Here is a 113,178-nt window from a genome sequence, read left to right on the forward strand (position 1 = left end):
AGAGCAACCAGGTATCGGGCAAGCTGGTCATGGTGATCGATCCGAGCTTGAGTTAGATCCGTTCGCCGGCAAGGCACGCTCCCTGTAGGAGCCGGTCTTGCCGGCGAACAGCGGTTTCACGACCAGCTCAGGATCGGCCAACCATTGGTCTGGGCATGCTCGCGCAATACCGGATCCGGATTCACCACACGCGGATGATCCACCTTCAGCAGCAACGGCAGGTCGTTGCGCGAGTCGGAATAGAAGCTCGCCCCCTCGAGATTCTCCTGCTCCTGGTCCAGCCATTCCAGCAAGCGGGTGATCTTGCCCTCGCGGTAGGTCAGCACGCCATGGGTCTTGCCGGTGTACACACCGTTCACCGCCTCCAACTCGATGGCCAGGTATTCCTCTACCCCCAGCCGCGCCGCGATCGGCCCGACTAGATGGACGCCGCTCGCCGAGATGATCAGGATGCGGTCGCCGCGCTGGCGGTGCTCGGCGATGCAGCGGCAGGCGTCGGCAAAGATGATCGGCTCGATCACCTCTTCCACCCAGGGCTCGATCAGGTGCTCCACTTCCTCCAGCGTGCGTCCGGCAACCGGCTCGAGGCTGAAGGCCATGTAGTCCTCCATCTGCAGGTGGCCCTTGCCGTAGGCTTGCATCATTTCCTGGTCGCGCTTGAGAAACGCCTTGCCGTCGACCCAACCCAGTCGGGCCATCTGTTCACTCCACAGCGACGCGCAGTCGCCGTGGATGAGGGTTTCGTCCAGATCGAAAATTGCCAATGCCATGGGTTGAATCTCCTTAGGCCACTTCCCGTAGCGCCGTGGGGTCGATCGACAAGGATACCCGTTTACCGTCCGCGTGCAGATCGCTGGCGCAGCGATTGAGCACATCCACCACCAGCTCGACGTCGCGCACCCAGACCCGGTAGCGGATGACATTGCCGAGCAGGCTGTGGCTGCGGATCTCGCCCTCCAGGTCGCCGTTCAGGCCCAGGCTGATGGCCTCTGGACGGATCGCCAGGCGACCGGCTACCGGGCGTTGCAGCAGGCGGCTGGCACTGTCGGCGTCGAGCAGGTTGTAGTTGCCGATGAAGCCGGCGGCGAACAGGTCCACGGGCGCGGTGTAGAGGGTTTCGGCGTCGCCGCTCTGGACGATGCGCCCCTGGTTCATCAGGACGATGCGGTCGGACAGGGTCAGCGCCTCTTCCTGATCGTGGGTGACGAAGAGGGTGGTCAGCCCCAGTTCGCGCTGAATCGCGCGGATCTGCTCGCGCAGGTGCTTGCGAATGCGTGCATCCAGCGCCGACAGCGGCTCGTCGAGCAACAGCAGGCGCGGGCGGGTGACCAGCGAACGGGCCAGGGCCACGCGCTGGCACTGGCCACCGGACAGCTGGTGCGGGTAGCGCCCGGCGAAGCTGCCCAGCTCCACCAGGTCCAGGGCCTCGCGCACGCGCACTTGGCTTTCCTCGGCCTTGACCTTCTGCATGCGCAGGCCAAAGGCGACGTTCTGCGCCACGGTCATGTTGGGGAACAACGCGTAGCTCTGGAACACCATGCCGATCCCGCGTTTTTGCGGGCTCACGGGTACCAGGTCCTGGCCATCGAGCAGGATTTTCCCGCTGTCCACCGGGGTCAGCCCGGCGATGCAGCGCAGCAGGGTGGACTTGCCGCAGCCCGAGGGGCCGAGCAGGGTGACGAACTCGCCGCGCTCGATCTGGCAGTCGATGTGCTCGAACACCGGGCTGCCGGCGTAGCTTTTTTGCAGTTGCTGCACGCTGACGAAGCTCATGTCAGGTCTTGTCCTTGTTCAAGCGGTTGGCAACCCAGGTGAGTGCCAGCACGAAGGCAAAGTAGGAGATCACCAGGGCGCTGTTGAAATGGCCGCTGCTGTTGCGCATGTTGTTCAGGTACACCTGCAGGGTCTCGTAGCGGGTGCCCACCAGCAGGTTGGCGAACACGAACTCGCCGAACAGGAACGAGAACGACAGCAGCAGCGCCACCATCAGGCCCTTGCGCAGGTTCGGCAGCACCACCAGCAACGCTGCCTGCAGGGGGCTGGCGCCGAGCAGTTGGGCAGCGTCCATCAGGTCGCGCAGGTTGATGGCCTGCAGGTTGTTGGTGATCGCCCGGTACATGAACGGCAGGGCGATGGTGAAGTAGCAGCCGATCAGGATCCACGGCGTGCCGACCATGGCCAGCGGGCCACTGCCGTACAGTTGCAGCAGGCCCACCGCCGAGACCACCGGCGGTACCGCGAACGGCAGCAGGATCAGCACGTTCATCAGCGCGTCGAGTTTCGGGAAGTGGTAGTGCACCACGAACAACAGCGGCAGGATCAGCAGCACCGACAGCAGCAGGGCGCCGATGCACACCAGCAGCGACTGGCCAAAGGCGGCGAGAAAGCGCGGCTCGCTCCACAGCGCCACATACCATTTGAAGGTCAGGCCACTGGGCAGCAGGGTCGCCGACCAGCTGGTGGCCAGCGAGTAGAGCAGGGTGCCGGCCAGCGGCAGCAGCAGGATCGCAAACAGCAGGTACACCACCAATCGATGGTAGAACCCGGCCGAGGCGTTTTCAGCGCGCATGGTAGCTCCTCTTGAGCAGCCATTGATGGGCCACGGTGACCACCGTCATCAGCCCCACCAGGACCATGGCCAGGGCGCTGGCCAGGTTCGGGTCGAGGCTGATGTCACCGGCCACCAGGCCGGCAATGCGGATCGGCAGCACGTTGAAGTTGCCGGTGGTCAGGGCGTAGACGGTGGCGTAGGCGCCCAGGGCGTTGGCCAGCAGGATGACGAAGGTACCGAGCAGTGCCGGGGTGAGCACCGGCAGGCCGATGTGTCGCCAGAACTGCCAGGGGCTGGCCCCGAGCAGCGCGGCGGATTCGCGCCAGTCGGCGCGCAGGGCGTCGAAGGCCGGGTACAGCAGCAATACGCCGAGCGGTATCTGGAAGTAGGTGTAGACCAGGATCAGCCCGGTCTTGGAATAGATGCTGAAATCGCCGAGCAGGCCCATCTGCTTGAGCAGCAGGGTCAGCGCGCCATTGAAACCGAGCAGGATGATGAAGGCGAACGCCAGCGGCACCCCGGAGAAATTGCTGGTCATGTTGGCGAAGGCGCTGACGAAATCGCGCAGCTTCGAATCGACCTGGCGCAGCGAATAGGCGCCGAGGGTGGCGATGACGATGCCGAACAGGCTCGACCAGAAGCTGATCTCCAGGCTGCGTTGCAGCGCTTGCAGGTAGAACTTCGAGGCGAAGATCTTGCTGAAGTTGGCCAGGCCCCAACCGCTGTCGCTCTGCAGGCTGTTGATGGCGACCCAGGCCAGCGGGGCGATCTGGAAGACGACGAAGAACACGGCGAACGGCAGCAGGCAGAGCAGGGCCAGGTAGCGGCCTCGTTGGGTGGCATTCACTTGAGCAGCTCCCGGCAGACCGGCTTGTCGTGGGCGGCGCCGAGCAGTTCGCAGATCGTGCCGCACAGCTCGGTCTGCAGCGGCTTGGCCGCAGGGTCGAGGCTGAAGGCTTCACCGAACACGAACAGCGGCACCTCGCGCTCTTCGGCCAGCAGGCCGTTGTGCGAACGGTCGTTGTTCATGCCATGGTCGGCGGTGACCAGCACCTGGTAGCCCTCTTCGAGCCAGCGTGGCAGGTAGTCGGCCAGCAGGATGTCGGCACCGCGCGCGGCATTGCGGTACTGGCTGCTGTCCAGGCCGTGGCGGTGGCCGGCGTCGTCGATGTTCATCGGGTGCACCAGCAGGAAGTTCGGCGCGTGGCGCCGGCGCAGGTATTCGGCGTCGGCCAGCAGGTGCGAGTCGGGATAGTGGTCGGCGTAGTAGAACAGGCCGTGCTGGATCGGCAGCTTCGGCGCGTGGGTATGGCGATCGCGCAGTGGGTCGAACGGCGAGCGGTTGTACAGCTCGCTGATCCAGTGATAGGCCGCGGCGGCGGTGCCCAGCCCGGCTTCGCGGGCGTAGTGGAACACGCTGCGCTGGTTGGACAGGCGACTGACCTGGTTGTGCACGATGCCGCTGTCGATGGGCGGCACGCCGGTGAGGATGCATTCGTACAGCGGCCGGGACAGCGACGGCAGCTCGCACTCCAGGCGGTACAGCGCGGCACGGTCGGCCTCGACGTAGGCGTGCAGGTGGCCCATGGCGTGGTGCGCGACCTGGTGGTTGAGGCCGTCGAGCAGGACCAGGATGACGTTGTGTTGCATGATTGCTCCGGGAAAATTCCGCGGTGGGGGCCTTCGCCGGCAAGCCGGCTCCTACAGGTTCGGCGCATCCCCTGTAGGAGCCGGCTTGCCGGCGAAAGGGCCGGTCAAGGCAGAAGAGCTGCCAGGCCTTATTCCATCTCGATGATCACCTGCTCCTGCCACTGCTGCGGCAAGGCCTTGGAGGTCGCTTCCCAGGCCGCGGCATCCTTGATCGGTTGCGCCGCCTTGTACTGCGCGTTGGGCAGCAGCTTGGCCTGCACGTCGGCCGGCAGCTTCAGGTGCTCGGCGCGGATCGGCCGGGCGTGGCCGATGGCCAGGTTGGTTTGCCCGGCGTCGCTGAAGATGTACTCGCGGGCCAGCTTGGCGGCGTTGGGGTGCTTGGCGTACTTGTTGATGATGGTGGTGTAGCCGGAGGTAACCGAACCGTCCGAGGGGATCAGCACTTCAAAGCGCTTCGGGTCGATCTGGTCGCGGTAGCTCAGGCCATTGAAGTCCCACACCACGCCGACTTCCACCTCGCCCTTCTCCAGGGTCTGGATGGTTGGGTTGGCCAGCGACAGGCGCTTCTGCTGGGCCAGCTTGGTGAACAGCTGCAGGCCCGGCTCGATGTTGCGTTCGTCACCCTTGTAGGCGATGGCAGCGGCGAGCACGCCGTTGGCGGCCTGGGCGGCGGTGCCGACGTCACCGATGGCGACCTTGTACTTGCCTTTTTCCAGGTCGTGCCAGGTGCTCGGGCGTTCGCCTTCCTTGACCAGGTCCTTGTTGATGATGAAGGCGATGGTGCCGGTATAGGCCAGGGCCCAGTGGCCGTCCTGGTCCTTGGCCCACGCCGGTACCTGGTCCCAGGTGCTCGGCTTGTACGGCTGGGTCACCCCCTTGCTGGCGGCGATCGGGCCGAAGGCGGCGCCGACGTCGCCGATATCGGCGCTGGCGTTATCCTTTTCGGCGTCGAACTTGGCGATTTCCTGGGCCGAGCTCATGTCGGTATCGCTGTGCTTGAGGCCGTATTTTTTTGCCAGGTCTTCCCAGGTGCCTTTCCAGTTGGCCCAGGCATCGGGCATGCCCACGCTGTTGACCGTGCCTTCCTTGCGGGCGGCGTCTTCGAGGGCCTTGAGGTCCTGGGCCATGGCCGAGGTGCAAAAAGCGATGGCTGAACCGAGCAGTGACGCCATGAACAACTTTTTCATCCGAAGCTCCTTGGGTGGGGTGCCGTGCAATCGTTGTTATGAGGGAATCCTGTGCTTGCGACCCGTGGTCTAGGTCAGCAAACCTCGAGCCAAGGTAGGCCTGTTGCGTGACAGTTTGATGTAAGGGGCGGCGCACAAGGGCGGGACGCAGGCCCTGGAAAGACAGCGTAGACCAGATCGAAAGCCTTGATTCCCGAGGGCTGGCCCGGATCTGGCAAGTGCCGCTTGGCACCTTTGTCACAGGATGTTCATCAGCCGTGCCTAGGCTTGCACGACGTTCCACGTGCCCTGTTTCGGGGCTGGACTAGTCCAGATAGGTAACCTTCGATGCAAGCGACGCCACCGCGTGCGGTAACAGCCATCTGTCATGCCTTGCAGGAGCAGATCGAACATGGCCTGCTGGCGCCGGGCGGCAAGCTGCCGGCCGAACGACGGCTCAGCGAGGTGTTCGACACCACGCGCATCACCCTGCGCGAAGCGCTGGTGCAACTGGAGGCCATGGGGCTGATCTACCGCGAGGAGCGGCGCGGCTGGTTCGTCGCGCCGCAGCGGCTGACCTACGACCTGATCGAGCGCAGCCACTTCCATGCCATGGTCCGCGACCAGGGGCGGCTGCCCAGCACCGAGCTGTTGTCGGCGCGCCTGCAACCGGCGCCCGCGGCGATCTGTGCGCGGCTGCGCCTGCCAGCGCTGTCCAGCGTGGTGCGCATCTGCCGGTTGCGGCGCATCGACGGGCGGGCGGTGCTGTATGCCGAGCACTACCTCAACCCGCGCTATTTCCCCGGGATCCTCGCCCTGGACCTGGCCCAGTCGCTGACCGAGGTCTATGCGCGGGAGTACGCCATTCATTATGGGCAGGTGTGCTTCGAGATCCTGCCCACGGCGTTACCGGTGGAGGCGGCGGCGGCGTTGAGGGTGTCGGCGGGCAGCCCGGGGCTGCATATCACCCGGGTCAACAGCGACCAGCATGGGCACCTGATCGACTGTGACCTGGAGTATTGGCGGCACGATGCGATCCGCATTCGCGCCGATGCGGGATAGGTTAATCGGCCGCCGCCCCGCCACCCGCCGTCACCACCTGCACCGACAAGCGCGGCGTCGCCAGGTCCAGCCCGGCTTCGTCGAGCTGGCGCTTCAACGCCAGGTTGAACGCCCGCGACACTTCCCATTGCTTGATCGGCGCCGTCTTGAACCGCGCGCGCAGGATCGCCGAGCCCGACTCGAAACTCTCCACCCCCTGCAACTCCAGCGGCGACCAGATATTGCGGCGCATCAGCGGGTCGTTGCGCAGCTTCTGGCCGACCTCGCGGATCAGCGTGATGGCCTGGTCGATGTTCATGCTGTGCGGGATCGCCACGCGGAAGATCGCGTAGCCGAACTCGCGGGAGTAGTTCTTGATGCTCTTGATCTCGCTGAACGGGATGGTGTGCACGATGCCGTCGATGTCGCGCAGGCGCACGGTGCGGATGGTCAGGCCCTCGACCGTGCCCAGGTGGCCGCCGACATCGACGTAATCGTCGATGGCCAGCGAGTCCTCGATGATGATGAACAGGCCGGTGATCAGGTCGGCCACCAGCGACTGCGCGCCGAAGCCGATGGCCAGGCCGATGACACCGGCACCGGCCAGCAGCGGGGTGACGTTCATGCCCATGTTGGCCAGGGCGACGATCACCGCGATGATGAAGATCACCACGAACATCACGTTGCGGATCAGCGGCATCATGGTTTGCGCGCGGGCGTTGGCCAGGCCTCGGCGCGAGCGCACCAGGGCGTGGTGCACGGCGGTGTCGGCGAGGATCCACACCAGCCAGGCGACGATCAGCGTGCCGGCCAGGCCCAGCAGGCGGATGCTCACTTCATGGCCGTCGCCTTCGGCGAAGCCGATCATCGACTGGCCCCACACCCGCAGGCCCAGTTCGATGAACAGCAGCCAGATGAACAGGTGCACCAGCAGGTAGCCGAAGTTGCGCAGGCGCTCGGCGTAGACTGCCTGGCGCTTGTTGGCGCGCTTGGGGTTGGCGGCGTGGCGGCGTACCAGGCCGTTGAGCACCATGCACACCACCACCAGCACCGTGCACATCAGCGATTGGCGCAGGGCGGTGCTGGTGTCGCCGGCGGAGACGAAGGTGGCGAACAGCGAGATCGCCACCAGGATCAGCGCCGGGATGTACCAGAAGCTGCCGAGGATCTCGATGGTGTCGCTCAAGGTGCGCCGGGTCAGGCGCCGGGACAGCGGCTGGTTGCGGATCAGGTGGGCGATCGGCCTACGGAAACGCAGGATGAACAAGCCGGTGCACAGCGCGGCGACGACATTGGCCAGGGTCGCCAGGGCGTGGGCCAGGTGGCTGCCCAGGGCCGTGGTCAGGCGCGGGTCGCTCATCGCCTCGCCGAACGCGGCGAAGCTGCCGATCAGCCACAGCGGGCGAAACGCCTGGTGGCGCAGGATGTACAGGGCGCGGTGGCGGTGCGGGCCGTCGAGCAGCGAGAAGGCAATCACGCAGATCGCCGAGAACAGGGTGCCGACCACCAGCGCGTAGGCCAGCACCATGGCCATCGACTTGCCCAGCGAGGCGGGCAGCACGATGCTCAGGTAGACGGTGAACACCAACGCCACCAGCCAGGGCCCGAGCTTGCGCAGGGCGAAGCGTACCAGGTCCCAGGTACGTGGATGCTGGGGCAGCTCCTCGGTGAGGCCAAAGCGCAGGCGCACGCGGTGGCCGATCCAGTTGAAGGCGTAGGCCAGCAGGGCCCAGACCGCGATCACCCCGGCGAAGCCGAACAGGATCGCCGGCCATTGGTGCACCGGCACCACCAGCGCGGCCAGTTCCGCCTGGGCCTGGTCGATTTCCTGCGACCAGCGGTTGAACGGGCTGGCATCGCCGCTGAACTGCTTTTCGAAGTCGTGCAGGGCGCCGCCGATCAGGCCGAGCACGCCCTGTTCGACGCTGGGTTGCGATTGCTTGGTGGCGTCGCGCAGCTTTTTCAGGTCAGCCAGCAGCTTGGCCCGTTGCTGGTCGTTTTCCAGGTTCTTGATCACCTCGTCCAGCGACTTGCCCAAGGGCTCGCTGGCCTCGGGCTGGGCGGGGGCGCTCGAACCGAGCAGGCCCGGCAGGCCGGCGGCGTGCACCGGGGTGGCGAACAACAGGAACAGCAGCGTGATGCAACGCAGGAAGGCTGGCACCGGGAAATCTACCTCAGGTCAAACGATTGCCCGAGTGTAGAGGTTTACGACGGCAGTTTCTCGAGGATCTTCCAGCAGGTGAGGCCAAAGATGCCGAGGGTGCCGATCCACATCATCAGCACCCCGACGTTGCGCTCGCGCAGGCTGAAACCGATGGTCAGCAGCATCAGGAACAGGAATACCGGCACGAACAAGGAGAGGAACGGCGATGACATGGACAGAATCCTTCTGTTTTTGGGGCCATGCATCAAGCATAGCGGCTTAGCGGCGAAGCGGGTTGACCGGGGACAGGAGAGGCGGGTGTTCGCCGGCCAGTCGGCGCCTACAGGCGTTGCGTAGGCGCCGGCCTGCCGGCGAACACCGGCATAGCCGGTGCCATTCACCGCGTCGCCTGGTTCGCCAGCAAGCTGGCTCCTACAGGCGAACGGCCTTTCAAGGCAGGTCGCGGCTGCGGTAGAACGCCATGAGCACCTTCACCAGGTGGGCCAGGTCCTGGCTGCCGCACAGCTCGCGGATCGAGTGCATGGCGAAGGTCGGCAGGCCGATGTCGACGGTGCGCACCCCCAGGTGGCTGGCGGTGATCGGGCCGATGGTCGAGCCGCAGCCCATGTCGCTGCGCACCACGAAGCTCTGCACCGGTACTTCCTCGGCCATGCACAGGTGGCGGAAGAAGCCGGCGGTTTCGCTGTTGGTGGCGTAGCGCTGGTTGTTGTTGACCTTGATCACCGGCCCGGCGTTGAGCTTGGGCCCGTGGTTGCCGTCGTGCTTGTCGGCGTAGTTGGGGTGCACGCCGTGGGCGTTGTCGGCCGAGACCATCAGCGAGCGCTGGATGGTGCGCACGTAGTCGTCGTTGTCCGGCAGCAGGCGTTGCAAGGTCTGCTCGAGCATCGGGCCGTCGGCGCCACAGGCCGAACAGGAGCCGACTTCCTCGTGGTCGTTGCACACCAGCACGCAGGTTTCGTCGCTGTCGGCGCCGAGCAACGCCTGCAGGCCGGCGTAGCACGACAGCAGGTTGTCCAGGCGCGCGCCGGCGATGAAGTCGCCGTTCAGGCCGATCAGGGCGGCGTCCTGGGTGTCGTAGAAGCTCAGCTCGTAGTCGAGCACCACATCGGCGTTGAGGTCGTGCTCGCGGGCCAGTTGCTCGGTAAGCAAGGCGCGAAAATCGATACGCTCGTCACCCGCCACCTGCGCCAGGATCGGCGGCAGCTCGTTCTGCGGGTTGATCGCCCAACCTTCGTTGGCGGTGCGGTTGAGGTGGATCGCCAGGTTGGGGATCACCGCGATCGGCAGCTTGAAGTCGATCAGTTGGCTCTCGACCTTGCCGTCACGGCGGAAGGTCACCCGGCCGGCCAGCGACAGGTCGCGGTCGAACCAGGGTGCGAGCAGGGCGCCGCCATACACTTCGACGCCCAGTTGCAGGAAGCCCTGGCGCTGCAGTTCGGGCTGCGGCTTGACCCGCAGGCACGGGCTGTCGGTGTGGGCGCCGACCATGCGGATGCCGGCCAGCAACGGCGACAGCTTGCCGAGCTTGATGGCGATGATCGAGGAGTCGTTGCGGGTCACGTAGTAGCGACCACCGGGCACCGTGGCCCAGCTGTCGCGCTCGTCCAGGCGCTGGTAGCCAGCAGCCTCGAGGCGCTGCACCAGGCTGGCGGTGGCGTGGAAGGGCGTCGGGGAGGCCTTGAGGAATTCGATCAGGCCGGCGTTCAGGGCATCGCGCATAAGTCACTCCAGACAGCAGTGGCGCGAGTTTAGCGTAATTGCTCGACAAATTGTGTCGACCCCTTCGCCGGCAAGGCCGGCTCCTACAGGTATGGCGCTTTCCTGTAGGAGCCGGCCTTGCCGGCGAATAGCTTTAAAACGATGCCGGGCACTCGAATTTCAGACGTTCGCCCGTCACCGGATGAGTGAAGCTCAGCATCGACGCATGCAGGCACAGCCGCTCATGGGCGGCCAGCGCTTCAGGGTTGGCATACAGGCGGTCGCCCAGCAGCGGATGGCCGATCGACAACATGTGCACGCGCAGCTGGTGCGAGCGCCCGGTGATCGGCGTCAGCTCGACCCGGCAATGATCGGCGCAACGCTCGACGATGCGCCAGAAGGTCAGGGCGTGCTTGCCCTGTTCGTGGTCCACCACGTGACGTGGCTTGGTCGGCGGGTCGTAGCGCAGCGGCAGGTCGATGCTGCCGCTGTCCAGGGCCGGCTGGCCCCAGCACAGCGCGGTGTAGGCCTTTTCGGTTTCGCGGTCGTGGAACTGGCGCGATAGCTCACGGTGGCTGTCGGCGTCGCGGGCGAGCAGGATGATCCCCGAGGTTTCCCAGTCCAGGCGGTGGACGATCAGGGCGTCGGGGTAGCCGTTCTCCTGCAGGCGAGTGATCAGGCAGTCCTTGTTGTCCTCGGCGCGGCCCGGCACCGACAGCAGCAGGGTCGGCTTGTTGATCACCAGGATGGCGGCGTCTTCGTGAAGGATCTGGATGTTCGACAGCGGCATTGCAGGTTCTCTATGCGTATGGAAACCACTGGGGCCGCCTTGCGGCCCTTTCGCGACACAAGGCCGCTCCTACAGAGGTTGCGTAACCCTGTAGGAGCGGCCTTGTGTCGCGAAAGGGCTGCGAAGCAGCCCCAGGATCGGCTCGAAGCTGCTGGATCAGCGCTCGGGCAGGGTAATGTTCAGCTCCAGGATCGAGCAGCTGCCCTGGTTTTCCAGTTCGATCTGCACGTCGTCGTTGCCGATGTTGACGTACTTGCGAATCACCTCGACCAGCTCCTTCTGCAGGGCCGGCAGGTAGTCCGGGGTGCTGCGCTGGCCACGCTCGTGCGCCACGATGATCTGTAGACGCTCTTTCGCTACCGACGCGCTGCTCTGTTTCTGTCTGCCACGAAAGAAGTCAAAAAGGTTCATGGTTTACTTGCCTCCAAACAGGCGCGCGAAGAATCCTTGCTTCGGCACTTCGATGAACCGCAGCGGCTTTGGCTTGCCCAGCAGGCGGTCGACGGTGTCGCTGTAGGCCTGGCCGGCATCGCTCTGGTCGTCAAGGATGACCGGGATGCCCTGGTTGGAGGCCTTGAGCACGGCTTGCGATTCGGGAATCACGCCCAGCAGTTCGACCGAGAGGATTTCCTTGACGTCTTCGACGCCAAGCATTTCGCCTTTCTCGACGCGCTCGGGGTGGTAGCGGGTGATCAGCAGGTGTTCCTTGATCGGGTCTTCGCCTTGCTCGGCACGGCGCGACTTGCTCGACAGCAGGCCGATCATGCGGTCGGAGTCACGCACCGAGGACACTTCGGGGTTGGTCACGACAATGGCTTCGTCGGCGAAGTACATCGCCAGGTGGGCGCCTTTCTCGATACCGGCGGGCGAGTCGCAGACGACGAAGTCGAACTGCTCCTTGAGCTCCATCAGCACCTTCTCGACGCCTTCCTTGGTCAGCGCGTCCTTGTCGCGGGTCTGGCTGGCGGCCAGCACGAACAGGTTCTCGAGGCGCTTGTCCTTGATCAGGGCCTGTTGCAGGTTGGCTTCGCCGTTGACCACGTTGACGAAGTCGTACACCACGCGGCGTTCGCAGCCCATGATCAGGTCGAGGTTACGCAGGCCGACGTCGAAGTCGACGATGACAGTCTTGTGCCCGCGCAGCGCGAGGCCGGTACCGATAGCGGCGCTGGTGGTGGTCTTGCCCACACCCCCCTTGCCGGAAGTAACCACGAGAATCTTGGCCAAGGTGTTTCACCCCTAAATAAACGGGACAGGCGTCCCTGCAAATACATAAAAACGGCAACAGGAAAAAAGTTGCGCTAAAAATGCCGGCAAGTATCCGTTAAAGACGGGTGATGTTCAACACGTCGCCGGACAGGCTGACCTGCACGCCCGAGCCCCACAGTGGGTCGCGGCGCAAGTCCTCGCAGACTTTGTACTGGCCGGCGATCGAGACCATTTCCGCGGTCATCTGCAGGCAGAAGATGCGCGCCTTGGTGTTGCCCTTGATACCTGCCAGGGCACGGCCACGCATGGCGCCGTACACATGGATGTTGCCATCGGCAAGAAGTTCCGCGCCGGGGCTGACCGAGCCGGTGACCACCAGGTCGCCGCCCTGGGCGTAGATCTGCTGGCCGCCGCGCACGGTCGAGGTGATGATCCGCGTCGGGCGCACCTCGGGCTCGGTCGCTGCCGGGGGCGGCGCGGGGGCAGGCTCGGGCGCCTTCACCTCGGGCTCTGGCTCGAGCGGACGCTCGCGCGCGCCGGACGGCGGCAGCACCGGCAGGTCGATGGCGATCGCCGCGGCGATGTCCTCGATGCGGCTGGCGCGGATCGCCAGGGTGCGCAGGCCATGGTGACGGCACACGCGCATCAGCCCGGGCAGGTCGATGGCGCCCTCGTCGGCGGGCAGTTTGTCCAGGGCCAGCACCAGCGGGGTGTTGCTGAAGAAGTTCGGCGCCTGCGCCACCTTCGCCGCCAGCTGGCGGTCGAGGGATTCGAGGTCGTTGCGCGCCAGCTCCAGCACGGTGATGGCAAGCATGCTGCCCTTGAGCTGGAACACGGGGGCGTTGTCGGGTGTCTGGTTGAGGCTCATGGTCTGCATAGACGGCTTGTTGCGAGAAAAGTGCCCTGACTTATAGCGATAAGACCGATTGCCCGCAACCGATGTAGAATGCCCGGCCCTTGTCTTGCCGGAAGCTTCAATGGAACGCCCGCGTTTTCGACCCCTTTTCCTTCACCCTCGATTCTGGGCCCTGTGGCTGGGCCTGGGCCTGCTGTGGCTGGTCGCGCAGCTGCCGTACCGCGCCCTGCTCGGGCTGGGGCGCGCCCTGGGCGCGGTGATGTACCGGGTAGCCGGCGAGCGCCGGCGCATCGCCGCGCGCAACCTGGAACTGTGCTTCCCGGCGCTGTCCGGCGACGAACGGCAGCGCCTGCTCAAGGAAAACTTCGCCTCCACCGGCATCGCCTTCTTCGAGATGGCCATGAGCTGGTGGTGGCCCAAGGCCCGCCTGGCGCGCCTGGCGCACATCGAAGGCCTCGAGCACCTGCAGGCCGCCCAGCGCGACGGCGAGGGCGCGATCCTGATGGCCGTGCACTTCACCACCCTGGAGATCGGCGCCGCGTTGCTGGGCCAGGTGCACACCATCGATGGCATGTACCGTGAACATGGCAACCCGGTGTTCGATTTCATCCAGCGCCGGGGCCGCGAACGGCACAACCTCGATTCGCTGGCGGTGGAGCGCGACGACGTGCGCGGCATGCTCAAGCTGCTGCGCAAGGGACGGGCGATCTGGTATGCGCCGGACCAGGACTACGGGATGAAGCAGAGCATCTTCGTGCCGCTGTTCGGCATCCCCGCGGCCACGGTCACGGCCACCAGCAAGTTCGCCCGGTTGGGCAAGGCGCGGGTGATTCCCTTCACCCAGAAGCGCCTGGAAGACGGCAGCGGCTATCGTCTGGTGGTACACCCGCCGCTGGCGGACTTCCCTGGCGAAACCGAGGAGGCCGACTGCCTGCGCATCAACCAGTGGGTCGAAGGCGTGCTGCGCGAATGCCCGGAGCAGTACCTGTGGGCGCACCGGCGCTTCAAGTCGCGGCCCGAGGGCGAGCCGCGGCTGTACGACAAGAAAAAACGCTAGCTCTTGCTGCGCGGGCGCGGGCTTGCCCCGCGATAGGGCCGGTACTGGCAATCACTGACTCCAGGAAGGATGCATGACCTCGACCACCGGCCTGATCCTCTCCGGCGGCGGTGCCCGCGCCGCCTACCAGGTTGGCGTGCTGGCCGGCATCGCCGAGTTGCTGCCCCCGGGCGCGGCGAATCCGTTCCCGGTGATCGTCGGCACCTCGGCCGGTGCCATCAACGCCGTCAAGCTGGCCAGCGGCGCTACCCGCTTCGGCGAGTCGGTGCAGCACCTGACCGCGTTCTGGCAGAACTTTCGCAGCCACCTGGTGCTGCGCAGCGACTGGCCTGGGGTAATTCGCCAGGCCAGTCGCTTCGTCGGCCACAGCCTGCTGGGCATCGGCGGCCAGGCACCGGTGGCGTTGCTCGACAGCAGCCCGTTGCGTGGCCTGTTGCGCGAGCACCTGGACCTGGACGGCATTGCCCATTCCCTGGCCAGCAACCAGCTGCGCGCCATTGCCGTCACCGCCTTTGGCTATGAGTCGGGCCAGGCGGTGACTTTCTACCAGGGCCGCGACACCATCGAACCCTGGCTGCGCCACCGCCGCATCGGCATGCCCACGCCCTTGACCATCGACCACCTGCTGGCCAGTTCGGCGATCCCGCTGCTGTTCGCCCCGGTGCGCCTGGGCGAGGAGTTCTACGGCGACGGCGCGGTACGCCAATCGGCGCCGATCAGCCCGGCGCTGCACCTGGGCGCCAGCCGCGTGCTGGTGGTCGGCGTCAGCGGCAACCCGCAGCGGCCAGCGCCGCCCTTGCCAACCCAGCGGGTGTTCAGTGGCCAGCAACCGAGCCTGGCGCAGATCGGCGGGCACATGCTCAACAGCACCTTCATCGACAGCCTCGAGGACGATATCGAGCTGTTGCAGCGGCTCAACCACCTCAGCCACCTGCTGCCCGCGCACCTGGACGCCCGGCGCCTGGGCCTGGCGCCGATCGAGGTGCTGGTGGTGGCGCCCAGCCAGCCGCTGGACGAGATCGCCGCCCGCCACAGGCGTGAATTGCCCGCGGCGCTCAGGCTGTTCCTGCGCGGCCCGGGGGCCACCAAGACCAGTGGCGCGGGGGTGCTGAGCTACTTGCTGTTCGAGGCCAGCTATTGCAGCGAATTGATCGAGCTGGGGCGCAAGGATGCCCTGGCCAAGCAGCGCGAGCTGTGTCAGTTCCTGGGGATCTGATGTCCAGGCCGCTCCTACAGGGGCGTGGAGGGTCTTATTCGGCGATCTGCAACTTGCGCGCCTGGGTATACACGTAGCGCAGCTTCTCGTACTCGAACGGCGAGTTGGTCTGGCCATAGCTGAAGTTGGTGTTGTAGCGCTTGTCCACCGCCCGCAGCAGGGTGATCTGCGGATGCTCGCTGGCGCTGTCGGGCACATCCAGGTAGTTGATTTCCTTCTCCCCCACGTAGTCCACCACCAGCCCGGTGGTGTCGCGCAGGTTCGACGGGCCGAGGATCGGCAGCATCAGGTACGGCCCTTCCGGCACGCCATAGAAGCCCAGGGTCTGGCCGAAGTCCTCGCTCTGGCGCGGCAGGCCCATCTTGGTCGCCGGGTCCCACAGGCCGCCCACGCCAAGCAGGGTGTTGAACATCAGCCGCGCGGTGATTTCGGCCGAACGCTTGGGCTTGAGCTGCAGCACGCTGTTGAACAGGCTCGGCACATCACCGAGGTTGTTGAAGAAGTTGCTTACCCCGGTGCGCACGAAGCTGGGGGTGATGTAGCGGTAGCCATCCACCACCGGCAGGAACACCCACTGGTCGAAGCGGTAGTTGAAGTGGTAGATGCGCCGGTTCATCGACTCCAGCGGGTCGTAGATGTTCAGCGCGGCCAGGGTCGAGCGCTCGAACTCGCGCTGGTCGAGCCCGGGGTTGAATTTCAGTTCGCGCAGCGGGTCGAGAAACCCATCGGCCTCGGCCGACAAGGTGCCGATGTTGTCGGCCTCGACCACGCTGGCCCTTGGCGCGACTTCGTCGGCCAGGGCCTGGGTGCTAGCGAGCAGGGCGGTGACGAGCAGCAGTCTGTTAACCACGGAAGAACTCCAGCATGGCGTCGCTGTTGACGCGGTAGTTGAGGTTGCCGCAATGGCCGCCATGGGGGTAGAGCGTCAGGCGTTCGCCGAACACCCGGCGCAGGAAACCGATGTCGCCGGGGCCGAGGATCACGTCGTCGGCGTTGTGCATCACGGCAATCTTGGGGCTGCTGCGCAGGTAGTCTTCCAGGGCGTACAGGCTGACCTGGTCGACCAGTTGCAGCAGGCTGTTGCCGTCGGTGCGCGCGCGCCACATGGGGATCACCTGCTCGGTCAGGTAGCAGTCGAAGTCGCATTGCAGGGCTCGCTTGAAGAACGGCGTGAGGCTGCTGCCCTCGGTGATCGGGAACTTCGGCGGGATGATCAGGCCGCGGCGGTTGATCAGGTCGGAGGTGAAGGCGATATCGGCCGCCGAGAAGCGGAACGAGGTGCCGATGAGCATGGCCATCTGTTCGTTGGACAGGTGTTCGCGCGACTGCTGGAAGTCGTACAGCAGCGCCTCGTTGAGGTCGATGTAGCCCTTTTCCTGGAAGTAACGCGTGAGTTTTTCCAGCATCAGCTCATAGAAGGTGGTGCTCTTGTCGATGCCCTTGACCCGGGTCTGCACCAGCTTGTCCAGGTTGCTGATCGAGGTGTACAGGTTGACCGGCGGGTTGAGCAGCAGCACGCGTTTGAAGTTGAAGCTGCGCCGGGTTTCGTCCAGGTGGCTGACGAACGCTGCATCCAGCGCGCCGAGGCTGTAGCCGCTGAGGTAGAACTCGCTGATCGGCAGGCGCGGGTGCTGGGCGCGCACGGCCTGCATGACCCGGTACAGGTCTTCGGCGTCGTCGCGGGTCACCCCGGGGGTGGCGAAGCGCGAGGCGGCGCTCATGAAGTCCCAGCTGGTCGGCGAGGACAGCTGCACCACGTGGTAGCCGGCCTGGTAGAACAGCTTCTTCAGGTACTCGTTGATGCTGCTGGAGTAGGGCGCGCCGGTGCCGGCGATGAGAAAGATCAGCGGCGCCTGGTGGTCTTGCTGGGCCAGGCGATAGCGCAGCTTTTTCACTGACCAGAAGTTGTCTGGCAGGGTGAACTCGCGCTCTGGGCGCAGGGTCAGGCTGTAGTCGGCCTGGTCGATGTCGTCGTCGCTGGGCAGCGTCGGGCGCTGGTCCGGCGGGGTGGTGGCGATGGTCGCCTCGAACGGGTTTTTCAGCGGGTAGCCGTAGCTGGCGGGGTCGATGTCCCGCGCCGTAGCGAGCGCTGTCACCAGCAGGCCACCAAGCAGGGCAGCAAGGCGCAAAGATCGAAGCATGGAGTCCCCCAGGGCAAACAGGTCGTGCAGTACGCAGGCTAGGACCATGGCAGCGGGTGCAAAGTTGCCAGCCGCTCATGCCTTTGTCGCGCCAGATGTTGCCGCAGCCGGCGATTGCTGTCTTGTGCAACATAGCCCAGGGCCATGATTTTGCCTTACAACGGCCCCTGGGTGATCATGCAGCGCTTCGATGACCGCAATGGGAGAGCGGGATGACGCGTTCGTGGCCGATCTTTGCGGTGTTGTGTCTGGCGTTGTGGCTGGCAGCCAGTTACGGCGTGCGTTATGGATTGATGGAAGACGCCCGTTGGGTGGGCCTGTGCGCGGTGCCAGGGGCGCTCTGGCAGTGCGAGGTGCGTTCATTGCTGGGGCTGGCGATTCACTTCCAGGTGATGGCCTGGGCGGCGCTGGGGCTGGCGCTGCTGGCCCAGGCCGTGCCCCGGCGGGGCGGCAGGTGGCTGGCGGGGCTGGCGCTGCTGTGCGCGATTCCGGCGCTGGTGCTGTATACCGCGAGCATCGCGGTGTTTGCGCTGGTATTGGCCGGCTTGCGGTTGGTCAGGGTCTGATCGCGGGGCAAGCCCGCTTGCACAACGACAGCCAGGACAGTGGCTGGGTGCGAGCGCGCTTGCCGCGCGATGGCGTTACCCCAGGCGCAACCGCAGGCTGCGCCACAAGGCGCCGACCATCAGCACGCTGACCAGCGCCCAGCCCCAGGCTTGCTGGTTGGCCAGCCCCTCGCGCCACAATTGGGGCGCTATGCCGGCAGCGACGATGAACGCCAGCAACGCCGCCTCCGCCCGCCGCGTCGGCACCGGCCGCAGCAGATAAACCACCGCCGGCAGCAGCAGCGCGGCACTGGGGAAGCTGCGGTAACGCGGGTCGAACACCAGCGCCAGCATGCTGACCGCCGCGGCGAAGCCTGCGGCCAGCAGCCAGCTGCCGGCGCGCGCCTCGAGCCAGGCGAACAGCCGTTGCCGCCAGCCCTCGCGGCGGGCCAGGGCCAAGGCCGCGTGGGCCAGCACCAGCAGGTTCAAGCCGGCCAGCGCCAGTGCCCACAGCCACTCCCCGGCGAAACGCGCGTTGGTCCGCATCAGTTCGCCCCACAGCCCCAGGCTGGCGGCGCCCAGCGCCCCGAGCAGGGGCAGCAGCAGGGCGGCGCGGCGATCCGCCGGGCGCCCGGCCAAGGCCAGGGTGGCCAGCAACAGCAGTGCGCTGGCCAGCCACCATTGCGGCCACAGCGCCAGGTTGCTCACCGGCCCTTCGAGCACGCCCTTGTCCTGGCGGTCGGCATCGTACAGGCCCCAGTAACCCCCTACCGCGCCTTCGCTGGCGCGTTTCCACGGCTGGTCGAAGGCCTCGATCAAGTTGTAGCGCCAGCCATTGGCCTCGGCCAGGGCGACGAAACCACGGATGAAACGCGCCTCGTTGGCCCGGCTCGGTACTGCGGTCTCGCGCTGGCGGCCTTCGCTGGGCCAGCCGGTTTCGCCGATCAGCACATCCTTGGGCGCGAAACGCTTGCCGAACACCTGGCGCACCTCGGCGACATGGGCCAGCGCCGCGTCGATGCCGTGCGGATCGTCCTCCCAGTAGGGCAGCAAGTGGATGGTCAGAAAGTCCACCGCCGGCGCCACCTCGGGGTGCTGCAGCCAGAACTCCCAGACATCGGCATAGGTCACCGGCACCGGCACCTGGCTTTTGACCTTGGCGATCAGCGCGGCCAGGCGTTGGCCGGTGACCTCCTTGCGCAGCAGCGCCTCGTTGCCGACGATCACCGCGCTGACCACATCCGGGTTGGCCTTGGCGGCGGCGATCAGCAGGTCGATTTCCTTGTCGGTGTCGACCGGGTTGGCGTTTACCCAGGCGCCGAGCATCACTTTCAGGCCGTGCTTGCGCGCCAACGCCGGGATCGCCTCGAGGCCGGTCTGCGAATAGGTGCGGATGCACTGGAAACGCTCGGCGAGCAGGGCCAGGTCGGCGTCCATGCGTGCCGGACGCAAGCGAAACGGCTGGTCGAACGGCGACTGATCCTTGTCGAACGGGGTGTAGGAGGCGCATTGCAGCTTGTGCGCCGGGCTGGCGGCGTCGGGCAGGTGCACGGGCTTGCCCAGGCCATGCCACAGGGCGCCCAGGCCAAGCACGGCCAGCAGGCAGGCGAACAGGTAGGGGGTGCGCGACATCGGGCGGTCCATCGTCGAATTCGGATACGGGGCCGCTGTGCCGCCCCAAGGGCCTGTGATAGTAGCCCGGCGCCAAGCCTTTGGCATGCAAGGATCGCGCAGGGCCACGGCGCGCGATGGCGTTAATGGCACAGTGCTGTCGCTGATCGTTCGCTGGAGGTCGCTGACAGAGCAGGTCGCGCGCGGGGGCAGGTCGATGATGCAGGCTCCAAGACCTGACGAGGGGATGCCTTGATGACGATTACAAGAATGCGACGTTTCCTGGGCGTGGGCGCCGCCCTGGTATTGGCCATGAGCACCGCGCAGGCAATGGCCAAGGAAGTGAGCATCGGTTACGTGGACGGCTGGTCGGACAGCGTGGCGACCACCAACGTGGCCGCCGAAGTGATCAGGCAGAAGCTCGGCTACGACGTGAAGCTGCAGGCGGTGGCCACCGGCATCATGTGGCAGGGCGTGGCCACCGGCAAGCTGGATGCCATGCTGTCGGCGTGGCTGCCGGTGACCCACGGCGAGTATTGGGCCAAGAACAAGGACAATGTGGTCGACTACGGCCCCAACTTCAAGGATGCCAAGATCGGCCTGATCGTCCCCGAGTACGTCAAGGCCAGCAGCATTGCCGACCTCAAGACCGACACCAGCTTCAAGCAGAAGATCGTCGGCATCGACGCCGGCTCCGGGGTGATGCTCAAGACCGAGCAGGCGATCAAGGACTACGAGCTGACGGGCTACAAGCTCACCGCCAGTTCCGGCGCGGCGATGACCGCCGAGCTGGGGCGCTCCTACGCCAAGCAGCAGTCCATCGCGGTGACCGGCTGGGTGCCGCACTGGATGTTCGCCAAGTGGAAGCTGAAGTTCCTCGAGGACCCCAAGGGCGTCTATGGCGCGGCCGAGACGGTCAACAGCATCGGCAGCAAGGAGCTGGCGAGCAAGGCACCGGAAGTGGCCGAGTTCCTGAAGAAATTCCAATGGCAGTCCAAGGATGAGATCGGCGAGGTGATGCTGGCGATCCAGGAGGGTGCCAAGCCTGAGGCCGCGGCCAAGGACTGGGTGGCCAAGCACCCCGAACGGGTCAAGGAGTGGACGGGCAAGTAGCTCGATCTGGCCCATTGACCTGTGTAGGAGCGGCTTCAGCCGCGATCACCCGCGAAGCGGGTACCAGGCACCGCGATGCCTGCATCGCGGCAAAGCCGCTCCAACAGGGCGAACGGTTGTTGCGAAATCTGTAAAACACCGTTGCATCTAAGACTAAGGTCGTCTGGTTGGCGTCCAACGGCAGCATAAAGTGGAGTCGGGTTCTCCCTAATCTGTGCTGCTAGGACAAAAACAATGAACGACAGCATTTACCTCTCGATACAGAACAGCCCGCGCTTCAAGGAGCTGGTCACCAAGCGCGAGCGCTTCGCCTGGATTCTCTCGGCGATCATGCTCGGCCTCTACTGCGCCTTCATCCTCCTCATCGCCTATGGCCCGCATCTGCTGGGTGCCAAGTTGAGCCCCGATTCGTCGATCACCTGGGGCATTCCCCTGGGCGTCGGCCTGATCGTCTCGGCGTTCGTGCTCACCGCCATCTATGTGCGCCGCGCCAACGGCGAGTTCGATGAATTGAACAAGGCGATCCTCGAGGAGGCCAAGCAATGATCCGTCACGCCAAAGCCCTGGCCGTTCTGGCCTGCGGCGCTTTCGCACCCGCCGTGTGGGCCGCCGACGCCCTGACCGGCGAGGTGCACAAGCAGCCGCTGAACGTCTCGGCGATCGCCATGTTCGTGGCCTTCGTCGCCTTCACCCTGGGGATTACCTACTGGGCTTCCAAACGCAACAAGTCGGCGTCTGACTACTACGCCGCCGGTGGCCGCATCACCGGTTTCCAGAACGGCCTGGCGATTGCCGGCGACTACATGTCGGCGGCCTCGTTCCTGGGCATCTCGGCGCTGGTGTTCACCTCCGGCTACGATGGCCTGATCTACTCCATCGGCTTCCTGGTCGGCTGGCCGATCATCCTGTTCCTGATTGCCGAACGCCTGCGCAACCTGGGCAAGTACACCTTCGCCGACGTCGCCTCGTACCGCCTCGGGCAAAAAGAGATCCGCACCCTGTCGGCCTCGGGCTCGCTGGTGGTGGTGGCCTTCTACCTGATCGCGCAGATGGTCGGTGCCGGCAAGCTGATCCAGCTGCTGTTCGGCCTGGACTACCACGTGGCGGTGATCCTGGTCGGCATCCTGATGTGCCTGTACGTGCTGTTCGGCGGCATGCTCGCCACCACTTGGGTGCAGATCATCAAGGCGGTGCTGTTGCTGTCGGGCGCCAGCTTCATGGCGCTGATGGTGATGAAACACGTGGGCTTCGACTTCAACACGCTGTTCTCCGAGGCAATCAAGGTACACGCCAAGGGCGAGGCGATCATGAGCCCGGGCGGCCTGGTCAAGGACCCGATCTCGGCGTTCTCGCTGGGCCTGGCGCTGATGTTCGGTACCGCTGGCCTGCCGCACATCCTGATGCGCTTCTTCACCGTCAGCGATGCCAAGGAAGCGCGCAAGAGCGTGCTCTACGCCACCGGCTTCATTGGCTACTTCTACATCCTGACCTTCATCATCGGCTTCGGCGCGATCCTGCTGGTCAGCACCAACCCGGACTTCAAGGACGCCGCCGGCGCCCTGCTGGGCGGCAACAACATGGCCGCGGTGCACCTGGCCGATGCGGTGGGCGGTAGCATCTTCCTCGGCTTCATCTCGGCGGTGGCCTTCGCCACCATCCTGGCGGTGGTCGCCGGCCTGACCCTGGCCGGCGCCTCGGCGGTGTCCCACGACCTGTACGCCAGTGTCTGGCGCAAGGGCAAGGCCAACGACAAGGACGAGATCCGCGTGTCGAAGATCACCACCGTCGCCCTGGGCGTGCTGGCGATCGGCCTGGGCATTCTGTTCGAAAACCAGAACATCGCCTTCATGGTCGGCCTGGCGTTCTCCATTGCCGCCAGCTGCAACTTCCCGGTGCTGCTGCTCTCGATGTACTGGAAGAAGCTGACCACCCGCGGCGCCATGATCGGCGGCTGGATGGGCTTGATCAGCGCGGTGGGCCTGATGGTCCTCGGCCCGACCATCTGGGTGCAGATCCTCGGTCACGAGAAAGCCATCTACCCGTACGAGTATCCGGCGCTGTTCTCGATGATCATCGCCTTCGCCGGCATCTGGTTCTTCTCGGTCACCGACAAGTCCAAGGCGGCCGAAGACGAACGCGCGCTGTTCTTCCCGCAGTTCGTCCGTTCGCAGACCGGCCTGGGGGCCAGTGGCGCCGTGTCGCACTGATCGGTTGCGTTGAACGCACAACGCCCCGGCCTTGGCCGGGGCGTTGTCGTTTCAGGGCGTCATATGTGGCCCAGCAACACCAGGATCAGCAGGATCACCAGCACCACGCCGACGATACCGGACGGGCCGTAGCCCCAGGCGCGGGAGTGGGGGAAGACCGGTAAGCCACCGATCAGCAGCAGGATCAGGATGATGATGAGGATCGTGGTCATGGTGGAGTCCTTGCGTGAGGGAAGGGCTGGGGCGCGCGAAGCCGGGCGCTTATGAATTCCGACCGGCGCCGGTGGGCAAAGATTCAATCCGTCGCCTGCGCCTGTACGCTGGATAGCCGCTTATTCAGCACCCTGATGCCACACCGCCGGCGAGCCTGTTGTGGCTAGACTCCAGGCCAATTCCACTGTTCAAGGCGCTTGACCATGCACAACCGAATGATGATCACCGGGGCCGGCTCCGGCCTGGGTCGCGAGATCGCCCTGCGCTGGGCCCGTGACGGCTGGCGGCTGGCCCTGGCCGACGTCAACGAGGCCGGCCTGAGCGAAACCCTGGCGCTGGTGCGCCAGGCCGGTGGCGACGGCTTCGTCCAGCGCTGCGACGTGCGCGACTACAGCCAGCTCACCGCCCTGGCCCAGGCCTGCGAGGAGAAGTTCGGCGGCATCGACGTGATCGTCAACAATGCCGGGGTGGCCGCAGGCGGTTTCTTCGCCGAGCTGTCGCTGGAGGACTGGGACTGGCAGATCGCGGTCAACCTGATGGGAGTGGTCAAGGGCTGCAAGGCATTCTTGGCGCAGCTCGAGCGCAGCCGCGGGCGGATCATCAATATCGCCTCGATGGCGGCCCTGATGCAGGGCCCGGGGATGAGCAACTACAACGTCGCCAAGGCCGGCGTGCTGGCGCTGTCCGAGAGCCTGCTGGTGGAACTGCGCCAGGTCGAGGTGGCGGTGCATGTGGTCTGCCCGTCGTTCTTCCAGACCAACCTGCTCGACTCGTTCCGCGGCCCCGACCCGGCGATGAAGGCCCAGGTCGGCAAGCTGCTGGAGGGCTCGCCGATCAGCGCCGCCGATATCGCCGAGCATATCCATGCCAAGGTTGCGGCGGGGGAGTTCCTCATCCTGCCGCACGAAGCCGGGCGCCAGGCATGGCAACTCAAGTGCCAGGCGCCGCAGCGGCTGTATGACGAGATGGCCGAGATGGCGGTGAAAATGCGCGCGAAACAGCGTAGAAACAGCCATTAACAGGAATGGTCTGTAGGAGTTATTACCGCGCTAGGTAGGGCGTGTCTATTTATCAGGCGAACGATTGAGTAGGTGAAAGGCCAGGGTGCAGTCTCCGGTTTTCCCATGAGCAGGAGGACTGGAACATGCTGGTAATCGGACGTGAAGTGGGCGAGGTGATCGTCATCGCAGATGACATCAGGATCCAGGTGATGGGCATCGAGCGCAGTGGCCAGGTGCGTTTCGGCATCATTGCCCCGCGCGAGGTGGAGGTGCACCGGGTCGAGGTGTACAAGCGGATCAAGGAGCAGGCCCAGGACAAGGCGCAAGCCTGAGGCTGGCTCAGTCGAGCAGTTCCCGTGGCACGTCGTGCTTGGCCAGCAACTGGCACTGCTGGCTGTCCATGTCGAACAGGATGAACGCCTGCCCCTTGGCCAGCGCCTGGCGCACCCGTAGCACGCGGGTTTCCAGTGGCGTGTCGTCGCCGTTGTCAGTGCCGTCGCGGGTGACGAAGTCCTCGATCAGGCGGGTCAGGGTTTCGGCTTCGAGTTGGTCGTGGGGGATCAGCATGGTCTGGGCGATGGTGGTGGGCAATGAGCGCATGCTACGTGAAATTGCCTGAGCATGCTGTGTCAGAGGGTGTGCATCACGTCTGTAGGGCCAGCTTGCTGGCGAACCAGGCACCGCGCAGGCTGGCACCGGCCATGCCGGTGTTCGCCGGCAAGGCCGGCTCCTACGCCGATTACGGCCTGCAACACCCGTAGGCGCCAGCCTTGCTGGCGAATCAGGCGCTGCGGTGGATGGCACCGGCTGCGCCGGTGTTCGCCGGCAAGCCGGCTCCTACGCCGATTACGGCCTGCAATACCCGTAGGAGCATGCTGTGTCAGAGGGTGTGCATCACGTCTGTAGGGCCAGCTTGCTGGCGAACCAGGCACCGCGCAGGCTGGCACCGGCCATGCCGGTGTTCGCCGGCAAGGCCGGCTCCTACGCCGATTACGGCCTGCAACACCCGTAGGCGCCAGCCTTGCTGGCGAACCAGGCGCTGCGGTGGATGGCACTGGCTGCGCCGGTGTTCGCCGGCAAGCCGGCTCCTACGCCGATTACGGCCTGCAACACCCGTAGGAGCCAGCCTTGCTGGCGAACCAGGCGACGCGGTAGATGGCATCGGCTGCGCCGGTGTTCGCCGGCAAGCCGGTTCCTACAACGCTTACGGCCTGCAACACCCGTAGGAGCCAGCCTTGCTGGCGAACCAGGCAACGCGGAGGATGGCACCGGCTGCGCCGGTGTTCGCCGGCAAGCCGGCTCCTACGGGGGGTGCGGCCACCCCAGGGGCCCTGGGCGTCAGCCTTTGTTTCCCACCAGGCTGTCCACCGCCGGCACCCGGGTATCGCTCTCCATCTGCGCGTCATGCTCCAGCTGATGGCTGAAGCGCTCCAGCGAGGTGCTGGCCGGTTGCGAGTCGCTGGCGAACACTGGTGGGCTCAACAGGTAGCCGGCCAATAGCTTGCTCAGGGCGGCGAGGCTGTCGATATGGGTGCGCTCGTAGCCATGGGTGGCGTCGCAGCCGAACGCCACCAGCGCCGTGCGGATATCGTGGCCGGCGGTCACCGCCGAGTGGGCATCGCTGAAGTAGTAGCGGAACAGGTCGCGGCGGACCGCCAGGTCCTGGTCGCCGGCCAGTTTCAGCAGGTGCCGCGACAAGTGGTAGTCATAGGGCCCGGACGAATCCTGCATGGCCACGCTCACCGCATGTTCACTGGACGCCTGGCCTGGCGCCACCGGGGCGATATCGATACCGACGAATTCGCTGACATCCCAGGGCAGGGCGGCCGCGGCGCCCGAGCCGGTTTCCTCGGTAATGGTGAACAACGGGTGGCAGTCGATCAGCGGCTGGCGACCGCTTTGCACCACGGCCTTGAGCGCGGCCAGCAGCGCCGCCACGCCGGCCTTGTCATCCAGGTGACGGGCACTGATATGACCGCTTTCGGTGAATTCGGGCAGCGGATCGAAGGCGACGAAGTCACCGATGGCGATGCCGAGGGCCTCGCAGTCGGCGCGGGTGGCGCAGTAGGCGTCCAGGCGCACCTCCACGTGCTCCCAGCTGATCGGCATCTGGTCGATGGCGGTGTTGAACGCATGCCCACTGGCCATCAGCGGCAGCACGCTGCCGCGGTACACGCCGGTGTCGGTGAACACGCTGACCCGGCTGCCCTCGGCGAAGCGGCTCGACCAGCAGCCCACCGCTGCCAGCGCCAGGCGACCGTTGTCCTGCAACTGGCGCACGCTGGCGCCGATGGTGTCCAGGTGCGTCGACACGGCGCGGTCGGGCGAGTTCTGCCGGCCCTTGAGGGTGGCGCGGATGGTGCCGCGGCGGGTCAGCTCGAAGGGAATGCCCAGTTCGTCCAGGCGCTCGGCGACATAGCGCACGATGGTGTCGGTGAAACCGGTGGGGCTGGGGATGGCGAGCATCTCCAGCAGTACCCGCTTGAGGTAGTCGAGGTCGGGTTCGAGGTGTCGTTCGGACATGTCCAGGTCTCCGGTCGAGTTGAATTTGCACATGGCGCAAGGTCTTTGTAGGCGCGGCCTTGTGTCGCGAAAGGCCCGCAAAGCGAGCCCGGCAATGGATGCAGCGAAGCTGAAAACCCGGGGGGCGCTGCGCACCCTTTCGCGACACAAGGCCGCTTTTGCACGAAACCGAGGGGCTGTCAGGCCAAGGCCCGGCTATGCGGAAACAGCAGATCGACGAAGCGTTCCGCCGTCGGCTGCGGTTCATGGTTGGCCAGCCCGGCCCGTTCGTTGGCCTCGATGATCACGTAGTCCGGATGCTCGGCATCGCGGACCATGAAGTCCAGGCCCACCACGGGAATTTCCAGGGCGCGGGCGGCGCGCACGGCGGCATCGGCCAGCACCGGGTGCAGGCGCGCGGTGACGTCCTCCAGGGTGCCGCCGGTGTGCAGGTTGGCGGTGCGGCGCACAGCCAGCCGCTGCCCGGCCGGGAGGATGTCGTCGTAGCCCAGGCCGGCGGCCTTGAGCGTACGCGCAGTTTCCTCATCGAGCGGTATGCGGCTCTCGCCGCCGGTGGCTGCCTGGCGACGGCGGCTTTGCGCCTGGATCAACGCGCGAATGCTGTGGCTGCCGTCGCCAATCACCTGCGCCGGATGACGGATCGCCGCCGCCACCACTTCGTAGCCGATCACCACGATGCGCAGGTCGCTGCCGGCATGGAAACTCTCCAGCAGCACGCGGCTGTCGAAACGCCGGGCCTGTTCCACGGCGTGGGTGACGTCCTCGTGGCAGGTGAGGTTCACAGCCACGCCCTGGCCTTGCTCGCCATCCACGGGCTTGACCACCAGCGCGCCGTGTTCGTCGAGAAACGCCAGGTTGTCGTCGGCGTTGCCCGCCAGCTGCTGCGCCGGCACTTGCAGCCCGGCCTGGTGCAAGGCTTGCCGGGTCAGGCGCTTGTCCTGGCACAGGGTCATGGTCACGGCGCTGGTCAGGTCGCTCAGCGACTCGCGGCACCGTACCCGCCTGCCACCCAGGCTGAGGGTGAACAAGCCTGCGCCAGCATCGTCCACCTGCACCTCGATGCCCCGGCGCAGCGCCTCGTCGACGATGATTCGCGCGTAGGGGTTGAGAGTCGCCTCCGGGCCGGGGCCGAGGAACAGTGGCTGGTTGATGCCGTTCTTGCGCTTGACCGCGAAGGTCGGCAGGTTGCGAAAGCCCAGCTTCTTGTACAGGCGCTTGGCCTGGCGGTTGTCGTGCAGGACAGACAGGTCCAGGCAGGCCAGGCCACGGCTCATGAAGTGCTCGATCAGGTGGCGCACCAGCACCTCGCCGACCCCCGGGCGGGTGCAGTGCGGGTCCACCGCCAGGCACCACAGGCTGCAGCCGTGCTCGGGGTCGTCGAAGGCCTTGCTGTGGTCCAGGCCCATGACGCTGCCGATCACTGCGTTGCTGTCCTCGTCTTCGGCCAGCCAGTACACCGGGCCGCCCTGATGGCGCGGGGTGAGGCGCTCGACATCGACCGGCAGCATGCCGCGGGCCAGGTACAGGGTGTTGATGGCCTGCCAGTCCGCCGGGCTCTGCGCCCGGCGGATGCGAAAACCGCGAAACACCCGTTGCGCCGGGCGGTAGTCGGTGAACCACAGGCGTAAGGTGTCCGACGGGTCGAGGAACAACTGCTGCGGTGCCTGGGCCAGTACCTGCTGAGGCGCGGCGACGTACAGGGCGATGTCGCGCTCGCCGCCACGCTCCTCGAGCAGGTCTTCGGCCAGGGTCAGCGGGTCGGCATAGGTATGCCCGATCAGCAATCGGCCCCAGCCGCAATGCACCGCCCGTGGTCGGTCGTGGGGTTCGCTACCGTCGCCGGCCAGGCGCGCCTGCAGGCGCTCGTAGGACGGCGCCTGGCCGCGCAGCAGGCGCTGACCGTAAGCGATCTCGTGAGCTTTCATCGGTCAGATTCCTTGTTCGCTGAGCCACAGGTTCAGGGCCGCCAGTTGCCACAGCTTGGAGCCGCGCAGTGGGGTGAGCTGGCCATGGGGATTGCTCAGCAGGCGGTCGAGCATTGCCGGGTTGAACAGGCCGCGGTCCTGGCTCGGGTCGGTCAGCAGTTCGCGTACCCAGCCCAGGGTGGCGCCTTGCAGGTGCTTGAGGCCCGGCACCGGGAAGTAGCCTTTCTTGCGGTCGATCACCTCGTGGGGAATGACCCGCCGCGCGGCCTGCTTGAGCACCTGCTTGCCGCCGTCGGGCAGCTTGTAACGCGCCGGAATGCGCGCCGACAGCTCCACCAGGCGGTAGTCCAGGAACGGCGTGCGCGCCTCCAGGCCCCAGGCCATGGTCATGTTGTCCACCCGCTTGACCGGGTCGTCCACCAACATCACCGTGCTGTCCAGGCGCAGGGCCTTGTCCACCGCGTCGGCTGCGCCGGGGCGGGCGAAGTGCTCGCGGACGAAGTCGCCGGCCACGTCGGTTTCCAGCAGCCAGGGGGCCTGCACGGTATCGCGGTACTCGGCGTGGCTGCGGTCGAAGAAGGCCTCGCGGTAGGCCGTGAAGGCATCCTCGGCACCGTCCACCTGGGGGTACCAGTGGTAGCCGGCGAACAGCTCGTCGGCGCCCTGGCCGCTCTGCACGCCCTTGCAGTGCTTGGCCACTTCCCGCGACAGCAGGTAGAAGGCGATGCAGTCGTGGCTGACCATCGGCTCGCTCATGGCGCGGAAGGCGGCGGGCAACTGCTCGATGATCTCGTGTTCGGCAATGCGCAACTGATGGTGACGGGTGCCGTAGTGCCGGGCGATCAGGTCGGAGTACTGGAATTCGTCGCCGCGCTCGCCGCCGGCATCCTCGAAGCCGATGGAGAAGGTCGACAGGTCGTCCACCCCGGCCTCGCGCAGCAAGCCGACCAGCAGGCTCGAGTCGACGCCGCCGGACAGAAGCACGCCAACGTCCACCGCCGCGCGCTGACGAATCGCCACGGCGTCGCGGGTGGCGTCGAGCACGCGGCTGGTCCAGCCTTCCAGGTCGAGCTCGCGCTCGTCGGGGTTGGCGCCGTAGTGCAATTGCCACCAGGTCTGGCGTTCGACTTCGCCGTGGCGGTCGATGCGCATCCAGCTGCCGGGCTCGAGCTTCTGCACGTTGGCCAGCAGGGTGCGCGGCGCCGGCACCACGGCATGGAAGTTGAGGTAGTGGTTGAGCGCCACCGGGTCGATCATCGGGTCAATGTCGCCGCCCTTGAGCAACGCCGGCAGGGTCGAGGCGAAGCGCAGGCGTTCGCCGTTGCGCGACAGGTACAGCGGCTTGACGCCGAGCCGGTCGCGGGCCAGGAACAGGCGCTGGGCATCGCGCTCCCAGATGGCCAGGGCGAACATGCCGTTGAGCTTGGGCAGCAGCGCCGCGCCCCAGGCGTGGTAGCCCTTGAGCAGTACCTCGGTGTCGCCGTCGGACCAGAAGCTGTAGCCCAGGGCTTGCAGCTCTTCGCGCAGCTCGGGGAAGTTGTAGATGGCGCCGTTGAAGGCCAGCGACAGGCCCAGGGTGCTGTCGACCATCGGCTGCGCCGAGCCGTCGGACAGGTCCATGATCTTCAGCCGGCGGTGGCCGAGGGCGATCGGGCCCTGGCTATGGAAGCCCCAGGCGTCGGGGCCGCGGGGCGCCAGGTGGTGGGTGATGCGCTCCACCGCGGCGAGGTCCGCCGGGCGGGGGGCTTGGTCGATGGGGGTGAAACGTAACTCTCCTGCTAATCCGCACATAAGTCCTTACCGGTTTTGCCGTTGGGGAGGTGTGCGCCCAAAGGTGGGGCACTTAGGTAGGGACCGGGGCGAATTCTGAGAGTTTTAGATCGATCTGTTATATGGGATGAATGGTGCTGCGGCATACCCGGTAGGCGCCGGCTACGCCGGCGAACACCACACTAGGCCTTGCCGCGAATCAACCGGCGCAAGGCAAAGCGATTCGGGTGGCATGCCTCGGCCACCGCCCTGGGCACCGGCAGCGGTTCGCCACTGGCCCACGCGGCAATCAGCTCGCCACACAGCGGCGCGGTAATCAGCCCCCGCGAGCCATGCCCGCTGTTCACATACAACCCTTCCAGCCACGGGCATTGCAACCCAGGCACCTGGCGTGCGTCCTTGCCCAGCACGGCATAGCGCTCGGCGAACCGTTCGGCGTCCGCCAGCGGCCCGACGATGGGCAGGTAGTCCGGGCTGGTGCAACGAAACGCCGCGCGGCCTTCGAGCCGCGCCGGGTCGAGCCCGGCGGTGCCCAGGCGTTGCGCCAGGTCGCTGGAAATTTCCTCCAGCAGCGCCAGGTTGCCCTGGTGCTCGGCGACGCTGGGCGTGGTGTCCTGGCTATGAAAGTCGAAGCTGGCGCCCAAGGTGTGTTCAGCGCCGCGCGGGGGCGCCACATAGCCTTCGGCGCACACCACCGTGCTCAGTGCCTGGCTGGCCAGGGTGGCGGGCAGGCGGGTGATCTGCCCGCGGATACGCTTGAGCGGCAACCCGGCGCAAGCCGGGAAATGGCCAACCTCGGCTGCCCCGGCCAGCACCACCAGCGGCGCGCTGGCCAGCAGGCGCTCGCCGTCCCAGGCCTGCCACAGGCCGTCGGCCTTGCGCAGTTCGATGACGTTGGCATGGCTGAGCAGGCGAATGCGCGGGTGCGCCAGCTGGGCCTGGCACAGGGCCGGCGGATGCACCCAGCCCCCTTCGGGGTAGAACAGGCCGCCGCTGGCCAGCGCCACCCCGGCCAAGGCCTGGGCCTGCTCACGCTCGAGCGGTTGCAGCAGGCTGCGGTCGAAGGCAGCGGCAAGCTTGGCCTGGCGTTGGCCTTCCGCTTCATCGAACGCCAATTGCAGCACGCCGCAGGCATCCCAGTCCTGGCCGCGCTGCAGGCGCTCGAGCCAGCGGCGGGTGTAGCCGAAGCCGGCGAGGATCATCTGCGACAGGGCGGTACCGTGGGCGGACAGCTTGAGGTACAGCACGCCCTGGGGGTTGCCTGAGGCTTCCTGGGCAGGGCCGGCGTGACGCTCCAGCACGCTGACCTGCCAGCCACGGCTGGCCAGGCTGCGGGCGCTGGCGCTGCCGGCCAGGCCCGCGCCGATTACCAGCGCTTCGCGTGGGCCGGGCAGTGGGTCGGGGCGTGCATACCAGGGCGCGGCCGGTGCTGGCGCGGCGCCGTGGTAGGCACCGTGCATCACTTCCCATTTCTTGCCCAGGCCTGGCACCTTCTTCATGCTGAAGCCGGCTTCGATCAGCGCGCGGCGCACCCAGCCGGTGGTGGTGAAGGTGCCCAGGGTGGCCCCTGGTCGCGACAACCGCGCCAGTTGGCTGAACAGCTCGGGGGTCCACATGTCGGGGTTCTTCGCCGGGGCGAAGCCGTCGAGGAACCAGGCGTCGATGCGCGCGTCGAGCTGGGGCAGCTGCTCCAGCGCATCGCCGATCATCAGGGTCAGGGTGACCCGGCCGCCGTCGAGGCTGAACTGCTGGAAACCTGGGTGAATCGCCACGTACTGCGCCAGCAGCGGCTGGGTGAAGGCCGCCAGCTGCGGCCACAGTTGCATGGCCCGGGCCAGGTCATCGCGGCTCAGCGGGTACTTCTCGACACTGACGAAGTGCAGGCGCGCCTCGGCGGGGGCCAGCTCGGCGAACAGTTGCCAGGCGCAAAAGAAGTTCATGCCAGTGCCAAAGCCGGTCTCGCCAATCACCAGGCAGTCGTGCGGTGTCATTGCCGCGAAGCGCTGGCGCAGGTGATTCTGCTCGATGAACACGTGCAGGGTCTCGTCGATGCCTTCGTTGATGGCGAAATAGACATCGTCGTATTGCCGCGAGTGGGGGCGGCCCTGGTCGTCCCAGTCGATCTGGGCATGCTGAAGGAGGGTGGACATGGTTGGCTCGGTTGCAGCGAATGGGCGGATTTTATGTCATCCGCGGAATTTACGCAGTGCGTACCTGCGACGCGATCACCGTAGGAGCCGGCTTGCCGGCGAATGGGCCGGTACAGGCGAAGCACAATTCCGCTAGTCTTGCTTATCCATTGAAGGAGCCATCCATGTTCGAATCCGCGCAAATCGGTCACAGCATCGACAAGGACACCTACGAGGCCGAGGTCCCCGCCCTGCGCGAGGCGCTGCTCGAGGCCCAGTACGAACTCAAGCAGCAGGCGCGTTTCCCGGTGATCGTGCTGATCAACGGCATCGAGGGCGCGGGCAAGGGCGAAACGGTCAAGTTGCTCAACGAATGGATGGACCCGCGGCTGATCGAGGTGCGCACCTTCGACCAGCAGACCGACGAAGAACTGGCCCGCCCGCCGGCCTGGCGCTACTGGCGGGCACTGCCGCCCAAAGGGCGGATGGGGGTGTTCTTCGGCAACTGGTACAGCCAGATGCTCGAAGGCCGGGTGCATGGCCAGTTCAAGGATGCCGTGCTCGACCAGGCCATCGCCGGGGCCGAGCGCCTGGAGCAGATGCTCTGCGAGGAAGGCGCGTTGATCATCAAGTTCTGGTTCCACCTGTCCAAGAAGCAGATGAAGGCCCGGCTCAAGGCGCTGCGCGACGACCCGCTGCACAACTGGCGCATCAGCCCGCTGGACTGGCAGCAGTCGCAAACCTACGACCGCTTCGTGCGTTTCGGCGAGCGCGTGCTGCGCCGCACCAGCCGCGACTATGCGCCCTGGCATGTGGTCGAGGGCGTCGACCCGTATTACCGCAGCCTGGCGGTTGGGCGGATCCTGCTGGAGAGCTTGCAGGCAGCCTTGGCCAATACCCCGCCCAGGCACCAGGGCAATGTCGCGCCGCTGGGGCGCAGCATCGACCAGAAAAGCCTGCTCGGCGCCCTGGACATGACCCTGAGCCTGGACAAGAAGGATTACGCCGAGCAGTTGGTCACCGAACAGGCCCGGCTCGCCGGCTTGCTGCGCGACAAGCGCATGCGCCGCCATGCCCTGGTGGCGGTGTTCGAAGGCAATGACGCGGCGGGCAAGGGCGGGGCGATCCGCCGTGTGGCGGCGGCGCTGGACCCGCGCCAGTACCGCATCGTGCCGATTGCCGCGCCCACCGAGGAAGAACGCGCCCAGCCTTACCTGTGGCGGTTCTGGCGGCATATCCCGGCCCGTGGCAAGTTCACCATCTTCGATCGCTCCTGGTATGGCCGGGTGCTGGTGGAGCGGGTCGAGGGCTTTTGCAGCCCAGCCGACTGGATGCGCGCCTACGGCGAGATCAACGACTTCGAGGAGCAGTTGAGCAACGCCGGGGTGGTGGTGGTCAAGTTCTGGCTGGCCATCGACCAGCAGACCCAGCTGGAGCGCTTCGAGGAGCGCGAGCAGATTCCGTTCAAGCGTTACAAGATCACCGAGGAAGACTGGCGCAACCGCGACAAGTGGGATGTCTATGCCGAGGCGGTGGGCGACATGGTCGATCGCACCAGCACCGAGATCGCGCCCTGGACCCTGGTAGAGGCCAACGACAAGCGCTGGGCGCGGGTGAAGGTGCTGCGCACCATCAACCAGGCGCTGGAGGCGGCGTTCGCCAAGCACAAGAAATAACGACGACTTTCAAACCCCATGCGCGTCACCTGCAGGCGCCCGCCTTGCTGGCGAACCAGGCGAGGCGGGCGGTACAGCATGCGCACAGGGAATGACTTGATGAAATCTTTTCCCGTCACATCCTCCCCGGCCAGCCTTTAGACTGCACGCTCCCCCCAAGGCCCGACTCGAGGATCGCATGCACATTTCTTCCGGACGCTGGGTCCATGGCCTGCTGTTGGCACTGTTGACCGCGTTGCTCTGGGGCATCCTGCCGATCAAGCTCAAGCAGGTGTTGCAGGTGATGGACCCGGTGACCGTCACCTGGTACCGCCTGTCCGTCTCGGGCGGCCTGCTGTTCGCCTGGCTGGCCGCCCACCGCCGCTTGCCGTCGCTGCGCCGCTTGGGCGCCAAGGGCAGGGGCCTGGTGGCCATCGCGGTAGCTGGGCTGGTGGGCAACTACGTGCTGTACCTGGTCGGCCTCAAGCTGCTCAGCCCCGGCACCGCGCAACTGGTGGTGCAACTGGGCCCGGTGCTGTTGCTGGTGGCCAGCGTGTTGGTGTTCAAGGAGCGTTTCAGCCTGGGGCAGGGCTTGGGCCTGCTGGTGCTGCTGGCGGGGTTTGCCTTGTTCTTCAACCAGCGCCTGGAGGAGTTGCTCGGCTCGCTGGGTACCTACACCACCGGGGTGCTGACGATCCTCCTGGCGACCAGCATCTGGGTGTTCTATGCCCTGAGCCAGAAGCAGTTGCTGACGGTGTGGAATTCGCAGCAGGTGATGATGGTGATCTACCTCTGCTGCGCGCTGCTGCTCACGCCCTGGGTGCATCCGCTGCAGGCGCTGCAGCTCAGCCCGTTGCAGGGCTGGCTGCTGCTGGCCTGCTGCCTGAACACGCTGGTGGCCTATGGCGCGTTTGCCGAGGCCTTGGCGCATTGGGAGGCCTCGCGGGTCAGCGCGACCCTGGCGCTGACACCGCTGGTGACCTTCGTCGCGGTGGCGCTGGGCGCCTGGTTGTGGCCGGCTTATGTGCACGCCGAACAGATCAACGGCCTGGGGTATGTCGGAGCGGTGACGGTGGTGCTGGGCTCGGCGCTGGTGGCGCTGGGGCCGTCGCTGATCGCAGGATGGCGGGCGAAGAGGGCGCAGGCCCAATAACCCGACGCGATACCTGTAGGCGCGACACAAGGCCGCGCCTACAGGTGATGAGTCAACCTTTCCCGCCGGGCGCCAGCATGTTTTCTGGCCTTACCCACTGGTCGAACTGCTCGTTGGTCAGGTACTTCAATTCCAGTGCCGCCTCGCGCAGGGTCTTGCCCTCGCTGTAGGCCTTCTTGGCGATTTCCGCCGCCTTGTCGTAACCGATGTGCGGGTTCAACGCGGTCACCAGCATCAGCCCGCGCTCCAGGTGCGCGGCCATTTGCTCGGCGTCCGGCTCGATGCCGGCCACGCAGTGCTGCTGGAAGTTGCGACAGCCATCGGCCAGCAGCTCGATCGACTGCAGCAGGTTGTGGATGATCACCGGTTTGAACACGTTCAACTGCAGATGCCCCTGGCTGGCGGCGAAGCCGATCGCCGCGTCGTTGCCCAGCACCTGGCAGGCCAGCATCGACAAGGCTTCGCACTGGGTCGGGTTGACCTTGCCGGGCATGATCGAGCTGCCCGGCTCGTTGGCCGGCAGGCGCACTTCGGCCAGCCCCGCGCGAGGGCCCGAGCCCAGCAGGCGCAGGTCGTTGGCGATCTTCATCAGCGCCACGGCCAGGGTCTTCAGCGCCCCGGCCAGGCTGGTCAGCGGCTCGTGGCCGGCGAGGGCGGCGAACTTGTTCGGCGCGGTGACGAACGGCAGGCCGGAGAGCGCGGCCAGTTCCGCGGCAATCGCTTCGGCGAAGCCGTGCGGGGCATTCAGCCCGGTGCCCACCGCCGTGCCGCCCTGGGCCAGTTCGCACACCGCCGGCAGGGTGGCGCGGATGGCACGCTGGGCATAGTCGAGCTGGGCGACGAAGGCCGAGACCTCCTGGCCGAAGGTGATCGGCGTGGCATCCATCATGTGCGTGCGGCCGGTCTTGACCAGATGGGCATGGCGCGCCGACAGCTCGGCCAGCCCCGCCGATAGCTCGGCGACCGCCGGCAGCAGCTGGCTGTGCACGGCCTGGGCGGCGGCGATGTGCATGGCGGTGGGGAAGCAGTCGTTGGAGCTCTGCGAGCGGTTGACGTGATCGTTGGGGTGCACCGGCGCCTTGCCGCCACGGCCCTTGCCCGCCAGCTCGTTGGCGCGCCCGGCGATCACCTCGTTGACGTTCATGTTGCTCTGGGTGCCGCTGCCGGTTTGCCACACCACCAGCGGAAACTGGGTGTCGTGGTTGCCGTCGAGCACTTCGTCGGCGGCCTGCTCGATCAGGCGGGCGATATCGGCGGGCAAATCGCCGTTGCGGTCGTTGACCCTGGCAGCGGCTTTCTTGACCAGCGCCAGGGCGTGCAGCACCGCCAGCGGCATGCGCTCCTTGCCGATGGCGAAGTTGATCAGCGAACGCTGGGTCTGCGCACCCCAGTAGGCGTCCTCTGGAACTTCGACCGGGCCCAGGCTGTCTGTCTCGATACGGCTCATGCTGCGCTCACTCCTTTGGTAGTTCGAAACCGCAGTTTAGGCCCTGATTCGACACAGCGGTTCCATCGCTCGTCGTGCCACTTGAGCACTTCGCCATCACGGCGCAGAATGCTCTACCCTGAGGTATCCGCCTCCCTCTCTTGAAGGAAATGCAATGACCCGTCTCCGTGCCCTCTGTGCCGCCGTTGCCCTGGTTTGCGCCAGCGGCCAGGTACTCGCAGCCACTCCAGCGCACAACGCTGCCGCCGAGAAATTCCTGACCCTGGCCAATGCCGACAAGCTGGGCACTCCGGTGTACATGCAGGTCCAGCAGATGTTCGCCCAGCGTTTCGAGCAGACCAAGGCCCCGGCCGCCAAGAAGGGCGTGCTCGACAGCTACCAGGCCAAGGCCAACGCCGCCCTGGACAACGCCATCGGCTGGAAGAAACTCAAGCCGCAGATGGTCAACCTGTACACCGCGACCTTCACCGAGGCCGAGCTGAACGACCTGGTCAAGTTCTACGAGTCGCCGCTGGGCAAGAAAGTCCTGCGCGAAATGCCCAAGGTCACCCAGCAGTCGGCCCAGCTGACCCAGCAGAGCCTGGAACCGGCGGTGCCGGTGGTCAACAAGCTGCTCGAGGACATGACCAAGGAACTCGACCCGAGCGCCGGCAAGGCCGCCGCCCCGGCGAAGAAGTGAGCCTGAAGCGATGAGCATGCAGCAACGCATCGAACAGCAGCTGGCGGCCCTGGGCGACCAGCACCTTGAAGTGCACAACGAAAGCCACATGCACAGCCGTGGCCAGGAAACGCACTACAAGGCGGTGCTGGTCAGCGAGCAGTTCGCCGGGCTGAACAGCGTCAAGCGCCACCAGAAGGTCTACGCCACCATGGGTGAACTGATGGGCGAGATTCATGCCCTGGCGATTCACACCTATACGCCCGCGGAGTGGGCGGCGGTCGGCGTGGCGCCAGCCTCGCCGGTGTGCGCCGGCGGCGGGCACTGAATCCTTTCCGTCGTTCTGGTACAATCTCGCAAAATCCGGGGGCCGCTTTGCGGCCCTTTCGCGACACAAGGCCGCGCCTACAGGCATACGCAATTCCCCTGTAGGCGCGGCCTTGTGTCGCGAAAGGGGCGCAAGGCGCCCCCATGCTTTTTATGTCAACCCCGGTCCGCCCCTTACGAGGGCAACCACCTGGAGATTCAGCTTCATGACTCAACCGATCGTCGTGGCGGCGCTGTACAAGTTCGTCACCCTCGAAGACTACGTCGAACTGCGTGAGCCGCTGCTCAAGGCCATGCTCGACAACGGCGTCAAAGGCACCCTGCTGCTGGCCAACGAAGGCATCAACGGTACCGTCTCGGCCACCCGCGAAGGCATCGATGCGCTGCTGGCCTGGCTGCGCAACGACCCGCGCCTGGTGGATGTCGACCACAAAGAGTCGTACTGCGACGAACAGCCGTTCTACCGCACCAAGGTCAAGCTCAAGAAAGAGATCGTCACCCTGGGCGTGCCCGGCGTCGACCCGAACAAGGCCGTCGGCACCTATGTCGAGCCCAAGGACTGGAACGCCCTGATCAGCGACCCTGAAGTGTTGTTGATCGACACCCGCAACGACTACGAAGTGGCCATCGGCACCTTCAAGGGCGCCGTCGACCCGAAGACCGAGACCTTCCGCGAGTTCCCCGACTACATCAAGGCCAACTTCGACCCGAGCAAGCACAAGAAGGTCGCGATGTTCTGCACCGGCGGCATCCGTTGCGAAAAAGCCTCCAGCTACATGCTCGGTGAAGGCTTCGAAGCGGTCTATCATCTCAAGGGTGGGGTGCTGAAATACTTCGAGGAAGTCCCCCAGGAAGAAAGCCTCTGGGACGGCGACTGCTTCGTTTTCGACAATCGGGTCACCGTGCGCCACGACCTCAGCGAGGGCGAGTACGACCAGTGCCATGCCTGCCGCCACCCGGTCGATGCCAAGGACCGCGAGTCCGAGCACTATTCGCCAGGGGTGAGTTGCCCGCATTGCTGGGACAGCCTCAGCGAGAAGACCCGCCGCAGCGCCATGGACCGGCAGAAGCAGATCGAGTTGGCCAAGGCGCGCAACCTGCCACACCCGATCGGTTACAACTACAAAGCCGAGGCCTGATGCATGTCCGCACGCCTGCTCTATGTGATGGACCCGATGTGCTCCTGGTGCTGGGGCTTCGCCCCGGTGGCCGAGGCGTTGATCGCCCAGGCGCGCGAGGCCGGGGTCGACACCCGCCTGGTGCCCGGTGGCCTGCGCAGCGGTGGCAGCGCCCTGGACGCCTCGACCCGCAAGTACATCCTCGAGCACTGGCAGGCGGTGCATGACGCCACCGGGCAGGGATTCCGCTTCGATGGGGCGATGCCCGACGGCTTCGTCTACGACACCGAGCCGGCCTGCCGGGCCCTGGTGACCGCGCGTGAGCTGGACGCCCAGGGCATGTGGCGCTTGCTCAAGCTGATCCAGGCGTCGTTCTACGCGCAGGGCGTGGATGTCACCCACGCCCCGCAGTTGGTGGACCTGGCCGCCCAGGCCGGCTTCGACCGCGAGGCGTTCGCCGCGCATTTCGCCAGCCACGACAGCCGCGCCGCCACCGCCGCCGATTTCGCCTGGGTGCAGGACCTGGGCATCGCCGGTTTTCCCACGCTGCTGGCCGAGCGCAATGGCCAACTGGCCCTGCTGACCAACGGCTACCAGCCGCTGGACAGCCTGCAACCCTTGCTCGGCCGCTGGCTGCAGCAGGCCGCCTGTGCTTGATCTGCCCGGGTCGCCAGACCCTGTGCCAGGGAAGTCCCCCGTTGCGCCCGATCGCCTGAGCTGGGCGCAGATCCGCCGCCTGGCCCTGCACCACAAAAAAGCCCTGTGGAGCGCCAACCTGGTGGCCGTGCTCGCCGCCCTGTGCAGCGTGCCGATCCCGTTGCTGCTGCCGCTGCTGGTCGATGAAGTGCTGCTCGGCCATGGCGATACCGCGCTGCAGTGGATGAACCATTTCCTGCCTGGCAAGTGGCAGGTGGCGGCGGGCTATATCGGCCTGATGCTGTGCGCCACCCTCGGCCTGCGCCTGGCCGCGTTGGCGTTCAACGTGGTGCAGGCCAAGCTGTTCGCCGGCTTGGCCAAGGACATCGTCTACCGCCTGCGTATCCGCCTGATCGACCGGCTCAAGCGCATTTCCCTCAAGGAATATGAAAGCCTGGGCAGTGGCACGGTAACCACCCACCTGGTCACCGACCTGGACACCCTCGACAAGTTCGTCGGCGAGACCCTCAGCCGTTTCCTGGTGGCGGTGCTCACCCTCACCGGCACCGCTGCGATCCTGATCTGGATGCATTGGCAGCTGGCGCTGCTGATCCTGCTGTTCAACCCGCTGGTGATCTACTTCACCGTGCAGTTGGGCAAGCGCGTCAAGCACCTGAAGAAGCTCGAGAACGACAGCACCGCGCGGTTCACCCAGGCATTGTCGGAAACCCTGGATGCAATCCAGGAAATCCGCGCCAGCAACCGCCAGGGCTATTTCCTCGGTCGCCTGGGGCTGCGGGCCCGGGAAGTGCGCGACTATGCGGTGGCCTCGCAGTGGAAGAGCGACGCCAGTGGCCGTGCCAGTGGCCTGTTGTTCCAGTTTGGCATCGATATCTTCCGCGCCGCGGCCATGCTCACCGTGCTGTTCTCCGACCTGTCCATCGGCCAGATGCTCGCGGTGTTCAGCTACCTGTGGTTCATGATTGGCCCGGTAGAACAGCTGCTCAACCTGCAGTACGCCTACTACGCCGCCGGCGGTGCCCTGAGCCGGCTCAACGAGTTGCTGGCGCGCGCCGACGAGCCGCAGTATCCGGCGGCCAGCGATCCGTTTGCCGGGCGTGCGACGGTGGGTATCGAGGTGCGTGACCTGCGCTTCGCCTACGCCGACGAGCCGGTGCTCGACCAGTTGAACCTGTCCATCGCGCCGGGCGAGAAGGTGGCCATCGTTGGCGCCAGTGGCGGCGGCAAGAGCACCCTGGTGCAGTTGCTGCTGGGGCTGTATGGCGCCCAGGCCGGAACCATCCGTTTCGGTGGCGCCAGCCTGCAGGAGATCGGCCTGGAAACCTTGCGCGAGCATGTCGCCGTGGTGCTGCAGCACCCGTCGCTGTTCAACGACAGCGTGCGCGCCAACCTGAGCATGGGCCGTGACTGCAGCGACGACGCCTGCTGGCAGGCGCTGCGCATCGCCCAGCTGGACGCGACCATCGCCGCCTTGCCCCAGGGCCTGGACAGCGTGGTCGGGCGCTCCGGCGTGCGCTTGTCCGGTGGCCAGCGCCAACGCCTGGCCATCGCCCGGATGGTGCTGGCCGAGCCCAAGGTGGTGATCCTCGACGAGGCGACCTCGGCGCTGGATGCCGCCACCGAGTACAACCTGCACCAGGCCCTGGCGCGCTTCCTCAGTGGTCGTACCACGCTGATCATCGCCCACCGGCTGTCGGCGGTGAAGCAGGCCGACCGCGTGCTGGTGTTCGATGGCGGCCATGTGGCCGAGGACGGCGACCACCAGCAGTTGATCGCCGAGGGCGGCCTGTACGCCAAGCTGTACGGTCACCTGCAGCAGAGCTGATTTTCTTCTGGCTGTGTAGGCGCGGCCTTGTGTCGCGAAAGGGCCGCGCAGCGGCCCCGGCAATCTCGAACGCTGCGCCGGGCCTGGGGTTGCTGCGCAACCCTTTGGCGACGCAAGGCCGCTCCTACAGGCGCTGTATTCCCTGGTTGCCGTCATCAAAAAGCACGCCAAACGCATGGCAAATGGCCTACGCTGTGCTTTGTCTAGGTCGATTCGTGCCTTATCTGCCGCCGTGACAGGGATTACATGAAGGGAAATCGGACTCTCGAAGCGCCAAGGCTGCTGGGTATCATCTGGCCCTTCGTCGCCGTTGTGCTGTTCCAGGTACTGCTGGGCAGCCTGAGTCTCTACGCGTTGTCCGCCGTGCGCGCCTATGTGGCGGGCGAAAGCCTGTGGTCCAAGGCGCAGAAGGACGCCATCTATTACCTCAACCTTTATGCCGATGACCGCGACCCGCTGACCTACGCCCGCTACCGCCGCGCCATCCTCGTGCCCCAGGGCGATTTCGACCTGCGCCTGGCCCTGGATCGCCCCGAACCCGATCTGGCGGCCGCCCGTCGCGGCATCCTGCAGGGCGGCAACCACCCCGACGATGTCGCCCGGATCATCTGGTTCTATCGCAACTTCCGCCATATCAGCTACATGGAAACCGCCATTCATTACTGGGATATCGGCGACGACTACCTGCGCCAGCTCGACGTGCTGGCCGACGAGATGCGCGCAGGTTTCGCCGCCGGCGCGGTCGATGCACGCCAGGTGGCCAACTGGCGGGCGCGCATCGTGGTCATCAACGATGGGGTGACGCCCGCGGCCAAGGCGTTCAGCGATGCCCTGGGCGAAGGCTCGCGGATGCTGCTCAAGGTGCTGATGATCACCAACCTGGCCACGGCGCTGTTCCTCATTGCCATGGCCTGGCTGCGCTCGAGCAAGCTGCTGGCCCAGCGCCAGGCATTCGCCAGTGCGCTGCAGGCGGAAAAGGAACGCGCCCAGGTGACCCTCGAGTCAATCGGCGATGCGGTGATCACCACTGATGTCGATGGCTGCATCGCCTACATGAACCCTGCCGCCGAGCAATTGACCCACTGGCAGGCGGCCCAGGCCCAGGGCCTGCCGTTGGCGGCGTTGTTCAGCCTGCTCGATGAAAACGCCGAGAAGGACGGCCACACCCTGGTGGAGCAGGTGCGCAGTGGCAGCCTCAAGGGCGGCGCCGAGCATGCCCGGCTGATCCAGCGCCTGGACGGCAGCACGGTGTCGGTGAACCTGGTCGGCTCGCCCATCCTCAGCGAGGGGCAGCTCAGCGGCATCGTCGTGGTGCTGCATGACATGACCCAGGAGCGCCAGTACATCGCCAACCTGTCCTGGCAGGCCACCCATGATGCACTCACCGGCCTGGCCAACCGCCGTGAGTTCGAATACCGCCTGGAGCAGGCGCTCAACGGCCTGGCGCGCCAGGCCGGGCGCCATTCGCTGATGTTTCTCGACCTCGACCAGTTCAAGCTGGTCAACGACACCAGCGGCCATGCCGCCGGCGACGAGCTGCTGCGGCACATCTGCGCGGTGTTGCAGGCGGGCCTGCGCGAGGGCGACACCCTGGCCCGGCTGGGCGGCGACGAGTTCGGCGTGCTGCTGGAAAACTGCCCGTCGGATCAGGCCGAACGCATCGCCGAGCAGTTGCGCCAGGCGGTGCAGAGTTTGCATTTTGTCTGGAAGGGGCGGCCTTTCGTCACCACCGTGAGCATCGGCCTGGTACACATCGCCCAGGTGCCGACCACCCTGGAGGCGTCGCTGCGGGCCGCCGACATGGCCTGCTACATGGCCAAGGAGAAGGGGCGCAACCGCGTGCAGGTGTACCACGCCGATGACAGCGAGCTGTCCATGCGTTTCGGCGAAATGGCCTGGATCCAGCGCCTGCATGTGGCGCTCGAGGAGAACCGCTTCTGCCTCTATGCCCAGGAGATCGCGCCGCTGCAGCCCCACGAAGGGCCCGGCCATATCGAGATCCTGCTGCGCCTGCACGACGAAAGCGGGCGCACCATCCTGCCCGACAGCTTCATTCCGGCGGCCGAGCGCTACGGCCTGATGACCGCCCTCGACCGCTGGGTGGTGCGCAACGTGTTCCAGACCATCCGCCAGTGCCTGGACGAAGGCCGCGAAGGGCCGCTGGCCATGTGCGCGATCAATTTGTCGGGCTCGAGCATCGGTGACGACAAGTTCCTCGAGTACCTGCAACGGCTGTTTGGCGAGTTCGATATCCCGCCGCGGTTGATCTGTTTCGAAATTACCGAAACCAGCGCCATCGCCAATCTTGGCAGCGCGATTCGCTTCATCAATGAATTGAAGGGATTGGGCTGTCGGTTCTCCCTGGACGACTTCTGCGCCGGGATGTCGTCATTCGCCTATTTGAAGCATTTGCCTGTAGACTTCCTGAAGATCGACGGAAGTTTCGTCAAAGACATGCTCGACGACCCGATCAACCGGGCGATGGTCGAAGTGATCAACCACATCGGCCACGTCATGGGCAAGCGAACCATCGCCGAGTTCGTCGAAACGCCGTTGATCGAGCAGGCTTTGCAAGAGATCGGCGTGGACTACGCCCAGGGATACCTCATCGAACGCCCGCAGGTCTTCACCTGCGACAGCCTGCAGCGCCAACGGATTGCCGCGAGGCCCCTTTTGCACCGGGCACCGGGGACCTTTCGCTGAACAACGCCCGGAAATCACAGGGAATCAAGGAGCTGACAGTGATTGACGCGTTCGTAAGGATCGGACCATTGATGGATCCGGCCAGTTATCCAGAGTGGGCCCAGCAACTTATCGAGGATTGTCGCCAGAGCAAGCGCCGGGTGGTGGAGCATGAGTTCTACCAGCGCCTGCGCGATGGCCAGCTCAAGCAGTCGACCATTCGCCAGTACCTGATCGGTGGCTGGCCGGTGGTCGAGCAGTTCTCCTTGTACATGGCCCATAACCTCACCAAGACCCGCTATGCCCGCCACCCCGGCGAGGACATGGCGCGACGCTGGCTGATGCGCAACATCCGCGTCGAACTCAACCACGCCGACTACTGGGTGCACTGGTGCCAGGCCCATGGCATCCACCTGCACGAGTTGCAGGCCCAGGAGGTACCGCCCGAGCTCAATGGCCTCAACGACTGGTGCTGGCGGGTGTGCGCCACCGAGTCGCTGGCCATTGCCATGGCGGCCACCAACTACGCCATCGAAGGCGCGACCGGTGAGTGGTCGGCGGTGGTCTGCGCCGATGACAGCTACGCCCAGGGCTTCCCCGAGGACACCCGCAAGCGCGCGATGAAGTGGTTGAAGATGCACGCCCAGTACGACGATGCCCATCCGTGGGAAGCGCTGGAGATCATCTGCACCCTGGCGGGCGAGAACCCCACCCTGGGGCTGCGCACCGAGCTACGTCGGGCGATCTGCAAGAGCTACGACTGCATGTTCCTGTTCCTGGAGCGCTGCATGCAGCTGGAAGGGCGCCAGCAGGGGCGGCTGCGCCCGGCACTGGCGGCGGGCTGAGGCGGTTCGCCGGCAAGCCGGCTCCTACAAGGTCCGTAGGAGCCGGCTTGCCGGCGAACGGGGCGTTACTGCGCGTTCAGCGCCTGGCCGTTCACATCCTTGCTGTCCGGCCCCATCAGGTACAGGTACACCGGCATGATCTCTTCGGGCAGCGGGTTGTTCTGCGGGTTCTCGCTGGGGTACGCCTGGGCGCGCATCGCGGTGCGCGTGGCGCCCGGGTTGATGCTGTTGGAGCGCACCGGCGCCACGCCTTCGAGCTCGTCGGCGAGGGTCTGCATCAGGCCCTCGGTGGCGAACTTCGACACGCCATAGGCGCCCCAGTAGGCTCGGCCCTTGCGCCCGACGCTGCTGGAGGTGAACACCACCGAGGCGTCTTCCGACAGCTTGAGCAGCGGCAGCAAGGTGCTGGTGAGCATGAACGTGGCATCGACGTTGATGTGCATCACGCGCATGAAGTTGTCACCCGACAGCTGCTCCAGCGGCGTGCGCGGGCCAATGATCGAGGCATTGTTGAGCAGGCCGTCGAGGCGCCCGAACTGTTCCTCGACCATCACCGCCAGCTCGTCGTACTGGTGGGGCAGGGCGGTTTCCAGGTTGAACGGGATCACCACCGGTTGCGGGTGGCCGGCGGCCTCGATCTGGTCGTAGACCTCGTTGAGGTTGGCCTCGGTCTTGCCCAGCAGCAGCACGGTGGCGCCAAGGGCGGCATAGGCCTTGGCGGCGGCGGCGCCGATGCCGCGGCCGGCGCCGGTGACCAGGATGACCCGACCCTTGAGCAGGTCGGGGCGGGCGGTGTAGTCGAACATAGGTCTGTCCTTGAATATGAGCGGCAAGCTATAAGCGGCAAGCTACAAGAGATGCTTTTTCTTGAGGCTTGAAGCTTGGCGCTTGCGACTTGAAATCAGCAGCCGCACAGCGCGCTGTCGAGTACCTTGCGCAGTTCCAGCGGGTGGTCCACCACCACGTCGGCGCCCCAGTGGTTGGGGTTGTCCTCTGGATGGATGTAGCCATAGCGCACTGCGGCGGTGCGGGTGCCGGCGTCGCGGCCAGACTCGATATCGCGCAGGTCGTCACCGACGAACAGGACGCTGGCCGGGTCCAGGTCGAGGGTCTTGCACGCCAGGATCAGCGGCTCGGGGTCGGGCTTGCTGCGGGTGACGTGGTCCGGGCAGATCAGCAGCGCCGAACGTTCGGCCAGGCCCAGCTGCTGCATGATCGGCTCGGCGAAGCGCACCGGCTTGTTGGTGACCACGCCCCACAGCAGGTTGCCTTTCTCGATGTCGGCAAGCAGCTCCGGCATGCCGTCGAACAGCTTGCTGTGCACCGCGCAGTCGCGCTGGTAGCGCTCGAGGAATTCCAGGCGCAGGGCCTCGAAGCCTTCGGCCTCGGGGTCCATGGCGAAGGTCGCGGCGACCATCGCCCGCGCGCCGCCGGAAATCACCTCGCGGATGCGCGCGTCGTCGATGGCTGGCAGGCCGCGCTCGGCGAGCATCGCCTGGCAGATGGCGATGAAGTCCGGCGCCGTGTCCAGCAGGGTGCCGTCCATGTCGAAGAGTACTGCTCGCAAGCGCATGCTCATTCCTCGCGCAGGGTCTGGATCATGTAGTTGACGTCGACGTCGTTGTTCAGCTTGTAGTGCTTGGTCAGCGGGTTGTAGGTCAGGCCGATGATGTCCTTGACCTCAAGGCCGGCGGCGCGGCTCCAGGCCCCCAGCTCGGAGGGGCGGATGAACTTCTTGAAGTCGTGGGTGCCGCGCGGCAGCATCTTGAGGATGTACTCGGCGCCGATGATCGCCAGCAGGTAGGCCTTGGGGTTGCGGTTGATGGTCGAGAAGAACACCTGCCCGCCAGGCTTGACCATGCGGTAGCAGGCGCGGATCACCGACGAAGGGTCCGGCACGTGCTCGAGCATCTCCAGGCAGGTGACCACGTCGAACTGCTCGGGCATTTCCTCGGCCAGGGCTTCGGCGGTGATCTGCCGGTACTCGACGGCAACGCCGGATTCCAGCTGGTGCAGCTGGGCCACCGCCAGCGGTGCCTCGCCCATGTCGATGCCAGTGACCGTGGCGCCGCGCTGGGCCATGGCTTCACTTAGGATGCCGCCGCCGCAGCCGACGTCCAGCACCTTCTTGCCGGCCAGGCTGACGCGCTCGTCGATCCAGTTGACCCGCAGCGGGTTGATGTCGTGCAGCGGCTTGAACTCGCTCTCGCGGTCCCACCAGCGGTGGGCCAGGGCTTCGAACTTGGCGATTTCGGCGTGGTCGACGTTGCTCATGGGAACAGTCCTCTGAATCTTCGATAAATAGTGTCGCGGGCCGGCAGCCGTGGCGGCCGGTCGTTCATTCGTTGCGCCCGCCGATGCGGGCTCCCCAGGCGCGGGCGTTGGCGGCCAGCGCGGCTTCGTCCATCTGTGTCAGGCGGCGCTCGTCGACCAGCTGCTGGCCAGCGACCCAAACATCCTTCACGCACTCGCGGCCGGTGGCGTAGATCAATTGCGACACCGGATCGTGCACCGGCTGCTGTTGCAGGCCGGACAGGTCGAACGCCACCAGGTCGGCGGCCTTGCCCACTTCGAGCGAGCCGGTGAGCGCCTCCAGCCCCAGCGCCCGGGCGCCATTGAGCGTGGCCATGCGCAGCGCGCGGTGGGCGTCCAGGGCGGTGGCCGAGCCGGCCACGGCCTTGGCCAGCAGGGCGGCGGTGCGGGTTTCGCCGAGCAGGTCGAGGTCGTTGTTGCTGGCTGCGCCGTCGGTGCCGACGGCAACGTTGACCCCGGCCTGCCACAGGCGCTCCACCGGGCAGAAACCACTGGCCAGCTTGAGGTTGGATTCGGGGCAGTGGATCACGCTGGTGTTGCTTTCTACCAGCAGGGCCAGGTCGTCGTCGCTGACCTGGGTCATGTGCACCGCCTGCAGGTTCGGCCCCAGCAAGCCCAGGCGGGCGAGGCGCGCCAAGGGGCGCTCGCCGTTGTCCTTGAGCGCCTGCTCGACTTCGCCGGCGGTTTCGTGGATATGCATGTGCAGCGGGGCGTCGAGCTGGTCGGCGATGATGCGGATCTTTTCCAGGTTGGCGTCACTGACCGTGTACGGCGCATGCGGGCCAAGGGCGACGCTGATGCGCGGCTGGTGGCGCAGTTCGTCGAACAGCTCGATGGCCTGGTGCAGGGCTTCGTCCGGGGTGCGCGCGCCGGGGATCGGGAAGTCCAGCAGCGGCACCGCGACCTGCGCGCGTATGCCGCTGCGCTGTATCCGCTCGCAGGCCGCGCGGGGGAAGAAGTACATGTCGGCGAAGCAGGTGATGCCGCCCTTGAGCTGTTCGGCGATGGCCAGGTCGGTGCCGTCGCGCACGAAGGTCTCGTCGACCCAGCGGCCTTCGGCCGGCCAGATGTGCTCCTTGAGCCAGGTCATCAGCGGCAGGTCGTCGGCCAGGCCGCGGAACAGGGCCATGGCCGCGTGCCCGTGGGCGTTGATCAGCCCGGGCGCCAGCAGGCAGTCCGGCAGTTCGCGCACGGCCTTGGCCTGCGGCGCGCGCTCGCGCGGGCCAAGCCAGGCGATCTGGCCGTCGCGGATGCCCAGCGCATGGCCTTGCAAGACCACGCCCGCCGGCTCCACGGGGACCAGCCAGGCCGGTACGAGCAGCAGGTCGAGGAGGGGAGGGGCACTGGGCATGCGAGGCATCTACCTGGTTCGGTTCGGCTAAACGCGCAGTATACCCGAGCGTCCGTGGCTGAGGGTCGCTATAATCGCCGGCTTTTGATGCCAGGGCGACGGGGAGAGGCGATGCGCGAGCAACTGATGGCGGCGGAGACCGTGGTGGCGATCGAGTGGCGCGATGGCGCGTTGCACCTGCTCGACCAGCGCCTGCTGCCGCTTGAGCAGCTCTGGCTGACGTGCAGCAGCGTCGAGGACGTGGCCGAGGCGATTGGTGACATGGCCGTGCGCGGCGCGCCGGCCATCGGCATCTGCGCTGCCTACGGGCTGGTACTGGCGTTGCGCCAGCGCCTGGCCGAGGGCGGCGACTGGGAAGAGTCGCTGGAAGAAGACTTCCTGATCCTGGGCGAGGCCCGGCCGACCCCGGCCAACCTGTTCTGGGCGCTCAACCGCATGCGCGAGCGCCTGCAGCGGCTGCGCCCGGGCGAGGACGTGCTGGCGGCCATGGAGGCGGAGGCCATCGCCATCCACCAGAGCGACCGCGAGGCCAACCTGACCATGGCCCAGTTCGGCGTCGAGCAGATCCGCAGGCACCAGGGCAGCGAGCAGGCCCTGCTCACCCATGGCAACGCCGGGGCCCTGGCCACTGGTGGCTTCGGCACCGCGCTGGGGGTGATTCGCGCGGCGACCCTGGAGGGCATGGTCGAGCAGGTCTATGCCTGTGAATCGCGGCCCTGGTTGCAAGGCTCGCGCTTGACCGCCTGGGAGCTGGCGGCCGATGGCGTGCCGGTGACCGTGGTCGCCGATGCCGCGGCCGGGCACCTGATGAAGACCAAGGGCATCACCTGGGTGGTGGTCGGTGCCGACTGCATTGCCGCCAATGGCGACGTGGCGGCGAAGATCGGCACCTACCAGATGGCGGTGGCGGCCATGCACCATGGCCTGCGCTTCATGGTGGTGGCGCCGAGCACCAGCATCGACCTGAACCTGGCCAGCGGCGAGGAGATTCCCCTGGAGGTGCGAGGTGTCGAGGAGCTGCTGGAGGTGGACGGCATCCAGGTGACGGCGGACGTCGAGGCCTACAACCCGGTGGTGGATGTCACCCCGGCCGACCTGATCGACGTGATCGTCACCGAAAAGGGCATCGTCGAGCGGCCGGATGCGGCGAAAATCGCCCAGTTGATGTGCCGCAAGCGCCTGCATTGATGGCGGCGGCAGGGCCTGGCGCGGGCACGGGGTTGTGGTGCGATGAGGCCCTGTGCCATATCTCCCATGCGCGCGGGCTTTGTGATACCATCCGGCAGTTTCCAAGGCCGCTCGTTGAAGCGGTCTTCATTGCGCAGATCCATGGCACAACTCATTGATTTGTCGTAAGTCGTCGCACCTCTTTGCGCTGCGGCGGCGAGCTTCGTTCGTCCTACGAGGGACCAGGCGAAGTTTCACCAGAAAAAGGAATCAGGCTTCTCATGGGCGAACTGGCCAAAGAAATCCTCCCGGTCAATATCGAAGACGAACTGAGACAGTCTTACCTCGACTACGCGATGAGCGTTATTGTCGGGCGAGCGCTGCCCGATGCGCGTGATGGCTTGAAGCCCGTGCATCGTCGCGTTCTGTATGCGATGAGCGAACTGGGCAACGACTGGAACAAGCCGTACAAGAAATCCGCCCGTGTGGTCGGTGACGTGATCGGTAAGTACCACCCGCACGGCGATACCGCCGTGTACGACACCATCGTGCGCATGGCCCAGCCATTCTCGCTGCGCTACCTGCTGGTCGACGGCCAGGGCAACTTCGGTTCGGTGGACGGCGACAACGCCGCGGCCATGCGATACACCGAAGTGCGCATGGCCAAGCTGGCCCACGAGCTGCTGGCCGACCTGCACAAGGAAACCGTCGACTGGGTGCCCAACTACGACGGCACCGAGCAGATCCCGGCGGTCATGCCGACCAAGATCCCCAACCTGCTGGTCAACGGTTCCAGCGGTATCGCCGTGGGCATGGCCACCAACATCCCGCCGCACAACCTGGGCGAGGTGATCGACGGCTGCCTGGCGCTGATCGACAATTCCGACATCACGGTCGATGAACTGATGCAGTTCATCCCGGGGCCGGACTTCCCGACCGCCGGCCTGATCAACGGTCGTCAAGGTATCATCGAGGCCTATCGCACCGGCCGTGGTCGCATCTACATGCGCGCCCGCTCGGAAATCGAAGACATCGACAAGGTCGGTGGCCGCCAGCAGATCGTCGTCACCGAGCTGCCGTACCAGCTGAACAAGGCGCGGCTGATCGAGAAGATCGCCGAGCTGGTCAAAGAGAAGAAGATCGAAGGCATCACCGAGCTGCGCGACGAGTCCGACAAGGACGGCATGCGCATCGTCATCGAGCTGCGTCGCGGCGAGGTGCCGGAGGTGGTGCTCAACAACCTCTACCAGCAGACCCAGCTGCAGAGCGTGTTCGGCATCAACATCGTCGCCCTGATCGACGGTCGTCCGCGCCTGCTGAACCTCAAGGACCTGCTCGAGGCCTTCGTCCGTCACCGCCGTGAAGTGGTGACCCGCCGTACCGTGTTCGAGCTGCGCAAGGCCCGCGAGCGTGGCCATATCCTCGAAGGCCAGGCGGTCGCGCTGTCCAACATCGACCCGGTCATCGCCCTGATCAAGGCTTCGCCGACGCCGTCCGAGGCCAAGGAAGCGCTGATCAGCACCGCCTGGGAATCCAGCGCCGTGCAGGTCATGGTCGAGCGTGCCGGCGCCGAATCCTGCCGCCCCGAAGACCTGCCGGAGCAGTACGGCCTGCGCGAGGGCAAGTACTACCTGTCGCCGGAACAGGCCCAGGCGATCCTCGACCTGCGCCTGCACCGCCTGACCGGCCTGGAGCACGAGAAGCTGCTGGCCGAGTACCAGGAAATCCTCGCCCAGATCGGCGAGCTGATCCGCATCCTCAGCAGCGCCGAGCGCCTGATGGAGGTGATCCGCGAGGAGCTGGAAGCGATCCGCGCCGAATATGGCGATGCCCGTCGCACCGAAATCCTCAATGCCAGCCACGACCTCAACTACGGCGACATGATCCCGGAAGAAGAGCGCGTGGTGACCATTTCCCACGGCGGCTACGCGAAAACCCAGCCGCTGTCCGCCTACCAGGCCCAGCGCCGCGGTGGCAAGGGCAAGTCGGCTACCGGCGTGAAGGACGAGGACTACATCGAGCACCTGCTGGTTGCCAACAGCCATGCGACCCTGCTGCTGTTCTCCAGCAAGGGCAAGGTGTACTGGAAGAAGACCTACGAAATTCCAGAGGCCTCCCGCGCCGCCCGTGGTCGCCCGCTGGTCAACCTGCTGCCGCTGGAAGAAGGTGAGCGCATCACCGCCATGCTGCAGATCGACCTGGAGGCCCTGCAGCAGAGCGCAGGCGCCGACGAAGAGCTGGAGGACGCGGAAGACACCGTGCTCGAAGGCGAGGTGGTCGAGGTCGAGGAAATCGACGAGGAAGACGGCGACACCCCTGAGTGGTTGGCCGAGCCGACCGGCGCCTACATCTTCATGGCCACCGCCTCCGGTACCGTGAAGAAGACCCCGCTGGTGCAGTTCGCCCGTCCGCGCTCCAACGGCCTGATCGCCCTGAAGCTCAAGGAAGGTGACACCCTGATTGCCGCGGCCATCACCGACGGTGCCAAGGAAGTCATGATGTTCTCCGACGCGGGCAAGGTGATTCGCTTTGCCGAGAGCGTGGTTCGCGAAATGGGCCGTAACGCCCGTGGTGTACGCGGCATGAAGCTGGGCAAGGGCCAGCAGATCATCTCCATGCTGATCCCGGAATCCGGCGCGCAGATCCTCACCGCCTCCGAGCGTGGCTTCGGCAAGCGCACCCCGCTGTCCAAGTTCCCGCGTCGCGGCCGTGGCGGCCAGGGCGTGATCGCCATGGGCACCAAGGGGCGCAACGGCCTGCTGATCGGTGCGATCCAGGTGCAGGAAGGTGAAGAGATCATGCTGATCTCCGACCAGGGCACGCTGGTGCGTACACGGGTCGGTGAAGTCTCCAGCCTGAGCCGCAACACCCAGGGCGTGACCCTGATCAAGCTGGCCAGTGACGAAACCCTGGTCGGCTTGGAGCGTGTCCAGGAGCCATCCGAGGAAGAGCTCGACGAACTGCTCGAGACGGACGAGGAGGGCACCCCGCTCGATGCGGTGGACGAGGACAGCGCTGGCGCCGAAGAGGCACCGCAGGAATAAGCGCAGCAACAACCCGAACGGGGCGACCAAGGTCGCCCCGTTTGACTGATTGGAATAGGCAACGCCCGCTCCTGCAGGGGCGGGCGGGGTCTGTAAGTTACGATTTGTTCTATTTGGCAGAGCGAGAGTGGATGTGAGCAAACGAGCCTTTAACTTCTGCGCAGGCCCTGCCGCGCTTCCCGACGCTGTCCTGCAGCGTGCCCAGGCCGAAATGCTGGATTGGCGTGGCAAGGGGTTGTCGGTGATGGAAATGAGCCACCGCAGCGACGACTACGTGGCCATCGCCGAGAAGGCCGAGCAGGACCTGCGCGACCTGCTGTCCGTCCCCTCCAACTACAAGGTGCTGTTCCTGCAGGGCGGCGCCAGCCAGCAGTTCGCCGAGATCCCGCTGAACCTGCTGCCGGAAAACGGCACCGCCGACTACGTCGAGACCGGCATCTGGTCGAAGAAGGCCATCGAAGAGGCGCGCCGCTTCGGTAACGTCAACGTCGCCGCCAGCGCCAAGCCCTACGACTACCTGGCCATCCCGGGCCAGAACGAGTGGCAGCTGAGCAGCAACGCCGCTTATGTTCACTACGCCTCCAACGAAACCATCGGCGGCCTGCAGTTCGACTGGGTGCCCGAGACCGGTGATGTGCCGCTGGTGGTCGACATGTCCTCCGACATCCTCTCGCGCCCGACCGACGTGTCGCAGTTCGGCATGATCTACGCCGGTGCGCAGAAGAACATCGGCCCCAGCGGCCTGGTGGTGGTGATCGTCCGTGAAGACCTGCTGGGTCGCGCCCGCAGCAGTTGCCCGACCATGCTCGACTACAAGATCGCGGCCGACAACGGCTCGATGTACAACACCCCGGCCACCTACTCCTGGTACCTCTCGGGCCTGGTGTTCGAGTGGCTCAAGGAGCAGGGTGGCGTCGAGGCCATGGAGCAGCGCAACCGCGCCAAGAAAGACCGGCTGTACGGTTTCATCGACAGCAGCGAGTTCTACACCAACCCGATCAGCCACAACGCCCGTTCGTGGATGAACGTGCCGTTCCGCCTGGCCGACGAGCGCCTGGACAAGGCCTTCCTGGCCGGTGCCGAGGCCCGTGGCCTGCTCAATCTCAAGGGGCACCGCTCGGTTGGCGGCATGCGTGCCTCGATCTATAACGCCTTGGGCCTGGAGGCCGTCGAGGCACTGGTTAACTACATGGAAGTATTCGAAAAGGAGCATGGATGATGTCCGACCAGGAACTCAAGGCACTGCGCGTGCGCATCGACAGCCTCGACGAGAAGATCCTCGAGCTGATCAGCGAGCGCGCCCGCTGCGCCCAGGAAGTGGCCAAGGTCAAGACGGCGTCGCTGGCCGAAGGCGAAACCCCGGTGTTCTACCGCCCAGAGCGCGAAGCTGCGGTGCTCAAGCGGGTGATGGAGCGCAACAATGGCCCGCTGGACAACGAAGAGATGGCGCGGCTGTTCCGCGAAATCATGTCGTCGTGCCTGGCTCTCGAGGAGCCCCTGAAAGTGGCGTACCTCGGCCCTGAGGGGACCTTCACCCAGGCCGCGGCCATGAAGCATTTCGGCCATGCCGTGGTCAGCCGCCCGATGGCGGCCATCGACGAGGTGTTCCGCGAAGTGGCGGCCGGTGCCGTCAACTTCGGCGTGGTGCCGGTGGAAAACTCCACCGAGGGCGCGGTCAGCCACACCCTGGACAGCTTCCTCGAGCACGACATGGTGATCTGTGGCGAGGTCGAGCTGCGTATCCACCACCACCTGCTGGTGGGCGAGAACACCAAGACCGACAGCATCACCCGCATCTACTCCCACGCCCAGTCGCTGGCCCAGTGCCGCAAGTGGCTGGATGCCCACTACCCGAACGTCGAGCGGGTGGCGGTGTCGAGCAACGCCGAGGCGGCCAAGCGGGTCAAGGGCGAGTGGAACTCGGCGGCGATCGCCGGCGACATGGCGGCCAACCTGTATGGCCTGGCTCGTCTGGCCGAGAAGATCGAGGATCGTCCGGACAACTCCACGCGCTTCCTGATGATCGGCAGCCAGGAAGTGCCGCCGACCGGCGACGACAAGACGTCGATCATCGTCTCCATGAGCAACAAGCCGGGGGCGCTGCATGAACTGCTGGTGCCGTTCCACGAGAACGGTATCGACCTGACGCGCATCGAGACCCGTCCGTCGCGTAGCGGCAAGTGGACCTACGTGTTTTTCATCGACTTCGTCGGCCACCACCGCGACCCGCTGATCAAGGCCGTGCTGGAACAAATCAGCCAGGAGGCCGTGGCGCTGAAGGTGCTGGGTTCCTATCCAAAGGCGGTACTTTGATTTGAGATTGCCGGGGCCGCTTCGCGCCCCGTCGCGACACGAGGCCGCTCCCGCAGGTATTGTGCAGGCCTTGAAGCTGTACCGGGTCCTGTGGGAGCGGCCTTGCGTCGCGATGGGCTGCAACGCAGCCCCAATGGGTCTCGCAGATTGCCTAGATTTCTGAACAGGGTTCGCACTCGTGGTTGATGCTGTAACAAACAAATCCGCACCGATTGTCGGTCGCCTGGTGGTGGTGGGTCTCGGCCTGATCGGCGGCTCCTTCGCCAAGGGCTTGCGTGAAAGCGGCCTGTGCCGTGAAGTGGTCGGCGTCGACCTCGACGCCGAGTCGCGCAAGCAGGCGGTGGTGCTGGGCGTGGTCGACCGCTGCGAGGCCGACTTGGCCGCCGCCTGTGTCGGCGCCGACGTCATCCAGCTGGCGGTGCCGATCCTGGCCATGGAGAAAGTCCTGGCGCGCCTGGCCCAGCTCGACCTGGGCGATGCGGTGATCACCGATGTGGGCAGCGCCAAGGGCAACGTCGTGCGCGCAGCGCGCGAAACGTTCGCCGAGCGCCTGCCGCGCTTTGTGCCGGGGCACCCGATCGCCGGTTCCGAGCAGAGTGGCGTGGAGGCTTCCAACGCCGCGCTGTTCCGTCGGCACAAGGTGATCCTCACGCCGCTGCCGGAATCCGACCCGCAAGCGCTGCTGCTGGTCGACCGTCTCTGGCGCGCCCTGGATGCCGATGTCGAGCACATGCCGGTCGAGCGCCATGACGAAGTCCTGGCCGCTACCAGCCACCTGCCGCATCTGCTGGCCTTCGGCCTGGTCGACTCGCTGGCCAAGCGCAATGAAAACCTGGAGATCTTCCGGTACGCTGCGGGGGGCTTTCGCGATTTCACGAGAATCGCCGGCAGCGACCCGATCATGTGGCACGACATCTTCCTCGCCAACCGGGAAGCGGTCCTGCGCACACTCGATACATTTCGCAGCGACCTCGACGCCTTGCGCGACGCGGTCGATGCTGGGGACGGGCACCAACTGCTGGGCGTGTTCACCCGCGCCCGGGTTGCCCGCGAGCATTTCAGTAAAATCCTGGCCCGCCGGGCCTATGTGGACGCTATGAACGCCAACGATCTGATTTTCCTGGCCCAACCCGGTGGCCGCGTGTCCGGACGGATCCGCGTACCGGGCGACAAATCCATTTCCCACCGCTCGATCATGCTCGGCTCGCTGGCCGAGGGTACCACCGAGGTCGAAGGCTTCCTCGAGGGCGAAGATGCCCTGGCCACCCTGCAGGCGTTCCGTGACATGGGCGTGGTCATCGAAGGCCCGCACCATGGGCGCGTGACCATTCACGGTGTTGGCCTGCACGGCCTGAAGCCGCCGCCCGGGCCGCTGTACGTCGGCAACTCCGGCACTTCGATGCGCCTGCTGTCCGGCCTGTTGGCGGCGCAGTCGTTCGACACCACCATGACCGGCGATGCCTCGCTGTCCAAGCGCCCGATGAACCGCGTAGCCAATCCGCTGCGCGAAATGGGCGCGGTGGTCGAAACCGGCCCTGAGGGTCGTCCGCCGCTGACCATTCGTGGCGGCCACAAGCTCAAGGCGCTGAACTACACGCTGCCGATGGCCAGTGCCCAGGTCAAATCCTGCCTGTTGCTGGCTGGCCTGTATGCCGAAGGCACCACCACCGTCACCGAGCCGGCACCGACCCGCGACCATACCGAGCGCATGCTGCGTGGTTTTGGCTACTCGGTCGCCTCCAAGGGGCCGGTCGCCTCGCTGCAGTCCGGTGGCAAGCTCACCGCGACCCGCATCGAGGTGCCGGCGGATATTTCCTCCGCGGCGTTCTTCCTGGTGGCAGCCTCGATCGCCGAGGGCTCCGAACTGGTGCTCGAGCATGTCGGCATCAACCCAACTCGCACTGGTGTCATCGACATCCTGCGCCTGATGGGCGGCGACATCACCCTGGAAAACCAGCGTGAAGTCGGCGGCGAGCCGGTGGCCGACCTGCGCGTGCGTGGCGCCAAGCTCAAGGGCATCGACATTCCCGAGCACCTGGTGCCGCTGGCCATCGACGAGTTCCCGGTGCTGTTCGTCGCCGCGGCCTGCGCCGAAGGGCGCACCGTGCTGCGCGGTGCCGAAGAGCTGCGGGTCAAGGAATCGGACCGTATCCAGGTCATGGCCGACGGCCTGGTTACCCTGGGTGTGAAGTGCGAGCCGACCCCGGACGGCATCATCATCGACGGCGGCCAGATCGGTGGTGGCGAAGTGCACGGCCACGGCGACCATCGCATCGCCATGGCTTTCAGCATCGCCTCGCTGCGCGCCAGCGCGCCGATCGTCATCCATGACTGCGCCAACGTTGCCACCTCCTTCCCCAACTTCCTGGCCCTGTGCAAGGAAGTCGGCATCCGCGTCGCCGAAGAGGGCAAGTCGTGAATTCGCAAGCACCGGTCATCACCATCGACGGGCCGAGCGGCTCGGGCAAGGGTACCGTTGCCGGGTTGCTGGCCCGCGAACTGGGCTGGCGCCTGCTCGACTCCGGCGCCCTGTACCGGTTGCTGGCATTCAATGCCAGCAACCATGGCGTCGACCTGACCAACGAAGAGCTGCTCAAGGCCCTGGCTGCTCATCTGGACGTGCAGTTCATCGCCGCCGAGCCGGGCAAGCTGCAGCAGATCATTCTCGAGGGTGAGGATGTCAGCCACGTCATCCGCACCGAGACCGTCGGCGCCGGTGCCTCGATGGTCGCTTCGCTGCCGGCGGTGCGCGAAGCGCTGCTGCAGCGCCAGCGCGCCTTCCGCGAGGCCCCGGGGCTAATCGCCGACGGCCGCGACATGGGCACCGTGGTGTTCCCGGATGCGCCGCTCAAGGTGTTCCTTACCGCCAGTGCCGAGGAACGTGCCCGTCGCCGTTACCTGCAGTTGAAGGGCAAGGGCGAAGATGTTAGTCTGTCGAGTCTGCTAGATGAGATCCGTGCGCGCGATGAGCGTGACACCCAGCGTGCAGTGGCCCCGCTCAAGCCGGCGGCCGATGCAATCCAGCTGGATTCCACGGAGTTGTCCATCGAGCAGGTGCTGCAACGCATCAGAAGCGAGCTCGCCCTGCGCGACTTGGTCTGATGGAGAGGAGGGCCGGCAGGGGCACCAGTCAACGTCCTGTCAGCGCTTCTTAACTTAACGAAACCCACATTGTCTGGAATGTGGCTATGGGCGTCTTTTTCGCCCGAATCTACAGGAATTAAAATGAGCGAAAGCTTTGCAGAACTCTTTGAAGAAAGCCTGAAAACCCTCAATCTTCAGCCGGGTGCAATCATCACCGGTATCGTTGTCGACATCGACGGCGACTGGGTTACCGTACACGCTGGCCTGAAGTCCGAGGGTGTCATCCCGCTCGAGCAGTTCTACAACGAAACTGGCGAACTGACCATCAAGGTCGGTGACGAAGTTCACGTTGCGCTGGACGCGGTCGAAGACGGCTTCGGCGAAACCAAGCTGTCCCGTGAAAAAGCCAAGCGCGCCGAGTGCTGGATTGTTCTGGAAGCTGCTTTCGCTGCTGAAGAAGTGGTCAAGGGCGTTATCAACGGTAAGGTTAAAGGCGGCTTCACTGTCGACGTTAACGGCATCCGTGCGTTCCTGCCGGGCTCCCTGGTTGATGTCCGCCCAGTGCGCGACACCACCCACCTCGAAGGCAAAGAGCTGGAATTCAAGGTCATCAAGCTGGACCAGAAGCGCAACAACGTTGTCGTTTCCCGTCGCAGCGTCCTGGAAGCCGAAAACAGCGCCGAGCGCGAAGCTCTGCTGGAATCGCTGCAGGAAGGCCAGCAGGTCAAAGGTATCGTCAAGAACCTCACCGACTACGGTGCGTTCGTTGACCTGGGCGGCGTCGATGGTCTGCTGCACATCACCGACATGGCCTGGAAGCGTATCAAGCACCCGTCGGAAATCGTCAACGTTGGTGACGAGATCGACGTCAAGGTCCTGAAGTACGATCGCGAGCGCAACCGCGTTTCGCTGGGTCTGAAGCAACTGGGCGAAGACCCATGGGTTGCTATCAAGGCCCGTTACCCAGAAAGCACCCGCGTCATGGCTCGCGTCACCAACCTGACCGACTATGGCTGCTTTGCTGAACTGGAAGAAGGCGTTGAAGGCCTGGTGCACGTCTCCGAAATGGACTGGACCAACAAGAACATCCACCCGTCGAAAGTCGTTCAGGTTGGCGACGAAGTGGAAGTCATGGTTCTGGACATCGACGAAGAGCGTCGTCGTATCTCCCTGGGTATCAAGCAGTGCAAATCGAACCCATGGGAAGACTTCTCCGGCCAGTTCAACAAGGGTGACAAGATCACCGGTACCATCAAGTCGATCACCGACTTCGGTATCTTCATCGGCCTGGACGGCGGCATCGACGGTCTGGTTCACCTGTCCGACATCTCCTGGAACGAAGCTGGCGAAGAAGCCGTGCGTCGCTTCAAGAAGGGCGACGAGCTGGAAACCGTCATCCTGTCGGTTGACCCAGAGCGCGAGCGCATCTCCCTGGGCATCAAGCAGCTGGAAGACGATCCGTTCTCCAACTTCGTTGCTGTCAACGACAAGGGCGCTATCGTCAAGGGTATCGTCAAGGAAGTTGACGCCAAGGGCGCTATCGTGACCCTGGCCGACGACATCGAAGCTACTCTGAAAGCTTCCGAAATCAGCCGTGACCGCGTTGAAGACGCCCGTAACGTGCTGAAGGAAGGCGAAGAGATCGAAGCCAAGATCATCAGCGTCGACCGCAAGTCCCGCGTTATCAGCCTGTCCATCAAGTCGAAGGACGATGCTGAAGAGCGCGAAGCCATTCAGAGCCTGAAAAACGCTCCGGAAGCGGCTGCCGATACCACCATGGCTGCGCTGCTGCGCGAAGCAATGGCCAAGCAGAACTGAGTTCTGTTTGATCGGTAAAAAGGGCGACCCTCGGGTCGCCCTTTTTTTTGCCTGGGTTTTTGTTCGGCGTGCTGTGGTGTCGGCGTGAGGGGAGGGTTCGCTCGGTGATTGCTGGGTATGGCCTGGCCTCGATGCTAGAGGCGCCTGTCACGGTGTGTTCTTGAATTTTTTTATTAAGTCAAGAACCACCCTGTTCAAACGCCTCGGGGCGTGCTACAAACTGATTAAGCAATGATCTAGCTGCTTGATAACGAAGGGAAAAATATGACGAAGTCGGAGCTGATCGAACGTATTGTCACCCATCAGGGGCTGCTCTCGTCCAAGGACGTGGAGTTGGCCATCAAGACCATGCTTGAACAGATGTCGCAGTGCCTGGCGACCGGGGATCGCATCGAGATCCGCGGCTTTGGCAGTTTCTCGCTGCACTACCGTGCTCCACGCGTAGGGCGCAACCCCAAGACGGGCCAGTCTGTCAGCCTTGAAGGCAAATATGTGCCGCATTTCAAGCCGGGCAAGGAGTTGCGCGATCGGGTAAATGAAGAAGAGCATGAGCCTATCTGAAGGGTGGGGGGTAAGTTAGATGCGTAATCTCAAACGCGCTTTGGCAGCGCTGTTCGTGCTGGTCTTGGCCGCGCTGGTGCTGTTTTTCGTATTGGAGAATCAGCAAGCCGTATCCCTGGTCATGTTCGGTTGGTCGGCGCCCGCAGTACCCGTTGCGGTGTTGGTGCTGGTCGCCTTGGTTGTTGGTTTGGTGATAGGTCCGCTGCTTGGGATTTTCACTCTGATGCGTGGCCGGCAGAAAGCGCGCGTTCCTGTCCGGTAGGTATTCTCCTCCTGCGTGCGGAAGCATCCTGCGTCAACATAGGAATGGCTTCCTTGCCTGCTGTCGCCTGAAAAAGTAATTATCGAGGCCTCCCTTTCCAGGGGGCGGCTTTTGATCCCCTCTGTGCGGTGTTTTGGGGGGGGCAGTCTGCTGTCGTGTGACCGTGTTTCTGCTGTGGCAGCTGTGCGTGGTCAGGTTGCGATGTCGCCCTGTCGAGCTGTGGCAGAAATGAACTTAATCCCAAGCGCTTAATCCAAAGGCTTTAGCTAAAAAGCGGGTGAGGTGGCGGCAATTTTTCTAAACCGCGCTAAGCTTCGCTGCCATGAATAGTTATTCCGCTTATCTTTTTGTGCAATCTTGCATGAGGGGGAGAGGTGCATTGCGCTTTGCGGTTGGCCGATAGATAAGAATAGTTATTGTTAATTATGCCGGTGCTGGGTGGTGTAGGCGTTGGTGCGGGATGGTGGCTTATGGCTGCTATGCTTTTGGTGTGCAGACTATCTTCAAGGAACGGGTGATGGGGCTGTCTCGACAAGATATTGGCTGTGAAGGGTATAGAGGCTAAATGCGAGAAAAAAATCCGGCATTGGAAGGTGGTGAAATAGACCTGGCGATCCTCGTTCGTGAGATATGGCAGGGGCGTTACATAGTGTTGCTCGTTGCGCTGTTGGCCGTCATGGCGGCGGCTGTGTTTGTGTATCTGCAAAAACCCTTGTACGAAGCTAATACCGTTGTACTGCCACCGATGCAGGATGAAATTGCTGCCTTGAATATTGGGCGGGGTCAGGGTTCTGGTTTGGCACTGGTGGCGGCTCGGGATGTTTATGATACTTACTTGCGTAACTTGCAATCCCAGGCGGTTCGCCGGCGCTTTTATCATGAAGTTTACTTGCCGTCGATAGAGCAGGATGAGCGTGGTGCTGATGGCGAGGATGCCTACCGAGACTTTGAAAGTATTCTAACGCTCAGGGTGGATAGAGCGGTTTCGACGCGCTTTGTGGTGGCCTTGCGTGCGCACCTGCCTGCTACGGCGGTGGATTGGGTATCCCGCTATATCGAAATGGCAGGGGAGGCGACCAAGCAGGAGGTCATTGGTGGCGTGATCAGTGATGCAACGCTCAAGGCTGACAATCTGCAGCATCAAATCGAAATCGCGCAGAACACCGCGCAGCAGGAGCGCCGTGACAAAATACTGCAGTTAAAAGATGCCTTGCGTATTGCTCGTGCCGTTGGCTTGGAAAAGCCTCCGCTGATATCGACCAATCAGTCGGCTCAGTTGTCTTTTGATGTGGGGGGTGGACTGGCATACATGCGAGGGAGTCAGGCGCTACTGGCTGAGATCGAAAATCTTGAAAAGCGTGGGGACGATGCGCCTTTTATTGCCGACTTGCGGCAGAAGCAAGCAGATGCTGCCTTTTATCGCGTGCTGAAGATTCCCGCTTCGACGCTGAAGGTATACCGCCAGGACGGACAGATCGTGGAGCCTGAGCGCGCAGTGAATCGTCGAATCGGCTTGCTATTCGCAGGGGCGGTCCTTGCAGGTCTTGTGCTCGGGGTTGCTGTGGTAATGGGGCGTAACGCCCTGCGGCGTCTGGCTTCGGCCTAGCTCTGCGCTGCCCGCGCCGCCTGGCGGATCAGGAGTGAAGGCAATCTGCCCTTGTAATATTACAGAATTTTGGCAGAATCACGGGTGTTTTTCGGTTTTACTCAGGCGCAGGGAAGCACTATGAGGTTTGTAGTCTTGTGGTTGAGTGGTCCTGTAGCCCTTGCCGCCAGATTCCCAATATGAGTAAAGCTGTACACCTACCACCGGTTCCTGTCGGGGAATTAGATATCTCGGCTTTGCTGCGCTCCATCTGGAGGCAGAGAAAGCTGGTCGCGATCTGTGTGGCGCTGGGCGGCATCGTTTTTGCCGCTTATGCCTTCCTGGCCACACCCACCTATCAGACAACTAGCGTGCTGCGGGCAGTGCCTGTCAATGAGCTTGATGCACTGAATCGCTCCAAGTTGTATGAGTTGCCTCCCAAGCGAGCACTTTTGGAAGTGGCAGAGGCCTTGCAGTCTTATGAGCTGAGGCTGAACTATTTTCGCGAGAATCGGGCGTTGTTTTCCCAGTTTGATGATCCTGATCGCACGCTTGAGCAGAACTTCGAGGAGTTTGATCGGGATGCGTTGCAACTTGAGCTTCCGAGCGAAAAGCGCCCCTATTTGACGGTGCGCATGCAGTATCTGGAAGGCGTTTCCGGCCCGCAAATAGTGAACAGCCTTGTCGACTATGCCGTCAATGAAGCGCGCAAGCAGATCGATGCCGATATGGAAGTGATCATTCGCAACCGTATCAGTGAATTGGATAGTCAAATCGCGGCGGCCGAGGCGGTCTATCGCAGTGCAAAGCAGACGCAGATTGCTCAGTTGCTAGAGGCCGACCGTGTCAAGCAGGCGCGCTTGCAGGATGAGCTGAGGGCGCTTCGTCAGCGTTTGAAAACAGGCCGTGCGGCTCGCATTGCCACGTTGGACGAGGCCATTTCCATTGCGGGTTCCTTGGGTATCAAACGTCCCAGCACGCCTTCTTCCATGGGGGATGCTGAGCGGGGCGCGGTAGGGAATATGGTTCGTACCGAAGTGACCAACCAAAGCTTGCCGTTGTACTTCATGGGCAGTGATGCCTTGCAGGCAGAGCGAAAAGTGCTGCTGGCGCGCAAGACTGATGATTTTGCCGAGGCCCGCGTCGCTGACATTCAGAAAGAGCTGCAGTTGCTTACATCCAATCGTCAGGTGGAAGCCTTGAATGCACGACAAGATGAGTCTGTCTTCTATGGTGGGCTCGAAGGCGTGCGCAAGGAGATGGTGCGGTTGAAAAACCTCAACATCAATTTGGACAGGCTGAAGCTGGTAACGGTTGATCGCAAGGCGCTCCAGCCCGCTCGGCCAATGAAGCCCAAGCGTGTGCTGGTGAGTGTTGCTGGTCTTTTGCTCGGTTTGCTCGTGGGTTTGCTCGTCGCGACGCTTAGGCATCTCTGGTCTCAAAACAATGGGCAAGATTCGCGAGCGTTGAATCTCCAGCGTCTCTGAAGGATAAGCAGCGACTGATTAGCCTGGTCGGGTGGCGCTGTCGTGTTTGTTGCCCGTTGGAATGTGCGCTGTTGTCGTGGCTGGATTGATCGTGGCCGGTTTGCTCGGTGAGCCGCTGTCGTCGTTTCAGGCGGGTGCTTTTCCAGGTGTCCCGGTCGAGCGTGTCAAGGGCGCTTGTTGCGCCTGCACAGGCACGGACGGCGGCGCAGGTGCAAGGGAATGGCAGAATGGTAGCGTAGCCAATGGGTTGGGACGGCAGTAGAATGAGGCCCTTCAGGTCTGGCGTTTTGCTTGATCGTTCGTGCTTGTTCATACGGCTTAATCAGGTTCTTGCGGCCCTCGTTCGAGCGTCCAGTAGGTGAGCCTTGCCAAGTTTTCTGTGTGATCCAGGTCGGTATTCTCGTATGGCCGCTCTTGGTGGTTCGGCACCGTGGCAGGAAGCAGTTCGCTGATCTTGTCTATTTCGTTTTCCGGATCGACAGGATCTGGTTCAAAGGATTTTGTGAGTACTTATGATTCCGTTCAACAAGCCCCCCTACACCGGTGCAGAAGATCAATATGTCATTGAGGCCATGCGCAGCGACAAGATGTCTGGCGACGGCCCATACAGCCGCAAGTGCCAGGCATGGTTCGAAAGCATGGCGGGTTGCCATCGCGCATTGCTGACCCCTTCCTGCACCCAGGCCCTCGAGATGGCGGCATTGCTGATCGACATCGTCCCGGGGGACGATGTCATCATGCCAAGCTACACCTTCGTCAGTACCGCCAATGCCTTTGTCCTGCGCGGTGCGAAGATCGTGTTCGTCGATATTCGCCCTGACACCATGAACATTGACGAGCGCTTGATCGAGCGGGCCATTACGCCTCGCACCAAGGCGATTGTTCCTGTCCATTACGCTGGCGTGGCCTGCGAAATGGATACGATCATGGCGATTGCGGATAAACATGGCTTGTATGTCATTGAAGACGCGGCGCAGGGCATGATGGCCACTTACAAGGGGCGGCAGCTTGGGACCATCGGTCATCTGGCAGCCTATAGCTTCCATGAGACCAAGAACTACACCAGTGGTGGCGAGGGTGGCTTGCTGCTTATCAATGACGAACGCTTTGTTGATCGGGCGGAGGTCATTCGTGAGAAGGGTACCAACAGGTCGCAGTTCTTCAGGGGGCAGACCGACAAGTATACCTGGCGGGATATTGGCTCGAGTTTTCTTCCGGGAGAGCTGCAGGCGGCCTATCTGTTTGCCCAGTTGGAGTGCGCCGACAAGATCAATGAGCGCCGTCTGAACATCTGGCACAAATACCATGATGCGTTTGCCAAGCTGGAAGGCCTAGGTGTGATCCAGCGTCCGCAAGTGCCTGCTGACTGCCAGCATAACGGCCACATGTATTACCTGAAGTTGCGCTCGTTGGCGGCGCGCGGAGCCTTTATCGACTGGATGCGCAAGCATGAAGTGCTGACGCCATTTCATTACATTCCGTTGCATTCCAGCCCGGCCGGCCAGTCATTCGGTCGCTTCGAGGGCGAAGATGTCGTCACCACTAACCATAGCGAGCGTCTTGTGCGCCTGCCTCTCTGGTTCAATATGACTGACGAGGCCCTTGACCAGGTCATTGCCCATGCGATCGAGGCGCTGAGTCTCGACCAATGAGTGCTGTTCGTTCCGCCATCCTCACGGGTGGCGCGCATGCATCGAAAGTGCTGATGGGGTTCATACTGCTCAAGGTGATGGCGGTCTACCTGGGGCCTGACGGCGTCGGTAGGCTGGGTCATCTGATGAGCATCGTCAGTGTTCTGACCATCTTGTCAGGCGGCGGCATCATCCATGCCCTGGTCAAGTATTGTTCGGAATTCCAGGCGACGCCGCACAAGCTGCATAGGTTCGTGTCGGCGGCAAGCACGTATGCGATGGTTTTTTCGCTGGTTGTTTTCCTGGCCGGTTGCTTGCTGTCTGATTACCTCGCCAGGCTTGTGTTCGGTTCTGATGATTATCAGTCCGTGATCGTCATGCTTGCGGTCAGTCAGTTGGCGATCGCGTTCGCCAACGTGGTGTTTGGGGTCAGTAACGGGCTGCACGCGACGCAGGTTTTCGCCTACAGTCAGATCATCGGTAATGCGATGGCCGTCCCGCTGCTGTGGTTCTGCATTTATCGTTACCTCGAATTCGGTGCCGCCATCGCCGTAGTGTTTGCCTCCTCCCTGTGTGCATTGCCCGCTTTCTACTTCTACTACCGCTCGGCATTCTGGAGGCGGATCCGTTGGTTCTGGATTGACCGGACCGCACTGCGCCAGCTGTCGGGCTTCACCCTGATGTTGCTGGTCAGTACCTTGGCGTTCCCGTTGGTGGAAATCTGCGTGCGAAGTTTGCTGATCCAGCGCCTGGGCTATCACGATACTGGGCTGTGGCAGGCCTCTATTCGCTTGTCAGCCGCCTACATGGGGTTCTTCACCATGTTCCTGGCGTTTTACCTGGTGCCGCGACTTTCGCCAGAGAACAATGGGCGAAAAGTGGTGGGTATGACGCTTCGGCATTTGTTTGCTGTCCAGATCGTCTACGGCGTTGGAGCGCTGACGCTGTATCTGGGCAGGTCGTTCTTTATTCCGATCATTTTTTCCGATGCCTTCACACCGCTTGAAGGGGTGATCGTCTATCAGTTGGTTGGCGATTTCTTCAAGGTGTCTGCCTATGTCATCGGCTTCATTGCCGTCGCCAAGGCGGCCACCAAGGTCTACATCTGTGCCGAGGTTTTCCAGGGTGCGGTATTCCTGGCGGGGGGCTGGTTGGCAGTGCGCTTTGGCGCGACGATCGAGAGCGTCATGCAGGCCTACATGTTGACTTATGTACTTTATTTTTGCGTGTGCCTTGTTGGCCTATGGATCTACAAAAGGAGGCACCTGTGACCCTCGACGTCTCCCTGTCTGGGCCAGGTAATGCTGGCAAAAAGGTCGTTCATCTTTCCACCAATGACTTCGGTGGGGCTGGCAGCGCGGCTTTGCGCTTCCATCGCTCGTTGCTCGGTGCCGGGTATGCATCGCAGATGTACGTGGCTGAGAGCAAAGCGCCGTGCGCCTCGGTATTGCCAGTTGTCAGCCAGGTGCTGATGGTGCGGGCCAAGCGCCTGGCGCGGCGTTTGTTGCCGAAGAAACTGTTCGCCCGGGTGCGCAGCGTTGTCAGTGAACGCGCAATATTTTCTGCCCAGCGCAAGTATTTGTACTTCTCGGTCGGTGAGTCGAGCGAGCGCGGTCTGAACCCGGAATTGGTGGCAAAAATCACTGAGGCCGATGTGCTGTTCGTTCACTGGGTCGCAGGCTTCGTGAATACTTTCGATGTGCTGCAGATCCAGAAAAGGACCGGTTGCAAGGTCTATTACACGTCAATGGACATGGCGCACCTGACGGGCGGCTGTCACTACTATTGGCAGTGTGAGGGTTATCGGACGGACTGTTCGGATTGCCCGGCGCTGGATCAGCGGCACAAGAATTATGCGGCTTATCAGATGCGTGCCAAATCGCTCAACATCCTGCAAATGGGCGCTACTCTGCTCTCCTGCAGTCAGCGCATCCATCAGGCAGGGCAGGCCTCGGCGATACCTTACGCCGACTACGCGGTGTTGCCGTTGCCCCTGGATTCCGAGCTTTTCACGCCTGCGCCTGGCGGGGCGGGGCGGCAACAGTTCCGCTTCATGACCAATGCCCATGATGCTGGCGATCCTCGCAAGGGGTTCGAGTACCTTCAGCAGGTGCTGGTACTGTTGGAGCAGCAATTGGCGGAGCATGAGTCTATCGAATTGCTGTGTCTTGACCCCGAGCGGCTTCGTTCGCTTGGCCTCGAGCGCGTCAAGTTGGCGAGATTCGATTTCTGCCACGGTGATGCGGCGCTGGCGGCCTTGTACAAACAACTTGACCTGTTTGTGAGCACGTCGATTGAGGATGCTGGGCCCATGATGGTGGGTGAGGCGTTGATGTGTGGCGTACCCGTTGTGGCATTCGATGTGGGGATTGCCCCTGAAGTGGTCAAGGACGGTGCAAATGGGTATATCGTCGATCGCCTGGATGTCAGGCACATGGCGGCACGTATTCTGGAGCTCTATCGCTCGCGGGGCGATGGGCTGGACAAGCCGGCTGTCATCCACGAGGACGCCTCGAGGGTGTTCGGACAGCGGAACTGGAACACACGGGTTGCTGAACTGATTTCAGCTGGACAATAGAATTAGGTAAATGACAATGAAGAAAGCACTGATCACCGGCGTTACCGGACAAGACGGCTCCTACCTGGCAGAGTTCCTGCTGGATAAAGGTTATGAAGTGCACGGCATCAAACGCCGCGCCTCTTCGTTCAATACGCAGCGCGTGGATCACATTTATCAGGATCCGCATGTAGAGAACAAGAACTTCGTCCTGCACTATGGTGATCTGTCGGACTCCTCCAACCTGATTCGTATCATTCAGGAAGTGCAGCCTGACGAGATCTACAACCTGGGCGCGCAGTCCCACGTTGCCGTCAGCTTCGAATCACCGGAGTACACTGCGGATGTGGACGCGCTGGGCACTCTGCGCATCCTGGAAGCGATCCGCATTCTGGGCCTGGAAAAGAAGACCCGTTTCTATCAGGCCTCTACCTCCGAGCTCTATGGGCTGGTTCAGGAGATCCCGCAGAAAGAGACCACGCCGTTTTATCCGCGCTCGCCCTATGCCGTGGCCAAGCTCTATGCCTACTGGATCACCGTCAACTACCGTGAAGCCTACGGCATGTACGCTTGCAACGGCGTGCTCTTCAACCACGAGTCGCCGCGTCGTGGCGAGACCTTCGTGACGCGCAAGATTACCCGTGGCCTTGCCAACATCGCCCAGGGCCTCGAGCAGTGCTTGTACCTGGGTAACATGGATGCCCTGCGCGACTGGGGTCATGCCAAAGACTATGTGCGCATGCAGTGGATGATGCTGCAGCAAGAAACCGCCGATGACTTCGTGATCGCTACCGGCGTGCAATACTCGGTGCGTCAGTTTGTCGAATGGTCTGCCCAGGAACTGGGTGTCACCTTGCGCTTCGAAGGCCAAGGTGTGGATGAGGTGGCGATCGTCGAGCGCATTGACGGCGACAAGGCCCCGGCGCTGAAGGTAGGTGATGTCATCGTGCGCGTCGATCCGCGCTATTTCCGTCCGGCTGAAGTGGAAACCCTGCTCGGCGACCCCACCAAGGCGAAAGAGGTGCTGGGCTGGGTGCCGGAAATCACCGTTCAGGAAATGTGCGCCGAAATGGTTGTCGAGGATCTCAAGGTCGCTCAGCGTCATGCCTTGCTCAAGGCGCATGGCCATGATGTACCGGTCTCCGTGGAGCGCTGAACATGAGCCAGCAGAACGTATTCATTGCCGGGCATCGGGGGATGGTGGGCTCGGCGCTGGTCCGGGCACTGGAGAAAGACCCCAATGTTCGGTTGCTCACGCGTGGCCGTGATCAGCTTGATCTGCTGGACCAGCGTCAGGTTACCGAGTTCTTCGGTAAGCACGCGGTCGATCAGGTCTACCTGGCCGCGGCGAAGGTCGGCGGTATTCATGCCAACAATGAATACCCGGCGGCGTTCATCTATGAAAACCTGATGATCGAAGCAAACATCATTCATGCGGCGTACAAGGCGGGCGTGAAGAAGTTGCTGTTCCTCGGCTCTTCCTGCATTTACCCCAAGTTCGCCGAGCAGCCGATGCGTGAAGAGGCATTGCTGACCGGTGTCCTCGAGCCCACCAACGAGCCTTATGCCATTGCCAAGATCGCCGGCATCAAGCTGTGTGAGAGCTACAACCGTCAGTACGGTACCGATTACCGCAGTGTGATGCCGACGAACCTTTATGGGCCAAATGATAATTACCACCCGCAGAACAGCCATGTGATTCCGGCCCTGATCCGGCGCTTCCATGAAGCCAAGGCACGAGGCGACGCAGAGGTTGTGGTATGGGGGAGTGGCGCGCCAATGCGTGAGTTCCTGCATGTCGACGACATGGCGGCGGCTTGTGTTCACGTCATGGGGCTTGAGCGCGAGGTGCTTTCCCGGCATGTTCAGCCAACACTTTCCCATATCAATGTGGGGACCGGTGTGGACTGTACTATCCGTGAGCTTGCCGAAACCGTGAGCAAGGTTGTCGGTTTTGCTGGAAAGCTGAGTTTCGATGCCAGCAAACCAGATGGTACTCCGCGCAAGCTGATGGATGTGTCCCGGTTGAGCAGCCTTGGCTGGAACGCATCCATTGCGCTTGAAGATGGTTTGGCGCACGCCTATGGGTGGTTCGTCGCCAACGCAGCCCAGGCTCGGTCGTAGTGGGCGGCTTGCTGGGGGCGGCCGAGTTCCGCACGGTGGTCGAGCATGCGCCATTGGTCGCAATGGATTTGATCGTGCTCAATGACCGGGGCGAGGTGCTGCTGGGGCGGCGCTTGAATCGGCCTGCTCAAGGCTTCTGGTTCACCCCCGGTGGGCGGATACGCAAGGGCGAGTCGCTAGACGATGCCTTTTTGCGTATCAGCCGCGATGAGCTGGGTGTGTCGGTGCCGCGCGCGGATGTGCGTTTGCTCGGCGTCTTCGAGCATTTCTACGCAGATTCGGCTTTTGCTGAGGACATTGCCTCCGGGACCCACTACGTAGTGCTGGCTCATCAGCTTCGGCTGGATGACGAGGCGATTGCCCGTCTCCCCCTGGAGCAGCACGATGAGTACCGCTGGGTGGACCTCAGGACAACCGATTTGTCCGTGCATCAGCACGTGCGGGATTATTTCGAGCTGAGTTGATCAGGGCCTGCCGCCCTCGTACAGGGGGCGGCAACGGCTGAATGCTGGCGGGTGGGGTTAAATCTGATGCTGTTTTTTTACTTGCCATTTGCCTATTCAGCGCTGCTGGCCGCATGGGGGCGACGCCAGTACTTGCTTTACTGGGGGTTGGCAGGGTTTCTGATCGTGCTCTGTGCCGTGCAGGACGTTGGCGTCACCGAGGATCATGGTAACTACGTCGATTACTTCAACCTGATTAACTTTGGTGATCAGGGTCTGTTTTTTATTGAGCCAAGTTTCTATGTGTTGGCGCGGCTTTCATTCTGGCTGACAAACAGTAGTCTTTTGCTGTTTTTTAGTTACGCAATACTGGGCGTGGGCTTGAAGCTGCTGCTGTTTCGGCGAGCGACACCCTACAGTTGGTTAAGTGTCACGCTGTACTTGTCCTATTTCTTTTTTTTGCAGGATTTCAATCAGATTCGTATCGGTGCGGCCACCGCGCTGTTGATGTGGGCGGCCTACCTTGGGCACGGGCGCGAGGGCGGCAAGGCGGTTTGCCTGGCACTGCTGGCGGCGTCCTTGCACTACTCGGCCGTGCTGTTCCTGCCTTTTCTGTGCTTGCGCCGGGCGGGGCTGCGCACGGTGATGATGCTGTACTTGTGCTGTTGCGTTCTGCTCATGGCGTATGCTTTGGATATCAGCCTGGTGAAGAACAGTGTGCAGTTACTGCTGATGCTGGATAATCCGCGCGTGGACTTTTACGTCAACAATATTCTTGACGGTGAGGGCGGCGAGGTCAACCCGTTGCGGGTGACGCTGCACTTTGTGCTGCTGACACCGCTGGCGTTGCTGTTCCCATACATACAGCGTCGCGATCCCTTTATTGCCTATTCCGTGGTACTGCATCTGTGTGGCGTGCTGATCTTGCTGATGCTGCATGACGTGCAAGTGCTGGCCTACCGTATTTCGGATATTTTCAACCATTTCATGGTATTCTCGCTGCTTGCGTATGTCGTCCTGTTCGGTCGTCTGATCGGTACAACAGCGGTGCTTGCGGTCTCTTCATTCCAAATCATATACGTGCTGCTGATCCTAGAGTTTGTGCAGCCGTATGTATCGGTACTGGGTGGTTTATGATCTTACCTGTCGTGATGGCCGGCGGTTCCGGGTCGCGTTTGTGGCCAATGTCGCGTGAGCTCAACCCTAAGCAGTTCTTGGCATTGGCCAGCGAAAAGTCGATGTTGCAGGTGACGGTCGAGAGGTTGCAGGGGCTGACCGACTTGATGCCCTTGATCATCTGCAATGAGAGCCATCGGTTCGTCGCCGCCGAACAGATGCGCCAACTCGGCCTGGAACAAAGCGAAATTCTGCTCGAGCCGGTAGCGCGCAATACTGCTGGCGCGATTGCACTCGCGGCGTTGCGCGCGCGTTCACAAGGGCAGGACCCGGTGTTGCTCGTGCTGGCGGCGGACCACCTGATCAGTGACGGGGCCGTGTTCCGCGCTGCTGTGCGCGATGCGGTCGCTCTCGCCGAGGCGGGCAAACTGGTCACCTTCGGCATTCAGCCCACGGCTGCGGAAACGGGTTACGGCTACATCGAGAAAGGCGCCGTCAATGGTGCTGGCTACGAGATCGCCCGTTTCGTCGAGAAACCCGACCGGCAGACCGCGGAGCGCTATCTGCAGGACGGCGGCTACCTTTGGAACAGCGGCATGTTCATGTTCAAGGCCAGTCGCTACCTCGAGGAGATCAAGCATTTTGCCCCGCAGATTCATGCCTGCTGCGAAGAAGCGCTGGCCGCGAGCAGCGAGGACATGCATTTCGTGCGCATCGACGCCCAGGCTTTTGCGCGTTGCCCCAGCGACTCCATCGACTATGCCGTGATGGAAAAAACCACGGATGCTGTTGTGGTGCCCATGAATGCCGGGTGGAACGACATCGGTTCCTGGGCTGCGCTGTGGGACGTTGCCGACAAAGACGAGCAGGGGAACGTGGTCAGTGGCGATGTGATGACAACCGGCGTCAGCAATAGCTACATCAAGTCGACCAACCGCCTGGTCGCTGCAGTAGGTGTGGAAAACCTGGTCATCGTCGAAACGAATGACGCGCTGCTCGTGGTGTCCAAGGACAAGGTGCAGGATGTCAAGGTGATCGTGGAGTCACTCAAGGCCAGCCAACGCCAGGAGTACCACTGCAACCGCGAGGTCTATCGACCCTGGGGCAGTTATGACGCAATCGACCAGGGCACGCGCTATCAGGTCAAGCGCATCACCGTGAAGCCAGGCGCCAAGCTGTCGGTACAGATGCACCATCATCGTGCCGAGCACTGGATCGTCGTCAGTGGTACCGCCAAGGTTACCAATGGCAAGGAGACCTACCTGGTGACGGAGAACCAGTCGACTTACATTCCCATCGGCCAGGTTCATGCATTGGAGAACCCGGGCAAGGTGCCGCTTGAACTGATCGAGGTTCAATCGGGTTCCTACCTGGGTGAGGACGATATCGTTCGATTCGAAGATATTTACGGGCGTGCGTAGGTGAGGGTGTGTCATTGAAAATTGTTGTTGCCAGTTGCGTATTTCCACCCGAGCCCGTCGTCAGCGCGCGTACCAGCTTCGATGTCGCCAACCACCTGCATGCCCAGGGGCATGAGGTGGTTGTCGCCTGTCCGGTCCCCAGTCGCAACGTCGCCGCAGAAGAAGTCGCGGACAAGATCGATCGCTTGAAGCTTGCGTTCCCGGTTTTCCGGCTGTTCGCGCTTGCCTCGAGAAAGTCCAGTTTCGTTTCGCGTTTCCTGGAGAACATCTCGTTCGGCCTGGCGCTGTTCTTCTGGATCCTGCGCCAACGCAAGGTGGATGTGATCTACGCCAATGTCTGGCCCTTGTTCTCCACCGGGTTGCTGGTGATGGCGGCACGCCTCAAAGGCATCAAGGTCGTGGCCAGTGTGCAGGACCTGTATCCCGAGTCGTTGGCGGTACAAAAGCGCATCGGTACCGATGGCGCGCTCTATCGTGTGCTGCTCAAGCTCGATACCTGGATTGCTCGACGAATCGACCATCTGGTGGTCATATCCGATGGCTTCTATGACGCGTATACCCGCACGCGTGGCATCAATCCGTCGAAAGTCAGCCTGGTACGCAATTGGGTGGATGCCGGTCATATCCAGGAAATGCCCCGTGACGAGGCCAGGGCCAAGCTCGAGCAATTGCTAGGGTTGCGCCTGGAGGACGGGCAGAGCCTGTTTGTCTATGGCGGGAACATGGGGGTCGCCTCGGGGCTGGATGAGTTCATGGGGTACCTGGACGGCCTGGAGCCTGGTGCGGTGTTCCTGTTCGCCGGAGACGGCGCTTTGGTGCCGGACCTCAAGCGCACCGTCCAGGCGCGTGGCGAGCAGGCGCGTTTCCACTTCCTGTCCCCTTGGCCTTTCGAGTTGACGCCAGCGGTCTTCGGTGCTGCGGACGTGCTGTTGTTGCCGACGGCCACAGGTCAGGAGTTCGCTTCGGTGCCCTCCAAGCTGATTACCTACATGCTCGCCAGTCGGCCAATCTTGCTGTTGGCCGATGAACGTAGCGAATCGGCCAGCGAGCTGCGCAAGGCGGATGCAGGCATCACGGTCGGTGTGCGCAGCGCGGCGGCAGTGGCCGAAGCGATGCAGCGCTTGCAGCAAGCAACGCCCGAGCGCTTGTCGAGCATGGGGGCCAACGGCCGTCGTTACGCCCATGAGTTCTACTCCACCGAGCGGGCGGTTACCAAGATCAGGGCGATTGTCGAGGGACTTCATGAAGCTTGAGCGACAGGTATGGCGGGATGATTCGCAGGCGCGGGTTTTTGCCGAGCTGCATATCAGGGCGTTTCCCGGATTTTTTCTCAGCCAGTTGGGCGTTGGTTTCCTGACATTGCTGTACAGCCATTACCTGCGCTCAGAGCAGTGTTATTGCGTGGCTGCCTATGATGAAAGCCGACCGGACTTGCCTTTGGGGCTGGTGGTGGCCATCCATCAGCCATCGCTGTTCTACAAGGCGTTGTTTGCCCAGCATCGTTTTGCCTTTGCCTGGCGGGCAGTGCCAAGCTTGTTGAAACAACCGCTGTTCGTGGCCCGTAAACTGTTCGCGGCCGTGTTCTACCGTGGCGATCAGGTCGAGAGCCTGGAGAGCGAGCGTGCGGTGTTGCTGAGTACCATTTCCGTGGCGCCAGAGGCCCAAGGCCGAGGGCTGGGGAAAAAATTGCTGCAATGCGTCGATGAATGGACGCACGATGTCGACGGTGCGTTCGTCTACCTGACGACCGATCGCGACGCCAATGAACAGGTGAATGCCTTTTATCAATCCAACGGTTATGTGTTGGAGTCCACCCTGAAAAAAAGCGGTGGGCGCTACATGAATCGTTATGTCAAACACGTGCGGTGATCATGCAGAACTCCAGCTTCCTGCCTTTTGCCCTTCCCGAAATCGGCGAAGAAGAGATCAATGAAGTCGTCGATGCGCTTCGTTCCGGTTGGGTCACCACCGGTCCCAAGGCCAAGCGTTTCGAGGAGGATTTTTCCAGCTATCTGGGCCGTGAGGGCATTGAAAGCATTGCCGTGAACTCGGCCACCGCGGGGCTGCACCTGGCCCTCGAGGCGCTCGGGGTAGGCCCAGGCGACGAGGTGATCGTTCCCTCCTACACCTTCACCGCTACCGCGGAAGTGGTGCGCTACCTGGGCGCCACGCCCGTCATGGTCGATGTGCTGGAAAGCACGTTCAACATCGACCCCGCCGCCATCGAGGCCGCCATCACGTCGCGCACTAAGGTCGTCATGCCGGTGCACTTCGCCGGGCTGAGCTGCGACATGGATGCGATCCTGGGCATCGCGCGCGCGCATGGCCTGAAAGTGGTCGAAGATGCCGCGCATGCCCTGCCCACGACCTGGAAAGGCAGCAAGATCGGCACCCTGGATTCCGACATCACCGTGTTCAGTTTCTATGCCAACAAGACCATGACCACCGGTGAGGGCGGTATGCTGGTGACGCGTGATGCCGTCCTGGCCAAGCGTTGCCGGGTGATGCGCCTGCATGGCATCAGCCGTGACGCCTTCGATCGCTATGTTTCGAAGACCCCGGCCTGGTTCTACGAAATCGTGGCGCCCGGTTTCAAATACAACATGAGCGATGTCGCGGCCGCGATGGGTATTCACCAGCTCAAGCGCCTTCCGGGCTTCCAGGTCAAGCGTCAGGCCATGGCGCAGGTCTACCTGGAAGCGCTCAAGGGGCTGCCAGTGGCGCTGCCACCGCAAGCACAGGATGGCGACCTGCATGCCTGGCATCTGTTCCCGCTGCGCCTGCTTCCTGAAGCGGGGATCAGCCGTGACGAATTCATCGTCAAGATGTCCGAGCTCGGGATCGGTTGCTCCGTGCACTTCATTCCCCTGCACTTGCAGCCCTACTGGCGGGACAGCTGCAAGCTTTCGCCAGCACAGTTCCCGGTAGCGCAGCGCCTGTTCGAGCAAGAGGTATCGATCCCGCTGTACACGAAGATGACCGAGGCCGATCAACAGCGCGTCATCGAGGCCGTGCGCAAGGTGTTGAACAAAGATGCTTAAGCGGGTTTTCGATTTTGTCTGCGCCGGCATCGGGCTGCTGTTGCTGTCCCCATTGCTGGTGGGCATCGCGATCTGGATCAAGCGTGACTCGGCGGGCCCTGTGTTCTTCCGCCAGGAGCGGGTGGGGCTGAACGGCAAGACGTTCAGGATCCACAAGTTTCGCACCATGCGCAGCAACACCGAGGGCGTGGGGCGGTTGACCATCGGGGAAGACCCGAGGATCACCCGCTCCGGGCACTTCCTGCGCAAGACCAAGATTGACGAACTGGCGCAGTTGATCGATGTGCTGCTGGGGGACATGAGCCTGGTCGGCCCGCGGCCAGAAGTCCCCGAGTTCATGAACTGCTATGAGGACTCGGTGCGTCGCGAAGTGCTCTCGGTACGGCCGGGCATTACCGACAGGGCGTCGATCGAGATGGTCGATGAGAGCTTGATCCTCGGCAAGTACGAGGATCCGCGGCAGGCTTACATCGATATTATTTTGCCGATCAAGCAGAAGTATTATCTGGAGTACGTGCGGGACCATGGGGTGCTGACCGACATCAAGATAATCTTCGCCACGATCGCGAAGATTGTATCCCGCTGAGCGAAGCGCTTTTCTGGAGAGTGGGCTGCGTGCCCAGGCTGGTCTGCCCGATGCGTTCTTCTGACCGGCCATGTCACGCCGCAAGGGATCGGCATCAAATGGAGTGTGGTGATGGTTAAGTACGACAGGTTGCGGCATACGTTGGTTTCATTGCCGCGCAGGTACAAACGGATGATACAGGTCGTCACCGATCTGCTGCTCGTCTGGGTTGCGCTATGGATGGCATTCGTCGTGCGGTTGGGCGTGGAAGAGACCATTGAGCCGCTGCGCAATAACTTGTGGATCTTCATCGCCGCCCCCGTGATCGCCGTGCCGCTGTTTATTCGCTTCGGCATGTACCGGGCGGTGATGCGCTATTTTGGCAATGATGCGCTGGTGACCATTTTCAAGGCGGTGACCATGTCATCGCTGCTGCTTGGCATCGTGGTCTATTGGTATAGCAATCACCAGGTCGTCATTCCCCGCTCGATCATCTTCAACTATTGGTGGTTGAGTCTGCTGATGTTGGGGGGGCTGCGGCTGTTCATGCGCCAGTACTTCATGGGCGACTGGTTGTTGGCCACGCAGCATGTGCCCTTCACCAACCGTGATCGCGGTTTGCCGAAAGTCGCGATCTATGGCGCCGGTTCGGCGGGTAACCAGCTGGTTGCGGCCTTGCGCATGGGCAAGATGATGGAGCCGGTGGCATTCATCGACGATGACCCCAGCATCAGTGACCGCACCATCGCAGGGCTGCATGTCTATCTGCCGGAGCGCATCCAGCACATGATCGACGTGACCGAGGCTCAGGAAATCCTGCTGGCGGTCCCCTCGGCTACCCGTGCCAGGCGCCGTGAAATACTCGCCTTTCTGCAGAGCTTCCCGCTGCATGTTCGCAGCGTGCCTGGGTTCATGGACCTGGCCAGCGGCCGGGTCAAGGTGGACGATATCCAGGAGGTGGATATCGCCGACTTGCTCGGGCGTGACGCAGTCGCCGCGCAGCCGGACCTGCTGGAGCATTGCATCAAGAACCAGTCGATCCTGGTGACCGGTGCGGGTGGGTCGATCGGTTCCGAGCTGTGTCGGCAGATTCTCAAGCTGCAACCGACCACCCTGATCCTGTTCGAACACAGCGAGTTCAACCTTTACTCCATCGCCAGCGAGCTGGAGGAGGTTATCCGGCGGACATCGCTGGCGGTCAACCTGCTACCGATGTTGGGCACCATCCGCAACCAGGAACATCTGCTCGATGTCATGAAAACCTGGAAGGTGAACACGGTCTACCACGCGGCGGCCTACAAGCATGTGCCGATGGTCGAGCACAACATTGCCGAAGGCGTGATGAACAACGTGCTGGGCACGGTCAACACCGCCCAGGCTGCCTTGCAGGCCGGAGTGGAGAACTTTGTACTGGTCTCCACGGACAAGGCGGTACGGCCGACCAACGTGATGGGCAGCACCAAGCGTCTTGCCGAAATGGCCTTGCAGGCCCTCAGTAAAGAGCTGGCGCCGGTGTTGCTGGGTGACACGGCCAATATCGCCAGGGTGAACAAGACGCGCTTCACCATGGTCCGTTTCGGCAATGTGCTGGGCTCCTCGGGCTCGGTCATCCCACTGTTCCACAAGCAGATCAAGGCTGGGGGGCCACTGACCGTCACCCACCCGAAGATCACCCGCTACTTCATGACCATTCCCGAGGCCGCCTCGTTGGTGATCCAGGCCGGCTCAATGGGGCGTGGCGGTGATGTCTTTGTGCTCGACATGGGCGAACCCGTGCGGATCGCCGAGCTGGCCGAAAAGATCATTCACTTGTCGGGGCTCAGCGTGCGCTCGGAAAAGAATCCTCATGGGGATATCACCATCGAGTTCACAGGCCTTCGACCTGGCGAGAAACTCTATGAGGAGCTCTTGATCGGGGATAACGTGGTTTCGACACGGCATCCGATGATCATGAGCGCGCATGAAGACTTCGTGCCCTGGGAAACCTTGAAGGGGTACTTGAGCGAGTTGATCGAGGCGTTGCGCAAGGATGACTACGCCCAAGTCCGACAGTTGCTGAGAAAAACCGTGAGTGGCTATACGCCAGACGGTGAAATCGTCGACTGGATTCATCAGAAGCGCCGCTCCAAGTCGGATCTCTGAGCCTGGAGGATTTTCCCGGCGCTCAAGTGCAAACCCGGAGGAAACATCCTGCCATTGTTCCTTCGGGTGAGGTCGAGGCCAGGGTGCAGGCCGCAAAAGTAAGCTGTGCCGGGCGATGAACCATCGCCCTGGTACTGCGCAACATCCAGTCCCATTTTCGCGTTTGTTGCTGTGCTGAGGTAGGGCTAGCTTGTCTTCGGCAGCGAAGGAATAGCTGCCAACAACCTATCCTCAAGGAGTTTCGAACATGCGAAAGACACTACTGACGTACCTGCTGCTGCCCCTGCTTGCGGGCGCCGCAATCACCGCCACTGCTCAGTCGGGGGGCAGCACGCCAGTCGCCGTTGTGACGCCTGTGCAGCAGACGGCCATGGTCAATATCAATACCGCGCAGGTTGAAGAACTGCAGCAGGCCCTGAATGGCATTGGCAGATCGAAGGCCGAGGCCATCGTTGCCTACAGAAACGCCCATGGCCCTTTTGCCACTATCGATGAAGTGCTGGAGGTCAACGGTATTGGCAAGGCCCTGCTCGATCGCAATCGCGCGCGCCTGACCCTGGAGTAAGCTGCATCAGGCCGGCATTGTCGGCCTGATCCTGACTACTCGTCCTGCTTTTCCTTGATATCCATCTCGGCATTGCGCTCGTGGATGCGTCGCAGTTGCTCATCGGTCAGTGGCAATTTTTTGGCTGTGTCACGCAACATCATCAGGCCGCCGATGATCGAGCCAAGTGCCACAATCAGTATCAACCAGGCATACCAGGGCATTGTCGTGTTCTCATGTGGGGTGGGCGAGCGAGGCGTGCAATTGACGTCTTCCAGTATAGAACTTTGCAACTTCCTCACCAATGGACGGTTCGCCCCCCGGTAAGGTTCCACTTGGTTTACAATGCGCGCCGTTTACGACTTGCCAAGAGACTCCTGCCCATGTCCGCCTGCCAGACGCCCCTGATCGTCGCCCTGGATTTCCCCACCCGTGACGCCGCCCTGAAGCTGGCCGACCAGCTCGACCCCGCCCTGTGCCGGGTCAAGGTGGGCAAGGAGCTGTTCACCAGCAGCGCCGCGGGCATCGTCGAAACCCTGTGCAGCAAGGGCTTCGAAGTGTTCCTCGACCTCAAGTTCCACGATATTCCCAACACCACCGCCATGGCGGTCAAGGCCGCGGCCGAGATGGGCGTGTGGATGGTCAACGTGCACTGCTCCGGTGGCCTGCGCATGATGTCGGCCTGCCGTGAAGAGCTGGCCAAGCGCAGCGGCCCGCAACCGTTGCTGATTGGCGTGACGGTGCTGACCAGCATGGAGCGCGAGGACCTGGCCGGTATCGGCCTGGATGTCGACCCGCAGGAGCAGGTGCTGCGCCTGGCGGCACTGGCGCAGAAGGCCGGCATGGACGGCCTGGTGTGCTCGGCACTGGAGGCGCCGGCGCTGAAGGCGGCGCATCCGTCGCTGCAACTGGTGACCCCGGGCATTCGCCCGGCCGGCAGTGCCCAGGATGACCAGCGCCGTATCCTGACCCCGCGCCAGGCCCTGGATGCGGGTTCCGATTACCTGGTGATCGGCCGCCCGATCAGCCAGGCGGCGGATCCGGCCCAGGCGCTGGCGGCCGTGGTGGCTGAAATCCGCGGTTGAATCAGGGGCTGTGGGAGCGGGCTTGCCCCGTGATGGTGTCAGCCCAGGCAATCGCCATTGCGGGGCAAGCCCGCTCCCACAAAGTGCCTGGCTGCTAGATCTCAGACCTTCAGCACCAGCTTGCCGAAATTCTCCCCGCTGAACAGCTTGAGCAGGGTTTCGGGAAAGGTCTCCAAGCCTTCCACCACATCTTCCTTGCTCTTGACCTTGCCGCTGGCCAGCCAGCCGGCCATTTCCTGCGCGGCCTTGCCGTACTCCTTGACGTAGTCCATCACCACGAAGCCTTCCATGCGCGCACGGTTGACCAGCAGCGACAGGTAGTTGGCCGGGCCCTTGACCGCCTCCTTGTTGTTGTACTGGCTGATGGCGCCGCAGATCACCACCCGCGCCTTGAAATTCAGGCGCGAGAGCACCGCGTCGAGGATCTCGCCGCCGACGTTGTCGAAGTACACATCCACGCCCTTGGGGCATTCGCGCTTGAGGCCGGCCAGCACGTCCTCGGCCTTGTAGTCGATCACGCCATCGAAGCCCAGTTCGTCGAGCAGGTACTGGCACTTCTGCGCGCCACCGGCGATGCCCACCACGCGGCAGCCCTTGAGCTTGGCGATCTGCCCGGCAATGCTGCCGACCGCGCCGGCCGCGCCGGATATCACCACGGTGTCCCCGGCCTTGGGCTGGCCGACATCGAGCAGGGCGAAGTAGGCGGTCATGCCGGTCATGCCCAGGGCAGACAGGTAGCGGGGCAGCGGCGCCAGGCGCGGGTCGATCTTGTGCAGGCCCTGGGGCTCGCCGCTGAAGTAGTCCTGTACGCCAAGGGCGCCGCTGACATGGTCGCCGGGCTTGTAGTCCGGATGCTTGGAGCTGACCACTTCGCCCACGCCAAGGGCCCGCATGACCTGGCCCAGGGCCACGGGCGGGATGTAGGACTTGCCTTCGTTCATCCAGCCGCGCATGGCCGGGTCCAGCGACAGGTAGAGGTTCTTCACCAGCACCTGGCCTTCCCCCGGCTCGCTGGCGGGCACCTGCTCGTAAGTGAAGTCGTCACGGCGCACGGCGCCCACCGGGCGCTTGGTCAGCAGGAAACGGCGGTTGGTGTGGGGCATGGCGGTTCTCCTGAACGAGTGTGAGGGGCTGATGATCGGCGGGTTGAATGGGCCGCGTCACGCAAGATCACCGCGAACGATAGTAGTCCAACCGTGCCCCTGATGATGCTGCCCAGCCCGGCGGTGCCCTGACTAGACTCCGCCACGACTTCCCATCCTTTTGCAGGAGCCAGTGATGAGCATGACTTTCTCCGGCCAGGTTGCCCTGGTCACCGGCGGCGCGGCGGGCATCGGCCGGGCTACCGCCCAGGCGTTCGCCGCCGAGGGCCTGAAGGTAGTGGTTGCCGACCGCGATGCGCTGGGCGGCGAGGCCACGGTGGCGCTGATTCGCCAAGCCGGTGGTGAGGCGCTGTTCGTCGCCTGCGACGTGACCCAGGACCGCGAGGTGCGCCAGTTGCACGAGCAGCTCATCACGGCCTATGGCCGGCTCGATTACGCCTTCAACAACGCCGGTATCGAGATCGAGCAGGGCCGGCTGGCCGAGGGCAGCGAGGCGGAGTTCGACGCGATCATGGGCGTCAATGTCAAGGGTGTGTGGCTGTGCATGAAATACCAACTGCCGTTGCTGCTGGCCCAGGGTGGTGGGGCGATCGTCAACACCGCCTCGGTGGCTGGGCTGTCGGCGGCGCCGAAGATGAGCATCTATGCCGCTTCCAAGCATGCGGTGATCGGCCTGACCAAGTCGGCGGCCATCGAGTATGCGAAAAAGGGGATCCGGGTCAACGCGGTGTGCCCGGCGGTGATCGACACCGATATGTTCCGCCGCGCCTACCAGGCCGACCCGCGCAAGGCCGAGTTCGCCGCGGCGATGCACCCGGTCGGGCGCATCGGCAAGGTCGAGGAGATTGCCAGCGCGGTGCTGTACCTGTGCAGCGATGGCGCTGCGTTCACCACCGGGCACAGCCTCACTGTCGACGGCGGCGCCCTGGCGATCTGAGGGCGATCAGGCGGTGCGGGAGCGGGCATCTACCCGCGCGAGGGCCTTGGCCGATCGCCACAAGGCCAGGGCCACCGCCGCGCACCCCAGCACCAACAGGCCGCCGAACACCATCAGTGCCATCCGTGGCCCCAGATGGTCGCTGAGCAGCCCGGTGAAGATCACCGGCAGGCTGAACCCCAGGTAGGCCAGCAGGAAGAACCCGGCGCTGGCCCGGGTCTTCTCGCTGCCGGCCAACTGGTTCACCGCCGCCAGCCCGCCCAGGTAGATGAAGCCGTAGCAGGCACTGCTGGCGGCGAACGCGCCCAGCAACACCCCGGCAAGGTTGCCGCGGTCGGCGCCCCAGGCCAGCAGGGCATAGCTGCACGGCAATATCAGCAGGCCGAGCAACGTTGCCCGGACGCTGGCCATGCGCCGCGCCAGCGGCTGGAACAGCAGCCCGCAACTGATCACGCAGAAGGTCGAGAACCCGGACCAGGCGCTCAGGCCGTGCTGGCGCAAAATCCCCGGCAGCAGGGCGATGACCAGGCCGACACAGGCCCAAGCCAGCAGGATCGCCAGGCCATAGGCCAGGCTGCCGGCGGGGTAGCAGGGCAGGCGCAGCATGGCACCGCGTTGCGCCGGGCGCGGGTCGGGCAGGCGCCATACCAGCAGCAGGGCCAGGGCGGCCAGCGCCAGCTGCAGGTGGAAGCTGCCAGGGGTCAGGGTCGGGCCGGCCAGCAGGAACAGGCTGGTCAGTGCCGCGCCCAGGCCGAAGCCCAGCGAGGTACTGGCGGTTACCCAGGTGGCGGCCTGGCCGCTGTCGCCGGGCGCCATCAACTCGCCCATGTAGGCGGTGGCGGTAGCCGAGGCCAGGCCGGTGCCCAGGCCCAGGAACAGGCGCGCCACGCCCAGTGAGGTGAGGCTCGGCGACAACAGCATGATCAGGGTGGCAAGCATCGACAGGGCGAGGGCGGCCACTATCAGCGGCCGGCGCCCGACCCGGTCGGCCAGCCCGCCCAGGGCCAGCAGCACTGGCAACACGCCGAGCACATAGCCGGAGAAGGCCACGGCGGTGGCTGCGGCGCCGCGTCCGGAAAGCTCGGCGTAAGTGATGTACAACGGTGCCTGCAGGTTGACCGCGAGGGTGATCAGGCAGAGGGCGAAAGCCAGCAGGGCTGGGGCGTGGCGACTGGGCATCGGGCATGTCCGTACGGTGGTTTGCAGACAGGATCGGGCTTCACGCCTGGGCTCGCCAAGGCACACTCCATGCGCATTTGTGCTTAACTGTTCGCCTGAAATTAGCGAACACTTGCCATGCACATCACCCTGGATCGTCATCTTTCCACGCCGCTGGTCCAGCAACTGAGCGAACAGTTGCTGGCCTGGATCGAACGCCAGCGCCTGCGTCCCGGCACGCGTTTACCCTCGATTCGCGCCCTGGCGCGCAGCCAGGCGGTGAGCGCGTCCTGCGTCATCGAGGCCTACGACCGGCTGGTGGCCAGCGGCTGGCTGGAGGCGCGGCATGGCGCCGGCTTCTTCGTCGCCGAGCGCAAGGCGGGCGTGCAGCGCGATGCTGGCGAGTCCTGGGGCGAAGCCAGCGACGGTCGCTGGCGGCAGTTTCATGAAGGCCACGGTGATGTACTCAAGCTCGGCTGCGGTTGGTTGCCGGTGGCCTGGCGCGCCGAGGCCGAGCTGGCCCAGGCGATCCGCCAGGTCAGCCGGGGCGCCGCCGAGGCGCTGTTCGACTACTGCCCGCCCCAGGGCCTGGCCAGCCTGCGCCTGCAATTGCACAAGGGCTTGGCGCGCCTGGACATCTGCGCCGAGCCCGAGCGCATCGTCACCACCCAGGGTGCCAGCCATGCCCTCGACCTGCTGGTACGCACGCTGCTGGTGCCGGGCGACACCGTGCTGGTGGAGCGCCCTGGCTACTACAACCTCTACAACCTGTTGCGCCTGCATGGGGTGCGCATGCTCGAGGTGCCGCGTACCGCCACAGGCCCGGACCTTGCAGTGCTCGAGCAGTTGCTGGCCGAGCACCGGCCGCGCTGCCTGTTCATCAACAGCCTGTACCAGAACCCCACCGGCACCAGCCTGGCCCCGAAAGTCGCCTACCGCCTGCTGGAACTGGCCCGTGAGCACGACCTGCGGATCATCGAGGATGACCTGTACGCGGATTTCCAGGAGGGGCCGGCGACGCGCTTGAGTACCCTGGACAGCGAACAGCGGGTGATCTACCTGGGCAGCCTGTCCAAGACCCTCAGCAGCTCGCTGCGGGTCGGCTATCTGGTGGCGGACTCGGCGCTGGTCGCCCGCTTGGCGGAACTGAAGATGATCAGTGGCATTGGCACCTCGCGCTTTGCCGAGCAGGTGGTCGGGCAGATGCTCGCCAATGGCAGCTACCGCAAGAGCGTGCAGCGCCTGCGTTTGCGCCTGGCGCAGCACATGGCCAAGTTGCTCGGGCAACTGGAAGCCTGCGGTTGGGAGGTGTTCTGCGAACCCTTCGGCGGCATGTTCGTCTGGGCGCGGGTGCCCGGCCGTGATTTCGCCGAGCTGGATGCCTTGGCGCTGGAACACTCGGTCCTGTTGACCCCGGGCAGCGCCTTCGACCCGCAGGGGCGGGCCAGCGATTGGCTGCGTATCAATGTCGCGTATGGGCAGGATGTGCGGGCCCAGGCGTTCTTCCAGCATGCAGGGCGACCTTCAGCGAGCTGAAAACGACACCTTCATAGCCAAATGACACCATTGCGCCGTCGCCCTCTTGTGAGGGGCGTGGCGTGGTTGTCACTCTTGGGCCATTGCGGGCAGGCGATTGTTCGCCGAGCAAACCCAGGGGGATTGGCGATGACGGGGTCCAAGCAGGGTGTATTGGCCAACCTGGGCATGGCGCGCAAGCTCGGCCTGGGTTTTGCCCTGGTGTTGCTGCTCACCCTGGTGGTGGCCGGCATCGGCGTGTACGCCCTGGCTAGCGTCGGCCAGCGCTTCGATGGGCTGCGGCAGATGGCCCAGTTCAATACCGACCTGCTCAAGCTGCGCCAGCACGAGCAGGCCTTCGCCCTGCGTTCCGACCCCAAGCAGGCCGAGGCCCTGCGCAGCGGCTTGCAGGCCCTGATCGAGCGCGCTCGCGGCGTGCCGGCGCTGGCCTCGGCCGAAGCTGAACTTGGCGGCTATGGCCAGGCCTTCGAGCAGTTCGTCCAGGCGGTGCAGGCCAAGGAGCTGGCCCTGGACATGGCCAGCTGGTCGGTGTCCAGCGTGGCCAACAACCTCGATGTGCTGCAGGCCGGCCTGGCCGACGACGGCAGCTATACCCTCAAGCAATCCCAGGGCCAGCAGGGCAGTGAGTTCCTCGAGCAGGCCGGGCAGGTGGCGCAGGTTGCACGGTTGATGTTGCAGGCCATGGATGAAGCGCGGGTGCGCCTGGAGCAGAGCCGCAAGGGCAGTGAGGCGCTGGCGCAAGGTCGTATCGCCCAGACCGTGGAAGCGGCCAGCCTGGTCGAGCAGCTCAAGGCGGCGGTGGCCGATGCCGGCTACCAGAGCGTGCTCGGCGAGGTGGCCGGGCATATCGGCAGCTTTTCCGAAAAGCTCGACGAGTACACCGACCTGCTCGCCCAGGAGCAGGGGATCAAGGCGCAGTTGCAGGCCCGGGCCGAGCAGGCCACGGCGCGGGTCGACCAGGCCTACGTCGCCCAGGAGCAGGCCATGCAGGCGGAGCTGGCGCGCAACACCGTGGCCATCGCCGCCGCCACGGCCCTAGCGCTGCTGGTGGGCGTGCTGGCGGCCTGGTTGATCACCCGTGCCGTGGTCGCGCCGCTCAAGCGGGTGATCAGCCGAGCCCGGCGCATTGCCGCGGGCGAGCTGGGTATCGAGGACGAGCCGTCGCGTGCCGACGAAGTCGGTCAGCTGTTGCAGGCCATGCAGCAGATGGCCGAGGGACTGTCCGGTATCGTCAGTGGCCTGCAGCAGGGCATCGAGCAGTTGGCCGGCAGCGCCCAGGCCTTGTCGGCGGTCACCGAGCAGACCAACCGCGAGGTCGGCAGCCAGAAGGACGAGACCGAGCAGGTGGCCACCGCCATGCAGCAGATGACCGCGACCGTCCACGACGTGGCACGCAACGCCGAGCAGGCGGCCCAGGCGGCCCAGGCAGCCGACGACAAGGTCGAGTCCGGGCAGCAGGTGGTGCGCCAGAGCATGCAGCGCATCGAGCAACTGGCGCTGGCCGCCGAAACCGCCAGCAGCGGCATCGACAGCCTCAGTGCCGAGATCCATACCATCGGTGACGTGCTCGAGGTGATCAAGAGCGTGGCCGAGCAGACCAACCTGCTGGCGCTCAATGCCGCGATCGAGGCGGCACGGGCCGGGGAGCAGGGGCGCGGGTTCGCGGTGGTGGCCGACGAGGTGCGTGCCCTGGCGCGGCGTACCCGGCAGTCCACCGAACAGATCGAGCGCCTGGTCGCCAGCTTGCGCGGCAATGCCCAGCAGTCGGTGATGCAGATCCGTGGCAGCACCGAGCTGGTGCGCCTGGCGGTGGCCGACACGCTGCAGACCGAGAGTGCCTTGGGCAGCATTGCCGCGGCGGTGTCGTTGATCCAGCAGATGAACCAGCAGATCGCCGCGGCGGCCGAGCAGCAGAGCTCGGTGGCCGAGGAGATCAGCCGCAGCGTCACGCAGATTCGTGGCAGTGCCGATCAGGCGGCGCTGGCGATGGAGGACAACGCCCGCTCAAGCGTCGAGTTGGCCCAGCTGGGCAATGACCTGAAGGAGATGGTGGGGCACTTCAGGCTGTGAGGGACCCTGTAGGAGCGGCCTTGCCGAGGCGTCGGACCGGTCGGAAAGGGCCGCATAGCGGCCCCGACAATCTCTGCTCGACGCTCAGACCCTGGGCTGCTGCGCAGCCCTTTCGCGACACAAGGCCGCTCCTACAGTGGATCTGGGTTGGGCTTCAGCCCTTGCGCGGGCTGAGGATCAGCAAGGTCAGCACCCCGGCGACGATGCCCCAGAACGCCGAGCCGATCGAGAACAGGGTGAACCCCGACGCCGTGACCATGAAGGTGATCAGCGCCGCCTCGCGCTCGCGGGCCTCGCCCATGGCCACGCTCAGGCCGTTCATGATCGAGCCGAACAGCGCCAGCGCGGCGATCGACAGCACCAGCTCCTTGGGCAGGGCGCCGAACAGCGCCGCCAGGGTGGCGCCAAAGGTGCCGGCGATACCATAGAAGATCCCGCACCACACCGCCGCGGTATAGCGCTTGGCCGGATCTTCATGGGCATGCGGCCCGGTGCAGATCGCCGCGCTGATCGCCGCCAGGTTGACCCCGTGCGAACCGAACGGCGCCAGCAGCAGCGAGGCGAAGCCGGTGGCCGAGATCAGCGGCGAGGCCGGTACCTGGTAGCCATCGGCGCGCAGCACGGCAACCCCGGGCATGTTCTGCGAGGTCATGGCCACCACGAACAACGGGATGCCGATGCTGATGGTCGCCGCCAGCGAGAAGCTCGGCGTGGTCCACACCGGGGTGGCCACCTCGAGCTGGAAGCCGCTGAAGTCCAGCAGCCCCAGGGCGCCGGACAGCGCGGTGCCGACCAGCAGCGCGGCGAGCACGCAGTAGCGTGGCGACAGGCGCTTGACCAGCAGGTAGCTGAAGAACATGCCCAGCACCAGCAGCGTGCGGTGCTGGGCGGCGACGAAGATCTCGCTGCCGATCTTGAACAGGATGCCGGCCAGCAAGGCCGAGGCCAGCGAGGCGGGGATGCGTCGCACCAGGCGTTCGAAGCTGCCGGTCAGGCCGCAGATCAGCACCAGCACGGCGCAGGTGATGTAGGCGCCGATCGCCTCGCCGTAGCTCACCCCGCCCAGGCTGGTGATCAGCAGCGCCGCGCCGGGGGTCGACCAGGCCACGGTGATCGGCGTGCGATAGCGCAGCGACAGGCCGATGCTGCACACTGCCATGCCGATCGACAGGGCCCAGATCCACGAAGAGATCTGCGCGCTGGTCAGGCCTGCGGCCTGGCCGGCCTGGAACATCAGCACCAGCGAGCTGGTATAGCCGGTGAGCATGGCGATGAAGCCAGCGACGATCGCCGACGGAGAGCTGTCCGCCAGCGGCCGCAGGCGCGCGGAGGTGGCATCGGTCATGGGGCATTCCTTGTTGTGGATGTAAGCAATTTTTGCAGGCTACCGCGGGCCGGGCTGACCGGTGCCATACAGCAACCATTGCATTTAGCCGTACAGTCGCCAACTATTGGCCATTACTACGCAACTGCGTGAACAGGGGAGGGGTGATGTACAAGGTCTATGGGGATTACCAATCGGGCAACTGCTACAAGGTCAAGCTGATGCTGAGCCTGCTGGGCCGCCCCTATGAATGGCACCCGGTGGATATTCTCAAGGGTGAAACCGAAACCCCCGAGTTCCTGGCCATGAACCCTAACGGCAAGGTGCCGGTGCTGCAGCTGGAGGATGGTACCTGCCTGTGGGAATCCAACGCGATTCTCAACTTTCTCGCCGACGGCAGCGAGTTCCTGCCCAGCGAGCCGCGTTTGCGCACCCAGGTGCTGCAGTGGCAGTTCTTCGAGCAGTACAGCCATGAGCCTTACATCGCCGTGGCGCGCTTCATCCAGTTCTACCTGGGGCTGCCGGATGAGCGGCTGGAGGAGTACCGCAAGCTGCACAAGGGCGGCTACAAGGCGCTCAAGGTGATGAACAAGCAGCTGGAAATGACCCCCTACCTGGTGGGCGAGCAGTACTCGATCGCCGATGTGGCGTTGTATGCCTACACCCACGTGGCGCAGCAAGGCGGGTTTGATCTTTCTGCTTATCCGGCAGTGCAAGCCTGGCTGGCACGGGTGGCCAGCCATCCACGGCATGTGCCGATGGTGGATTGACTCACTGTCGCCCTCTGTGGAGGCGCGGCCTTGCCGAGGCGTCGGACCGGTCGGAAAGGGGGTGCGTACGTGCTGTCAGACCGCCGCGAAGCGTTTGTCCAGATAGGCAATGATGTCCTTGGACTCATACATCCAGGTCACCTTGCCTTCTTCCTCGATACGCAGGCACGGCACCTTCACCCGGCCGCCGCCTTCGAGCAGCGCCTGGCGGTGCTGCGCGTCGTGCTTCGCATCGCGCAGTGCCACCGGCACGTTCAGGCGGTGCAGGGCGCGGCGGGTCTTGACGCAGAACGGGCAGGCATGGAACTGGTACAGCGCCAGGCCCTTGGCCTGCTGTTCCACAAGGGCCTGGGCTGCCGCGTCGCGCTTCTTCTTGGCCGGGCGGCTGACCCAGTCAGCGAACACGATGAGCTGGCCGAGGCCGACCCGCAGGGCTTTGACGATCATGCTTGACTCCTGAAATGAAAAAGCCGGCCGCAAGGGGCCGGCTCGGATCCTGTGCCGATCACTTGATCAGGCTGAGGAACTCGCTGCGGGTGGCGGCGTTGTCGCGGAACTCGCCGAGCATCACCGAGGTGAGCATGGTCGAGTTCTGCTTTTCGACGCCGCGCATCATCATGCACATGTGCTTGGCCTCGATCACCACCGCCACGCCAGCGGCACCGGTCACCTGCTGCACGGCCTCGGCGATCTGGCGGCTGAGGTTTTCCTGGATCTGCAGGCGGCGGGCGAACATGTCGACGATCCGCGCGACCTTGGACAGGCCCAGCACCTTGCCCTTGGGCAGGTAGGCCACATGGGCCTTGCCGATGAACGGCAGCATGTGGTGTTCGCACATCGAATACAGCTCGATATCCCGGACCAGCACCATTTCGCTGTTGTCGGAGGTGAACAACGCGCCGTTGGTCACTTCTTCCAGGGTTTGCTCGTAACCGCGGCAAAGGTATTTCATGGCCTTCGCGGCCCGCTTGGGCGTGTCGAGCAGGCCCTCGCGGGTAACGTCCTCGCCCAGCTGGCTGAGGATCGCGGTGTAGTTCTGTTCCAGGGACATGGATCTACCTGTGGAAAATTTCGCAAAGACGAAGGGTACGGCGGCGGCGGCGGCGCTGCAAGCGCGATGTCACTCGTCGCGGCCTTCGAGCATGGTTCGCTTGAGCATCACGTACACTGCGCCGGTGCCGCCGTGGCGGGCCTGACACGAGGCGAAGCCGAGCACCTGCGGGTGCTGGCGCAGCCAGGTGTTGACGTGGCTCTTGATCATCGGGCGCTTGCCGTCGAGGCGCGCGGCCTTGCCGTGGGTGACGCGCACGCAGCGCACTTCCAGCTTGGTCGCTTCGGCGATGAAGTCCCACAGCGTCTGGCGGGCCTTCTCGACGCTCATGCCGTGCAGGTCGAGGCTGCCCTCGAAGGCGATCTGGCCGAGCTTGAGCTTGCGGATCTGGGTTTCCTGAACACCATCGCGGCGCCACATCAACTCGTCCTCGGCACCGACGTCGATGACGAACTGGTCGGACAGGCCGTCGATCACCAGGGGCTGGTCGCTGCGGATGGTCGCCGCCTGGCGCAGGTCGGCCAGTTGCTGGCGGTCGGCCTTGGGTTTGCCGACGTCGGCGCGGTCGTGCTTGATCGGCTTGACGCCGCGCACCTCGGCGCTGAACAGGGAAAAATCGTCGTCTTGCATGCTGCCTCCACGTGGGCGGCGTAGTTTACGCGAGTCCTGCCCTGAGTGAAGTCCCGTGTTTCGCGTTCTCTGTAGCCCCGGCGATTTATGCGTCGACGCTGAGATCCTGGGGCCGCTGCGCGGCCCCTTTCGCGACACAAGGCCGCTCCTACAGGGGCTGCGTAAACCGGTCAGTCGTGCTTTTTCATCAGGTGCGGCGACAGGTTCAGCTCGCGGCCACGGCGCAGGCGGATGCGGCTGCGTCGCCAGACGCGCACGCCGATCCACAGAAGCAACAACCCGACCAAGACGAGAATCGCCGCCAGCGGTCGGTTGGCATTGAGCTCGGCGAGGGCGGCGTAATTGCCCAGCAGGCCAGCGCATCCGGCCATGGCGAGCAGTATGCCCAGGGTGGCCAGCAGCACCGAAAAAGCGGCGGCAACCCGCGCCCCCCAGTTGCTGGGTTCGCGCTGGCGCAGGCGCTTGGCATCGAAACTGCCTTTGAGCTTCATTCGAATTCCTCAGGATCGGGTAGCACTGATCCGGATTTCGACCTGCCGGTCACCCCAGGGTTCCGCCCGTCCGCCGGGCGGTCGCTGCCCTCAGACCAGGCTGGCGGTCGGGGCGACGCAGGCGAAGTTGTCGGCCATCACGGCCATTTCGCACTGGTGGATCTGCGCGGCGGGGATCACGCTGTCCTTGAACGCCAGGTCACGGGTGGCCGAGGCGTCCTCCACCAGGGTGCAGCGATAACCATAGTCCTTGGCGCGGCGCACGGTGGTGCTGACGCTGGAATGGCTCATGAAGCCGCAGACGATCAGGTCCAGCGGGCCGAAGGCCTGCAGCGTCTCGTGCAGCTTGGTGTTCTTGAAGGCGTTGGGCATGCGCTTTTCGATGACGGTTTCGCCATCGCGCGGCTCCAGGCCCGGGATGAACTCGCCCGCCGGGCCCTGCGGGTCGAAGCGACCGCCGACGGTGCCGAGGTGGCGGACGTGGATGATCGGCCGGCCCGCCTGGCGGGCAGCGTCGAGCAACCTGGCAATGTTCGCCACCGCCTCGTCCATGCCCGACAGCGCCAGCGGACCGCTCAGGTACTCCTTCTGCGCGTCGATGACGATCAGGCTGGCTTGGCTCAACCTGGCCGGCGGGTAGTCGCGGCCGGTGAGGCGGAACATCGTGGTTGGAACGGACATCAAGGGCTCCTTGGGTAGGGCTTTTGTCTGGCTATTCTCCCTTGCCTTGGCGCCAATGTGAATGGTTGACATTGCAGGCGGCATGATTACTGGCTTGTGGCTATCCGTTCGGCTATCGCAGGGAACATTTGTGCGGTGCGGGCTGTTAGACTTTTGTCCTGTCTGAAAAGGAGTACCCCGTGATCACATCCCGCCTGCGCACCCTGCGCGACCACATCCGCTGGGCGGTCAGCCGCTTCCATGAGCACGAGCTGTTCTTCGGCCACGGTGCCGACAACGCCTGGGACGAGGCCCGCCTGCTGGTGCTGGGCGCCGTGCACCTGCCGTGGGAGGTGGCCGACAGCTACCTGGATTGCGCGCTCGAGGATGACGAGCGGGTGCGCCTGCAACATCTGCTCAAGCGTCGTATCGAGGAGCGCGTGCCCACCGCCTACCTGCTGGGCGAGGCGTGGTTCTGCGGCATGTCGTTCATCGTCGACGAGCGCGTGCTGGTACCGCGCTCGCCCATTGGCGAGCTGATCGAGAAGCGCTTCGAGCCGTGGCTGGCCGCCGAACCTGCGCGCATCCTCGACCTGTGCACCGGCTCCGGCTGCATTGGGATCGTCGCCGCCGAGGTGTTCCAGGAGGCCGAGGTGGTGTTGGCCGACCTGTCGTTCGATGCACTGGAGGTGGCCAACCAGAACATCGAGCGCCATGGCCTCGATGAGCGGGTCTACACCGTGCAGGGCGATGGCTTCGGCGGGCTGCCGGGGCAGCGTTTCGATCTGATCCTGTCCAACCCGCCGTATGTCGATGCCGAGGATTTCGGCGACATGCCGGCCGAATACCACCACGAGCCCGAGCTGGGCCTGGCCTGTGGCAACGATGGCCTGGACCTGGTGCGGCGCATGCTCGCCGAGGCCGCCGACCACCTGACCGAGAAGGGCTTGATGATCGTCGAGGTGGGCAACAGCCAGGTGCACGTCGAGTCGCTGTATCCCGAGGTGGACTTTGCCTGGCTGGAGTTCGAGCGCGGTGGTCACGGGGTGTTCATGCTGACGGCCGAGCAATGCCGGCAGCATCAGGAGCTGTTCAAGGCGCGGGTCTGACGGATCCACACCGCTCCCCTGTAGGCGCGGCCTTGCTTCGCGAAAGGGCCGCAAAGCGGCCCCAGCGATCTTGGCGTCAATACCGAAACCCTGGGGCTGCCGCGCAGCCCTTTCGCGACACGAGGCCGCTCCTACAGGGATCGCGTAGGGCGGGTCAGCGGGTGGCGATCCAGATCAGCAAGCCCGCCTGGAACACCGCAAATGCCACCAGGCAGGTGATGGTGAAGCGCAGCCCGCTGTCTTCACGGCGGTACTTGGCCACCCGCTCGTCACGCTCGCGCAACTGGGCTTCCTTCTGCGCCAGGTTCTGCTCGGCCTGTTGCAGCATGCCGGCCGCCTCGAGGATATCGACGCGCTGGACCTTTTCGGTATTCCAGCCACCCTTGAGCTGGCCCACCGGCGTTTCCACCACGCGGCCCTTGAGCAGCTGGCCATCGGTGTATTCCACCGGCAGGCCGATGCTGGCCAGCACATGGTCGCGGCGCAGGCGGGTGTCTTCGTTCAGGGCGTCCTTGTTCGGCAGGCTCATGCCTTCGACCTGATAGTGCGAGCAACGCTGCTGCAGCCATTGCACCGCCTGGCCCAGCAGGTAGCGGCCGACCCCGCGGTTGAGTGGTTCGAGCTGCAGGCCGGCGGCATCGCCGATGCGTACCAGGCGCTGCTCGTGGTCGACCCGCACATCCAGCTGGTTCTGTTCCTTGCGGGTCTTCTGCCCGGGCAGGCGGATCTCCATGCGCAGCAGGCTGTGGGCCTTGTCATGGCGCTCGGCATAGCCGAACTGGACGAAGCGCAGCGGACGCGCGCCACTGTTGCGGTCGGTGGGCAGCGGGGCCAGGCGCAACAGCTGGAAGTGTTCGGCGGCAAGGTCCGCCCAGGGCAGCGGCGCGCTTTCTGGCGCTTGTTCTTCAGTCGCCTCGGCGGCGGGGGCATCGGTCATCAGGGGTTTCCTCAGGTGCACGGCGGCTGATCGATCGCCGTGGCACGCCCGCGATCATCGCCTTGTTGTCCGCGTTATCGGCAGAGGCCGCCAAGACCTGAGCCTGCTCGTCACGTCGCAGGCAATCCGCGGATGAAGGCCACCATCCGTTCCCCCAGTTCCCGCGCCAGTGGCAGCTCGGGATTGCGGTAGCTGTCGCGCTGCTGGTGCATGTCCCTGGGGCTGATGCGCAGCATATGGTTCATGCCGTCGATCAAGGCCAGTTCGGCATCGGGCTTGGCCGCCTTGAGCCGCTCGGCGTCGGCCACGTCCACCTGCACGTCGTTGCGCCCCTGGATGATCAGTGCTGGCACCTTGAGGCGGGCGAAGGCCGCTGCCGGGTCCTGGCGCAGCAGCGAGATCAGGTAGGGCTGCACGCTGGGCCGGAACACCTGGCGCAGCGGCGCGGGCACATCGAGGCTGGTCTGCCCGGCCTGCAGGCGGTCGATCAGCGCCACGCCCGCGGCCAGTTGCGCCGCAGGCAGGCGCTGGGCCAACTGCTCGCGCAGTACATCGGCCACCGGGCGGCCGCTGCCGGCCAGGGTGATCACTGCGCTGGCGCCGGCCTGCTCGGCGGCCAGGCTTGCGATCAGCGCGCCTTCGCTGTGGCCGACCAGGATCAATGGGCCGAAGCGCGGGTCATGGCGCAGTGCCTGCCCCCAGGCCACCACGTCGGCGACATAGCCTTCGACGCTGAGCTCGCGCTCGTCGGGGCTGGCCGGTTGGCTGGCGGCCACGCCGCGCTTGTCGTAGCGCACGCTGGCGATATGCTCGCCGGCCAGCAGCAGGGCCAGGCGCTTGAGGTTGTCGATGCGCCCGGCGGCCGGGTTGTTGCCGTCGCGGTCTGTGGGGCCGGAGCCGGAGATGATCAGCACCACCGGCGGCGGGGTGGCCTGCTGGGGCAGCAGCAGGCTGCCGTGCAGCACGCCGTGGCCGGTGTCCAGGTCGATGGGGCGTTGCAGCACGGTCGGGGCAGCGGCATGGGCGAGGTGGGCGCAGAACAGCAGGAGCAGGGCGGCGAGGCGCGACTTCATGGACGGGGCACTACGTGGGAAGTTGCTGATTCGACCTTGCGCCCTGCCGAAGGTTCTCGACCTTGAGCCCAGGGGCCCTGGTGGGCGCGGTCTGGCCCCGCGATAAGGCCGGTGCAGGCAACCACAGCCCCGCGGATTTCCGTATACTGGCGCTTTCGTTCACCTCAGGCTGATTCGCGGAGCGTCCATGTCCGGCAATACCTACGGCAAGCTGTTCACTGTCACCACCGCTGGCGAAAGCCATGGGCCGGCGTTGGTCGCCATTGTCGACGGCTGCCCGCCCGGCCTGGACATCTCCCTGGCCGACCTGCAGCACGACCTCGACCGGCGCAAGCCCGGCACCAGCCGGCACACCACCCAGCGCCAGGAACCGGATGAGGTGGAAATCCTGTCCGGGGTGTTCGAAGGGCGTACCACCGGCTGCTCGATCGGCCTGCTGATTCGCAACACCGACCAGAAGTCCAAGGACTACTCGGCGATCAAGGACCTGTTCCGCCCGGCCCACGCCGACTACACCTATCACCACAAATACGGCATCCGCGACTACCGTGGCGGCGGCCGCAGCTCGGCACGGGAAACCGCCATGCGCGTGGCCGCCGGCGCCATCGCCAAGAAGTACCTGGCCACCCAGGGCATTCGCGTGCGCGGCTACATGAGCCAGCTCGGCCCGATCGAGATCCCGTTCAAGAGCTGGGACTCGGTGGAGGACAACGCCTTCTTCAGCCCCGACCCGAGCAAGGTGCCGGAGCTGGAAGCCTACATGGACCAGCTGCGCCGCGACCAGGACTCGGTCGGGGCGAAGATCACCGTGGTCGCCGAAGGCGTGATGCCTGGCCTGGGCGAGCCAATCTTCGACCGCCTCGACGCCGAGCTTGCCCACGCGCTGATGAGCATCAACGCGGTCAAGGGCGTGGAGATCGGCGCCGGGTTCGCCAGCGTCGCCCAGCGCGGCACCGAGCACCGTGACGAACTGACCCCGGACGGTTTCCTCAGCAACAATGCCGGCGGCATCCTCGGCGGCATCTCGTCGGGCCAGCCGATCGTCGCCCACCTGGCGCTCAAGCCGACCTCGAGCATCACCACCCCGGGCCGCTCGATCGATGTCGACGGCAAGCCGGTCGAGGTCATCACCAAGGGCCGCCACGACCCGTGCGTGGGCATCCGCGCCACACCGATCGCCGAGGCGATGATGGCCATCGTGCTGATGGACCACCTGCTGCGCCATCGGGCGCAGAATGCCGAGGTTCGAGTAGACACGCCGGTCTTGCGTTGAGCGAATCATCCTGGGGTCGCTTTGCGGCCCATTGCGACACAAGGCTGCTGTCACAGGATGCATGCGAATCCTGTGGGAGCGGCCTTGTGTCGCGAAAGGGGCGCGCAGCGCCCTCACGGGCTTGAAGCATGCTCCCGATTCCCTACTGGCGGCTCTCCAGCTTCTACCTGTTCTACTTCGCCCTGCTCGGCTCCACCGCGCCGTTCCTGGCGTTGTACTTCGACCACCTGGGTTTCTCCCCGGCACGTATCGGCGAGCTGGTGGCCATCCCCATGCTGATGCGCTGCGTGGCACCCAACCTGTGGGGCTGGCTGGGTGATCGCAGCGGCCAGCGCCTGCTGATCGTGCGCCTGGGCGCGCTGGCGACCCTGGCGGCCTTCTCGCTGATCTTCATTGCCAAGAGCTACGCCTGGCTGGCGCTGGTGATGGCCTTGCACGCGTTCTTCTGGCACGCGGTGCTGCCGCAGTTCGAGGTGATCACCCTGGCCCACCTGCACGGCCAGACCGCCCGCTACAGCCAGGTGCGGTTGTGGGGCTCGATCGGGTTCATCCTCGCCGTGGTCGGCCTGGGCCGGTTGTTCGAATGGCTGAGCCTGGACATCTACCCGGTGGCCCTGGTGACCATCATGGCCGGGATCGTCGTCGCCAGCCTGTGGGTGCCCAACGCGCAGCCACCTGAACATGCCGAACGGCGCGCAGCCGGGGGCTTTCTCAAGCAGGTAAGGGCGCCTGGGGTGTTGGCGTTCTATGCCTGCGTGGCGCTGATGCAACTGAGCCATGGGCCGTACTACACCTTCCTCACCCTGCACCTGGAGCACCTGGGCTACAGCCGTGGCGCCATCGGCCTGCTGTGGGCGCTGGGGGTGGTGGCCGAGGTGCTGGTCTTCATGGCCATGAGCCGAATCTTCGCGCGCTTCTCGGTGCGCCGGGTGCTGCTGGCGAGTTTCCTGCTGGCCACGTTGCGCTGGCTGCTGCTGGGCACCCTGGCCGATGTACCGGCAGTGCTGGTGTTCGCCCAGGTGCTGCACGCGGCTACCTTTGGTTGCTTCCACGCCGCCAGCATCGCCTTCGTCCAGGCCAGCTTCGGCGCCCGCCAGCAAGGCCAGGGCCAGGCGCTGTACGCGGCGTTGTCGGGTACTGGCGGTGCACTGGGCGCGTTGTACTCGGGCTACAGCTGGAAACTGCTGGGCCCGCACTTCACCTTTGGTATGGCCAGCGTCGCGGCGCTGGCCGCAGCCGTTATCATTGCCCTTTGTCTTGAAGAAAGCAGGAAATCCACCTGATGAGCATCCTCAGCGTATTCGACCCCTCCAGCCCGGACCTGCCGCACAAGGTGCTGACCCACCACGAGGACATCGCCGCGACCCTGGCCGAACAGGGCGTGCGCTTCGGTCGCTGGCAGCCCGGCGTGCGCCTGCGCCCGGGCAGCAGCACCCAGGAAGTGCTGGACGCCTGCCGCGAACCGTTGGACCGCTTGATGACCGAGCATGGCAGCGCCAGCTTCGCCGTGTTCAGCCGTGACGGCCAGGCAGCGGGCCAGGCCGACCTGCGCGACGAGCATGTGCATGACAGCGAGGAGGTGTTCGCGGTGATCAGCGGTCGCGGCCAAGTCAGCCTGCGCCTGGGTGGCTTCGTCTACGCGCTGCTTTGCGAAAAGGACGACATGCTGGTTGTGCCCGCCGCTACCCGCCGCTGGTTGGACCTGGGCGACAACCCGTTCTGCCTGGCGCTGCGCCTGTTCGCCAGCGAAGCCGGGGCGCAGCCACGCTTTACCGGTGATGCCAGTGCCCGGCAGTTTCTGGGGCTCGATGAGCTCTGAGGGAATTGGCTCGCGGGGCGCTCCTCTGCCACTCAGTCCCTTGGTGGCCGGGGAGCGCCCCGCGAAGGGGGGCCGCGATCAGCGATAGGTTGGCAGGGCGAAGCGCTGCTGGCTTTGCAGGCGTGAGATCACGGGCAGCTCGCTGGCTTGTTCGGCCAGGTCGCGGCGAATGGCGCTGATGGCCCAGGACAGCTGTTCGGCACTGTGCAGTTGTGCGTACGACAGCACGCGGCGGGTCACCACGCCGTCGGCGGCGCGCAGGGTCAGCAGGACGCCGCCGTCCGGGCGGGATTGGGTGGCGACCTGGTAGGCGGCGAACACCGAGGCGAATTTTTCCTGGATGAGGTCCATATCAACTCCTGACTGTTGTGTGGGCAGACGTGAGTTGAATGTTGCAGTGACCATGCCAGGTTTTTATTTGTATAAAAACACTTATAAATCAATGAGTTGTGATTGGTTTTGGATTGTTTGCCATTGCATTGTGCATGGTCGTGCATTTTGCACAGTGCAATTTGCACGGTGATAGCCTGGCGGTGATAGCCTGGCTCTGTGCACCCCATAGAATCTGAACCTTTGACCCGCGGCCGCTGCCTGACCAACACTTGGGCCCATGCCATTACCAGGAGGTTCCCGATGTCCGACCAACAGCCCGCCACCATGACCGCCGAGCAAACCGCTGCCTTCGCCGAGGAGGTTTTCGAGCGTGCCCGCCGCGGTGATGCGCCCATGCTGGCGCGTCTGCTCGCCAGTGGCCTGCCGGCCGACTTGCGCAACCACAAGGGCGACACCCTGTTGATGCTGGCCAGCTATCACGGCCACCACGATGCCGTGCGCGTGCTGCTCGAACAGGGCGCCGACCCGTTGATCGCCAACGACAACGGCCAGTTGCCCATCGCCGGCGCGGCGTTCAAGGGGGACCTGGCGATGATCCGGCTATTGCTCGAACACGGCGTGCCGGTGGATGCCGCCGCCGCCGATGGCCGCACCGCCTTGATGCTGGCGGCGATGTTCAATCGCCTGGCGATCATCGACTACCTGCTGGCCCAGGGCGCCGACCCGGCGCACCGCGACGCCGCCGGGGCCACCGCGCTGATGGCGGCTCGCACCATGGGCGCGCTCGATGCCGCCAAGCGCCTCGAGGCGCTTGGCGGCTAACCGTTCGGGGGTGTTTGCGGCTATCCTTGGCGCCTTTTACGCCAATGCGCAGGGCCCCCAAATGAAAGACCAGTTGCTCGAATTCATCCGCCTCGTCGGTGCCGGCTGCATGCGCGAGGAAGACATCGAGCGCATCGCCGCCGAAGCCGCCCAGGCCTACGCCGACCCCGCCGCCTTCCTGGCCGCCAACCCCGACATCAACTACGACGACAGCTTCCCGTTTTCCCTGGGGGAATGGGTGGTGGTCGGCAGCCTGCCGGACACCGTGCTGTTCCAGGCCGACAGCTACCAGGATCTGTTCCAGCAGATCAGCGACTCGTTCGACAAGAGCGTGCCGTTCACCCTCAAGCCCAAGCAACTGGCGCGCACCGAGGCGTTGACCGCGCTCAATCGCATCCAGGTGCAGATGGGTGCGCTGAACAAGGAGGCTGGCGGCTATGTGCTGCTGAACTTCAGCCAGTTGCTCGACGATGAGTTGCAGATGGTGATGGTGGGGCAGAACGACCTGGCCCGGGTACTGGCGTTGGGCGAGGCCGTTGGCATCAAGGTGGAGCCGGCGCTGGAAGCCCTGAAGGTGGCGCTGCACGTCTGAATGACGTTCTGTAGGCGCCAGCCTTGCTGGCGAAGCAAGCAACGCCGGTGTTCGCCGGCAAGCCGGCGCCTACAACGCTTACGGCCTGCAACACCTGTAGGAGCCAGCCTTGCTGGCGAACCAGGCGACGCGGAGGATGGCACCGGCTGCGCCGGTGTTCGCCGGCAAGGCCGGCTCCTACAACGCGTACGGCCTGCAATACCCGTAGGAGCCAGCCTTGCTGGCGAACCAGGCGACGCGGAGGATGGCACCGGCTGCGCCGGTGTTCGCCGGCAAGCCGGCTCCTACAACGCTTACGGCCTGCAACACCTGTAGGAGCCAGCCTTGCTGGCGAACCAGGCGACGCGGTGCATGGCACCGGCTGCGCCGGTGTTCGCCGGCAAGCCGGCTCCTACAACGCGTACGGCCTGCAATACCCGTAGGAGCCAGCCTTGCTGGCGAACCAGGCGACGCGGAGGATGGCACCGGCTGCGCCGGTGTTCGCCGGCAAGCCGGCTCCTACAACGCTTACAGCCTGCAACACCTGTAGGAGCCAGCCTTGCTGGCGAAGCAGGCGACGCGGTGCATGACACCGGCAACGCCGGTTTCTACGGTATCTGTGGGTAGCCCCGGGCGGCGTTGCCGTCATCGCCTGGATAGCGCTCAACCCAACGCGGTATCGAGGAACATCATCACCGCGAATCCGCCCATCAAGCCCAGCGTCGCTGCGGTCTGATGCCCGTTGCGGTGGGTTTCCGGGATCACCTCGTGGGACACCACGAAGATCATCGCCCCCGCCGCCAGGCCCATGCTGATCGGGTAGGCCAGGGCAAAGCCGGTGGAAATCCCCAGGCCGATCACCGCCCCCAGCGGCTCCATCAACCCCGAGCCGATCGCCACCAGCGCCGCCTTCAGGTTCGACAACCCTGTGGCCCGCAAGGCCAGGGCCACGGCCAGCCCCTCGGGGATGTCCTGGATGGCGATGGCGCTGGTCAGCGGCAAGCCGATATTCATGTCGCCATTGGCGAAGCTCACGCCGATGGCCATGCCTTCAGGCAGGTTGTGCAGGGTGATGGCCAGGACGAACAGCCAGACCCGGCTCAGGCGCTCGGCCTCTGGGCCGCAAGGGCCGGTGCTTTCATGCTCGTGCGGGGTGAAACGGTCGAGGCCGAGCATCAACAGCACGCCCAGGCCCATGCCCAGCACCACGGTGAAAGCCGCCGCCGGGCCGTTGCCGGTGATTTCACGGGCGGCGTCCAGGCCCGGCAGAATCAGCGAAAACGAACTGGCGGCGAGCATCATGCCGGCGGCAAAGCCGAGCATCACGTCCTGGCTGCGGGCGTTGACATCGCGCAGGATCACCGCCAGCACCGCACCCAGCGCCGTGGCGCCGAAACCGGACAGACCACCGAGCAGGGCCAGGTGCAGGTTGTCGGCGTGGTCGCCGTTGATCGCGTTCCAGATGCTCGCCAGCAACAGGGCGACGATCGCCAGCAGGCTCAGGGCCAGGCCGGCACTGAGCCAGGGAGTGCTCAGCGCCTGTTGGCGCCAGGCGCTGAGCAGGGACAGGGGGGCGGGGCTGTGGGCGTGGGCAGGGGGCATGCGGACCTCGAAACAATGAATGACAGCAGTCTAGCCAGTGACCTGCGCAGCTGGCCAAGGATTCCCTTCTATCGCCGCCATAGGCGCTATGCTGTGCACCAGGCACATCGCACGGGAGCTGCGACATGGGTTCTACCTTCAATAGCCTGGTCGGGCTGATCATTCTGGCCCTGGATATCTGGGCGATCCTCAACGTGCTCAAGAGCGGTGCCGAGGTGGGCATCAAGGTGCTGTGGATCTTGCTGATCGTCCTGTTGCCGGTACTGGGGCTGATCATCTGGGCCATCGCCGGGCCACGGGGCAATGTGCGTATCTGAGGCCTGCCTGGGCAACTGTTTAACTTTGTAAGGGCAGGCTGCTCTCGACAAAATTTTCACACTCGATTTTTGAAAATCCGCGCCGCACAATGCGGCCTTGGTCCCGCGGCGCCATCGGCTGCCTGGGCGCCGAGGCTGTAGGCGATCTCGCCTTCCCGCAAACCGCAATCCTAGGACCTCTCCATTCATGGCTAACACGGACGCCTTGAAGCAACAGGACGTGCGAGGCTCGTTCTCGCCGACCCTGAAATCCCACCTGGCCTACACGCTGCTCAGCGGCCTGGTGATCATGCTGATGCTCAGCCTGGTGCGCCTGGCGCTGCTGGTCTACAACAGCGACATGATCGGCGAAACCCCCTACGCCACAGTTGCCGAGGGCTTCCTCAATGGCTTGCGCTTCGACCTGCGCGTGGTGGTGTACATCAGCATCCCACTGTTGCTGGCGCTGCTCAGCCCCTGGTTGATGGCCCGTCGAGGCCTGTTCCGGTTCTGGCTGACGATCACCTCGAGCGTGGTGATGTTCCTCGGCCTGATGGAGATGGACTTCTACCGCGAGTTCCACCAGCGCTTGAACGGCCTGGTGTTCCAGTACATCAAGGAAGACCCCAAGACCGTGCTGAGCATGCTCTGGTACGGCTTCCCGGTGGTCCGCTACCTGCTGGCCTGGCTGTTCGGCACCTGGTTGTTGAGCCTGCTGTTCAAGGGCATCGACCGCCTGACGCGCGGCAACGGCAGCGCCCGGGCCGTGGTCGGCAGCAAGATCGCGCCCTGGTATGGCCGCCTGGCGGTGTTCATGGTGGTGCTGCTGGTGGCAGTGGTCGCCGCCCGCGGTACCCTGCGCCAGGGCCCACCCATGCGCTGGGGCGATGCCTTCACCACCGAGTCGAATTTCGTCAACCAGCTCGGCCTGAATGGCACCCTGACCCTGATCGACGCGGCCAAGAGCCGTTTCGGCGAGGACCGCGCCAATATCTGGAAACCCGTGCTCGAGCAGCCGTTGGCCACCCAGACCGTACGCGAGCAACTGCTGACCGCCAACGACACCTTGGTCGATGCCGACGAGGCCGCGGTGCGCCGTGACTTCGTGCCGCCGGCGGCCAACACCCTGGCGATCAAGAACGTCGTGGTCATCCTCATGGAGAGCTTTGCCGGCCACTCGGTGGGCGCTCTGGGCAGCGACGCCAACATCACCCCGTACTTCGACAAGCTGGCCAAGGAAGGTCTGCTGTTCGACCGCTTCTTCTCCAACGGCACCCATACCCACCAGGGCATGTTCGCCACCATGGCCTGCTTCCCCAACCTGCCGGGCTTCGAATACCTGATGCAGACCCCGGAAGGCGGCCACAAGCTGTCTGGCCTGCCGGCACTGCTCAGCGCCCGCGATTACGACGATGTCTACGTGTACAACGGCGACTTCGCCTGGGACAACCAGTCCGGTTTCTTCGGCAACCAGGGCATGACCACCTTCATCGGCCGCAACGACTTCGTCGACCCGGTGTTCTCCGACCCCACCTGGGGCGTATCCGACCAGGACATGTTCGACCGCGGCAACCAGGAGCTGGCCAAGCACGACGGCAAGAAGCCGATCTACGCCCTGCTGCAGACCCTCTCCAACCACACCCCGTACGCGCTGCCCAAGGCGCTGCCAGTGGAGAAGGTCACCGGCCACGGTCGTCTTGACGAGCACCTGACCGCCATGCGCTATTCCGATTGGGCACTGGGCCAGTTCTTCGAGAAGGCGCGCAAGGAGCCCTACTTCAAGGACACCCTGTTCGTCATCGTCGGCGACCATGGTTTTGGCAACAACCAGCAGATCACCGAATTCGACCTGGGACGCTTCCATGTACCGCTGCTGCTGATCGCCCCGGGCATCCAGGAGAAGTTTGGCGCGGTCAACCACACCGTGGGTACGCAGGTCGACATCGTGCCGACCATCATGGGCCGTCTCGGTGGCCAGACCCGCCACCAGTGCTGGGGCCGTGACCTGCTCAACCTGCCGGCGGGCGATCCGGGCGAGGGCATGATCAAGCCGTCGGGCAGCGAGCAGGTGGTCGGTTTCCTGCAAGGTGACCGGATCCTCATCGAGTCCAAGGAAATGACACCGCGGATGTACCGCTACCAACTGGGGCGCGAGCCCAAGGGCGAACTGATCGAGAGCCCGGATCAGGCGCAGATGCTGCAAAAGCTCGAAGCGTTCATCCAGACCGCGACCAAGAGCCTGCTGGACAACACCGCCGGTGTCGTCCACGGCACGCCGAAGTAAGCTGGCCGCCGCCATGAACAAGCCCGCCGTTGCCCGGCGGGCTTTTTTCATGGGGTTTGATGCACCCGGCTGAACATCGCCTGCTGCCCATGGTCAAGCTAGTACGGAGTGTCATTCACCGTCTCCAGCGAGGGCTGATCGATGAAAGCGTGGGAAGTCAGCTTTGCCAACCAGAAGGGCGAACCGCAAACCCTGCTGCTCAACGCCGAGCAGCGCCCCAGCGAGGAAGACGCCGCGCGGGCGATTCGCTCGCGGCTGTTTCCACTGATGGACGAGCTGGACCTCAACGACTTCCAGGACCGCAGTTATTCCCCCACCGCGCGCTGGCTCAAGGAGCAGAGCGGGGTGATCATCACCACCATCCGCGAAGCGCCCTGAAGCGCGCTGTCTGGCGTAGTGCCTGCACAGGCACTACGCTGCAATAAGGCGCCGGTCTTCTCTGCGGGCCGCCGCCGTTTACATTCGCGTCTCGCAATCCGCTCGTAATGTCAGGCATGACCTTGTTGCCAGGCAGGTGCGTTGTGCACGGAAAGTCTATCCATTGCTTTGCAGGAGGACGTTTCATGAGCAGCTCGAACGACGATATCAGCAGCAGCGTCCTGCGCCAGATGAAAGCTGGCGGTTTCGATTTCACCCGCATCCATCCCATCGAGTTCTATGCCGTGTTCCCCGACGAGGCCGGTGCGCGCCGGGCGGCTGGGCAGTTTCGCGGCGAGTCGCTCAACGCCCAGGTGAGCGAGCGTGACGACGGCGCCTGGCACCTGGAGCTGAGCAAGGTCATGTACGCCACCCATGGTGGTATCGGCGCTTTCGAGCAGGCTTTCGAACTGGTCGTGTCGCCCTATGGCGGCGAGGTCGAGGGCTGGGGCGTCAAGCAGGAGCGGCCCATCGCCTAGGATGGCACCCATACAAGCCAGCTTGCTGGCGAACCAGGCAGCGTGGTGGATGGCACCGGCGATGCCGGTGTTCGCCGGCAAGCCGGCGCCTACACGTTTGCGGCGCACCCCGCCCCGTAGGAGCCAGCCTTGCTGGCGAACCAGGCGCCTACGGCTGGACCTTGCGCCCGGCCATGTGCACCAGGTAGGCCAGCAGGGCGTCGAGTTCCTGTTCATTCAGCACCTGGGGGGCAAACCCGGGCATCTTCGCCTGGGGCCAATGCCGCAGGCTCTGCGGGTCGCGGATGTACTGGCGCAGGAACGCCGGCTGGAAATACTCGGTCGGGTTGTGCGGCAGGTTCAGGTCCGGGCCGAATTGCGCATCCCCTGCACCATTGAGCCGGTGACAGGCCAGGCAGTTCTGCTGGAACAGGGCAAAGCCTTGGCGCACCGGGTCGTTGGCGGCCAGTGCCGGGGCGGGCAGCAGGGCGGGAAAGCGCGCCTCGACCGGCGGCAGCCGGCGAATGGTGGCGATCTGAAACGGCCACTGCTCGGGGCGGATGCCGCTGGCCTGCGGGTTGCGCCAGACCAGGTAGAACGGCCCGGCCCCGGGTTTGCCCTTGGCCAGTGGTGGCCAGGGCTGGCTGGGGTCCTCGATGGCCAGCCAGGCCTGGGCCGGCCCCGCCTGCAACAAGGGACCGGCGGGCATTTCCGCGGCGAAGCCGTCCAGTGCCACGGCCTGCAGGTGATCGCCCGGTTGCACGCCGTCGAGCAGCACGGCCAGGGGGATGGCGCGGTAGTGCATGGTGCGCTTGTAGGCAACGTCTTGTTCGACCTCGAGGTCGCGGGCTTGCGGGTGGGCGAGCAGTTGCGCGGTGTGCCATTGGCGGCTGCCACCCTCGAGGGTCAGGGTCAGTTGCGCCGCCGACACTGGCAAGGCGAACAACAGGCAGAGCAGGGTGAGGCACAGGCGCATGGGCAATCTCCAACCGTCAGGGTCGGCAGATTACCTGCGCAGGGGCGGCCAGGGCCACTGCCGTGTCAACCGAACAGCCGGGTAAGGTTGGGCAGGATCAGCAGCAGCGTCGTGGCGAAGAGAATGAGCCCAGCTTGGCGTACTTTCGATTGTCTGAACATGGCGGACCGCCTTCTTGTTGTTATTCCTGAATAACCCTTGGCTTCCTTGTCGCGCGTCGGGTCGATCGCAGTGGCCTGGTCAAGCGCCGAACCTGCTTGCCTCGTGTGTCTGGATATACAACCAACAGTAGGGCCCGCGTCATCCCTGATTCAGAACCCTTTGTTCTAAGCAAACAGTGGCAAATTGCCGAACGCTTAAAGGCCATTGGCCACCCCGCTGGCGCACTTGGGCTAGACGAGTGCGCGCCCAGGGTTACCGAGGGTTACAGGGCCTACCGTCCGTCCGGATATCCTACTTGCTTGTACTGGTTTTTCGCGTCAGTCTCTACAGCAAATCCCACCCACATGTCGTTCAGGACTACCCCTATGTCGTTACGCATCTGCATCCTTGAAACCGATGTCCTGCGGCCGGAGTTGATCGCGCAGTACCAGGGCTACGGCAGGATGTTCGAGCAGCTGTTTTCGCGCCAGCCAATCGCCGCCGAGTTTGACGTGTACAACGTGATGAACGGCGATTACCCGGCCGAGGACGAACGGTTCGATGCGTACCTGGTGACTGGCAGCAAGGCCGACTCGTTCGGCGACGACCCGTGGATCCAGACCCTCAAGGCGTACCTGCTCAAGCTCTACGAGCGTGGCGAGAAGTTGCTGGGGGTGTGTTTCGGCCATCAGCTGCTGGCCCTGACCCTGGGCGGCAAGGCCGAGCGCGCCGACAAGGGCTGGGGCGTGGGCATCCACCGCTACAGCCTGGCGGCCCATGCACCGTGGATGGACCCGCAGGTGTCCGAGCTGACCCTGTTGATCAGCCACCAGGACCAGGTTACCGAGCTGCCCGAAGGGGCCACGGTAATCGCGTCCAGCGATTTCTGCCCGAACGCTGCGTACCACATCGGTGACCAGGTGCTGTGTTTCCAGGGGCATCCGGAGTTCGTCCACGATTATTCGCGGGCATTGCTCGATGCGCGGCAGACAGCGCTGGGGGACGAGGTGTACGCGAAGGCGGTGGCCAGCCTGGCCACCGAACACCAGGGCGATCTGGTGGGTGAGTGGATGCTGCGCTTCATTCAGCAGCCGGCCAAGGCGGGCGATAGCGCGGTGTGACCCTCGGGCCGCCGGTGGGGCTGGCCTTGCTGGCGAACGGGGTAACGCTAAAGCCAGCCCGATCGCTTGAAGCTGTAGTACAGCCCCGAGCAGCCCAACCCGATCACCCCCAGCACGGTGAAATAGCCGTAGTGCCAGCCCAGCTCGGGCATGTTCTGGAAGTTCATCCCATAGATCCCGGCAATCGCCGTGGGGAACGCCAGGATCGCCGCCCAGGCGGCGAACTTGCGCTGGGTGATGCTTTGCCGCGAGGCCTCCAGCAACATGCCGATCTCGATGGTCTGGCTGGCGATGTCGCGAATCCCGGCGAGGTCTTCCATCTGCCGCGTCACGTGGATCTGCACATCGCGAAAATACGGGCGCATGTTCTTGTCGATGAACGGGAAGCTCAGGCGCTGCAGCTCTTCGCTGACCTCGACCATCGGCGCCACGTAGCGGCGCAGGCGCAGGATGTCGCGGCGCAGGCTGTGCAGGCGCTGGATGTCCTCTTCCTGCAGCGAGTTGCTCAGCACGCTCTGCTCCAGCTCCTCGATCTCGCCGTGGATGGCCTCGCTGACCGGCTGGTAGTTCTCGGTGACGAAGTCGAGCAGGGCGTAGAGCACGAAGTCTTCGCCGTGCTCGAGCAGCAGCGGGCGCGCTTCGCAGCGTTGGCGCACCAGGGCGTAGGACTTGGAGTGGCCGTTGCGGCAGGTGATGATGTAGCCGTTGCCGGCGAAGATATGGGTCTCGATGAACTCGAGCTTGCCTTCGTGGCGCACTGGCGAGTAGGTGACGATGAACAGCGCGTCGCCGAAGGTCTCGAGCTTGGGCCGACTGTGCTTCTCCAGGGCGTCCTCGATGGCCAGTTCGTGCAGGCCGAATTGGCGCTGCAGGTTGGCCAGTTCCTCGGCGTTGGGCTCTTCCAGGCCGATCCACACGAAGTGCCCGGGCTTGCGCGCCCATTCGGCGCCCTCATCGAGGCTGATGTTGGTGACCTTCCTGCCGGCGCTGTACACCGCCGCGGCGACGACTCGACCCATGGTTATCCGCTTGTCTGGTTGAACACCCAGACAGCTTGGGCTGTGTCGCGCGGCAGGGCAACCTGTCGCGCATGAAGAAATGCGCGGTGCGTGCCGGCCAGCGGTTACTGGCTGGTGACTTCGCTTTCCATGTGGTCGATGCAATGCTGCATCTGGCTGCGGCACTGCTCGATCAATGCCGGCAGGTCCTGCTGGGTCAGGCCGGCGGTGGCGATGGGTGCCAGGGAGCGGACGATCACCGTGCGCTGGCGCCAGCTGTTCAGGCCCAGGCGCTGCGAATAGCGGCTCACGCACACCGGCACGATCGGCACGCCGGCCTCCACCGCCATGTGGAAGGCGCCCTTCTTGAAGGGCAGCAGTTGTTCACCCGGGTTGCGCGTGCCTTCGGGGAAAATCCAGATCGAGGTGTCGTCGCGCAGGGTGCGGGTGGTGGCCTGCATGGCCTTGCGCGCCTGGTAGGCGTTGTTGCGGTCAACCAGCACATTGCCGCCAAGCCAGAACAGCTGGCCGAACAGCGGGATCCAGCCCAGGCTCTTCTTGCCGATGGCCACGGTGCGGCGCGGCACCACCTGGCCGAGGATGAACAGGTCATAGTTGGATTGGTGGTTGGCGATGATCACGCAGCCGGGCGGCTGGTCCCACAGCGGGCCGACCTCGGCCTTGACCTTGATGCGCATGAACCAGGCGGCCGGCACGCTGTACAGGCGCGCGAACAGGCGGCTGTTGTCAGGGTTGAACGGGCGCAGCAGGCCGATCACCAGGCCGGCGATGCCGACGAACAGGAAATGCAGCGCCAGCAGGAGCATGCGAAACAGATAGAGCATGGTACGACTCACACCAGACAGTCGCCGCGCAGTGTACGGGTGTGCACTGGTTGGGGCAAACCTTGGTGTGGCATATGGCTTTAGGAGCGGCCTTGCCGAGGCATCGGACCGGTCGCAAAGGGCCGCGAAGCGGCCCCGGCGATATCAGCTTGATGCTCGATTCCTGGGGGCGCTTCGCCCCCCTTTCGCGACACGAGGCCGCTCCTGCAGAGGAGCCTGCGCAAAGGCTCAGCCCAGGTGGTTCTGGTCGACCAGGATCGCTTCGTCCAGGGCCTCCAGCAGGCCCTTGCGCACTTTCAGCTTGGTGTTCTTGTGCGCCAGCATGTTCAGCTTCTTCAGTTCGCGGGCGGCGGCCAGGGCCACGTCCTGCAACTGCTCGGCCGCCACCACCTTGTCGAGGAAGCCGGCTTCGCGGGCGCCCTGCGGGTCGAAGATCTCGGCATTGTTGACCGAGCGCTGGAAGGCGGCACGGCCCAGGCGATCACGAGCCAGTTCGATGCCGGCGTGATGCATGGTCATGCCGATCTGCACTTCGTTCAGGCAGATCTTGTACGGGCCTTCGACACCGATGCGGTAGTCGGCCGAGAGCAGCAGGAAGGCACCTTTGGCCACGGCGTTGCCGGGGCAGGCGACGATCACCGGGAACGGGTGCGACAGCAGGCGGCGGGCCAGGGTGGAGCCAGCGGTAACCAGGCCGACGGCCTCCTTGGGCCCGGCGGTCATCACCTTGAGGTCGTAGCCGCCGGAGAGAATGCCCGGCTGGCCGGTGATGATCACCACCGCGCGTTCTTCCACCGCGCGGTCCAGCGCGGCATTGAAGGCTGCGATCACGTCCGGCGAGATGGCGTTGACCTTGCCGTTGTTCAGGGTCAGGGTGGCGATGCCGTCTTCGGCATGGTAGGTAAGCAGCTCGCTCATGGCGGAGTCCTTTGGATGGCGTGGCGACGACGTTACCCAGCCCGCGAGGCGAGGTAAAGCGCGAAGACTGACTGGTCGGTCAGCGTCCGGGCGCCATGCCTAGCGCCGACAGGGCAGGGGCTTGGGCGCGGGGAAAAGCGCTGGGCACAATGGCAGCATTGCCTTGATTGCCTGGGATTTTCCAGCGATTGGCTTAAGCGCATGAAAATTCTGAAAAAAATGCTTGCCAAAGAAAGACGCTTCTACTAAATTAGCGCGCCTCGACAGGCTGAACAGCTTGAAGAGAAAACGGTGAAGTGTCCGAGTGGTCGAAGGAGCACGCCTGGAAAGTGTGTATACGAGAAATCGTATCAAGGGTTCAAATCCCTTCTTCACCGCCACATTCTACGAGAAGCCCCCGAATCGAAAGGTTCGGGGGCTTTTTGTTTTTCGCCGCTCCCGCAGGCGCCGGCCTTGCCGGCGAACACCGGCGTGGCCGGTGCCCAACCCCGCATCGCCTGGTTCGCCAGCAAGGCTGGCGCCTGCAGGAGCAAGCGCCCTTAGAAGTTGACCGAGGCCGACAGCCTGGCCGTGCGCGGCGCGCCCTGGAACAGGTAGTTGTCGCCCAGGTAGTCGCCTACGTCGCGCCAGTAGCGCTTGTCGAACAGGTTGTCCACGGTCAGGCGCAGCACGGTGTCGTAGCCGTCGATCTGGGTGCGGTAGCGGCTGCCGATGTCGAACACGGTGTAGCCCCCCACCTCGACATTGCCGGCCTGGCTGGCGTACTTGCTGGCGCTGTAGCGGGCACCGCCGAGCAGCGCCAGGCCGGGCACGGGCAGGGCATAGTCGGCCTGCAACGCGGCGCGCAGGCGCGGCACGTTGATCGCCTGGTGGCCTTCGTAGGCCTCGGTGCCGCTGTCCTGCACCCGGGCGCGGATCGCCGCGGCGCTGGCCTGGATCTGCAGCTTCGAGGTGACCCAGCCGCTGGCGCCGAGTTCCAGGCCGGTGTTTTTCTGTTGGCCTTGCTGCACATAGGTGAAGCCGCCACCCTCGTCGGGGCGGGCGTATTGATAGGCCTGGCGGATCTGGAACAGCGCGGCGCTGAAACTCATGCCTTGCCAGTCACGCTTGATGCCGACTTCGAGCTGGCGCGACAGGGTGGGGGCGAGAATGTCGAACTTGTTGCTGGCGTACCATGGCGCGGTACCGCCAGCGGAGATTCCCTTCGAATAGCTGGCATAGAGCGTGGTATCAGGCTGCGGCTTGTAGATCAGCGCGGCATTGGGCAGCAACTGGTACTGCCGGGTGTGGCGGCCGGCAACGCCATCCTGGTTCCAGGTTCTTTCGTCCAGGCGCACTTCCCGGGCACCGATCACGGTCTGCCAGTTGTCGTTGAAGGTGATGCGATCGCTGAGGAACAGGCCGTACTGGCGGCTATCCAGGCGGCGTTCGCTATGGCCTATCGGTAGGTCGGACGGCGCCAGTGCTGGCGTACCGGTGTAGATGTTGCCGGGCTGAGTTGGATCCAGCAGCTGGTTGTAACCCGGCCGCTGGTCAAGCGTGCGGCGCTGGGCGCTGGCCCCCACGGTCAGCGCGTGAGCCACGCCGAAGGCATCGAAGCGCCCGTCGAGCATGGCCTGGGCCTCGTCGATGCGGCGGGTATCGTCCGGGCTGCGGAAATCGTAGATGTCATAGTTGCCTTCCGGGCTGAAATGGGCGTCCCAGCCGCCATTGCTACCCCAGGCAAACGCACTGTAGTCATCGATCACCACCTTGCTGCGCGAAGCGCTCAAGGTCCCGTTCCAGCTGTCGTTGAACTGGTACTTGAAGCGCCCGCCCAGGTTCAGCGAGTCGTTCTGCACCGGCTTGGCCCATTGCTGCCAGGCCAGGTGGTCCTTGGGGTCGACGCCATGGGGCAGTTGCGTGCCGCCGAGCAGTTGGTAGCCCGGCACCGAGAACTGCTCGCGGTGCTGGTATTCGGCGTCCAGTTCCAGCACCGCGTTGGGGTTGATCTGCCAGTCGAAGGCCAGGGCGGCGAAGTCGCGCTTGCCGTCGGCATGGTCGACATACGCGCGGATGTCTTCATGGGCCAGGTTCAGGCGCAGGCCGAACTGGCGCTCGGCACCGAACCAGCCACCCAGGTCGGTGGCCAGGTAGCGCTCGCCCTGCTCGTTGCTCGACACACTGAGGCTGCGCACGTCTTCCGGGCGCTTGGTCACGTAGTTGACCAGGCCGCCAGGCTCCGACACGCCACTTTGCAGCCCGGACAAACCCTTGAGCAGTTCCACCTGCTGCTTGTTCTCCAGCGCCACGTTCTGCTCGCCGGCGATGGTCTGGCCGTTGATCCGGTAGCTGCTGGCGGCGTTGAGCTCGAAGCCGCGCACGTTGAAGTTCTCGTAGTAGCCGACCGGCGCATAGCTGTCGCCTACCGAGGCATCGCTGTGCAGGACCTCGCTGAGCTTGCGCACCTGGCGGTCGTCGAGCAGTTGGCGGTTGAACACGCTGACCGCGGCAGGGGTATCGAGCAGCGGCGCGGTGTGCAGGCCGCCGACCTGGGCCTCGCGTGCCTGGTAGCCGCTGTTGTCCTGCACTTCAGAGATGCGCACCGGGGCCAGTGTCACGCTGTCGGCGGCCAGGCCCTGGCCGCTGTGCAGGGCAAGGCCCAGGCCGAGCAGGCCAAGGGGCAGGCGAGGGCGAAGCGGGGTCATGCGGGGCTCCTGTCGGGCGGGCAAAAGGGCGCCATGGTAGCAGGCTGCCGGGCCTTTCAGGGGGGCAGTGACAGTGCCATCGCAATCGTGGGCAAGCCTGCTCCGGCAATCATGGCGTCGGCACGATCGCTGTAGGAGCCGGCGTGCCGGCGAAAGGCCAATACTGTGAAT

General features: G+C 64.4%; 105 protein-coding genes, 1 tRNA gene and 1 pseudogene (1 of these 107 only partly in view). 62 read left to right on the forward strand and 45 right to left on the reverse strand.

Features of this window, described 5'->3' with window-relative positions:
* Positions 1-56, forward strand: partial view of an NAD(P)H-quinone oxidoreductase gene (locus KSS95_RS09550; protein ID WP_217853443.1) — the 3' portion only. 907 nt of this gene lie to the left of the window's left edge; 56 of the gene's 963 nt are visible here — the last part of the coding sequence; its start codon lies beyond the left edge, outside the window; it ends in the stop codon at positions 54-56.
* A gap of 60 nt (positions 57-116) precedes the next feature.
* On the opposite strand, the gene KSS95_RS09555 is transcribed toward KSS95_RS09550, so the two are convergent.
* The 6 genes from KSS95_RS09555 to KSS95_RS09580 all read right to left on the reverse strand — a co-directional run bounded on the left by KSS95_RS09555 (position 117) and on the right by KSS95_RS09580 (position 5,388).
* The gene (locus tag KSS95_RS09555; protein WP_217853444.1) at positions 117-770 is read right to left on the reverse strand and encodes an HAD family hydrolase; all 654 of its coding nucleotides are present in this window, start codon (positions 768-770) and stop codon (positions 117-119) included.
* Positions 771-783: 13 nt separating this feature from the next.
* Positions 784-1,773: an ABC transporter ATP-binding protein gene (locus KSS95_RS09560; RefSeq protein ID WP_217853445.1), complete on the reverse strand. Its 990-nt coding sequence runs from the start codon at positions 1,771-1,773 to the stop codon at positions 784-786.
* 1 nt (position 1,774) lies between these two features.
* Positions 1,775-2,569 (reverse strand): ABC transporter permease, encoded by a 795-nt coding sequence (locus tag KSS95_RS09565; RefSeq protein ID WP_217853446.1) that lies wholly within the window; start codon positions 2,567-2,569, stop codon positions 1,775-1,777.
* Positions 2,559-3,398, reverse strand: a complete 840-nt coding sequence (locus KSS95_RS09570) for an ABC transporter permease (RefSeq protein WP_217853447.1) — start codon at positions 3,396-3,398, stop codon at positions 2,559-2,561. Before KSS95_RS09570 ends, KSS95_RS09565 begins: the two co-directional genes overlap by 11 nt.
* A complete protein-coding gene (locus KSS95_RS09575; protein WP_217853448.1) occupies positions 3,395-4,201 on the reverse strand; it encodes an alkaline phosphatase family protein in 807 nt (268 codons plus the stop codon). Before KSS95_RS09575 ends, KSS95_RS09570 begins: the two co-directional genes overlap by 4 nt.
* 128 nt (positions 4,202-4,329) lie before the next feature.
* On the reverse strand, positions 4,330-5,388 hold the full coding sequence (locus KSS95_RS09580) for an ABC transporter substrate-binding protein (RefSeq protein WP_217853449.1): 1,059 nt from the start codon (positions 5,386-5,388) through the stop codon (positions 4,330-4,332).
* A gap of 327 nt (positions 5,389-5,715) precedes the next feature.
* Here KSS95_RS09580 and KSS95_RS09585 point away from each other — a divergent pair, with 327 nt between their 5' ends.
* Entirely contained in the window at positions 5,716-6,429 is a 714-nt protein-coding gene (locus KSS95_RS09585; protein WP_217853450.1) for a UTRA domain-containing protein, read from the forward strand.
* A gap of 1 nt (position 6,430) precedes the next feature.
* Here KSS95_RS09585 and KSS95_RS09590 read toward each other — a convergent pair whose 3' ends face one another.
* From KSS95_RS09590 to minC, 7 genes are all read right to left on the reverse strand, one after another.
* A complete protein-coding gene (locus KSS95_RS09590; RefSeq protein WP_217853451.1) occupies positions 6,431-8,569 on the reverse strand; it encodes a mechanosensitive ion channel family protein in 2,139 nt (712 codons plus the stop codon).
* Between the two features lie 44 nt (positions 8,570-8,613).
* Complete coding sequence (locus KSS95_RS09595; protein ID WP_167388396.1) at positions 8,614-8,784, reverse strand: hypothetical protein; 171 nt, start codon at positions 8,782-8,784, stop codon at positions 8,614-8,616.
* Between the two features lie 217 nt (positions 8,785-9,001).
* The gene (locus KSS95_RS09600) at positions 9,002-10,291 is read right to left on the reverse strand and encodes a M18 family aminopeptidase (protein WP_217853452.1); all 1,290 of its coding nucleotides are present in this window, start codon (positions 10,289-10,291) and stop codon (positions 9,002-9,004) included.
* Between the two features lie 133 nt (positions 10,292-10,424).
* Positions 10,425-11,060, reverse strand: coding sequence for an RluA family pseudouridine synthase (locus tag KSS95_RS09605; RefSeq protein WP_217853453.1), 636 nt, complete (start codon positions 11,058-11,060; stop codon positions 10,425-10,427).
* Positions 11,061-11,216: 156 nt separating this feature from the next.
* Positions 11,217-11,471: a cell division topological specificity factor MinE gene (minE, locus tag KSS95_RS09610; RefSeq protein ID WP_134689299.1), complete on the reverse strand. Its 255-nt coding sequence runs from the start codon at positions 11,469-11,471 to the stop codon at positions 11,217-11,219.
* Between the two features lie 3 nt (positions 11,472-11,474).
* Positions 11,475-12,287, reverse strand: a complete 813-nt coding sequence (minD, locus tag KSS95_RS09615) for a septum site-determining protein MinD (RefSeq protein ID WP_110736460.1) — start codon at positions 12,285-12,287, stop codon at positions 11,475-11,477.
* 97 nt (positions 12,288-12,384) lie between these two features.
* Positions 12,385-13,146: a septum site-determining protein MinC gene (gene minC / locus KSS95_RS09620; RefSeq protein ID WP_217853454.1), complete on the reverse strand. Its 762-nt coding sequence runs from the start codon at positions 13,144-13,146 to the stop codon at positions 12,385-12,387.
* Positions 13,147-13,246: 100 nt separating this feature from the next.
* Here minC and KSS95_RS09625 point away from each other — a divergent pair, with 100 nt between their 5' ends.
* Together KSS95_RS09625 and KSS95_RS09630 are read left to right on the forward strand one after the other, a co-directional pair.
* Entirely contained in the window at positions 13,247-14,182 is a 936-nt protein-coding gene (locus KSS95_RS09625; protein ID WP_217853455.1) for a lipid A biosynthesis lauroyl acyltransferase, read from the forward strand.
* 73 nt (positions 14,183-14,255) lie between these two features.
* Positions 14,256-15,398 carry a patatin-like phospholipase family protein gene (locus tag KSS95_RS09630; RefSeq protein WP_217853456.1) on the forward strand — a complete coding sequence of 381 codons (1,143 nt, stop codon included), beginning with the start codon at positions 14,256-14,258 and terminating at the stop codon, positions 15,396-15,398.
* A gap of 34 nt (positions 15,399-15,432) precedes the next feature.
* On the opposite strand, the gene KSS95_RS09635 is transcribed toward KSS95_RS09630, so the two are convergent.
* Together KSS95_RS09635 and KSS95_RS09640 are read right to left on the reverse strand one after the other, a co-directional pair.
* Positions 15,433-16,248 carry an MlaA family lipoprotein gene (locus tag KSS95_RS09635; protein WP_217853457.1) on the reverse strand — a complete coding sequence of 272 codons (816 nt, stop codon included), beginning with the start codon at positions 16,246-16,248 and terminating at the stop codon, positions 15,433-15,435.
* Positions 16,241-17,539, reverse strand: coding sequence for an alpha/beta fold hydrolase family protein (locus KSS95_RS09640; RefSeq protein WP_217853458.1), 1,299 nt, complete (start codon positions 17,537-17,539; stop codon positions 16,241-16,243). Before KSS95_RS09640 ends, KSS95_RS09635 begins: the two co-directional genes overlap by 8 nt.
* 212 nt (positions 17,540-17,751) lie before the next feature.
* On the opposite strand from KSS95_RS09640, the gene KSS95_RS09645 reads away from it, so the two are divergent.
* Entirely contained in the window at positions 17,752-18,105 is a 354-nt protein-coding gene (locus KSS95_RS09645; protein WP_217853459.1) for a hypothetical protein, read from the forward strand.
* Between the two features lie 75 nt (positions 18,106-18,180).
* Here KSS95_RS09645 and KSS95_RS09650 read toward each other — a convergent pair whose 3' ends face one another.
* Positions 18,181-19,716, reverse strand: a complete 1,536-nt coding sequence (locus KSS95_RS09650) for a glycoside hydrolase family 17 protein (RefSeq protein ID WP_225935570.1) — start codon at positions 19,714-19,716, stop codon at positions 18,181-18,183.
* 234 nt (positions 19,717-19,950) lie between these two features.
* Here KSS95_RS09650 and KSS95_RS09655 point away from each other — a divergent pair, with 234 nt between their 5' ends.
* The 3 genes from KSS95_RS09655 to KSS95_RS09665 all read left to right on the forward strand — a co-directional run bounded on the left by KSS95_RS09655 (position 19,951) and on the right by KSS95_RS09665 (position 23,015).
* Complete coding sequence (locus KSS95_RS09655) at positions 19,951-20,808, forward strand: glycine betaine ABC transporter substrate-binding protein (RefSeq protein ID WP_217853461.1); 858 nt, start codon at positions 19,951-19,953, stop codon at positions 20,806-20,808.
* 234 nt (positions 20,809-21,042) lie between these two features.
* Positions 21,043-21,354 (forward strand): DUF485 domain-containing protein, encoded by a 312-nt coding sequence (locus KSS95_RS09660; protein ID WP_134689284.1) that lies wholly within the window; start codon positions 21,043-21,045, stop codon positions 21,352-21,354.
* Positions 21,351-23,015, forward strand: coding sequence for a cation acetate symporter (locus KSS95_RS09665; protein ID WP_217853462.1), 1,665 nt, complete (start codon positions 21,351-21,353; stop codon positions 23,013-23,015). Before KSS95_RS09660 ends, KSS95_RS09665 begins: the two co-directional genes overlap by 4 nt.
* A 59-nt stretch (positions 23,016-23,074) precedes the next feature.
* Here the strand turns inward: KSS95_RS09665 and KSS95_RS09670 are convergent, their stop codons facing one another.
* A complete protein-coding gene (locus KSS95_RS09670) occupies positions 23,075-23,227 on the reverse strand; it encodes a DUF3309 family protein (protein ID WP_134689280.1) in 153 nt (50 codons plus the stop codon).
* A 204-nt stretch (positions 23,228-23,431) separates the two neighbouring features.
* Here KSS95_RS09670 and KSS95_RS09675 point away from each other — a divergent pair, with 204 nt between their 5' ends.
* Both KSS95_RS09675 and KSS95_RS09680 read left to right on the forward strand, forming a co-directional pair.
* Positions 23,432-24,247, forward strand: coding sequence for an SDR family oxidoreductase (locus tag KSS95_RS09675; RefSeq protein ID WP_217853463.1), 816 nt, complete (start codon positions 23,432-23,434; stop codon positions 24,245-24,247).
* A gap of 125 nt (positions 24,248-24,372) precedes the next feature.
* Positions 24,373-24,561, forward strand: coding sequence for a carbon storage regulator (locus KSS95_RS09680; RefSeq protein ID WP_217853464.1), 189 nt, complete (start codon positions 24,373-24,375; stop codon positions 24,559-24,561).
* A 7-nt stretch (positions 24,562-24,568) separates the two neighbouring features.
* Here KSS95_RS09680 and KSS95_RS09685 read toward each other — a convergent pair whose 3' ends face one another.
* The 5 genes from KSS95_RS09685 to mnmC form a co-directional block, all read right to left on the reverse strand.
* Complete coding sequence (locus KSS95_RS09685) at positions 24,569-24,796, reverse strand: YheU family protein (RefSeq protein WP_217853953.1); 228 nt, start codon at positions 24,794-24,796, stop codon at positions 24,569-24,571.
* Between the two features lie 771 nt (positions 24,797-25,567).
* Positions 25,568-26,752, reverse strand: a complete 1,185-nt coding sequence (locus KSS95_RS09690) for an osmoprotectant NAGGN system M42 family peptidase (RefSeq protein WP_217853465.1) — start codon at positions 26,750-26,752, stop codon at positions 25,568-25,570.
* A gap of 179 nt (positions 26,753-26,931) precedes the next feature.
* On the reverse strand, positions 26,932-28,677 hold the full coding sequence (gene ngg, locus KSS95_RS09695) for an N-acetylglutaminylglutamine synthetase (protein WP_217853466.1): 1,746 nt from the start codon (positions 28,675-28,677) through the stop codon (positions 26,932-26,934).
* Between the two features lie 3 nt (positions 28,678-28,680).
* Complete coding sequence (locus tag KSS95_RS09700) at positions 28,681-30,468, reverse strand: N-acetylglutaminylglutamine amidotransferase (protein WP_217853467.1); 1,788 nt, start codon at positions 30,466-30,468, stop codon at positions 28,681-28,683.
* Positions 30,469-30,629: 161 nt separating this feature from the next.
* Positions 30,630-32,597, reverse strand: coding sequence for a bifunctional tRNA (5-methylaminomethyl-2-thiouridine)(34)-methyltransferase MnmC2/FAD-dependent 5-carboxymethylaminomethyl-2-thiouridine(34) oxidoreductase MnmC1 (mnmC, locus tag KSS95_RS09705; protein WP_217853468.1), 1,968 nt, complete (start codon positions 32,595-32,597; stop codon positions 30,630-30,632).
* Positions 32,598-32,761: 164 nt separating this feature from the next.
* Between mnmC and pap the strand changes: the two genes are divergently transcribed.
* Entirely contained in the window at positions 32,762-34,252 is a 1,491-nt protein-coding gene (gene pap, locus KSS95_RS09710) for a polyphosphate:AMP phosphotransferase (protein ID WP_217853469.1), read from the forward strand.
* A 178-nt stretch (positions 34,253-34,430) separates the two neighbouring features.
* Complete coding sequence (locus KSS95_RS09715) at positions 34,431-35,384, forward strand: DMT family transporter (RefSeq protein WP_217853470.1); 954 nt, start codon at positions 34,431-34,433, stop codon at positions 35,382-35,384.
* A gap of 52 nt (positions 35,385-35,436) precedes the next feature.
* Here the strand turns inward: KSS95_RS09715 and KSS95_RS09720 are convergent, their stop codons facing one another.
* On the reverse strand, positions 35,437-36,831 hold the full coding sequence (locus KSS95_RS09720) for a class II fumarate hydratase (RefSeq protein ID WP_217853471.1): 1,395 nt from the start codon (positions 36,829-36,831) through the stop codon (positions 35,437-35,439).
* A gap of 154 nt (positions 36,832-36,985) precedes the next feature.
* Here KSS95_RS09720 and KSS95_RS09725 point away from each other — a divergent pair, with 154 nt between their 5' ends.
* From KSS95_RS09725 to KSS95_RS09755, 7 genes are all read left to right on the forward strand, one after another.
* A complete protein-coding gene (locus KSS95_RS09725; RefSeq protein WP_217853472.1) occupies positions 36,986-37,510 on the forward strand; it encodes a DUF2059 domain-containing protein in 525 nt (174 codons plus the stop codon).
* A 10-nt stretch (positions 37,511-37,520) separates the two neighbouring features.
* Entirely contained in the window at positions 37,521-37,817 is a 297-nt protein-coding gene (locus KSS95_RS09730) for a BolA family protein (RefSeq protein ID WP_217853473.1), read from the forward strand.
* A gap of 205 nt (positions 37,818-38,022) precedes the next feature.
* Positions 38,023-38,955 carry an oxygen-dependent tRNA uridine(34) hydroxylase TrhO gene (trhO, locus tag KSS95_RS09735; RefSeq protein ID WP_134689257.1) on the forward strand — a complete coding sequence of 311 codons (933 nt, stop codon included), beginning with the start codon at positions 38,023-38,025 and terminating at the stop codon, positions 38,953-38,955.
* Between the two features lie 3 nt (positions 38,956-38,958).
* Positions 38,959-39,591 (forward strand): DsbA family protein, encoded by a 633-nt coding sequence (locus KSS95_RS09740; protein WP_217853474.1) that lies wholly within the window; start codon positions 38,959-38,961, stop codon positions 39,589-39,591.
* The gene (locus KSS95_RS09745) at positions 39,584-41,416 is read left to right on the forward strand and encodes an ABC transporter ATP-binding protein (RefSeq protein ID WP_217853475.1); all 1,833 of its coding nucleotides are present in this window, start codon (positions 39,584-39,586) and stop codon (positions 41,414-41,416) included. The genes KSS95_RS09740 and KSS95_RS09745 overlap by 8 nt, the downstream gene beginning before the upstream one ends.
* A gap of 246 nt (positions 41,417-41,662) precedes the next feature.
* Entirely contained in the window at positions 41,663-44,119 is a 2,457-nt protein-coding gene (locus KSS95_RS09750; protein ID WP_217853476.1) for an EAL domain-containing protein, read from the forward strand.
* A gap of 38 nt (positions 44,120-44,157) precedes the next feature.
* On the forward strand, positions 44,158-44,943 hold the full coding sequence (locus KSS95_RS09755; RefSeq protein ID WP_217853477.1) for an iron-containing redox enzyme family protein: 786 nt from the start codon (positions 44,158-44,160) through the stop codon (positions 44,941-44,943).
* A 65-nt stretch (positions 44,944-45,008) separates the two neighbouring features.
* Here the strand turns inward: KSS95_RS09755 and KSS95_RS09760 are convergent, their stop codons facing one another.
* The 4 genes from KSS95_RS09760 to KSS95_RS09775 form a co-directional block, all read right to left on the reverse strand.
* A complete protein-coding gene (locus KSS95_RS09760) occupies positions 45,009-45,749 on the reverse strand; it encodes a YciK family oxidoreductase (protein ID WP_217853478.1) in 741 nt (246 codons plus the stop codon).
* Positions 45,750-45,844: 95 nt separating this feature from the next.
* Complete coding sequence (gene mupP / locus KSS95_RS09765; protein WP_217853479.1) at positions 45,845-46,516, reverse strand: N-acetylmuramic acid 6-phosphate phosphatase MupP; 672 nt, start codon at positions 46,514-46,516, stop codon at positions 45,845-45,847.
* A gap of 2 nt (positions 46,517-46,518) precedes the next feature.
* Positions 46,519-47,217: a bifunctional 2-polyprenyl-6-hydroxyphenol methylase/3-demethylubiquinol 3-O-methyltransferase UbiG gene (ubiG, locus tag KSS95_RS09770; RefSeq protein ID WP_217853480.1), complete on the reverse strand. Its 699-nt coding sequence runs from the start codon at positions 47,215-47,217 to the stop codon at positions 46,519-46,521.
* 64 nt (positions 47,218-47,281) lie between these two features.
* A complete protein-coding gene (locus KSS95_RS09775; protein WP_217853481.1) occupies positions 47,282-48,607 on the reverse strand; it encodes a TRZ/ATZ family hydrolase in 1,326 nt (441 codons plus the stop codon).
* Between the two features lie 111 nt (positions 48,608-48,718).
* Between KSS95_RS09775 and mtnA the strand changes: the two genes are divergently transcribed.
* The 25 genes from mtnA to KSS95_RS09900 all read left to right on the forward strand — a co-directional run bounded on the left by mtnA (position 48,719) and on the right by KSS95_RS09900 (position 79,533).
* Positions 48,719-49,795 carry an S-methyl-5-thioribose-1-phosphate isomerase gene (mtnA, locus tag KSS95_RS09780; RefSeq protein ID WP_217853482.1) on the forward strand — a complete coding sequence of 359 codons (1,077 nt, stop codon included), beginning with the start codon at positions 48,719-48,721 and terminating at the stop codon, positions 49,793-49,795.
* A 260-nt stretch (positions 49,796-50,055) separates the two neighbouring features.
* Positions 50,056-52,818, forward strand: a complete 2,763-nt coding sequence (gyrA, locus tag KSS95_RS09785) for a DNA gyrase subunit A (RefSeq protein WP_134689248.1) — start codon at positions 50,056-50,058, stop codon at positions 52,816-52,818.
* 133 nt (positions 52,819-52,951) lie between these two features.
* Positions 52,952-54,037: a 3-phosphoserine/phosphohydroxythreonine transaminase gene (gene serC, locus KSS95_RS09790; RefSeq protein ID WP_217853483.1), complete on the forward strand. Its 1,086-nt coding sequence runs from the start codon at positions 52,952-52,954 to the stop codon at positions 54,035-54,037.
* Entirely contained in the window at positions 54,037-55,131 is a 1,095-nt protein-coding gene (pheA, locus tag KSS95_RS09795) for a prephenate dehydratase (RefSeq protein WP_217853954.1), read from the forward strand. The genes serC and pheA overlap by 1 nt, the downstream gene beginning before the upstream one ends.
* A gap of 178 nt (positions 55,132-55,309) precedes the next feature.
* Positions 55,310-57,550, forward strand: coding sequence for a bifunctional prephenate dehydrogenase/3-phosphoshikimate 1-carboxyvinyltransferase (locus KSS95_RS09800; RefSeq protein ID WP_217853484.1), 2,241 nt, complete (start codon positions 55,310-55,312; stop codon positions 57,548-57,550).
* Positions 57,547-58,233 carry a (d)CMP kinase gene (gene cmk, locus KSS95_RS09805; protein ID WP_166884051.1) on the forward strand — a complete coding sequence of 229 codons (687 nt, stop codon included), beginning with the start codon at positions 57,547-57,549 and terminating at the stop codon, positions 58,231-58,233. The genes KSS95_RS09800 and cmk overlap by 4 nt, the downstream gene beginning before the upstream one ends.
* Positions 58,234-58,356: 123 nt before the next feature.
* Positions 58,357-60,033, forward strand: a complete 1,677-nt coding sequence (gene rpsA, locus KSS95_RS09810; protein ID WP_217853485.1) for a 30S ribosomal protein S1 — start codon at positions 58,357-58,359, stop codon at positions 60,031-60,033.
* Between the two features lie 264 nt (positions 60,034-60,297).
* Positions 60,298-60,594: an integration host factor subunit beta gene (gene ihfB / locus KSS95_RS09815; protein WP_217853486.1), complete on the forward strand. Its 297-nt coding sequence runs from the start codon at positions 60,298-60,300 to the stop codon at positions 60,592-60,594.
* 19 nt (positions 60,595-60,613) lie between these two features.
* Complete coding sequence (locus KSS95_RS09820) at positions 60,614-60,856, forward strand: lipopolysaccharide assembly protein LapA domain-containing protein (RefSeq protein WP_217853487.1); 243 nt, start codon at positions 60,614-60,616, stop codon at positions 60,854-60,856.
* 565 nt (positions 60,857-61,421) lie between these two features.
* A complete protein-coding gene (locus KSS95_RS09825) occupies positions 61,422-62,462 on the forward strand; it encodes a Wzz/FepE/Etk N-terminal domain-containing protein (protein WP_217853488.1) in 1,041 nt (346 codons plus the stop codon).
* A gap of 179 nt (positions 62,463-62,641) precedes the next feature.
* On the forward strand, positions 62,642-63,928 hold the full coding sequence (locus KSS95_RS09830; RefSeq protein ID WP_217853489.1) for a Wzz/FepE/Etk N-terminal domain-containing protein: 1,287 nt from the start codon (positions 62,642-62,644) through the stop codon (positions 63,926-63,928).
* A gap of 512 nt (positions 63,929-64,440) precedes the next feature.
* Positions 64,441-65,580 (forward strand): dTDP-4-amino-4,6-dideoxygalactose transaminase, encoded by a 1,140-nt coding sequence (gene rffA / locus KSS95_RS09835; RefSeq protein ID WP_217853490.1) that lies wholly within the window; start codon positions 64,441-64,443, stop codon positions 65,578-65,580.
* Positions 65,577-66,830, forward strand: a complete 1,254-nt coding sequence (locus KSS95_RS09840) for an O-antigen translocase (RefSeq protein WP_217853491.1) — start codon at positions 65,577-65,579, stop codon at positions 66,828-66,830. Before rffA ends, KSS95_RS09840 begins: the two co-directional genes overlap by 4 nt.
* A complete protein-coding gene (locus tag KSS95_RS09845; RefSeq protein WP_217853492.1) occupies positions 66,827-68,137 on the forward strand; it encodes a glycosyltransferase in 1,311 nt (436 codons plus the stop codon). Before KSS95_RS09840 ends, KSS95_RS09845 begins: the two co-directional genes overlap by 4 nt.
* 10 nt (positions 68,138-68,147) lie before the next feature.
* Positions 68,148-69,272 (forward strand): GDP-mannose 4,6-dehydratase, encoded by a 1,125-nt coding sequence (gene gmd, locus KSS95_RS09850; RefSeq protein WP_217853493.1) that lies wholly within the window; start codon positions 68,148-68,150, stop codon positions 69,270-69,272.
* A 2-nt stretch (positions 69,273-69,274) separates the two neighbouring features.
* Positions 69,275-70,240, forward strand: coding sequence for a GDP-L-fucose synthase (fcl, locus tag KSS95_RS09855; RefSeq protein WP_217853494.1), 966 nt, complete (start codon positions 69,275-69,277; stop codon positions 70,238-70,240).
* Entirely contained in the window at positions 70,240-70,704 is a 465-nt protein-coding gene (locus KSS95_RS09860; RefSeq protein ID WP_225935571.1) for a GDP-mannose mannosyl hydrolase, read from the forward strand. The genes fcl and KSS95_RS09860 overlap by 1 nt, the downstream gene beginning before the upstream one ends.
* Positions 70,705-70,770: 66 nt before the next feature.
* Entirely contained in the window at positions 70,771-71,820 is a 1,050-nt protein-coding gene (locus KSS95_RS09865; protein ID WP_217853495.1) for an EpsG family protein, read from the forward strand.
* Positions 71,817-73,220: a mannose-1-phosphate guanylyltransferase/mannose-6-phosphate isomerase gene (locus KSS95_RS09870; RefSeq protein WP_217853496.1), complete on the forward strand. Its 1,404-nt coding sequence runs from the start codon at positions 71,817-71,819 to the stop codon at positions 73,218-73,220. The genes KSS95_RS09865 and KSS95_RS09870 overlap by 4 nt, the downstream gene beginning before the upstream one ends.
* A gap of 14 nt (positions 73,221-73,234) precedes the next feature.
* A complete protein-coding gene (locus KSS95_RS09875; RefSeq protein ID WP_217853497.1) occupies positions 73,235-74,473 on the forward strand; it encodes a glycosyltransferase family 4 protein in 1,239 nt (412 codons plus the stop codon).
* Positions 74,463-75,089, forward strand: coding sequence for a GNAT family N-acetyltransferase (locus KSS95_RS09880; protein ID WP_217853498.1), 627 nt, complete (start codon positions 74,463-74,465; stop codon positions 75,087-75,089). Before KSS95_RS09875 ends, KSS95_RS09880 begins: the two co-directional genes overlap by 11 nt.
* Before the next feature lie 2 nt (positions 75,090-75,091).
* Positions 75,092-76,261: a DegT/DnrJ/EryC1/StrS family aminotransferase gene (locus tag KSS95_RS09885; RefSeq protein ID WP_217853499.1), complete on the forward strand. Its 1,170-nt coding sequence runs from the start codon at positions 75,092-75,094 to the stop codon at positions 76,259-76,261.
* Positions 76,254-76,847 (forward strand): sugar transferase, encoded by a 594-nt coding sequence (locus KSS95_RS09890; RefSeq protein ID WP_217853500.1) that lies wholly within the window; start codon positions 76,254-76,256, stop codon positions 76,845-76,847. The genes KSS95_RS09885 and KSS95_RS09890 overlap by 8 nt, the downstream gene beginning before the upstream one ends.
* Before the next feature lie 111 nt (positions 76,848-76,958).
* Complete coding sequence (locus tag KSS95_RS09895) at positions 76,959-78,968, forward strand: polysaccharide biosynthesis protein (RefSeq protein ID WP_217853501.1); 2,010 nt, start codon at positions 76,959-76,961, stop codon at positions 78,966-78,968.
* A 247-nt stretch (positions 78,969-79,215) separates the two neighbouring features.
* Positions 79,216-79,533: a ComEA family DNA-binding protein gene (locus KSS95_RS09900; protein ID WP_217853502.1), complete on the forward strand. Its 318-nt coding sequence runs from the start codon at positions 79,216-79,218 to the stop codon at positions 79,531-79,533.
* A gap of 35 nt (positions 79,534-79,568) precedes the next feature.
* Here the strand turns inward: KSS95_RS09900 and KSS95_RS09905 are convergent, their stop codons facing one another.
* Entirely contained in the window at positions 79,569-79,736 is a 168-nt protein-coding gene (locus tag KSS95_RS09905; protein ID WP_217853503.1) for a DUF2897 family protein, read from the reverse strand.
* Positions 79,737-79,895: 159 nt separating this feature from the next.
* Between KSS95_RS09905 and pyrF the strand changes: the two genes are divergently transcribed.
* A complete protein-coding gene (gene pyrF, locus KSS95_RS09910) occupies positions 79,896-80,597 on the forward strand; it encodes an orotidine-5'-phosphate decarboxylase (protein ID WP_094010694.1) in 702 nt (233 codons plus the stop codon).
* Between the two features lie 101 nt (positions 80,598-80,698).
* On the opposite strand, the gene KSS95_RS09915 is transcribed toward pyrF, so the two are convergent.
* Complete coding sequence (locus KSS95_RS09915; RefSeq protein ID WP_217853504.1) at positions 80,699-81,700, reverse strand: NADP-dependent oxidoreductase; 1,002 nt, start codon at positions 81,698-81,700, stop codon at positions 80,699-80,701.
* 175 nt (positions 81,701-81,875) lie between these two features.
* Between KSS95_RS09915 and KSS95_RS09920 the strand changes: the two genes are divergently transcribed.
* Complete coding sequence (locus KSS95_RS09920) at positions 81,876-82,637, forward strand: SDR family oxidoreductase (protein ID WP_217853505.1); 762 nt, start codon at positions 81,876-81,878, stop codon at positions 82,635-82,637.
* Positions 82,638-82,643: 6 nt separating this feature from the next.
* Here KSS95_RS09920 and KSS95_RS09925 read toward each other — a convergent pair whose 3' ends face one another.
* Positions 82,644-83,816: an MFS transporter gene (locus KSS95_RS09925; RefSeq protein WP_217853506.1), complete on the reverse strand. Its 1,173-nt coding sequence runs from the start codon at positions 83,814-83,816 to the stop codon at positions 82,644-82,646.
* Positions 83,817-83,933: 117 nt separating this feature from the next.
* Here KSS95_RS09925 and KSS95_RS09930 point away from each other — a divergent pair, with 117 nt between their 5' ends.
* The 3 genes and pseudogenes from KSS95_RS09930 to KSS95_RS24800 all read left to right on the forward strand — a co-directional run bounded on the left by KSS95_RS09930 (position 83,934) and on the right by KSS95_RS24800 (position 87,401).
* Positions 83,934-85,331 carry an aminotransferase-like domain-containing protein gene (locus tag KSS95_RS09930; RefSeq protein WP_217853507.1) on the forward strand — a complete coding sequence of 466 codons (1,398 nt, stop codon included), beginning with the start codon at positions 83,934-83,936 and terminating at the stop codon, positions 85,329-85,331.
* A gap of 984 nt (positions 85,332-86,315) precedes the next feature.
* A pseudogene (locus tag KSS95_RS24795) lies at positions 86,316-86,543 on the forward strand (HAMP domain-containing protein); the annotation flags it as partial.
* Positions 86,538-87,401, forward strand: coding sequence for a methyl-accepting chemotaxis protein (locus KSS95_RS24800; RefSeq protein ID WP_437179606.1), 864 nt, complete (start codon positions 86,538-86,540; stop codon positions 87,399-87,401). The pseudogene KSS95_RS24795 and the gene KSS95_RS24800, both read left to right, overlap by 6 nt.
* A gap of 154 nt (positions 87,402-87,555) precedes the next feature.
* Here KSS95_RS24800 and KSS95_RS09940 read toward each other — a convergent pair whose 3' ends face one another.
* Entirely contained in the window at positions 87,556-88,746 is a 1,191-nt protein-coding gene (locus tag KSS95_RS09940; protein WP_217853509.1) for a benzoate/H(+) symporter BenE family transporter, read from the reverse strand.
* Between the two features lie 146 nt (positions 88,747-88,892).
* Here KSS95_RS09940 and KSS95_RS09945 point away from each other — a divergent pair, with 146 nt between their 5' ends.
* A complete protein-coding gene (locus KSS95_RS09945) occupies positions 88,893-89,495 on the forward strand; it encodes a glutathione S-transferase family protein (RefSeq protein ID WP_217853510.1) in 603 nt (200 codons plus the stop codon).
* 75 nt (positions 89,496-89,570) lie between these two features.
* On the opposite strand, the gene KSS95_RS09950 is transcribed toward KSS95_RS09945, so the two are convergent.
* From KSS95_RS09950 to KSS95_RS09970, 5 genes are all read right to left on the reverse strand, one after another.
* Positions 89,571-89,942, reverse strand: coding sequence for a glutaredoxin family protein (locus tag KSS95_RS09950; protein WP_217853511.1), 372 nt, complete (start codon positions 89,940-89,942; stop codon positions 89,571-89,573).
* 58 nt (positions 89,943-90,000) lie between these two features.
* The gene (gene folE, locus KSS95_RS09955) at positions 90,001-90,546 is read right to left on the reverse strand and encodes a GTP cyclohydrolase I FolE (protein ID WP_134693722.1); all 546 of its coding nucleotides are present in this window, start codon (positions 90,544-90,546) and stop codon (positions 90,001-90,003) included.
* 69 nt (positions 90,547-90,615) lie between these two features.
* Positions 90,616-91,176 carry a Smr/MutS family protein gene (locus KSS95_RS09960; protein WP_217853512.1) on the reverse strand — a complete coding sequence of 187 codons (561 nt, stop codon included), beginning with the start codon at positions 91,174-91,176 and terminating at the stop codon, positions 90,616-90,618.
* A gap of 170 nt (positions 91,177-91,346) precedes the next feature.
* Positions 91,347-91,667, reverse strand: a complete 321-nt coding sequence (locus KSS95_RS09965) for a hypothetical protein (protein WP_217853513.1) — start codon at positions 91,665-91,667, stop codon at positions 91,347-91,349.
* Between the two features lie 90 nt (positions 91,668-91,757).
* Positions 91,758-92,348 carry a cysteine hydrolase family protein gene (locus KSS95_RS09970; protein ID WP_217853514.1) on the reverse strand — a complete coding sequence of 197 codons (591 nt, stop codon included), beginning with the start codon at positions 92,346-92,348 and terminating at the stop codon, positions 91,758-91,760.
* Positions 92,349-92,527: 179 nt separating this feature from the next.
* Between KSS95_RS09970 and prmB the strand changes: the two genes are divergently transcribed.
* Positions 92,528-93,436 (forward strand): 50S ribosomal protein L3 N(5)-glutamine methyltransferase, encoded by a 909-nt coding sequence (gene prmB / locus KSS95_RS09975; RefSeq protein WP_217853515.1) that lies wholly within the window; start codon positions 92,528-92,530, stop codon positions 93,434-93,436.
* A gap of 154 nt (positions 93,437-93,590) precedes the next feature.
* Here prmB and KSS95_RS09980 read toward each other — a convergent pair whose 3' ends face one another.
* A complete protein-coding gene (locus KSS95_RS09980; protein ID WP_217853516.1) occupies positions 93,591-94,373 on the reverse strand; it encodes a hypothetical protein in 783 nt (260 codons plus the stop codon).
* Between the two features lie 110 nt (positions 94,374-94,483).
* Complete coding sequence (locus KSS95_RS09985) at positions 94,484-95,446, reverse strand: alpha/beta hydrolase (protein WP_217853517.1); 963 nt, start codon at positions 95,444-95,446, stop codon at positions 94,484-94,486.
* Positions 95,447-95,633: 187 nt separating this feature from the next.
* Between KSS95_RS09985 and aroC the strand changes: the two genes are divergently transcribed.
* From aroC to KSS95_RS10000, 3 genes are all read left to right on the forward strand, one after another.
* The gene (aroC, locus tag KSS95_RS09990) at positions 95,634-96,719 is read left to right on the forward strand and encodes a chorismate synthase (protein WP_217853518.1); all 1,086 of its coding nucleotides are present in this window, start codon (positions 95,634-95,636) and stop codon (positions 96,717-96,719) included.
* A gap of 128 nt (positions 96,720-96,847) precedes the next feature.
* The gene (locus KSS95_RS09995) at positions 96,848-98,002 is read left to right on the forward strand and encodes an MFS transporter (RefSeq protein WP_217853519.1); all 1,155 of its coding nucleotides are present in this window, start codon (positions 96,848-96,850) and stop codon (positions 98,000-98,002) included.
* Complete coding sequence (locus KSS95_RS10000) at positions 98,002-98,538, forward strand: oxidase (RefSeq protein ID WP_217853520.1); 537 nt, start codon at positions 98,002-98,004, stop codon at positions 98,536-98,538. The genes KSS95_RS09995 and KSS95_RS10000 overlap by 1 nt, the downstream gene beginning before the upstream one ends.
* 78 nt (positions 98,539-98,616) lie before the next feature.
* On the opposite strand, the gene KSS95_RS10005 is transcribed toward KSS95_RS10000, so the two are convergent.
* On the reverse strand, positions 98,617-98,889 hold the full coding sequence (locus tag KSS95_RS10005) for a DUF3509 domain-containing protein (protein WP_134693732.1): 273 nt from the start codon (positions 98,887-98,889) through the stop codon (positions 98,617-98,619).
* A gap of 282 nt (positions 98,890-99,171) precedes the next feature.
* Here KSS95_RS10005 and KSS95_RS10010 point away from each other — a divergent pair, with 282 nt between their 5' ends.
* The gene (locus tag KSS95_RS10010; RefSeq protein ID WP_217853521.1) at positions 99,172-99,693 is read left to right on the forward strand and encodes an ankyrin repeat domain-containing protein; all 522 of its coding nucleotides are present in this window, start codon (positions 99,172-99,174) and stop codon (positions 99,691-99,693) included.
* A gap of 61 nt (positions 99,694-99,754) precedes the next feature.
* A complete protein-coding gene (locus KSS95_RS10015; protein WP_217853522.1) occupies positions 99,755-100,285 on the forward strand; it encodes a hypothetical protein in 531 nt (176 codons plus the stop codon).
* A 642-nt stretch (positions 100,286-100,927) separates the two neighbouring features.
* On the opposite strand, the gene KSS95_RS10020 is transcribed toward KSS95_RS10015, so the two are convergent.
* Positions 100,928-101,866 carry a ZIP family metal transporter gene (locus tag KSS95_RS10020; protein ID WP_217853523.1) on the reverse strand — a complete coding sequence of 313 codons (939 nt, stop codon included), beginning with the start codon at positions 101,864-101,866 and terminating at the stop codon, positions 100,928-100,930.
* A 125-nt stretch (positions 101,867-101,991) separates the two neighbouring features.
* Here KSS95_RS10020 and KSS95_RS10025 point away from each other — a divergent pair, with 125 nt between their 5' ends.
* The 4 genes from KSS95_RS10025 (at position 101,992) to KSS95_RS10040 (ending at position 105,342) form a co-directional block, all read left to right on the forward strand.
* Positions 101,992-102,183, forward strand: coding sequence for a PLDc N-terminal domain-containing protein (locus KSS95_RS10025; protein ID WP_217853524.1), 192 nt, complete (start codon positions 101,992-101,994; stop codon positions 102,181-102,183).
* A gap of 187 nt (positions 102,184-102,370) precedes the next feature.
* Positions 102,371-104,446, forward strand: a complete 2,076-nt coding sequence (locus tag KSS95_RS10030; RefSeq protein WP_217853525.1) for an LTA synthase family protein — start codon at positions 102,371-102,373, stop codon at positions 104,444-104,446.
* A gap of 141 nt (positions 104,447-104,587) precedes the next feature.
* Entirely contained in the window at positions 104,588-104,824 is a 237-nt protein-coding gene (locus tag KSS95_RS10035; RefSeq protein WP_217853526.1) for a hypothetical protein, read from the forward strand.
* 185 nt (positions 104,825-105,009) lie between these two features.
* The gene (locus KSS95_RS10040) at positions 105,010-105,342 is read left to right on the forward strand and encodes a ribonuclease E inhibitor RraB (protein WP_217853527.1); all 333 of its coding nucleotides are present in this window, start codon (positions 105,010-105,012) and stop codon (positions 105,340-105,342) included.
* 148 nt (positions 105,343-105,490) lie between these two features.
* On the opposite strand, the gene KSS95_RS10045 is transcribed toward KSS95_RS10040, so the two are convergent.
* The gene (locus tag KSS95_RS10045) at positions 105,491-106,297 is read right to left on the reverse strand and encodes a cytochrome c (protein WP_217853528.1); all 807 of its coding nucleotides are present in this window, start codon (positions 106,295-106,297) and stop codon (positions 105,491-105,493) included.
* 527 nt (positions 106,298-106,824) lie between these two features.
* Here KSS95_RS10045 and KSS95_RS10050 point away from each other — a divergent pair.
* Positions 106,825-107,559, forward strand: coding sequence for an amidotransferase (locus KSS95_RS10050; RefSeq protein WP_217853529.1), 735 nt, complete (start codon positions 106,825-106,827; stop codon positions 107,557-107,559).
* A gap of 47 nt (positions 107,560-107,606) precedes the next feature.
* On the opposite strand, the gene KSS95_RS10055 is transcribed toward KSS95_RS10050, so the two are convergent.
* The 3 genes from KSS95_RS10055 to KSS95_RS10065 form a co-directional block, all read right to left on the reverse strand.
* On the reverse strand, positions 107,607-108,578 hold the full coding sequence (locus tag KSS95_RS10055; RefSeq protein ID WP_134693741.1) for a magnesium and cobalt transport protein CorA: 972 nt from the start codon (positions 108,576-108,578) through the stop codon (positions 107,607-107,609).
* A 104-nt stretch (positions 108,579-108,682) separates the two neighbouring features.
* Positions 108,683-109,402: a lysophospholipid acyltransferase family protein gene (locus tag KSS95_RS10060; protein WP_217853530.1), complete on the reverse strand. Its 720-nt coding sequence runs from the start codon at positions 109,400-109,402 to the stop codon at positions 108,683-108,685.
* Positions 109,403-109,630: 228 nt separating this feature from the next.
* Entirely contained in the window at positions 109,631-110,320 is a 690-nt protein-coding gene (locus KSS95_RS10065) for a crotonase/enoyl-CoA hydratase family protein (RefSeq protein ID WP_217853531.1), read from the reverse strand.
* A 290-nt stretch (positions 110,321-110,610) separates the two neighbouring features.
* Here KSS95_RS10065 and KSS95_RS10070 point away from each other — a divergent pair.
* A tRNA-Ser gene (locus KSS95_RS10070) sits at positions 110,611-110,700 on the forward strand.
* Between the two features lie 159 nt (positions 110,701-110,859).
* Here the strand turns inward: KSS95_RS10070 and KSS95_RS10075 are convergent.
* Entirely contained in the window at positions 110,860-113,007 is a 2,148-nt protein-coding gene (locus KSS95_RS10075; RefSeq protein WP_217853532.1) for a TonB-dependent siderophore receptor, read from the reverse strand.
* Positions 113,008-113,178 lie beyond the last annotated feature (171 nt).

The organism is Pseudomonas muyukensis (assembly GCF_019139535.1).
GTDB lineage: Bacteria > Pseudomonadota > Gammaproteobacteria > Pseudomonadales > Pseudomonadaceae > Aquipseudomonas > Aquipseudomonas muyukensis.

Coding starts and splice junctions, on each gene's coding strand:
- KSS95_RS10020 (WP_217853523.1), bottom strand. CDS start 101,866: ATGCCCCCTGCCCACGCCCACAGCCCCGCCCCCCTGTCCCTGCTCAGC.
- KSS95_RS09580 (WP_217853449.1), bottom strand. CDS start 5,388: ATGAAAAAGTTGTTCATGGCGTCACTGCTCGGTTCAGCCATCGCTTTT.
- KSS95_RS09675 (WP_217853463.1), top strand. CDS start 23,432: ATGCACAACCGAATGATGATCACCGGGGCCGGCTCCGGCCTGGGTCGC.
- KSS95_RS10035 (WP_217853526.1), top strand. CDS start 104,588: ATGAAAGCGTGGGAAGTCAGCTTTGCCAACCAGAAGGGCGAACCGCAA.
- KSS95_RS09730 (WP_217853473.1), top strand. CDS start 37,521: ATGAGCATGCAGCAACGCATCGAACAGCAGCTGGCGGCCCTGGGCGAC.
- pyrF (WP_094010694.1), top strand. CDS start 79,896: ATGTCCGCCTGCCAGACGCCCCTGATCGTCGCCCTGGATTTCCCCACC.
- KSS95_RS09670 (WP_134689280.1), bottom strand. CDS start 23,227: ATGACCACGATCCTCATCATCATCCTGATCCTGCTGCTGATCGGTGGC.
- aroC (WP_217853518.1), top strand. CDS start 95,634: ATGTCCGGCAATACCTACGGCAAGCTGTTCACTGTCACCACCGCTGGC.
- KSS95_RS09865 (WP_217853495.1), top strand. CDS start 70,771: ATGCTGTTTTTTTACTTGCCATTTGCCTATTCAGCGCTGCTGGCCGCA.
- pheA (WP_217853954.1), top strand. CDS start 54,037: ATGTCCGACCAGGAACTCAAGGCACTGCGCGTGCGCATCGACAGCCTC.
- minE (WP_134689299.1), bottom strand. CDS start 11,471: ATGAACCTTTTTGACTTCTTTCGTGGCAGACAGAAACAGAGCAGCGCG.
- KSS95_RS09925 (WP_217853506.1), bottom strand. CDS start 83,816: ATGCCCAGTCGCCACGCCCCAGCCCTGCTGGCTTTCGCCCTCTGCCTG.
- KSS95_RS09880 (WP_217853498.1), top strand. CDS start 74,463: ATGAAGCTTGAGCGACAGGTATGGCGGGATGATTCGCAGGCGCGGGTT.
- mtnA (WP_217853482.1), top strand. CDS start 48,719: ATGCGCGAGCAACTGATGGCGGCGGAGACCGTGGTGGCGATCGAGTGG.
- KSS95_RS09775 (WP_217853481.1), bottom strand. CDS start 48,607: ATGCCCAGTGCCCCTCCCCTCCTCGACCTGCTGCTCGTACCGGCCTGG.
- KSS95_RS09885 (WP_217853499.1), top strand. CDS start 75,092: ATGCAGAACTCCAGCTTCCTGCCTTTTGCCCTTCCCGAAATCGGCGAA.
- KSS95_RS09630 (WP_217853456.1), top strand. CDS start 14,256: ATGACCTCGACCACCGGCCTGATCCTCTCCGGCGGCGGTGCCCGCGCC.
- rpsA (WP_217853485.1), top strand. CDS start 58,357: ATGAGCGAAAGCTTTGCAGAACTCTTTGAAGAAAGCCTGAAAACCCTC.
- KSS95_RS10015 (WP_217853522.1), top strand. CDS start 99,755: ATGAAAGACCAGTTGCTCGAATTCATCCGCCTCGTCGGTGCCGGCTGC.
- KSS95_RS09980 (WP_217853516.1), bottom strand. CDS start 94,373: ATGACCGATGCCCCCGCCGCCGAGGCGACTGAAGAACAAGCGCCAGAA.
- ubiG (WP_217853480.1), bottom strand. CDS start 47,217: ATGAGCAACGTCGACCACGCCGAAATCGCCAAGTTCGAAGCCCTGGCC.
- mnmC (WP_217853468.1), bottom strand. CDS start 32,597: ATGTCCACCCTCCTTCAGCATGCCCAGATCGACTGGGACGACCAGGGC.
- KSS95_RS09720 (WP_217853471.1), bottom strand. CDS start 36,831: ATGAGCCGTATCGAGACAGACAGCCTGGGCCCGGTCGAAGTTCCAGAG.
- KSS95_RS09650 (WP_225935570.1), bottom strand. CDS start 19,716: ATGTCGCGCACCCCCTACCTGTTCGCCTGCCTGCTGGCCGTGCTTGGC.
- KSS95_RS09640 (WP_217853458.1), bottom strand. CDS start 17,539: ATGCTTCGATCTTTGCGCCTTGCTGCCCTGCTTGGTGGCCTGCTGGTG.
- KSS95_RS09895 (WP_217853501.1), top strand. CDS start 76,959: ATGGTTAAGTACGACAGGTTGCGGCATACGTTGGTTTCATTGCCGCGC.
- fcl (WP_217853494.1), top strand. CDS start 69,275: ATGAGCCAGCAGAACGTATTCATTGCCGGGCATCGGGGGATGGTGGGC.
- KSS95_RS10045 (WP_217853528.1), bottom strand. CDS start 106,297: ATGCGCCTGTGCCTCACCCTGCTCTGCCTGTTGTTCGCCTTGCCAGTG.
- KSS95_RS09995 (WP_217853519.1), top strand. CDS start 96,848: ATGCTCCCGATTCCCTACTGGCGGCTCTCCAGCTTCTACCTGTTCTAC.
- KSS95_RS09820 (WP_217853487.1), top strand. CDS start 60,614: ATGCGTAATCTCAAACGCGCTTTGGCAGCGCTGTTCGTGCTGGTCTTG.
- rffA (WP_217853490.1), top strand. CDS start 64,441: ATGATTCCGTTCAACAAGCCCCCCTACACCGGTGCAGAAGATCAATAT.
- KSS95_RS10075 (WP_217853532.1), bottom strand. CDS start 113,007: ATGACCCCGCTTCGCCCTCGCCTGCCCCTTGGCCTGCTCGGCCTGGGC.
- KSS95_RS09950 (WP_217853511.1), bottom strand. CDS start 89,942: ATGATCGTCAAAGCCCTGCGGGTCGGCCTCGGCCAGCTCATCGTGTTC.
- KSS95_RS24800 (WP_437179606.1), top strand. CDS start 86,538: ATGGCCGAGGGACTGTCCGGTATCGTCAGTGGCCTGCAGCAGGGCATC.
- ihfB (WP_217853486.1), top strand. CDS start 60,298: ATGACGAAGTCGGAGCTGATCGAACGTATTGTCACCCATCAGGGGCTG.
- KSS95_RS10000 (WP_217853520.1), top strand. CDS start 98,002: ATGAGCATCCTCAGCGTATTCGACCCCTCCAGCCCGGACCTGCCGCAC.
- KSS95_RS09655 (WP_217853461.1), top strand. CDS start 19,951: ATGACGATTACAAGAATGCGACGTTTCCTGGGCGTGGGCGCCGCCCTG.
- gmd (WP_217853493.1), top strand. CDS start 68,148: ATGACAATGAAGAAAGCACTGATCACCGGCGTTACCGGACAAGACGGC.
- KSS95_RS09715 (WP_217853470.1), top strand. CDS start 34,431: ATGCACATTTCTTCCGGACGCTGGGTCCATGGCCTGCTGTTGGCACTG.
- KSS95_RS09685 (WP_217853953.1), bottom strand. CDS start 24,796: ATGCTGATCCCCCACGACCAACTCGAAGCCGAAACCCTGACCCGCCTG.
- KSS95_RS09900 (WP_217853502.1), top strand. CDS start 79,216: ATGCGAAAGACACTACTGACGTACCTGCTGCTGCCCCTGCTTGCGGGC.
- KSS95_RS10040 (WP_217853527.1), top strand. CDS start 105,010: ATGAGCAGCTCGAACGACGATATCAGCAGCAGCGTCCTGCGCCAGATG.
- KSS95_RS09890 (WP_217853500.1), top strand. CDS start 76,254: ATGCTTAAGCGGGTTTTCGATTTTGTCTGCGCCGGCATCGGGCTGCTG.
- KSS95_RS09930 (WP_217853507.1), top strand. CDS start 83,934: ATGCACATCACCCTGGATCGTCATCTTTCCACGCCGCTGGTCCAGCAA.
- KSS95_RS09985 (WP_217853517.1), bottom strand. CDS start 95,446: ATGAAGTCGCGCCTCGCCGCCCTGCTCCTGCTGTTCTGCGCCCACCTC.
- trhO (WP_134689257.1), top strand. CDS start 38,023: ATGACTCAACCGATCGTCGTGGCGGCGCTGTACAAGTTCGTCACCCTC.
- KSS95_RS10025 (WP_217853524.1), top strand. CDS start 101,992: ATGGGTTCTACCTTCAATAGCCTGGTCGGGCTGATCATTCTGGCCCTG.
- KSS95_RS10055 (WP_134693741.1), bottom strand. CDS start 108,578: ATGGGTCGAGTCGTCGCCGCGGCGGTGTACAGCGCCGGCAGGAAGGTC.
- KSS95_RS09915 (WP_217853504.1), bottom strand. CDS start 81,700: ATGCCCCACACCAACCGCCGTTTCCTGCTGACCAAGCGCCCGGTGGGC.
- KSS95_RS09585 (WP_217853450.1), top strand. CDS start 5,716: ATGCAAGCGACGCCACCGCGTGCGGTAACAGCCATCTGTCATGCCTTG.
- KSS95_RS10060 (WP_217853530.1), bottom strand. CDS start 109,402: ATGCTCTATCTGTTTCGCATGCTCCTGCTGGCGCTGCATTTCCTGTTC.
- KSS95_RS09575 (WP_217853448.1), bottom strand. CDS start 4,201: ATGCAACACAACGTCATCCTGGTCCTGCTCGACGGCCTCAACCACCAG.
- KSS95_RS09740 (WP_217853474.1), top strand. CDS start 38,959: ATGTCCGCACGCCTGCTCTATGTGATGGACCCGATGTGCTCCTGGTGC.
- KSS95_RS09870 (WP_217853496.1), top strand. CDS start 71,817: ATGATCTTACCTGTCGTGATGGCCGGCGGTTCCGGGTCGCGTTTGTGG.
- KSS95_RS09625 (WP_217853455.1), top strand. CDS start 13,247: ATGGAACGCCCGCGTTTTCGACCCCTTTTCCTTCACCCTCGATTCTGG.
- KSS95_RS09690 (WP_217853465.1), bottom strand. CDS start 26,752: ATGTCCGAACGACACCTCGAACCCGACCTCGACTACCTCAAGCGGGTA.
- KSS95_RS10005 (WP_134693732.1), bottom strand. CDS start 98,889: ATGGACCTCATCCAGGAAAAATTCGCCTCGGTGTTCGCCGCCTACCAG.
- KSS95_RS09600 (WP_217853452.1), bottom strand. CDS start 10,291: ATGCGCGATGCCCTGAACGCCGGCCTGATCGAATTCCTCAAGGCCTCC.
- KSS95_RS09970 (WP_217853514.1), bottom strand. CDS start 92,348: ATGTCCGTTCCAACCACGATGTTCCGCCTCACCGGCCGCGACTACCCG.
- KSS95_RS10030 (WP_217853525.1), top strand. CDS start 102,371: ATGGCTAACACGGACGCCTTGAAGCAACAGGACGTGCGAGGCTCGTTC.
- mupP (WP_217853479.1), bottom strand. CDS start 46,516: ATGCGCTTGCGAGCAGTACTCTTCGACATGGACGGCACCCTGCTGGAC.
- KSS95_RS09905 (WP_217853503.1), bottom strand. CDS start 79,736: ATGCCCTGGTATGCCTGGTTGATACTGATTGTGGCACTTGGCTCGATC.
- pap (WP_217853469.1), top strand. CDS start 32,762: ATGTTCGAATCCGCGCAAATCGGTCACAGCATCGACAAGGACACCTAC.
- KSS95_RS09965 (WP_217853513.1), bottom strand. CDS start 91,667: ATGAAGCTCAAAGGCAGTTTCGATGCCAAGCGCCTGCGCCAGCGCGAA.
- KSS95_RS09700 (WP_217853467.1), bottom strand. CDS start 30,468: ATGTGCGGATTAGCAGGAGAGTTACGTTTCACCCCCATCGACCAAGCC.
- KSS95_RS09945 (WP_217853510.1), top strand. CDS start 88,893: ATGTACAAGGTCTATGGGGATTACCAATCGGGCAACTGCTACAAGGTC.
- KSS95_RS09660 (WP_134689284.1), top strand. CDS start 21,043: ATGAACGACAGCATTTACCTCTCGATACAGAACAGCCCGCGCTTCAAG.
- ngg (WP_217853466.1), bottom strand. CDS start 28,677: ATGAAAGCTCACGAGATCGCTTACGGTCAGCGCCTGCTGCGCGGCCAG.
- KSS95_RS09825 (WP_217853488.1), top strand. CDS start 61,422: ATGCGAGAAAAAAATCCGGCATTGGAAGGTGGTGAAATAGACCTGGCG.
- KSS95_RS09840 (WP_217853491.1), top strand. CDS start 65,577: ATGAGTGCTGTTCGTTCCGCCATCCTCACGGGTGGCGCGCATGCATCG.
- KSS95_RS09560 (WP_217853445.1), bottom strand. CDS start 1,773: ATGAGCTTCGTCAGCGTGCAGCAACTGCAAAAAAGCTACGCCGGCAGC.
- KSS95_RS09750 (WP_217853476.1), top strand. CDS start 41,663: ATGAAGGGAAATCGGACTCTCGAAGCGCCAAGGCTGCTGGGTATCATC.
- KSS95_RS09940 (WP_217853509.1), bottom strand. CDS start 88,746: ATGACCGATGCCACCTCCGCGCGCCTGCGGCCGCTGGCGGACAGCTCT.
- KSS95_RS09555 (WP_217853444.1), bottom strand. CDS start 770: ATGGCATTGGCAATTTTCGATCTGGACGAAACCCTCATCCACGGCGAC.
- KSS95_RS10065 (WP_217853531.1), bottom strand. CDS start 110,320: ATGAGCGAGCTGCTTACCTACCATGCCGAAGACGGCATCGCCACCCTG.
- folE (WP_134693722.1), bottom strand. CDS start 90,546: ATGTCCCTGGAACAGAACTACACCGCGATCCTCAGCCAGCTGGGCGAG.
- KSS95_RS09960 (WP_217853512.1), bottom strand. CDS start 91,176: ATGCAAGACGACGATTTTTCCCTGTTCAGCGCCGAGGTGCGCGGCGTC.
- KSS95_RS10010 (WP_217853521.1), top strand. CDS start 99,172: ATGTCCGACCAACAGCCCGCCACCATGACCGCCGAGCAAACCGCTGCC.
- gyrA (WP_134689248.1), top strand. CDS start 50,056: ATGGGCGAACTGGCCAAAGAAATCCTCCCGGTCAATATCGAAGACGAA.
- KSS95_RS09830 (WP_217853489.1), top strand. CDS start 62,642: ATGAGTAAAGCTGTACACCTACCACCGGTTCCTGTCGGGGAATTAGAT.
- minC (WP_217853454.1), bottom strand. CDS start 13,146: ATGCAGACCATGAGCCTCAACCAGACACCCGACAACGCCCCCGTGTTC.
- KSS95_RS09760 (WP_217853478.1), bottom strand. CDS start 45,749: ATGTTCGACTACACCGCCCGCCCCGACCTGCTCAAGGGTCGGGTCATC.
- KSS95_RS09605 (WP_217853453.1), bottom strand. CDS start 11,060: ATGCCGCTGTCGAACATCCAGATCCTTCACGAAGACGCCGCCATCCTG.
- KSS95_RS09595 (WP_167388396.1), bottom strand. CDS start 8,784: ATGTCATCGCCGTTCCTCTCCTTGTTCGTGCCGGTATTCCTGTTCCTG.
- KSS95_RS09565 (WP_217853446.1), bottom strand. CDS start 2,569: ATGCGCGCTGAAAACGCCTCGGCCGGGTTCTACCATCGATTGGTGGTG.
- KSS95_RS09680 (WP_217853464.1), top strand. CDS start 24,373: ATGCTGGTAATCGGACGTGAAGTGGGCGAGGTGATCGTCATCGCAGAT.
- KSS95_RS09645 (WP_217853459.1), top strand. CDS start 17,752: ATGACGCGTTCGTGGCCGATCTTTGCGGTGTTGTGTCTGGCGTTGTGG.
- KSS95_RS10050 (WP_217853529.1), top strand. CDS start 106,825: ATGTCGTTACGCATCTGCATCCTTGAAACCGATGTCCTGCGGCCGGAG.
- KSS95_RS09920 (WP_217853505.1), top strand. CDS start 81,876: ATGAGCATGACTTTCTCCGGCCAGGTTGCCCTGGTCACCGGCGGCGCG.
- KSS95_RS09665 (WP_217853462.1), top strand. CDS start 21,351: ATGATCCGTCACGCCAAAGCCCTGGCCGTTCTGGCCTGCGGCGCTTTC.
- KSS95_RS09725 (WP_217853472.1), top strand. CDS start 36,986: ATGACCCGTCTCCGTGCCCTCTGTGCCGCCGTTGCCCTGGTTTGCGCC.